We start from the raw sequence: 112470 nt of genomic DNA, 5'->3' as shown, positions 1-112470 counted from the left end.
CGCGCGTTTATTGCCTATCGCCGTCCACATTTTTACGCGAAGCAGCGGGTCAAATCACATTGGGCCGCTGCCGGTTAAAAGCGGTTTGGATAACTCACGCTAACCTCGTCACCCGTTGGGGCGGTAGTGCGGAGCCGCGCGAGATGATCTTCAATCCAACGGCGCCGAGAGCACGCACTCGCTGCTTCACCTATACTTTTAAAATCGCTTCGTGAAATCGGGTCGGTAGAAGTTTTCCATTTGCCCTTGGTATCGAGCAGTCATGTTGCCGTAGTTGCCCGGTTATTGCGATTTCGGTCGATTCAACCGCGGCGCTTTCCGTGACACGCATCGTTTCAGTCCAGGAAAGGGCACTGACGAAGGCGATCGCTCGATTCAGGGTCAAGCAGGCGGCGATCGGCTGCGTCGATATTCCAGCCCAATCTTGGAGGAACGAATCGTGAACAAGGCAATCAGCTCACTGATCGCGGCCGTCGCCGCGCTTGCAGTGTCGGGCGGCGCATATGCCCAAGCCAACAACACGTTGGCGACCCCGACCACGAAGTCGCCGGCCGCTGCAACGAGCGGCTACGGCATGCCCGGGGCCACCCGCTCCGACAGCGGCATGGGCGCCGAGTCGAACTCGGGTATGCAGAGCAATATGGGCGAAAGCGCGACGCCCGGCGCCCCGGCTTACGGGACCAACAACACGCTGGCGACGCCCACCACGAAGTCACCGGTTCAGTAACGTCGATTGGAGGATGACCGCTGGGCGTAAGCGCGCTCACGAGCAAACCTAACAAGCGCTTCAATCGTTTCAGGGCGCAAGAGCAATGGCGATCGGCGCCCAAGTTTCGTGACCGGCCGTCGCCCAGTTAATGCAACCGCCGCGCACACGGGACGTGCCGTGCAGCGTCGTCGTGCGCTCACAGGATTCGCCACCCTACGCCCTTTCTGCCTTGCCCCAGCGGACAGCCTCGCCAAGCGCGCAACGCACCATGTCCGGCCCCGGACGTTTTCCCTACGACATCCGAACGACGGAACGAACGTCTCGAGCGCAGGCAACGCAATATCTTGCGAGAACTAAAACACCGATGAGTGCTCCGCGCGGAAAATAGAAAAAGGGGATAGCAGCGGCTTCGGACTTAAACCCCCGGGCTCACGCAAATACCATGTTGCCGAAGGCGCGCATATAGCAGGTTTCAGTTTGTAAGTGTCGGGCGCTTGAACCCGAATGGATCCGGCTAACGATAACGCAGACACCATGATCGATCCTTCGACTCGATCTTCAGGGGCTTCGCCAATGCAGTTCATTTTGGCTATGTGCCGCGCGTCACAATCCTGCGTGTTTCACCGCCCATGCTAAGCGGCCTCGCCTTTTGTTGGCGCTCATTGCCGGGACGTTGTCGGATAGATGCGTTCCAGGCGCATGAAGATACGAGAAAAAGGAGAGGCCATGTTCATCGACACGCGGGGAATCGACGAAGGACAAGAGATCGAAACGACGATTTGCATCGTCGGCGCGGGCGTAGCCGGCATCACGCTCGCGCTCGAATTGGACCGGTGCGGCATCGACGTATGCCTGCTTGAAAGCGGGGGCTATCGGCCCGACGACGACACGCGCGATCTTTATCGCGGCGAGAACGTAGGCTTGCCGTACACGTTCGCCGACGGCAGCCGCAGCCGCTACCTCGGCGGCAGCAGCAATTGCTGGGGCGGCTGGTGCAGGCCCCTGGACCCATGGGATTTCGAGGCGCGCGATTGGGTGCCCGGCAGCGGCTGGCCGTTCGGGCTCGACGAGCTCGCGCCGTATTACGTGCGCACGCATCCTTTGCTCAAGCTCGGGCCGAACAATTTCGATCCGCAGTTTTGGGAACGATCGATCGACCGTGCCGACGTGAAACGAATTCCGTTCAGCACGGGGCGTGTGCGCGACACGATTGCCCAGTTCAGCCCGCCCGCGCGGTTCGGCAGGCTCTATCGCCGCGATCTCGAACGTTCGCAGCATATTCGCGTGTTCTTGCATGCGAACGTCGTGCACATCGATACCCATGCCGACGCGTCTCACGTCACCAGGGTGCAAGTCTCGACCTTGACCGGCCGCCGCATGTGCGTGACAGCCAAGCGTTTCATCCTCGCCACCGGCGGCATCGAAAACGCGCGCTTGCTGCTCGCGTCCAATCGCGTGCAGGCGGACGGTCTGGGCAATGCCTACGATAACGTGGGCCGGTACTTCATGGATCATCCGCGCATCATGTCGGCGAGCGTGCGCTTCTCGAAAGCTTGGTCGCGCAACAAGCTCTACGACATCAAATATCACTACCAAAACGCGGCCGTCTCGGCGCACGGCACGCCGATCTCGTCGCAGTTCGCCTTGACGCCGGAAGTATTGCGCCGCGAGCGTCTGCTCAATTCGCGGGTCTGGTTTTATTCGCTGTTTTACGGTGAGGGCAGCGAGGGCGCCGAAGCGCTGATTCGCTGCAAGCAGGCCTTGTTGCGCAAGGACCAGCCGGATTGGCGTTTGAGCAGCGACATCGCGACGATGCTCAGGCATCCGATCGATGCCGCGGGTTTCGGCGTGACGCGGTTGTTGCAGCCTCGGGCACTGATTCGCGACGTCAAGCTGCAAGCGATCGTCGAGGCGCAGCCGGTTCGAGACAGCCGCGTGACGTTGAGCGAGCAGCGCGACCGGCTCGGCATGCCGCGCGTCAAGGTCGCATGGCGCTTGACCGAACTCGTGCAGCGCACGTTCGATCGCACCTTTGCTTTGCTGGGCGAGGAACTGCGTGCGAGCGGCGTCGCGCAAGTCGAACTCGACGCACCGCTCGAAGGGCGGCCTTGGCCCACGGCGCTCGAAGGCACGTGGCACCACATGGGCACGACGCGCATGCACGATTCGCCGCGCGAAGGCGTGGTCGACCGCAACTGCAAGGTATTTGGCATCGACAATCTTTTCGTTGCCGGCAGTTCGGTGTTTCCGAGTGTGGGCGCGAACTTCCCGACGATCACGATCGCCGCGCTTGCGCTGCGTCTTGCCGATCACCTCGCTCTGTCGCTGCGCGCCCCCGAGGCGTCGAGCGTTTCGAATGCGCCCTGCGAGGCCGGCGCCGACGCTGCGGCGCCGTTCGCCGCAGCGCTGCCGCTCGCCACGGCGCTCCCGCGCGGCATCAAACCGTGAGCGGAGGGAAGATTGGCCGGGAAAAGCGGTAGGGCCGACTAGAGCTCGGACTTCGAAGCGATTCGCGGGGCGTAGGGGCGTTCCGATCGCTTCGCGCAGGGGCTATCGTGTTCGAGCACCTGCAGCAGGGTGCGCACGTGAGCATCGACCGTAAAGCGCTCGATGAACGTCGTGCGCGCCATGGCACGCATCTGCGCGCGCGACGGCGCATCGAGCGCGAGCCATCGGCGCAGATTGGCCGTCGCGCCCTCGACGGTGTCCGGCGCGACCAAGCCGGCGCGGTCCGCTTCGATCTCGCGCCAAATATTGATCTTGTCGGAAATGAGAACGGGTGTTCCGCTTGCGAGCGCCTCGACGACGGCGATGCCGAAGTTTTCTTGATGCGATGGCAATGCGAATGCATCGCTGGCCGCGAATGCGCCCCACTTGAGATCGCCTTGCAAGAGCCCCGTCCACGTCACCCGTTCGTCGATACGCAGCTCGCGTGCGAGCGTGCGTAGCTGCGACATCATATCGGCATCGCCGGTGCCGGCGAATACTAGGTGCAAACGCGGCTCGGCGGCCGCGACCTGCGCGAACGCGTGCAGCAAAATATCGCATCCTTTCTTCGGATGCAGGCGCCCAAGAAAGAGCACGAGCCGCTGCCCCGCGAGCGCGGGATACGCCGACAAGAAAGCCGCGCGCAGCTGCGCCGGATCGCCGGTCGGGCACGACGCGCCAAGCGAAACGACGCGCTCGCGGGCGCGATACAACCAAAACGACTGCCGTGCCAGAGCGCGCTCTTCTTCGGCCGTAAAGAGCACCGCGCGTGCATCGCGCAACACGCGGTATTCGCCCCACGGCCAATAGAGCCATTTCTTGGCGTGCTTGAGCGGATACTCGCGCTTGAACCATGGATCGAGCATGCCGTGCGCAAAAACGTAATAAGGCACGTCGAGCCCGCGCAGGGCCCGATGCGTCGCCAACCCGGGATATTGCCAAAGGCCGTGAACGATGACGGCGTCGAAGCGCGGCGCGTGCTCGCGCAGCCAAGCCGCGGCGCGTGGGGCATAGGCGTATTTGCCGCGCCCCGGGCCCAGCGCCGCGACGGGCAGCGGCGCATGGGCGAGGAACGGCGTATCGGGCGCATCCAGAGTGGCCGCTTCGACATGATGACCGAGCGTCGCCAGCGCGAGCGCGCATTGGCGCACGTTCTCTACCGGCCCGCCGGCCGCGGGGTCGAGCGTCGGCAGGACGTTCAATAGCTTCATGACGGTGCGTCCGCTGCGCTCAGGGGAGCATGCAGCGAGCGCCGCAAGGGCGGCGCGAGCGCCGTGCTGCGCCCGCTGCGCGCCAATTGGGCATGCATGGCCACCATCAGCCCGAGCGCGACGCCGAACACGAGAGCGGAGAAGCGCGGGCCGAGCGGATTTCCGCCTATGGACGTGGCCGGCAGTGCCGCGGTGAGCAAGATGGCGCGGCCGAGCACCGGCAGTTGCGGCGTATCGGGCGCTTTGGCGCGCCAGCGGCGGTAGGTGAGCACGCAGCGCACGAGCGCGTAAAGCAGCGTAAGCGGCAGGGCGAGCCCGAACAGCAGGCCGCCCGCGAAGAACTGATAGACCCAGAAGTTGTGCCCCGCGGTCCAGTCGCGCTGAGCATAGAAATCCTTCTTGCTGATTTGCCCCGCAAGATCCGGCAGATACACGGGGGAATAGCGATAGTCATGGCCATAGCCCTTGCCGATCAGCAGCGAGAGCGGCGACGAGAGAACCTGATCGACTTGATCGCGCATCTCCGCCAGGCGCGTGATCGTGGTCGGGTCCTTGCCGGTCCGCGTCTCGTCCTTCGCGAATTCGATGCGCTGCACCCAGTGCTCGGCCACGTCGGGGAAGTACCATGCGGCGCCCGCGGCTACCGCGCCGAGCACGATCGCGGCCACGGCCGCGCGCATCGCCGCGTGTGCGAAATGGCTCAGACCGGGGGCGCTCATCCACACGGCGAGCGCAAGCAGCAGTGCAGTCCCGACGAGCAACGAGCGCGTGACGCTCAGCAGCTCGATCACGATGGTCGCCATGAACAGACCGAGTGTGAGCGTGGTGAAGCGCTTGGCGACGACGAATTCGTGCAGCAGCACGCCTTGCAGACCGAGGAAGGTCACGGAGACGATCCGGTAGCGCACATCGGCGAGCGGCCCCGCAATCGTCAGACCGTAGAGAAAAGTGAAGCCGAGGCTGACTGCATTTGCCCAGAAAAGCGCTTTCTCGAATTGCTCGATGCGCGCTTCCTGCCACGGACGGCAAGCGACGATGAAGCCCAGTTGAAACAATGCGAAGGGCAGCAGCACGCGCAGGTACTGGCCGATGCTGTTCTCTTGCAGCCACTGCGTGAAGAGGCTGGCGGGCACGGCCAGTATCAGCGATACCGTCAACCATGCGCGCAGCGGCGAGCGATCGCGAAAGCGCGGCCCGATCAGCGCGAGGATCGCGCCTGCCAGGAGCACCGGGATCGCCAGCAGGACCTGCGCGAGATGGCTGTCGGCCGTAGCCGCTGCCTTGTAGTCCATGGCGAGCGGGAATACGAACAGCCAGATCCACAGCTGTGCGTAGGGATTGCGCGCCGCTTGCGCAGCGCCCGATGCGAAGCGGTATCGCGCCTGTGACATGTCGAAGGGGTTCCTGTGCGTTCGCGGGCGCGGCCCGATGCCGGTCCCAGGCCCGATTTACGTGCCGACTATAACGCTCGCACCGGCGTTGCCACGCGCCGTTGGCGGCGCATGACTAGCGTTCGGCGGGGATGGACGGATGGGTTTTCGGCAAGCGCTGCGGCGGCGCGGCGATTCGCTTGGGTCGAGACGCTTGTCCGCTTTCGCCGCGATATTGGCCGATACGTGCGCATCGCGCGGCCGAAGATCGAAGGGCCGAATCACAAGCGGCAGCACAGCCGGATAAGGTACCGACAATGATCAGGAATCCATTCGGGGGCGCGAAGACGATCATGAGCGATCGAGCGATCGAGCTCGACTTCTTGCGCGGGATCGCCATTCTGGCCGTAATGGGGTATCACTTTCGTTCGGTCGATCCCGGGTTGGTGGTCGTCTCGATTGCGCAGTACCCGTTCACGCATTTCGGGCGAGAAGGCGTCAATCTGTTTTTCACGCTGAGCGGTTTTCTCGTCGGCGGCTTGCTGCTGAAGCAGTACGCCGAGCGCGGGGCGATCGATGCGCGCCGCTTCATCGTGCGCCGGATGTTCAAGATCTGGCCCGCGTACTACGTGCTGATCTTGTTCCATGCGATCGTGCGCCGCCACCCGCTCGACAGTTTTCTCGTGCAGAACCTCACGCACTTGCAGAACTACTTCGGCACCTCGATTTCGCAGACTTGGAGCCTAGCCGTCGAGGAGCACTTCTACTTGTTTCTGCCTGCCTTGCTGCTCTTGTTCGCGCGGTGGCGCCTGGGCGCGCGTGCGATCTTCACCGTGCTGGGCCTCGTGTGCTTGGGCGTGCTCGCGATGCGCTCCGTTGCCGTTGCGCACGGCCGCCTCGATGCGGCCTTTGCCTATACGCAATACCGCATCGACAGCTTGCTTGCGGGCGTGATGCTGGCCGTCGTCTATTGGATGGCGCCAGGCGTGTACCGCCGTTTCGCGCGCAAGACGTGGCTGCTCGTCGCGCTGGTGGCCGGCTTGATCGCATGGCTGGTGTTTGCGACGCCGCACTATGCAATCGACGAAAGCATCGGTTATACCGTCCAATCGATCGGCTTCGTTGCTCTGATCGTGCTCATGCTCGAGCACGCCGCTGCGATTCGACGCGCCCGGTGGTTCCGCGCCATTGCATGGGTTGGCGTTTACTCGTACGGCATCTATCTCTGGCACTCCATTGCCCTCGCACCGGGCGATGCTTTCATCGCCAAGGCGACGGCGGCGGGTATGCCGCGCCTGCTGGTTTGGGGCGCGGCGCTCGCGCTGCAGTCGGGCATCGCCATTGGCGTCGGATACGTGACGACGCGCGCCGTCGAGTTTCCGTTTTTGCGCCTGCGCAATGCGTTGTATCCCGCATCGCGTGAGAAGCGCATGCCGGCGCGCGGCGTCGCACGCGCGCCGCAGCAAGCGCCCGCCGTTGCAAGCGCCGTCATCGCAGTGGGCAGCGTCGACGAGGTGCCGCCGAACGTCGGCGGGCAAGTATCGGGGGGGTAGTCGGGGTTGGCCGGGTAGGCGGGGTATTCAGGGCATTCAGGGTGTTCGCGTTTTGCGCGGCTTTGCGTCGCGTCTCCTCGTTCCTCGTTGCTCCGCATACGGCTTTGCAACATAAAGCGATAGTCACGCTGTGACGAAGCCCGCACCGGATGCGGTTGCGATCTTCGAGGCATCGCGCAGCGTGCGTTTGAATGCATCGAGCGTATTGCATGCGAGCAATGCTTTGCGATCGCTGGCAGGCGACGGATTGGCGGGACGGCGAGCTTCGCCGAGCGCTTCGCCGATCGCGCGTTCGATGGCCGGCGGCGAGAGGTCTTCGAGCACGGGGCCGAGCGCACCGCCGCTGCAGAACCATCCGATCAATCCCTCCGACGTCGCGATGACGCGCTTACCGAATCGATAGGCCTGCACGAGCACGCCGCTCATGCCGTAGTGCCCTGTGTACCCGAGCCACACCGCATCGCATGCGGAAAACAGGTCGAACTCGAGTTCGTGCGGGATGAATCGATCGATGATGATCGGCGCGGGCCGCAGGCCGCGCGCGTGCGCTTCGAGAAACGCGCGCGTGTCGGCATCCTGCTCGCCGGCCACGACGAGCGTCGGCGCGCTTTCCATTCGCTCGAGCGCATGGACGAGTTGGCGAATCCCCTTGCGCTCGCTGATCGATCCATAAACGAGCAGATGCGCTCCCGCGCCGAAGTTCAAGCGAGCGCGTGCCGCGGCCGGGTCGTCGGGGGTCGCGTCGGGGAAGGGGTCGGCAAGATAGGCGATGGCGGCGCGTGTCGCCGGCATCGCGCGCGCGCACCATTCGGGCAGCGTCGGATCGATCGACAGCAGTGTGCGCAGCCCGCGCGCGCGCACCGCGCGCCGGAACAAGCCTGCTTTCACTGCGTCGAGCAGCGGGCGCTCGGGCGCTTTGACGCCGACGTGCCGGTGATGAAACGTCGATCGCATCGTGATGCCGATCCAGGGCGTGTCGCCGAACGGAGAACCCAGGAACGGCACCGCGTAGAGAAAGTAGTCGACGTAGGGCACGACCACCAGCGCGATCGGTTCGCGCTCGCGCACGAAGTCGTAGGCGTGTGCGAAGTAGCGGTGATAGCGCACGTACGCTATGCGCTCGGCACGGGCGGCTATGCCGCGGCGCGTCGGCGCATCGTCGACGTAGGCGATCTCGAGGTTGGGGCGGTGCGCATCGTCGATGCTGCGCGCGAGGGGATGATGCGCGTTGCACGGCGCGGTTGCGATCGTGCAACGCAGGCCCGCCTCGGTGTACGCCTGGGCGGCCCATTGGGCGTAGCGCCAGCGATGCCCGGTGAAGTTGGGCTCGATGATGAGCACGTTCGAAGAAGGGGGCGCTTGCAGCATCGTCGATGGAACCGTTAAGGGGGCGCTCTGGCTCGATCGAGCGACAGTAGCATCGCAGGCTAGGCGCCGGTCGCCAATCTGTCGGCTGTTTGCGCACTTTTGCGCATGTTTGCCGCGCACGGCGGGCGATGGCGGTTCGGCGCTAGGAGATGGCGTCTTGCGACGGCGTCCAAGCGTTACTTTGTTCCTCGCGTCGCGCTTGCGATGCCGGCGGGCGGCATGGCGCAGCGCGCCGTCGCTTTTTCATCCAACGATGCACGCGCACCGATGCGGTTTCCGTCCAACGTGAACACTTTGCGGGAAAAGAGAGCCGGCTCGATGCGCTTTGCGGCGGCGTCGCTGCGCGCGGGGCTCGCGCCGAGCGCAGCAACTTGGGTGCTGGCGCAGCAAGTGGCCGTGCGCGGCCTCGTCGCGATCAAGTTTCTAGCGATCGGCCGCATCCTCGGGCCCGCGGCGATCGGCAGCGTCAGCGTCGCGCTGCTCGCCGTCGCGATCGCCGAATCGCTGTCCGACACGGGGCTCGCGCAGGCGGTCGTGCAAGGCAGGGACGCGCCCACGCGCGACGAACTCGGCGCGGTGTTCACGACGCTGGTCACCCGCGGGGTGGGCGTGGCCCTCATCCTCGCCGCCCTGGCGCCGTTCATGGCGAGCCAGTTTCACCTCGTCGGATCGTTGCTGCTGCTGCAGATGGCCGCGGCGCTTCCGTTCGTGCGCGGGATCGCTTCGCCGAGCTACTACGTGGCCCAGCGCGAACGCCGCTTCTCGCGCATCGCGGCGATCGAAATCGGCGCCGCGTTGGCCGATTGCTGCGTGGGGCTCGCGTTTGCGTTGTCGGGCGCCGGGGCTTACTCGGTGCTCATCGGCATGCTGGTGGGCGAAGCGCTGAAGACGACGGTGACCTGGGCTGCATTGACGCCACGGCCGCCGCTCGCGCGGCGCTGGTCCGGCATCGGTCACTACCTCGGCTTCTCCCGATGGATTTGGGCCGGCAGCGTCGTCAATCTCGTCCTCAATCAGTTCGACAAGGTCGTCGTGGGCAAGATGCTCGGGCCCGCGCAACTCGGGGCCTATCAAATGTCGTCTCGGCTCGCGCAAATGCTGCTCGCCGATGCGGCCATCGCGCTGTCGCAGTATCTGTTTCCGACGTTCGCCGCACATCATCGCGAGGATGCCAAGCGGGCCGCGACGCTTTTTAAGCGCTATCTCGCGATCGGAGCCTGCGCGGTCGTACTCATCGTCCTCGTGCTGCGTGCGATCGCTTCATGGTTGTTTGCGCTCGTGCTGGGGCCGCAGTGGATGCCGGCCGTGCCGCTGTTTCGTGTCTTCGTCGTGAACATGGCGCTCGGCGCGCTGATTGCGGTGCTCGTCGCCTACCTGCGTGCGCGGGGCGATGCGCGCACGGCGGCGCAGGCATCGGCGATGCAGGTCGTCGTGCTCTTTGCCGTGGTGCCCGTCGCGCTGCGTCAATGGGGCGTCCTGGGCATCGCGTGGGGTATGACGGCCGGTCTCGCCACAGCCGGGCTTTGGATGTTCTACCGCACCGTGAAGCCGCGCTGATTCGAATTGATTCGAAACGGCGATGCGCTCGCGCCGTGCGTTCGGGCTGCGCTCACGCTTGCGAGCGTGCCGATCTAACTGACGGCACTATGCGTTCGGCCGGCGCGTGTTGCACCGGACTGCCGCGCAAGATGCAACGCGCTCGACGCGGGTTCGCGCTCAGTCTCGGCCGAAGAGAACTAGAAGATGGCGTACGCGGGCAGGCGGGCGTGCGGTACGGTTCCGATGACGCGTGCCGGTCCCGCCCCGGCGGCGCGCTGCCCGGAAAGCGGAATCGATCAGGCCTTCGCAACGACACCATGCGCATCCTCCAGTTGGTCCTCGCGCCGCGGCTCTCGGGCGCGGAAGTGCTCGTCAAGGGCATTGCGATCGGGCATCGGGCGAGCGGCCATACCGTTTGCGTCGCCTCGCTGCTCCCGCTCGAGGGCGATTTCGCCGAAGCGGCCGACGAACTTGCCGCGCACGACGTAGCCTGCGTGTTTCCGTCGCGCCGCTACGAACATCTGGCCCGGCTGCTGTTTCTCTACCGCGTGGTCCGGCGCTTCGCACCCGACATCATCTTCGCCCATACGACGATTCCCGCGCTCTATGCGCGCGCGCTGCCGCTCACGGTGCCGATCGTCTGCGTCATGCACTCCGGGATGAACGATTTCACCGAGAACCGGTGGCTGCTGCGGGCCGAGCGCGCGTTGTCGCGGCGCGCCAGCGCCGTCATCGGCGTGGCCCAGCGCAACCTCGATCAATACGTGGCGACGATCGGGCCGCATCCGCTGTTGTTCGTCGTGCCCAACGGCGTCGATCTAGCGCGCTTCCGTCACACGGAGGACGAAGCGCCGCGCGGGAAGCTGATCGTCCAGATCGGACGCTACATGCCAGAGAAGAATCAGCTCGATACGGTGCGCGCTTTTAGCGAGGTGCTTGCGCGCGAGCCCGACGCCCGGCTGCAGTTGTGCGGCGTGATCGAAGACCGCGACTACCATGCGCGGATCGTTGCGCTCGTTCAAGCACTGGGCATTGCGGCGCATGTGCGCGTGCAAGGGCCGCGCTCGGACGTGCCGGACGTGCTTGCGCGCGCCGACGTCTTTGCGATGCCGTCTCGCTTCGAAGCGCATAGCATCGGCTTTCTCGAAGCGCTCGCATCGGGCATTCCGATCGTCGCCAACGAGATTGCGGCGTTCGGCTTCGCGCGCGGCTACCCGGGCGTGAGCTTGGTCGATACGACGGATATCGAACGATACGCCCGCGCGTTGACCGAGGCGCTGACGCAGCCGCGGTCGACACGCCCGCTCGATGGACTGACGCTGGAAGATACGGCGCGCCGCTACCTGGAGATTGCGGCGAGGGTCGTGGCATAGGGGCCGCACACGCCAATTCCAGGGCTGCGCTTGCCGCCGGCGGCGCCGAGCGCAAGGAATGCGACGCAGGGAATACTCGATGCAGTGGTGAGGAGCACGCCGCGGCGAGGGCGCGACCGTTCCTTCGCCCCTGTCACGTCACGCAGCTTGCGCGGTTACGCCCACACCAGCCGCACGCCGACGAGCACGAGCACGGCGGCGAGTAAGTTGCGCAGCAGCGCTTCGGGCGAGCGCGATGAAAGATGGCTGCCGAGCGCGATGCCGGGCACGGAGCCGATCAGCAGCGAAATCAGCAACGCGCCATCGACGGAGCCCAGTATCCAATGGCCCATGCCCGCGACGAGCGTGAGCGGCACCGCATGGGCGATGTCCGAGCCGACGATGCGGGAAGTCGAGAGGGCGGGATACAGCAGCAGCAGCACGGTGACGCCGATGGCGCCCGCGCCGACCGAGGTGAGCGAGACGAGCGCCCCCAGCACTGCGCCCGTCAACGCCGTGAACAGCGCCGTGCGCACCGGGTTGGCGCTGCGCGGCGCACGGGCGGCGAATGCGGCCAGTTGCGGGCGAAAGACGAGCGCCACCGAGGTAATCAGGAGCGCAGTGCCTAGCACATGTTGAATCAGCGACGTAGCCGCTTGCGAATGCATGCCGTGGCGCTGCAGCAGCCATAGCGTGACGGCGGCCGCCGGCACGCTGCCGCACGCGAGCCGGCCCGTGATGCGCCAATCGATCGAGCCCTTGAGCCCATGCACGAGCGTGCCGGTGGCCTTCGTCACGGCCGCATACAGCAAGTCCGTGCCGACGGCCGTGGCCGGATGCACACCGAAGATCAACACGAGCAGCGGCGTCATCAACGATCCGCCCCCTACACCCGTCAAGCCGACGAGAAAGCCGACGCCGAGGCCGGACGCGGAGTACATGAGGTTGATGTGAGGCAGCGGCATCTGCGATCCAGAGGGGCTTGGCCCTTGCAAGGTAAGGCTGCGATTGTAAGCTGAGGCCGCACGATTCCTTAGAACAAAAGGCCATATCGTTAGAACAAGAGGCGATAACTAGCCGTGATCTTCGGGAAAATGGCGGGAGCGGCACACGCGCGGCGCTGGCCGCGCTAGCTGTTGGCGTTGGTGGCGAGGTCAGGCGTGCAGCGATGCGAGGGGGACGCTGCGCGAATCGGTCGATCGCGGTACGTGCGGCCCGATAGGAGCGGGAGAAGCGGGAGAAGCGGGAGAAGCGGAAGAAGCGGAAGAAGCGGAAGAAGCGGAAGAAGCGCGACCAACGTCACACCGGCTGGGAGGCGCCCGCTGCGACAAAACGACGTGCACTGCGCTTTCGCGCGGCGCACGTCGCTTGGCGGACGATCAGAGGGTTCGGGCCTGCGATTGTCCCGCAGTGCGCGGCTGGGTCGCGGCACTGACGATCACGAGCACGACGATATTCAACGCGAGCGCGACGAGCCCGATGTTGAGATCCTTGAGCTTGTCGGGCAAGAACGGGAACCATTGACCGATGCTCGCGTGCGCGAGCGTCGTATAGGCGACGACAGCCACGCCTGCCACGATGCCGGCGAACGCGCCTTGCTTGGTCACCCAGTTGCGCGCGGCCAGGCTCGTCACCACCGCGGGGAACAACTGCGTGACGAAGCTGTACCCCATCAACAGCAGCGCGACGATCGTTTCGCCGCCGCGCAGCGTGAAGAAGACGGCGATGAGCGCGATTGCGGGCACCAGCAAGCGCGCGAGCCGCGTGACCGTTGCGTCGGAAGCTTGGCGATTGACTGCGCCTCGGTAGACGTCGTTTGCGAGCAGCGTCGCCGCCGCGTTCAGGATCATCGATCCCGGCACGAGCGCGGTCAGCACGCCCGCCGCGCCGATCACGCCGACGAACCACGGATCGAAGGCTTGCAGCGACAGGTGAAACAGCGACAAATCGATGTCGCTTCCCTTCAGTCCCGGCACCTTCAGCGACGCCGCGAAGCCGACGAAGAACACGAACAGCAGGATCAATTGATACAGCGGCAGCACGGCCGCGTTGCGCCTGAAGATGCGCTCGTCGCGCGCCGTGAAGATCGAGCCGAACGTATGCGGCCACATGAAAAAGCCGAGCGAGGTCAAGAGCACGGTCGACTGGAACCACGCCACGCTCGAGCCTTTGGCGGGGAAGGTCAGGAACCCCGGCTTGGCCGTATCGATCGCATGGAACATCGGCGCGAAGCCGCCGTAGAAGTGGATCGGCAAATACACGCCGAGGAAGATGACGATCGCGAGGATCATCAGGTCTTTGACCACGGAGTTCCAGGCCGAGCCGCGCACCCCCGAGATCGTCACATAGGCGGTGACGACGATCGCGCCGATCCATACCGCGGCAGTGGGCGAGATTACTCCGTAGGAGGCGGTCGCCACGATGATGCCGAGGCCCTTGAACTGCAGCACGAGATACGGCACGAGCGCGACCACGTCGACGATCGCCACCAGCACGCCGAGCGACGGACTCGCGTATTTGCTGGACAGAAAATGTGGTTGCGACACGAGGCGGTGCGACTTCGCATAACGCCAGATTGGCGGCAGCAGCCAGTACGAAATGATATAGGCGAGCGTGGCGTACGAGAGGATGTAGTAGGCCGCGGCGCCTTTACCGTAGGCGAAGCCGCTCCCGCCGAGGAAGGTGAACGTCGTATAGATTTCGCCCGCCATCAGCAGGAAGACGAAAGCCGTGCCGAAGCTGCGTCCGCCGACCGACCACTGCTCCAGATTCATGTCGTGGCCGCGGCGGGCCCGCACGCCAAGCCCTAACGCGACGAGCGTGATGGCGGCGATGATGAGAAGCGCGCTGCTCATGAGCCGGCCTCCTCGGTGGTTGCGGCGCCGGCGCGATTGACCGGGTCGAGCCGATAAACGAGCGCCATGATGACCGCGCTCATGACGACCCAAAACACGATCCACGCAAGCACGAGCGGCATGCCCAGAACGAGCGGCTCGACGCGATTGACGAACGGGACGCCGAGCAAGATGCCGATGAACGGCAACGCGGCGAGTAACCGAAGAACCATGAAAATCACTCCTCGAGGCCAAGGGTGGTGCGGATGGACGACGGTAGTGCGAAGTACGGCGTAGCGCTTGGACTCTATGCCTGTTCCGCTCACGGCGTAAAGGTTTTCAAAAATATCCGCGCTGGGGCTTGCGCCAACTGCGATAGGCTCCGATTTGCGTCGCTTCGCGACGGGTTTGGCGGCGGCGTGCGTTTAACGAGAGGACGGCTCCCACGAGCCCATAGAGCGAAGAGCGACGATCGGACCATTTTCATGATGCAGTGCATTCAAAGCCGGAGCGGCGCGCGTTGAGCGAACGCGATCTCGATGCCGAACTTCTCGCCCGCGTGGCGCGCGGCGACGCGTCGGCCGTGCGCCGGCTGGTCGCGCACAAGCTGCCGCGTCTGCTGGCGCTGGCGACGCGCATGCTCGGCGATCGGATGGAAGCCGAGGACGTCGCCCAGGAGGCGTTCGTGCGGATCTGGAAACAAGCCCCGCATTGGCGCGAAGGCGAGGCGCGGTTCGATACCTGGCTGCATCGCGTCGCCATGAACTTGTGCTATGACCGGCTGCGCGCGCGGCGCGAACTGCCCGACGAGACGGTGCAGGATGCTCGATGCGAGCAAGAAGCGCCGATGCCGGGCGGCCCCGAGGCCGCGCTCGAAGCACGCCAGCATGGCGAGCATGTGCGGCAAGCGCTCGCGGCGCTGCCGCCGCGCCAGCGCGAGGCGCTCGTGCTCACCTACTACCAAGAGCTGTCGAATGCGGAAACGGCCGGCCTCATGGGCCTCACCGTCGAGGCGCTCGAAAGCCTGCTCGTGCGCGCGCGCCGTGGCGTGCGGGCACATTTGACGCATTTGAACCGAGCCGCGGAGGGCGAGCTGTCGCCCTCTACGCGCAAACGGTGACGACTTGAAGGATCGATCATGACGACGATGACCCCCGAACGATTTGCGCGGATCGTAGAGGCCTATGGCGCCGACCCGCGCCGCTGGCCCGACGGCGAGCGCGCGGCGGCGCGAGCGTATGCCCAAGCGAACCCGCGCGAAGCGCAGCAATGGCTGGCGGCCGCGGCTGCGCTCGACGCGGGGCTGGCCGCCGATGTGGTCGAGACGCCCAATCGTGCGCTGCAGCGCCGCATCGTTGCGTCGGCGCAGGCGCCGAGCCGAGCGCGCACGGCACAGGCGCGGCCCGCGCGCTGGTGGCTGTCGGGCGCCGCGTTGGCCGGCGCGGGCGTGGCCGGTCTCGCCGCCGGGGCGATGGCGATGTCGCTGCTGATGGCGGCGAACGAGCATTCGGTGGGCTACCACGAGCCTTCGTACTTATCGACGGGATTCGATGGCTCCGGCGGCGAGGGGAGCGGGCAATGACGACACGTGCGATCAAGGCGCTTTGCATCGGCTCGGTGGCGCTCAATCTTTTTCTGTTGGGTGCGATCGCGGGTGGGGCCTATCGCTGGTTCGCGGCTCGGCACCCGGCCGAGGCCACCGCCGGCGCGCGGGTCGCGGCGCCCACGGCGCTGCGCTTCGCCGCGCAGGGTCTTTCGCCGGAACGACAACGTCAGTTCCAGGAGGCCCTGCAGCACGCTCGGCGGGAGGCTCGGCCCCTCGTACAGGAGGCGCGCGCAGGGCGGCGCGACGTGCTGCGTCTCGTTGCCGCCGCGCAGTTCGATCGCGCGGCGCTCGACGCCGCGCTCGCCAATACGCGCGCTGCCGATCGCGCGGTGCGCGAGCGTGTCGAGGCGGCCGTGGCGGAGTTCGTCGCGACGCTCACGCCCGCCGAGCGCACGGTCTTCGCGCAAGGCCTGACGCTGCGCGGGCAGTGGCGGCAGCCGCCGGCTAGCCAAGCGAATGCGTCGAACCCGAACCCCGCCTCGGATGCGAACGCGCGCTAAGCGGCGCGTTCGCGCGCCCGAGTCAGAACGAGACGCCCTGCATCCGATGCGCGAAGCGCGCGCGTTCGGCGCCGTCCATCAACGCCAGAAACTGATCGGATCGCATATGCACCAATTCTTCGTGATCGCCCGCCTCGAAGTAGATCTCGGGTTGCTGGGCGAGACTTTCGTCGAGGAAGGTCATCATGCCGTATTCGGTGCAGACGGGCGGTAGCGCCCCGGGCGCGCAATCCTTGAACAGTTCGCGCATGTCGGTTTCGCTCGCGAGCGTCAGATGCCGGCCCGTCATCTCCCAGATCTCCGAGAGGCGCACCGCGTGCGTCGACGGCAGGACGGCCGCCACGTAGCCTTGCTCGTCTTCGAGCAGGACCGTCTTGGCCAAGCATTCGCCGGGCACATGGGCCGCGGCGGCGGTTTCGATGCTCGAGTGGCTGTACGGATGGTGAAGGACGTCGTATTGGCAGCCCTTGTCGTGCAGGCATGCTTCGAGGGTGGCACTCATCGTCATGGCGGACCTCCGTAGGAGGGAAAGGGCGGAGACGACCGCGATCGCCAAGCGCGAGGGCGGCGCACTCTTAGGATAGGCCGTTTGCTGGGTAGCGCCAGTGTCTTCGAAGCGGCTTCGCCTCGAAGCGCTAGTCTCGCCGCTGGCAGTCTGCCCTCGCAGCGACGAAAAATATGAACTACTCGCGACGGGTTGCGAGTGCCCGCCGCGTTTAAGGCTTACCGACGCAACGCCGAACAAGGAGCGAGGCCAGCATGACCGATTCACCGCAACTGACCGCAGCGGCCATCGCGCTGAACCGCTTCGGACTGGGCGCGCGCGACGACGAGCCGCCGCCCGCCGATCCGAAAGCCTGGCTGCTCGCGCAATTCGATCGCTACGAGCCGAAACCGGCCGCCTGGGCGCCGATGCCCGACGCGCAGTCGCTGGCGGGCTCGCTCGCGGCCGCACGCCAGAAGGCCGCGAGCGGCGCGGACGAAGCGGCCAAGCTCGCGGCGCGGCAGATGGTCAGGACCGAGGTGCGCGATGCTTACCGCGAAGCCGTGGACGCCCGCGTGCAGAGCGCGCTGACGAGCCGCGCGCCGTTCGTCGAGCGCCTCGTGCATTTCTGGAGCAACCACTTCGCGATTTCGACCGAGAAGCCGCAGGTGGCCGCGCTGGCGGGCGCGTTCGAGGCCGAGGCGATTCGTCCCTACGTGCTGGGGCGCTTCGACGACATGCTGCTCGCCGTGGAACGGCACCCCGCCATGCAGGTGTTTCTCGACCAGGTGCGCTCGGTCGGCCCCGACAGCGTCGCGGCAATGCGCGCGGACCTGCGCGATCCCCAGCACAAGCGCGGCCTGAACGAGAACTTGGCCCGCGAGATCATGGAACTGCACACGCTCGGGGTGCGCACGGGTTATACGCAGGAAGACGTAACCGAATTTGCACGCGCGCTGACGGGTTGGAGCATCGTCGGGCCGAAGGGCGATGGCGGCGCGCCCGGCAGTTTCGTGTTCCGCCCTCGTCTGCACGAGCCCGGCGAGCGCACGGTGATGGGCCGGCGCTACGGGCAGGCGGACGAGGCTCAAGCCCTGGCCGTCCTGCACGATCTCGGCGCCGCGCCCGCTACTGCGCATCACATTGCCACCAAGCTTGCCCGCCATTTCGCCGGCGACGATCCGAGCCCCGCCCTCGTTGCTCGGCTGGCCCGAGCGTTTCAGACGAGCGGCGGCGATTTGCCCACCGTCTACCGTGCGCTCGTCGCTTCGCCGGAGCCGTGGGCGAGCGCGCCGGTCAAGTTCAAAACCCCTTGGGATTGGACGATTTCAGCGCTGCGGGGGCTGGGCGCGCGCGAATTGGACGGCGTCAAAGCCGCGCCGCTGCTCGTGCAATTGGGGCAGCCGGTTTGGCGACCGGGCTCCCCGGCCGGCTACGACGACCTAGCCGCGAGCTGGGCCGCGCCCGACGCGCTGCTGCGCCGGGTCGAGCTTGCGCAGCGCATCGCGGCGCGCGTGGGCGATCGCGTCGATGCGCGCACCCTCGGGCCCGTCTTGACGGCCGGCTCCCTCAGTGCCGCGACGGCGCTTGCCGTCGCGCGCGCGGAAAGCGCGCAAACGGCGCTCGCGCTCCTGCTCGTGTCCCCCGACTTTCAACGGAGGTGAGCCATGCTCTCTCGCCGCAATTTCTTGAGGTTCACGGCCGCAGGCGCAGGCGCGATGCTCGTCGCTCCGCGGATGGCGTTCGCGAGCGTGCAATCGGAGCGCCGTTTCGTCTTCATCATCCAGCGCGGGGCAGCCGATGGGCTGCACATCGTCGTGCCCTATGCCGAGCCGGCGTACGCGACGCTGCGTGGCCCGATCGCCGTCGATGCGTCGGCTGCGACACGGCTCGACGGCACCTTTGCGTTGCATCCCGCGTTGCAGCAAACGGCGCAACTCTACGCGCAAGGGCAGGCGCTGTTCGTGCACGCAGTGGCCACGCCGTACCGCGACCGCTCGCACTTCGACGGGCAGAACGTGCTCGAAACCGGCGGCGGCGCCCCGTACAGCGTGCGCGACGGCTGGCTGAACCGCTTGGTCGCGCTCGTCGGGCCGAGCCGGGCCGAAGCGATCGCCTTCGCGCCTACCGTGCCGGCGGCGCTGCGCGGCAAGATCGACGTCGCTTCCTACGCGCCCTCGGGCTTGCCGAGCGCGCCCGATGATTTGCTGCTGCGCGTGGGCGCGCTCTACGAGGACGATGCGCAACTCGGGCCGCTTTGGCGCTCGGCCATGGCCGCTCGCGAGATGGCCGGCGGCGCCCGCGCGCGCGGCGATGCCGCCGGTCTCGGAAAAGTCGCCGCAAGTTTTCTTGCGCGAGCGGACGGTCCCCGCATCGCCATGATCGAAACCGGCGGTTGGGATACCCACAGCGGGCAGAGCGCGCGCCTTGCGGCGCAGCTCAAGTCGCTCGACGCGATGCTCGGTGCATTGCGCGAGGGCCTCGGCCCCGTGTGGGACAAGACGACGGTCGTGGTGGCGACCGAGTTCGGGCGCACGGCGGCCGTCAACGGCACCGAGGGAACCGATCACGGCACCGGCACCGCGGCGATGATGTTGGGCGGAGCGATCCGGGGCGGACGCGTGCTGGCCGATTGGCCCGGTTTGCGCGCGACCGATCTCTACGAGGGGCGCGATCTGCGCCCGACCACATCGCTCGACGCGATGATCGCCGGCGCGGCGAGCGAGACCTTCGGCCTCGATCCCCATCGCACGATGGCGTCGCTCTTTCCCCAGACGACGAAGGCCAAGCCCTTGACGGGGCTCGTTACCGTCTGACCGAGCGCGAGCGCAGGTGGGCAGGGTGGCGGGCAATGGCGCAACCCTGTCACGCCGCGCTCGCGATCGCCCGCAATGCGGCACCCACACACCGCCTCGCGCCGGGCTCACCGGTGACGAGTGACGGGGCAATTCAACCCAGGGAGGCAGTTAGATGTCGATTCGTTTTTCACCTTTTTCACCTATTCGCTCACGCGCCGCGCAGGCGTTGTTGCTGTCGGCTGCCGCGCTCGCGCTGTCCGCCTGCGTGGTCGAGCCGGCACGGCCGCCGCGGCCCGCGCCGCTGGTCGAAGTCGTGCCCGCACGGCCCGCGCCCGAGTATCACTGGGTGAAGGGGCACTACGTGTGGGTCGGCAATCATTGGGATTGGGTTCGTGGCCACTGGGCCCTCGACTGATCCGATCCGCGAATCGGTCGCGACCGGCCGCGCAGCCGCGGGATTCACGCGCCGTAGTTGCGCAGCCGCTCGAGATCGACGACGGTGACGCCGCCGTACTCGAGCCTGACGACGCCATCCTGGTGCAGCGCTTTGAGCGCTTGATTGGCGACTTGGCGCGTGATGCCCGAGAGCAAGCCTAGCTCTTCCTGCGTGATCTCGAGGTGGTCCCCGCCGCCCGGATAGAGCACGGGGTTGAACAGCGAGGCGATGCATCGCGCGAGGCGCGGCGTCGCATCGAGCATGCGGTCGTATTCGAGCAGCGCCATGAAATGGCTGAGCCGCTCGTTGAGCTGGCGCACGAGGAACCGATTGAACGCGACGCTGTGCTCGACGAGCCACATGAAGGTCGCGCGGTCCATGAACGCCATGCGCGTGTTGCGCAGCGCGACGATGTCATAGCGGCGCGGTTCGTTCTTGAGCACGGAGCCCTCGCCGAACCAGCCGCCTGCCGGCACCCCCGTGAACGTGACGCTGCGGCCGTCTTTCGAGACTGCGCCGACTTTCACGAGCCCCGAGACGACGCCGGTCCAGCTTTCGAGCACGGTGTGTTTCGGGCAGATGCAGGCGCCGCGCGGAAAGTTCTTTTCGACGATGCCGGCGCCTGCACGCTCGGCTTCCTCTTCGGGCAGTTCGAGCGACCAGGCTGCGATGTGGGCGAGCCGCGCCCGCCCCACGCCGGGCCGGCCGGCTTCGGCATCGGGGCGCGGCGGCGCCGTCATGGGTTCGCGGCGGGCTCGGCCGCTGCCGCACCGGGCATGCGGCGCTGAACGCCGACCGGCAATGCGCTCACGCGGCGCACTTCCGGCGAATCGAGCCAGGCGCGCGAACCGATGCAGTCGACGAACATCTCGGTGGCGTCTTCGCCCCAGAACAGCTCGCCGTCGAGCACGAACGTGGGCACACCGAACAGGCCCAGCGCCATGGCTCGATCGGTGTTGGCTTTGAGCGCGTCCTTGGCGCTTTGCGCTTCCACTGCTTCCACGCCTTGCGGGTAATCCATGGCCGCACAGAGCGCCGCGAAGCCTTCGGGCGAGGCGACGTCGTGGCCGTCGCGCCAGATATGCCGAAAGATGCGCCGGATCACGTCGAGCGAGTTCCCCATCGCGATCGCGAGCCGTAGCGCCTTGAGCGAATTGAACGGGTGCGCGGGCGGCATGCGGTAGGCGATGCCGAGCTTTTGCGCGCGGTAGAGCGCATGACGGTAGGTGAAGACGCGCTTGGCCGGAATCTCGGCCGGGCCGCGTTGCCCCACCTGCGTCAGGATGGCGCCGAACGCGATCGGCCGCGCTTGGACCGTCAGCGTGGCGGGTAGCTTGTCGAACTGCTCCAACTGCAGGTAGGCGAACGGAGAGACGAAATCGAAGAACCATTCGGCCGTATGGCCGGTCGTGGAGCTGGACATCGTATGAGTTCTCCCGGTTAGGGTTGGCAAGTGGACATCGACGGCGTCTCGTCGGGCGCCGCCGTCTATCGCGCGTGCGGTATGCGCCCCGGCAACGGAGCGGCTTTCCGGCTCAGGGCGCGAGCTGCCGCCATGCGGGCGAAAGCGCGAACGGCGCATCGGTCATGGCACGCACGTCGGCGAGTGTCGCATGCGAAATGATTTCGCGCAGCGACAAGCCCGTCTCGGTGACGTCGAACACCGCATGCTCCGTGACGATCACCTTGACGCAGCCGCGGCCCGTCAACGGCAGCGTGCAGCGCGGCAGGATCTTCGAGCGCCCATGCTTGTCGGTATGCGCGAGCGCCGCGATCACTTTCGGCGTGCCGTAGCACAGATCCATCGCGCCGCCGATGCCCGGCCACCATTTGCCGTCGCGCTCGCACGCCCAGTTGGCCAGGTTGCCCAAGGCATCCACTTGCAGCGCGCCGAGGATCGTCACGTCGAGATAGCCGTTGCGCATTGCGCCGAGCGAGGTCGCCAAGTCCATCAGCGCCGCACCGGGCGGCAGAGTGATCGGCTCGGTGCCCGCATTCGTGAAGTCGCTATCGATGTCCGCGAGCGCGGGCCGCCCGCCGAATCCGAACGCGCCGTTTTCCGTATGGAAAACGATGCCCGCTCCGGCATCGAGGTAGTTCGCCGTCAGCGTCGGGATGCCCAGGCCGAGATTGACGACTTCGCCGGCTGCCAGCTCCTGCGCGCAACGCGCCGCGATGCGCTGTTTCGGATCGGTCAGGTAGGTACGGGTCAGCATCGTGGTCTCCTCGCATGCAGCGGTCGGTTTTGCGCTGGGCCTTCACGCGCTGGCGGCGGTTTCTTGCGGCAGACGGCCCAGCTTGGCCCACTGGTTGCGGTAAAGCGCGTGCTGGGCGGGCAGGGTGAGCCCTTGTACGACAGCATCGACGAACACGCCCGGGCAGCCGACGCGTTCCGGCTCAATGGCGCCCACCTCGACGATCTCGTTGACTTCGACCACGGTATAGCGGCCGGCCATGGCGATATCGCGCTGATTTTGCAGCGACGTGCCACGAAATTCGACGTTGCCGAACGTATCGGCGCGCCAGCCCTTGATGATCGAGACATCGGCCGTGAGCGGCCGCTCGACGAAGAACTCGCGACCGTCGAGCGTGAGCTTGTCCTTCGGGGCGTCGCGCGTGGGGAACATGCCCGGCTGATCGAGGATGCCGATGCCGACGGGGATCAGCACGCCCCCCAAGCCCATCGCGCCCGCCCGCACTTTCTCGGCCCAGGTTCCCATCGGGAAGAATTCGGTCACGCGCACGGCGCCGGTCAGGTAGGCCCAGGTCGACTCGTCCGTCGTGCCGACGTGCGTGCCGATGAACTCGGCAAGCTGCCCCGACGTGAAAAGTCGCGCCTTCAAAAATCCGCCGCGCAGCCCAGGGGTATTGGCGATCAGCGTCAGGTTGCCGATCCCGCTGGCGAGCAAGGCTTCGATGCAGCAAGCCGCCTCGCCCGCGCCGACGAATTCGCCCAGCATCAGCCGCATGCCCGGCAGCAAGGGGGCCAGCGCCGCCTCGATCGATTTGACTTTATTTACGTAGCGCATCGCCCTCTCTCCGTGGTTCGTGCAACACGAGCCGCCGCCGCGCGCGAAGGGGACTGCGCCGCGCGAGCCGATTGCGACGCAGTGTAGGGCGCGTCGCGCCGGCAAGTTGTCTTGTGGATGACAGTTCATCGCTTCGAGCGGGAACGCTCCATGCTCGTACGGTTCTCGCCTTTGTCCCCGTTTACGGAATCCCCGAGCGTCAGGAGGTTGCCCCGATGTTTCGCTGTTCTGGTTTTCTCGTCGCGCTGCCCGTGGCCTCCGCCGCGCGGCATCGGGCGCGGCTGCGATCGGCGCGCGAGGCGGCATGACGATCGGTTGCCCCGAATGCGGTGCGCTCGCGCACACGTCCGCGCTGGCCGGGCGGATGCTCGCGCGCTGCCGCGTTTGCCGCTATCCGCTCGAACGCGCGAGCGGCCGCTCGGTGGCGGCCGCGCTCGCGTGTTCGTTGACGACGTTCGTTCTTCTGCTGCCCGGCAATTTCTCGCCGCTGATGACCGTTCATCTGCTCGGAGGCGAGCGCTCGTCGGTGCTGGCATCGGGGATCGTGCTGATGTGGCGCGAACGTTTCGAACTGTTGGCGGTGCTGCTCGGATTGGCGGGCATCGTGCTGCCGCTCGTGCGCTTTTCCGCGCTCTCGATGGTGCTCGCGGCGGTGCTGCTGCGCTGGCGCCCGCGTTGGCTCGGACGCTGCTACCGCTGGACGATTTGGCTCGACGCCTGGGCGATGCCCGATGTCTTCTTGCTCGGTTGCTTCGTCGGCTATTCGCGCGTCACGCAAGACTTGACCGGTTCGATCGACGCCGGCGGCTATTGCTTCGTCGCGGCCGCGTTCATGTCGATGGTGACGCGCGCCACGCTCGATCGCCGCACCGTTTGGCGCGCGATTGCGCCCGAGCGCGAGGTCGCGCCCGGCGAGCGCGTGCTCTCGTGCACGGCGTGCGACCTCATCGCCCCGGTGCAGCACGAGGGGCGTGCCTGCCCGCGTTGCGGGTTGAAGCTGCGCAAGCGCAAGCCTGATGCGATCGCCCGCGCCGCCGCGCTCAGTGTGGCTGCGTTCGTGTTGGCGTTCCCCGCCAATCTGTATCCGATGACGACTTCGATGCAGCTCGGGCATCCCGTCACGCATCGCATCATCGATGGTGTCACCGAGTTGTTCAAAGCCGGGTTGTGGCCGCTCGGCATTCTGATCGTGGGCACGAGCATCGCGATTCCGTTCGCGAAACTGTTCGGCATGGCGTGGTTCATCGTCTCGACCCTGCGTCGCTCGACACGCCACCTGCGCACGAAGACCCTCGTCTACCGGCTCATCGACGAACTGGGGCGCTGGTCGAACGTGGACGTGTTCACGATCGCGGCGTTCGCGCCGTTGATCCAGTTCGGCGGCTTGGCGAGTTCGCGTCCCGATGACGGCGCGACCGCGTTCGCGCTCGTCGTCTTCTTGACGATGGCGGCCTCGCGCGCATTCGATCCGCGTCTGATGTGGGACGCCGCCCAGCGGAGGCGCGCGTGAACGATCTGAACGAGCCCCGCACCGAGGCCGCCGACTTGCGCCGCACGCGTTGGCCGGGCTGGATTTGGGCCGTGCCGATCGCCGCGTGCGGCGTGGCGGCCTGGCTCGGCATTCGCGCACTCGTGCATGGCGGCGAGACGGTCACGATCGTGTTCGACAACGCCTATGGGATGAAGGCCGACGATACCTCGGTGACGCTGCGCGGCGTGAGCATCGGCCAAGTGCGGGACGTCTCGCTCGACGACGACGGCCGCCATGTCGATGTGCAAGCCGAGATCGATCGCAGTGCCAAGCGCTATCTGCGCAAAGGCACACGTTTTTGGGTGAAGGGCGCTCAGATCGATTTGAGCGATCCCTCCACGGCCAAGGCGATGCTCGGCGGCCCGGAGATCGTCATGGAGCCGGGACCCGGTGCTCAGACGCGGCGCTTCGTCGGAGGCGAGGGCGCTTATGCGCCTCGCGGCCCGGTCGTGAAATACGTGATTCGCTTTCCGGGCGCGGTCGGGCAACTGGACGCGGGCGCACCGGTGCGGCTGCGCGGCTTTCGCATCGGCGAAGTCGCGCATGTCGGCCTCCGATACGATGCGGCCACGGGTACGCTCGATTCGCCGGTCGAGGTGGCGATCGATTCGAGCACGCTCGGCCTGGCCGATGGCGTCAAGCCGGCCGACGGCAATTGGCGGCCGGTCGTCGACGATATGCTCCGGCGCCTGATCGCGGCGGGGTTGCGTGCACGCCTATCGCAAGATCCGCCGATCATCGGCGCGCGCGAGGTCAAGCTCGACTTCGTCGCCGGCGCGCCCAGCGCCGAGTTGGCGGCGAGGGCGGGCGAAACCGACATCCCGAGCGCGCCTTCGGGCGATGTCGACGCGATCATGGCCAAAGCGGACGACGTCATGACGAAGGCCGACCACGTGATGACGAAAATCGATGCACTGCCGATCGAGCAGACCGGCGAGGACATTCGCCGCATCGCGGCGCGCATTCGCACCTTGTCCGCGTCGCCGCAGATCGCCGATAGCTTGGACCACCTGGACCACTCGATCGCACAGGTCGACCGCACGCTGCGCGAGGTGTCGCCGCAACTCGGGCCGCTCGTCGCGCAACTACGCCAAACGGCGCACGAGGCCGATAGCGCCGTGGCGGCCGCCAATCGCACGATCGGCGGCGATCCGATGCGCCAGAACGATTTGCCCGAAGCGCTGCGCCAGTTGACCGAAATGGCGCGCTCGGTGCGCTCGCTCGCCGATTATCTCGACCGCCATCCGGAAGCGCTCGTGCGCGGCAAGCAAGGGAGTGGGCAATGACACGGAAGACGACGTCGCTATTGGCCGCGGCGCTGCTGCTTACCGCATGCGGGCACAGCCCGCCGACGCGCTACTTCTCCCTCGACGCGGTTCCCTCTAGCGCACCGCTCGCGACGAAGGGGGCGGCGCTCCGCGCGATGCCGACCGTGCAATTGGGCGCGGTGCGCGTTCCGGCCGCGCTCGATCGGCCGGAAGTCGTCGCCCAGGATGCGTCGCATCGGCTTTCGGTGCGCGAGAACGATCATTGGGGGGCGCCGCTGGAGCAGCTTGTGCGGCACGCGCTGGCGCAAGACCTGCTCGCGCGGTTGCCGCCCGGCGCGTTCGTGCTGCCCGAGGCGCCTGCGCCCGACGGAACCCGAGGCATCGTCGTGACGGTGCTCGATCTGCGCGCCAACAAAGACGGTCGCTTGACGCTCGAAGGCAGTTGGACGCTGACGGCCGGGCAGCCGGCCAAAGCCTTGTTGATGCAGGACGTGGCGTTGAGCGAGCCGATGTCCTCGGACGATTCGGCGGCGATCGCCGATGCCTTGAGCCGCATCATCGGGCAACTGGCGGATCGAATCGCGCTCTCCCTGGCGCAGCAACCCTGAGGCGCGCACTGGAACTGGGGCGCGTTCGATAAACGGGATCCGGCCCCGCTAGCGTTGCCGTAGGTCCGAGGCTTGCTATCGGCGATAAGCGGGGCAGCGTTATCGTCTTGAGATCGGATGCGACCTGCTCCGCTCGATCAATCAACCGTTCCCAACGAAGGGGTGACCGAGCCCCAAGGTATTGCGCTATGGCAGTTGCCGCACCGGGTTTCAATTCGCATCAGGATGAGCCAGGGCATTTCGTTCGGTTCTATCAAGCCGATTCACTGCTCGTCGCCGAAGTCGCGCGGTTCGCTTCGCGGGCGATGCACGCCGGAGGCAGGGCGATCGTCATCGCCACGCAGGCGCATTTGCTTGCGATCGGCGCGCGCTTGGACGAGCTCCAGCGTGACGACGGCGGCCGAGCGCATGACGACGGCCGCTTCGTGGCGCTCGATGCCGAGGCCACGCTGGCGCGCTTCATGGTCGACGGCGCGCCGGACGAAGCGTTGTTTTCCGCATCGGTGGGCGCCCTCGTCGCGTCCGCGGACGTACCCGGCGGCGGCCCGTTGCATGCATTCGGCGAAATGGTCAGCCTGCTGTGCGAGCAAGGGTTGCACGAGGCCGCGGTGCGGTTGGAAGCGCTGTGGAACGAGCTTGCGCGCCGGCACCGTTTCACCTTGTTTTGCGCCTACCCTCAGGCCCTCTTCTCCAACGCGGAACACAGCCCCGTGTTCGAGCACATTTGCGCCGCGCACACTCATGTGCTGCCGAGCGAGTTGCTGACGAGCAAGGACGATGCGCAGGCGCATCGGCTCATCGCGCTCTGGCAGCAAAAGGCGATGGCGCTCGAACGCGAGGTGGAGCGTCGCAATCGCGCGGAGGCCACGGTGCGCACGGCGCAGCGCCAGCGCGATGCCCTTTTCATGAACGCGCCGGTTGCCGCCGCATTGCTGTGCGGGCCCCAGCACGTTTTCGAATTGGCCAATAAGCGGTTTCGGGAGCTCGCGGGCGGTGCGCCGCTCGCGGGCCGCCGCTATGCGGAGGTCTTCGCCGAAGCGGATCACGGCGCGCAGATCGGCGCGTTGTTGACACGCGCGTTCGAACAGGGCGAGCCCACCGTGGGCGCGGACGTACGCATCGACATGACGCGGCCCGACGGCGCATTCGAGCCGCGTTACTTCACGTTTCACTTCGAACCGCTGCGCCTCGTCGAACAGACGGTGGACGGCGTGATCGCGGTGGCCGTCGAGGTGACCGAACAGGTGCGCGCCCGCGGCCGCTTCGAGAAATCGCATGCGGAGCGCGAACGTCTCGTCGCCGAGCTGCGACAGGCGAGCCGCGCCAAGGACGAGTTCCTTGCAATGCTCGGGCACGAGCTGCGCAATCCGCTCGCGCCGATCGTCACGGCGCTGCGACTGATGCGCATGCGCACCGAAGGCGACACGCTGCGCGAGCAGAGCATCATCGCGCGGCAGGTCGACCATTTGGTTCGACTCGTCGACGATCTGCTCGACATCTCGCGCATCACGCGCGGCAAGATCGAGCTGAAGAAGGAAACGGTACGGGTCGCCGACGTGTTGGCCAATGCCGTCGAGATGGCGAATTTTCTATTGGAGCACCGTGAGCACACGCTGACGATCGACGTCGACCCGGACCTCGTTTGGCGCGTCGATGCCACGCGCCTCGCGCAAGTCGTCTCGAACCTGCTGACGAATGCCGCACGCTACACGGCGGTGGGCGGGCACATCGAATTGACGGCGCAGCGCGAGCCGGGGGGCATGATCGCGATCAGCGTGCGCGACAATGGCATCGGCCTCGCGCCCGACGTACTGTCGCGCGTGTTCGAGCTGTTCTTTCAGGGCCAGCGCAATCTCGATCGTGCGGAAGGCGGCCTTGGGATCGGCTTGGCGCTGGTGAAGAGCCTCGTCGAAATGCATGGCGGAAGCGTCAGTGCGACGAGCGCGGGCGTGGGACGCGGCAGCACGTTCGCACTGCGCATTCCCGGCGAGCGCATAGCGCGGCACGCCGCCGAGCCATTGCCGCGCACGGCCTCGATGGCCCACGGCGCCGCGGCGGCATCCAAGCATCCGCCCGCGGGCGGTGCGCGTGCCGAGACGACCCTGCGCGCAGGCGCACTCGAACTCGTGGATGCGAGGCGCGTGCTGCTCGTCGACGACAACGTCGATGGCCTGGAAGCGCTTGCCGAACTGCTGAAGGAGTGCGGCCATCACGTCGAAGCCGCGTCCGATCCGTCGGCCGCGCTGCAGCTCGCGCGGCGCTTCGTGCCTGAGCTCGCCGTCATCGACATCGGGCTGCCGGTCATGGACGGCTACCAGCTCGTGGGCCGCCTGCGCGCCGAGCAAACGACCCACGGCTGCGTCTTCGTCGCCCTGACGGGGTACGGCCAGGAGGCCGACCGCCATCGCAGCCGCGAGGCGGGTTTCGACCATCACTACGTCAAGCCGCTCGATCCGTCGCAATTGCTGCGGCTCATCGAAGCATTGCCGCCGCGCGTGATCGACCTCGATCCGCAGATCTAACTGCGCGCGGCTTGCGCTTATTGCGCGCGCCCGGCGGATGTCCCGTCCAAGCGTTCTGTCAGCGCGGCATGCAACTGCGCGAGCACGGCCGGTTCCGCATCGCTGACCGCCCACCAGGTCATGCCGTCCGCGCGCCAGCTCGCCAACGCGTAGCCGTCGCGCGTCGACGGGCTCGGGGCCGCCGCCGCGCCGCTGCCTTGCTCCGGCATGACGTAGACGTCGATGACATGCTTTCGGTACCGATAGACGAGCACGGCTACACGGCGATGATCGATGTAGTCGAGCCGGCCGCCGGTCAACGCGAAGCCGCTCGCGGCGAGGTCTTCGACGGGCGGCGCGTAGTCGAGCCGGCCGTTGAACCATGGCTTGACCGTATGTTGATCGGACGAGACCACGTCGATGTCGCGCCCGGACAATTGCGCGCGGACGTGACTGGCGACGAGGTCATCGACGAGCGACGAGCCCGCGGTATTGGGGCGCGGCACGAGCAAGGCGAGGCTCGCCGTCACGGCCAACGCGGCCAAGGCGGCCCCGACGATCGCGACGGGCCTGCCAAGCGGCGCCGCCGGGGCGCCCGCTCCTGCGGGCGCGCCGTGCGTCCCACCCCATCCCAGCCAAAACGCGCGGAACTTGCCGAACTTGCCGAACGCCTTCTCGCGGGGCTGCTTCGGCACGGTGTCTGCCGCTGGCGTCTCGACCCTACGCGGTTGCGGCGAGGGTGACGCGGGGGGCGAGTCCGCGGCCGCCGCTTCATGCACTTGATGCGCCTCATGTCCTTCATGCGCGCTTGCCGCATCGACGGCCGGCAGCGCCGCGACGAGGCGAGCGCGCAACGCGTCCGGCGCAGGGAAGTACTGTGCCGCGCGCGTGGCTTGGCTGACGGCTTGCAGCGCTTGGGCCTCGCGCCGGCACGATGCGCAGGTCGCCAAATGCTGTTCGAGGCGCCGCGATTCGGCGGCCGAGAGCTCGCGGTCCGTCGCGGCGTCGAGCAGCGGGCGGGCTTCATTGCAGTCCATCAGGGCTCTCCTTGCCGAAACGCCGGTGCGCTTGCGCGGCCTTCGTCGACGAGCGGCGCGAGCAACGCCGCGAGTTTGCGCCGGCCGCGCGCGAGGCGCGACATGACCGTGCCCATCGGCAGATCGGTGACGGCGGCGATATCGCGATAGGCCATATCCTCCAACTCGCGCAGGATCAAGACTTCGCGAAATTCGACGGGCAGGCTCGCGAGCGCTTCGTGCACGAGTCGCGCATGCTCCCCACGCAGCAGCAACGCTTGCGGATCGGCGAAGGCCTCGCAGGTGGGCTCGAAGACGCTGGTTTGATCGAGATCGTCGTCCAGCGGTGCGACTTCCCGCGAATTCGCGCGCCGCTGCCATTCGGTGTACCAAGTGCGGCGCACGATCGCGAGCAGCCAGGGCCGCGCGTTTTCGCCACGGAAGGAATCGAAGAAGCGAAATGCGCGCATGAACGCTTCCTGAACGATGTCCTCGGCGTCGCCCGCGTTGCCGCTCAGCCAACGGGCGAGGTTGTAGGCGGCGTCCAGATGCGGCAGCGCCACTTGCTGAAAGCGGCGGCTGCGCTCGGACTCGGAACGTGGGCTGGGCGCGTCGCTCGCATGCTTGTCGGTTTCGGCCACCGGGGGCGCCTCCTGGGTTGACCGCTGCGATACCGAAGATGCGCCCAGTTTATTCCCACTAGTCTCGTGCGGCTCGTGCGGCTCGTGCGGCTCGTGCGGCTCGTGCGCGGCGACCGTGCGCACCGCCGCGAGCCGCACCCTCGAGCGGCGAGCCTCCATCCCGGCTTGATCGAGCACGATGGCCTCGTGGTTAGCGGACGACGATCTTGCCGACCATCATCGGATGGATGCCGCAAAAATAGGCGTACGTTCCGGGCTTGTCCAGTATGGTCGCGAACGAATCGTCCGTGTCGAGCGCCTGCGAGGGCTTGAACGCCCCGGCGGCGCTGACGATCGTATGCGGTTCGTCGTCGCGGTTGGTCCAGACGATGCGCGCGCCGGCGGGCACCGTGAGTTCGTTCGGTGCGAACGCGAAATTGTGAATGTCGATCCGGTAGGAGGGTGCGCCTTTCGGGGAAGCGGCCGTGTCGCCCGTGTCGTTCGTCGCGGCGAAACCGCGCCGCGTCGCGCCGATAAATAGCAGCGGCGTGACCGCGAGCGCGGCGAGCAGGGTGCGGCGCGTGGGAGCGAAGGTTTTCATGAAAGGGCCTCGTCCGTCAGGGCGAGCGTGCTGCTCGCTTGCACGTGGCGCACTTCGCGCACACCGAGATAGCTCGCGAGCTGGCCGGGCGCGACTTCCTTGAGCGGACCGGGGCCGGGTCCGACGCCTGGCGCGGGTTGCGGGTAGGCCGTCGAGCGCGCCGTATGGAACGTGATCTGTCCTTCGACTTTTTGTTGAATTTGGTGGATGTGGCCGTTGAGCACGGTGACGGAGCCGAAGCGGCGCAGCATCGTCATCGCTTCGCCTGCGTCGTCGGTGCCCCAGCCCCACGCTGGGTAGAGGGACCACAGCGGCATGTGCGCGAACACGACGATCGGCGTTTCGGACGAGCGCGCCGCCAAGTCTTGCTTGAGCCAAGCGAGTTGATCGGGACCGAGCCAGCCGAGCCCGCCGCCTTTGAGGTTCAACACGTTCACGAGCGCGACGAAGTGAACGCCGCGGTGATCGAAGCTATACCAGCCGCCTTCGGTTTGGCCTTCGCCGAAGCGATGAAAGAATTCGCGGCCGTTGTCGCCGATCACATCGTGTTCGCCGGGCACGAAGAACGCGCGCTGGGTGCGCGAGCCGCGCATCAGTTGTTGGACCGTGTCGAACTCGTCGGGGCGAGACAGGTGGGTGAGGTCTCCCGTGTGGACGATGAAGTCGGGCTGCACCGGTTGCGCGTCGATGCGCGCGAGCGCCGCTTTGAACGTGCCCGTCACGTCGGGGTTGGGCGCTTTGGTAAAGCCGATATGCGAATCGCTGATCTGCACGAAGCTGAAGGTTGCGTCCTTTAGCGCGTCGCCGGCCGTTCGCGCGTCGTCTTGCCCCGGCGCGCCTAGCGTGCGTGCTTGCAACACACCGGCATGCATGGTCCAAAGTGTGCCGGCGCCGGCCCATGCCATGCATTTGAGAAAACGGCGGCGGTCTGTCGCGCCGTGCTCGCTGCGCTCGTCATCGTGGTCCATCTCGCTCTCCTTGGGAATGATCGGTTGCGCCGTGCTTCGCAGGCGCAGGCCGCCGCCGTACGTCTTGGCGCGGTCCTCGAGATGCATTACCGGAGAGCTTTCGTGGATATTCCCTTGGGGCGTCGATCGCCGCCCGCACTACTGCGCCGCACGACCTCGTTGCACAGCGACGCACGGCTTCGTCGCACTGCTACGCCGCACAGCTACTTCGCCCAACTGCTTCGCACTACGTCGCACTACTTTGCGGTGCTTTGCGCTACTTCGCGTGCGTGGCGCTGGCCGGGGGGCGGCGTGCGATGGGATCGCGCGGGGGCCTTTGCGGCCGTTTGATCGGCATGTTGTCGGGGTTGTGAGCGCTTACACCGCTTGCGGGCGACTGTGGCGGCTGCACCATCGAGGCGCCCACCGGGGTTTGCGGTTGCTGCGCCCGCGCGCCGGTCGCGCCGCCTGCGCATGCGCAAGCTAGCGCCGCAGCCATGATGGCGCGCGGCAATGTTCGATCGAATGCATTCATCGACTGACTCCTCGGCGGTCATCCCGCACATTGCGCTTGCTTCGATTCGCAGCAATGCCGAGGCCTGGGCCGCCCCCGGCAGAAGTAGACGATTCGCGTAGCGCCGCCTACGGCTTGCGTCCGATATTCGCACATCGAAATTTTGCCGAACGGGAAGTGCACGGATATGAACGATGCAACAACGATATTTGCAGGGGTGCGATGGTCGCGCCTGATGATAGGCGTGTGTCTCACGGGCGGCCTCGCGCTGAGCATCCACGTGGTGATGGTGCAATGGCTGAAGGTGTCGAATCCGGACTTTCATTCGCCGTTGCCCGAACTGCTCAATGCGATGGTGATGGTGTATGCGGCGATGTGGCTCGATCGCTGCCTGCGCGCGCAATACGCGGGACGATCAGCGGCTCTGCGCATCTTCGTCTTGTTCGTCCTGCTCGCCTGCCTGAACGCGACTGTGAGAAACGCGTTCATGACGGGCTACTGTTCGACGACGACCCCGCTCCGGTGGATCTTCGGCGCGCTATCGAGCGTGCGCCCGATCGTCTATTTCGCCGTTGCGGCGGCCTTGACGGCCGGAGTGGGCCAATTTCGGCGCGAAGGGGTGCGGCTCGCGGCCGGTGCGGGGCTGGCCTTGCTGTTGGTTGCCGCCGTATCGCCGGGTTTGTCGCTCATGGAGCACGCGGCCTACGGGCGGTTGTCCCATCTGCTGCCCAGCGTGGGGTGGTGCAAGCTGCCCTACGGCATGGACGTCATGATTCCGGCTTATCTGACCTCGGTCGAGCCGGCGCTGGCCAGCTTCGCTTGCATCGCGCTCGTTTGGCGGTATCTGCCCGAGCGTGCGCTGCTTCGCACCGTGTCGTTCGTCATCTTGATTCTTGCGCTCAAGAAGCAGTTGCTGGCGTCATTGCTGTATCCGCTCTTTGCGCCGGGCTCGACGCTCACCGCGCTCGCAAGCATGGGGCAGCTTTCCTTGGCGGCTGCCGCGCTGGGTCTGTCGACCGTGGGGTTCTGGCGCTGGGCGCAACGAGCGCCGCTGCAACGCAGCGCCTCCGAAACCTGAAGGTCACACGCCGACGAATGCGGTGGCGCGATCCTTCACGGCTGGGGCGAGCCCTGCATTGCTTCGCGCAGTTGCGCACCGATTTCGAACGACCGCAGCCGCGCCTCGTGATCGTAGATCTGAGCCGTGAGGATGAGCTCGTCGGCTTGCGTTTGCGCGATGATCGATTCGAGCGCGGCGCGCACGGTGTCGGGGCCGCCCACCGCCGAACAGGCGAGCGAATGTTGCACGTCCGCCAACTCGAAGTCGGCGGCATCGAGACGATCCACGGGCGGCCGCAATTGTCCGGGCGTGCCGCGCCGCCGCAGGATGAATTGCTGTTGCAGCGAGGTGAACAGCTTCTGGCCTTCGGCGTCCGTATCGGCAGCGAACAGATTGACGCCCACCATCGCATACGGCTTGGCCAGGGCGGCGGATGGCCGAAACTGCGAGCGATAGACGGTGAGCGCCCTGAGCAGGAGATCGGGCGCGAAATGCGACGCAAACGCGAACGGCAGGCCCAGGCTCGCGGCCAGTTGCGCGGAAAACAACGACGACCCGAGCAGCCAGATCGGCACGTCAAGCCCTGCACCGGGCACGGCGCGCACGCGCTGGCCCGCTACCGGCTCGGCGAAGTAGCGCTGCAGTTCGGCAACGTCTTCCGGGAACCGATCCCCGCTGTCGCTCGAGTGGTCGCGCCGCAGTGCGCGCATGGTGGTTTGATCGGTGCCGGGCGCGCGGCCGAGGCCCAGATCGATGCGATCGGGATAGAGCGAGGCGAGCGTGCCGAACTGCTCGGCAATGACGAGCGGAGCGTGGTTCGGCAACATGACGCCGCCCGAGCCGACGCGAATCGTCTTGGTGCCGCCCGCGATATGGCCGATCACGACTGCGGTCGCGGCGCTCGCGATGCCGGGCATGTTGTGGTGCTCCGCCAGCCAGAAGCGCTTGTACCCCCAGCGTTCGACATGCTGCGCGAGATCGAGCGAGTGGGCGAAGGCGTCGGCCGGCGTGTGACCGAGCGGCACGGGGCACAAATCGAGTACCGAAAAAGGAATCATCGTTTCGAGTTGCAGCGAAGAGGCGATCGAGAAACGTGGAGGACCGGCGCACCGAACCTCGACGGGCGGTCGATAGAGCGAAGAGGGCATTGTGCCAAACGGCCGAGATCGCCGCTGGCGGCGCGGCAAAGGCCCTGCGCGCGACGGGTGTACTGCTCGTTCCTTCGTGTTCTTTCGCTGATGCCGCCGCGCTTTCGGGTGGGGTAGTTGCATAGCTAACGATGTGCCGATACAATGTGGCTCATGTTCGATCAATGCCTTTACTTCAATACGTCGGCCCTCGCGCGGCGTCTCGAGCGCGAGTGGGCCGAGGCGTTCGAGCCGTTCGGCGTGACGCCGCCGCAGGGGTTCATGTTGCGGGCCATCCTCGATCGTCCGGGCATGTTGCAGCGCGAGTTGTCGGAGGTGTTGTCGATCGCGCGCCCCACGGCTACGCGAGCATTGGACGGCTTGGAGGAACGCGGTTACATCGAGCGGCGGCGCGTGGAAGGCGACGGCCGCGAAGTGGCGATTTTCCCGACGGCGCAGGCGCAAGCGATCAAGCGGGCGCTGAACGAAGCGAGCGGCGAAGTCACGTCGCGGCTGAAGGATCGAATGGGCGGCTCGACGTTTGCTGAGACAGTCCAAAAGATCCGAGTGGTGCGCTCGGCCTTGGAATGACGAAGGATTTTTTTTGAAACAAATAGTTGCATAGCTAATGATATGATGAAAGGAGCGGAGAATGTCTGATACCCATTTGGAGGGAAGGGCAAGGAACGGTAACGGCGCTTCGGTGGCGCGAGCGGGCTGGACGATGCAGCCGGCGGCTAGGCGTGCGCGGCGCGAGGGCGGGCCAGCCGCGCCCGGCGGCGGACGGATGACGGCATTGCGGATCGGCGCTTTTTTCGCCGCAAGTTGGCTGGCCGCGGCAGTGCTTTATTTCGGCCGCCACAGCGTGGCGCTGATCGTCTTGAGCGGTGTGGTGGCGCTGGGCGGGCTCGACGTGATGCGGCCCGAGTGAATGACGTGGGCGATCGCTAACAGGCGGGCGTGCCGTGTCGGCCTTGCTAGTAGTAATCGTCTTCGCGCTGATGGCGAACGGCGAGGATCGTAACGTAGCGATTCTCCGCGCCAGCTTGCGCGGCGTCGCCGGCGCCTTCGATTTCGAACAGCGCTACGTACCCTGATTCGCCGGAGGAGATGACCAACTCCCGTAAGAAGGGGTCGGCATTGTCCACTTTACGGCACGTAAATGGAAAAGTGCGCAGCATATCCGCGGCCTTGCGGATCGACTCGAGCGCTCGCTGCGCCACTTCGACGTCACGTTCGAGCCAGAAAGCGTAGAGTCTTTTGAGATCGTCCCGAGCCCCGCGAGTGTAGCGAACGCGAAAGCTCATCGTTTCATTTGCGCGGCATGTAGCATGCCCTCGAGTTCGGCATGCACCGTGTCCGCGTCGAAATACTCATTGTCGCGACGCGCCTGATCGCGCGCGTCGAGCCCACGCGCCACGAACTCGCGCTGCGTCCGGCGGCGTGCGATGCTTTCGCGCAGCGCGGCTTCCATGAACGCCGACAGCGATTCATCCTTGCGTAACACGCCTTCCGCGGCCTGTCGCAATTCAGGATCGACGCGCAGCGGCGGCATCGTAGCGGTTTTCATGTACGCAATTGCTCCTTGCATTGCAAACGCGATGCAAGGATAGCATCACACGACGTCAACGGGAAAGTGCGAAGTCGCGCGGCACGCCTGCGGGCGAGCGACCTCTTGCGGCCGTGAAGCTCGGCCTTTCGTCATACCATTTGCCCTTGGCGTCGCGCGCCCGTGCCTCCCGCCACTTTCTCTTCCTCCTCCTTCTTGAAATTGCCAAGGTCGGTCCATATAATTAGCACTCGCTGCACATGAGTGCTAACAAGTTTCATCCGGGCCGCGCCACGCGGCCTTCACTTAACTTCAGCGTTCTTCAGTCTCAAACCAGAGAGGAGTATGTATGAACCTTCGTCCTTTGCACGATCGCGTCATCGTCAAGCGTTTGGATCAGGAAACCAAGACCGCCTCGGGCATCGTGATCCCTGACGCCGCGGCCGAGAAGCCGGATCAAGGCGAAGTGCTCGCGATCGGGCCGGGCAAGCGCAACGACAAGGGCGATCAAATGGCGCTCGACGTCAAAGTCGGCGATCGCGTCCTGTTCGGCAAGTACGCCGGCCAAACCGTCAAAGTCGACGGCAACGAACTGTTGGTGATGCGCGAAGAAGACATCATGGCCGTGGTTCAGAAGTAATTTCTGTTCAGGCCGATATTCCACAAAGATTTCAAGGAGTTAAAAGATGGCAGCTAAAGACGTCGTATTCGGCGACAGCGCTCGCGCCAAGATGGTCGAAGGCGTGAATATCCTTGCAAACGCAGTGAAGGTCACGTTGGGTCCGAAGGGCCGCAACGTCGTCCTCGAGCGCAGCTTCGGCGGCCCGACGGTCACGAAGGATGGCGTTTCGGTCGCGAAAGAGATCGAACTCGAAGACAAGCTCCAGAACATGGGCGCGCAGATGGTCAAGGAAGTTGCGTCCAAGACGAGCGACAACGCCGGCGACGGTACGACGACGGCCACGGTGCTGGCTCAGTCGATCGTGCGCGAAGGCATGAAGTACGTCGCATCGGGCATGAACCCGATGGACCTGAAGCGCGGCATCGACAAGGCCGTGCACGCCGCCGTGGAAGAGCTGCGCAAGATCAGCAAGCCCTGCACGACGAGCAAGGAAATCGCGCAAGTGGGCTCGATCTCGGCGAACAGCGATTCGTCCATCGGCGATCGCATCGCTGAAGCCATGGACAAGGTCGGCAAGGAAGGCGTGATCACGGTCGAAGACGGCAAGTCGCTGGCCGACGAGCTCGAAGTCGTCGAAGGCATGCAATTCGACCGCGGCTACCTATCCCCGTACTTCATCAACAACCCCGACAAGCAAGTCGCCGTGCTCGAAAACCCGTTCGTGCTGCTGCACGACAAGAAGGTTTCGAACATCCGCGATCTGCTGCCGGTGCTCGAGCAAGTGGCCAAGGCTGGCCGTCCGCTGCTCATCATCGCTGAAGACGTCGAAGGCGAAGCGCTCGCAACGCTCGTCGTCAACAACATCCGCGGCATCCTGAAGACCGTTGCGGTCAAGGCGCCTGGCTTCGGCGATCGTCGCAAGGCGATGCTCGAAGACATCGCGATCCTCACGGGCGGCCAAGTGATCGCCGAGGAAACGGGCCTCACGCTCGAGAAGGCGACGCTGCAAGAGCTGGGTTCGGCCAAGCGAATCGAAGTGGGCAAGGAAAACACGACGATCATCGACGGCGCAGGCGAAGGCAAGAACATCGAAGCGCGCGTGAAGCAAATTCGCACGCAAATCGAAGAAGCGACGTCCGACTACGACCGCGAAAAGCTGCAAGAGCGTGTCGCGAAGCTGGCCGGCGGCGTGGCCGTCATCAAGGTTGGCGCCGCGACGGAAGTCGAAATGAAGGAAAAGAAGGCACGTGTCGAAGACGCGCTGCACGCCACGCGCGCGGCCGTTGAAGAAGGCATCGTTCCTGGCGGCGGTGTGGCGCTGATCCGTGCTCGCACGGCCATCGCCGACCTGAAGGGCTCGAACGCCGATCAAGACGCCGGCATCAAGATCGTGCTGCGCGCGATGGAAGAGCCGCTGCGTCAGATCGTGATCAACGGCGGCATGGAAGCGGGTGTCGTCGTCGCCGCGGTTGCGGACGGCAAGGGCAACTACGGCTTCAACGCGGCAACGGAAGAGTACGGCGATCTCGTGGAAGCCGGCGTTGTCGACCCGACGAAGGTCACGCGTACGGCGCTGCAAAACGCCGCTTCGGTGGCAGGCCTGCTGCTGACGACGGACGCAGCGGTTGCCGAACTGCCGAAGAAGGATGCTCCGATGCCTGGCGGTATGCCCGGCGGCATGGGCGGCATGGGCATGGACATGTAATTTCGGCGGGCCGATTCAGGCCATTTGCCGAAACGACATGGGGGCGCGCCGCAAGGCGCGTCCCGTTGACGAAAAACCCACATCGTTCATCAGCGTTGCGGGTTTTTTTACGTCCGTGCGAAACGCGCGATTGCGTCGATGCGCGCTATGCGCGCGTCGATTTATGACGAGGCGTTTGCTCGCCGATCGTCGGCGTGCCTTCGTCGTCGCGCGCCCAGAAGAAGCGATCGGGCATATAGGCGCCCATGCCGGGGCGGAACGCCTGACGTGTCGCTTGATAGAGATATTCCTGGGCTTCGCGCACTGCCTCCGCAGGCTCTTGCCCGTTCGCGAGCAGCGCCGCGACGGCCGCGCCGAGCGTGTCGGTGATACCCATGACACGATATTGCGGCTGGTCCCACATGTCCTGCCGCACCTGTCCCTCTTCGCTGAACAGCGTATAGACCAGGCGATGCGCGCCCGTTTGCGTCGACAGCACGTACTCCGCGCCTTGCGAGAGCAGGTGGGCGATCGCCGCATCCAAGCTGGGCGCTTCGGCTTCGCCATCGGGCTGGGCGAGCGTGATCAACGTCGCTTGATCGGCGATCAGGACCGTCGTTTGCGGAGCGAGTAGATCGGCGATCGATTCGCGCAGCTCGTCGGCGGCGAGCACGTGTTCGTCGTCGACGGTGAAGTCGGGCGCGAGGATCAGCGGAATGCCGTCGTAGTCGGACACGACTTCGGCGATGGCGCTGACCACTTCGGCGCGCGTTGCGGCGCCCACCTTGAAGGCGGCGACGGGCATATCTTCGAGCAGCATGCGCGCTTGCGTGGCGACGACGTCGGGGTCCAGGCCCGTGACTTCATCGCAGGTGGCCGAATCGCGCACTGTATAGCCGGTGAGAACCGATACCCCGTGGCAACCCATGCTCGCGAGCGTGAGCAGGTCGGCTTGCAGGCCGAAGCCACCCGTGGGGTCGGACAAGCCGAAAGTCAAAACGATGGGGGGAGCGGCACTGTGCATGGAATGGAGCGATCTGATGGAATTCGCGGGCGGCGGGCCGGCCGGCGCGCCTGCGCGGACGCCTCACATTATGCGGCTTTATTCGCTCCGATGGCACTGACAAGGATGTCGCGCGGGCTCAGCGCGTGAGCGCAGGCCGAGCGCCGCGCCGCCACCCGAGCGCGCCCACGCGTATTCCTAGCCAGGCGCGCCCCAAAAACGGTACCATCATGGCTCTTTGATCCACGGATCTTTCGACGCGATACAAGAATGGAATATAGAAGCTGGATGTGCCTGATTTGCGGCTGGATCTACGACGAAGAGGCTGGTTTGCCTGAAGAAGGCATCGCCCCGGGTACGCGCTGGGAAGACGTTCCGATCAATTGGACCTGTCCCGAATGCGGCGCGCGCAAGGAAGACTTCGAAATGGTTCAGATCTGATCTGATCGGCGCCGGGCGGTTGGGGCCGAATGCGGCCTGGCCGCTTTCCCTGTCCACAACGCTATGACCTCCGCAGATTTGCCGACTCTGGAAGCATTGCCCAACCCGCGCGGCGCCGCGGTGCCCGACGCCGAAGCCGCGCTGGCCGAGGCGCGCCGCGCGAGCGAAGCGCAAATCGCCGTCGTCGGGCCGCTATTGCGCGCGGCGCGAGTGCTGCGCCAAGCCGGTTGGCTTGCGGCGCAACGTTACACCGACGCGCTCGTGCTCGCTTCTCCGTTTGCCAGCGGCGATTTTCTGCCGCGGTTCAATGCGGCGCTTGCCGATTTCCATGCGGCGCTCGGGCGTCGCAATCTGCGCGAATTGTCCTGCTCGCCCACGTTGTTCGCGCACTATCGCGAGTTGCATGCGCACGTCGCCAACCATACCCAAGGCTATACCGCCGTTTTCGAGGACCTTGCCCTCGCAGCGCGCCCGATTGCGCCGGCCACCATGGGGGTCAGTGCGCCGGCGGTGCTCGGGCCATTGCGCGCCCGCTACGAGCAGGCGCTGCTGCCCGTGCTCAAAGGGTCCGACGGTGCGCCCGCCGCGCTCGACGAATTGGACGCGTGCCTCGCTACGCTCGCCGGGGACGATACCTACGACGTCTGGCGCTTGGCCGGCGCTTGCGCACGCACGTTGCGCGTCAGCGGGCGCGCGCGTGCGGGCGAGCCTGACGCCAAGCGGTTCTATGCGCGCTGCAATTTGCTGTTGGCGGAACAAGAGCACGGTTTGCAATTGGCCTCGCGCTCGTTCGTGCGCGCCACGCTCGCGCTGCTATGGCGCGATTACGCGCTGTATGGAGCCGCGGCGGAGGATGCCGATGCCGTCGCGCTGTTGAACGATTACGGTTTGACGGTCGATTGGCACGTCGCGGCGACACAGTCGTCGGAGACGGCGTGGGAGCAGGGGGCCACGCAAGCGGAAGCGGTGGCTGCCGGTGCGATCGCGCGCGACTTGGGGGTTCTATCGGTTCCGGTCTTTGCGTATGAAGATTTCCTGCAGACGGCCGATGCCTCGATGGCGGCGCTGGCGGTCGGCATGGACGCCGCGTTCGCCGGCGCCGCTCTGGATATCGCCGCTGCCGAACACGTCGCGCTGGCGGCTTATCGGCTTGGCGCCTCGGCGCAAGCGCTGGGCCTGGGCCATGTCGCGTTGCTTGCCGAGGCGTTGGGCCTCGCGTGGCGTCGGCAGGCGTATGCGGCGCGCGTAGGATCGCCGCAGTCGGCGCCCGCGCGGCGTCCGGTGGAGCAGGCGGCCGAAGCGCTGCGAGCCATGCTGCTGCGTGTCGCGGCCGGGGTTGCGCCGCCCGATTCCGCGGTGCCGCTGGCGCTGCTGACGCAGGCGATCGAACGTGCGGCGCCGGCAAGCGGCGGTGGGCAAATCCCTACGGTTCCTTAAACGCTGCCCAAGCTCTGGTGCGTTGCCCCGCGCCCGGTTGCGCGAAACACTAGCCGTCGAACCAAATCCCCGCCTATCTTTCTTTCTATGCGACCGAGCCGTTCGCGCCGGGCCGAGCGGGCTCCTTGTCCGAGCGGCCAAAGCGCGGAGTCGGCGCATGCATGCGTGATAGAGTGCGATAAACGTACTTACTGCCTGCCGGGGCGGGCGCGAACGATGCGCCGGTCTTGGCTCGCGGCCCGTCGCGCTGCGCGCCGCAACGCATTCGTGGCGGCCAACCTGCACCGTCTTTGCTAAAATCCGAACCATGCCTAAGAGTAACGATCGCATCAATCTGACCAACCAGTTCCTGATCGCCATGCCCAATATGGCCGATCCCACTTTTTCAGGGACTGTGGTCTACCTTTGCGATCACAGCGAACGGGGTGCGCTCGGCCTGGTCATCAACCGGCCGACCGACATCGATCTGGAATCGCTTTTCAGCCGCATCGATTTGAAACTCGAAATCGAGCCTTTGCTTCATGTCCCCGTCTACTTCGGCGGCCCCGTGCAAACGGAGCGCGGCTTCGTGCTGCACGAGCCCGTGGAGGGCAGCGCCTATACCTCGTCCATGGCGGTGACGGGCGGGCTCGAAATGACCACTTCGAAAGACGTGCTCGAAGCCGTGGCCAGCGGCAAGGGCCCGCAGCGCTTCTTGCTCACGCTCGGCCACGCGGGGTGGGGAGCGGGTCAGCTCGAAGAGGAAATTTCGCGCAACGGTTGGCTGACGGTGGAGGCCGATCCGAACATCGTCTTCGACGTGCCCGCCGAAGGGCGCTTCGAAGCGGCGCTCGCGCTGCTGGGCGTCACGCCGTCGATGTTGTCGGGCGACGCGGGTCACGCATGATGAAACCGGTCGGGCGTGAGGCGACGCTGCTTGCGTTCGACTACGGCGAAAAGCGCATCGGGGTGGCGATCGGCAATGTGCTGACGCGGCAAGCGCGCGCACTCGTGGTCGTGCCGAACCATAGCCGAGAATTTCGCTTCGAGGCGGTGGGCAAGCTCATCGGCGAATGGAAGCCCGACGCGCTGGTTGTCGGTTTGCCGTGCCATCCCGATGGCACGCCTCACGAAATGACGCAACTAGCGAAGCGGTTCGGCAATCAGTTGAACGGGCGTTTCAATCTGCCGGTCGATTGGGTGGACGAACGCTACAGCTCGGTCGCCGCCGATCTCGACATGCGCGAGAAAGGCGTGGCGGCGCAGATGCGCGATGCCGAGGCGGCTTGCATCATTCTCCAACAGTACTTGGACGGACTTTCCGATGAGTTGCATTGACGCCGAAGCGTCCTACCAGACGCTGCTCGCGCAGATCCTCGACGCCTACGGCGCGTCGTTCGCCGCGGCCGACGGCCCCGTGCTCGCCGGTATCTACAGCGGCGGCGCCTGGTTGGCCGAACGCTTGGCGGGCGACGTGGGCGCGAAGTTTTTCGGGGTCGTCAACGTCTCGCTGCACCGCGACGATTACGCCAAAAAGGGTTTGCATAGCCAAGCGAGCCCCACCACGCTGCCGTTCGACGTGAACAACCGGCGCATCGTGCTCGTCGACGATGTCTTGCATACCGGCCGCACCGTGCGCGCAGCCATCAACGAGCTCTACGACTACGGGCGTCCCGCGGCCATCGAGCTCGCGGTGCTGGCCGAGCGCAGCGGGCGCGAGATGCCAATCGAAGCGCGGTTCGTCGGCGCTCACGCGCAGCTCGATGCCGATACGACGCTCGTGCTCGAGCAAGGGGCCGATAGGCGCTTCACGTTCCGCATCGAGCCGCGCGTCGCTTGAACCGTGTACTGCGCTTATCGCCATCACTACTGCTGTCGCCATGGCTTCCCGGCGCAACGCCAGTGCGTCATGCGTCGCGAGCGGCATGCGTGCCGCGCGGCGCATCGTCATTCTTATGTTTGAACTAGACCGACCATGAACACCGTCACCCCGAGCCCCGCCGCCGGCGGCGAGCCCGCCCAGCCCGAGCGCTTTCGCTATGGCTTTCTGAGGGGCAACCCGCAGCTCACGAAGAACGGCGAGCTCAAGCACTTGCTCACGGTCGAAGGGCTGCCGCGCGCCATCGTCACACATATTCTCGATACGGCGGAGCAGTTCGTCAGCGTGACCGATCGCGAGGTGAAGAAGGTGCCGCTGCTGCGCGGCAAATCGGTCTTCAACCTCTTCTTCGAAAACTCCACGCGCACACGCACGACGTTCGAAATCGCGGCCAAGCGTTTATCGGCCGACGTCATCAATCTGAACATCAACGCGTCGTCGACGAGCAAAGGCGAATCGCTGCTCGACACGATCAACAATCTTTCGGCCATGCATGCCGACATGTTCGTCGTGCGTCACGCCTCGAGCGGCGCGCCGTATCTGATCGCCGAGCACTGCGCGCCGCACGTGCACGTGATCAACGCCGGGGACGGGCGCCATGCGCATCCCACGCAGGGGCTGCTCGACATGTACACGATTCGCCATTACAAACGCGATTTCACGAATCTGCGGGTGGCGATCGTCGGCGACATTCTTCACTCGCGCGTGGCGCGCTCCGATATCCACGCACTCACTACGCTCGGCGTGCCCGAAGTGCGCGCCATCGGTCCGCGCACGCTGTTGCCGGGCGGTTTGGAGGAGCTTGGGGTGCGCGTCTATCACGACCTGGACGAAGGGTTGAAGGATGTCGACGTCGTCATCATGCTGCGGCTGCAGAACGAACGGATGAGCGGCGCGTTACTGCCCTCGGCGCAGGAGTATTTCAAGAGCTGGGGCTTGACGCCCGAGCGGCTCGCGCGCGCCAAGCCCGACGCAATCGTCATGCATCCGGGCCCGATGAACCGCGGCGTCGAGATCGATTCGCAGGTGGCGGACGGCCCGCAATCGGTCATTCTCAATCAGGTGACGTTCGGCATCGCGGTGCGCATGGCCGTGATGAGCATCGTCGCCGGCAACAACGAGTGAGCGGGCGGCGCACTCACGTGCGAACCGCACAGCAGAGCGACGGAAAGAAAACGAAAGGCAGCGCATGAAGATTCATATCCAAGGCGGCACGGTCATCGATCCGGCCGCGGGTGCGGAAAAGCGGGCGGACGTGTTCGTCGCCGACGGCAAGATCGCCGCCATCGGCACGGCCCCGGCGGGCTTCGAGGCCGAGAAAACGATCGATGCGGCGGGGCTCTACGTCGCGCCGGGCTTTGTCGATTTGTCCGCGCGGCTGCGCGAGCCCGGCTATGAGCACAAGGCGACGCTCGATTCCGAGATGGCCGCGGCGGTCGCCGGTGGCGTCACTACGTTGGCGTGCCCGCCCGATACCGATCCCATCCTCGACGAACCGGGGCTCGTCGAAATGCTCAAGTTCCGCGCGAGCAAGCTCAATCGCGCGCACGTGCACCCGCTCGGCGCGCTGACGGTGGGCTTGAAGGGCGCCGTGATCACCGAGATGGTCGAATTGACGCAGGCGGGCTGCATCGGCTTCACACAGGCCGACGTGCCCGTCGTCGATACGCAGGTGCTGCTGCGCGCGCTGCAGTATGCGAGCACGTACGGCTACACGGTATGGCTGCGGCCGCAAGACGCGTATCTCGCGAAGGGCGGCGTGGCGGCGAGCGGCGCGGTGGCTTCGCGCATGGGTTTGTCCGGCGTGCCGGTGGCGGCCGAGACGATCGCCTTGCATACGATCTTCGAGTTGATGCGTTCGACGGGCGCACGCGTGCATCTGTCGCACTTGTCGTCGGCCGCCGGCGTGGCGCTCGTGCGCGAGGCCAAGGCCGAGGGGCTGCCCGTCTCGTGCGACGTCAGCGCGAATCACATCCATCTGACCGACATCGACATCGGCTATTTCGATTCGCAGTTCCGGCTCGATCCGCCGCTGCGCACGCAGCGCGACCGGGAGGCGATCCGCGCGGGGTTGGCCGATGGGACGATCGACGCCATCTGTTCGGCGCATACGCCCGTCGACGACGACGAAAAGCTCTTGCCCTTCGCCGAGGCCACCCCTGGCGCAACGGGCCTCGAGTTGCTGCTGTCGCTGACGATCAAGTGGGCCGACGAGGCGCGCCTGCCGCTCGCGCAGGCGCTCGGCCGCATCACCGTGGAGCCGGCGAAGGTGCTGAAGCTGCCGGTGGGCCGGATCGAGACGGGGGCGGCGGCGGACATCTGCGTGTTCGATCGTCATGCTTATTGGCGTGTGGAGCCGCGTGTGCTCAAGAGCCAGGGGCACAACACGCCGTTCCTCGGCTACGAGCTGCCGGCGCGCGTGCGTGCGACGATCGTCGCGGGGCGCGTGGCGTACGAGCAGGCGTAACCCCTAACACGTAACGCGTAACCCGAACGAACCTCGGATCGATTGCGATGAAGACGACCCTCGCCAAACTGCGCCTCGTGCTGCATTTGCTGCATGGCATGTGGATCATCGCGACGCGCTACTCGCGGTGGCCCGACACGCGCAAGCGCGAAGTCAATCGCGCGTGGTCGCTCAAAATGCTGCGGCTCGCGGGCATGCGTCTGGTCGTGCATGGCGACGAGAACCGGCTCGATCACGGGGCGCTCGTTGTCGGCAATCACGTTTCATGGCTCGACATCTACGTGATCAACGCATGGCGGCCCACGCCGTTCGTCTCGAAGGCCGAAGTGCGACAGTGGCCCGTCGTGGGCTGGTTGGCGCATCGGCTCGATACGATTTTCATTCATCGAGAGAAACGCAGGGATGCGCAGCGCGCCATGCATGAAATGGCCGCGCGCTTGGAGCGCGGCGGGGTGGTGTGCGTGTTTCCGGAAGGCACGACATCCGATGGGCTCGATCTGCTGCCGTTTCACGCGAATTTGTTTCAGGCGGCCGTGTCGGCGCAATGTCCGGTGCAGCCTATTTGCTTGATGTATGAGGACGCGCACGGCAGGCAGGCGACGGCGCCGGCGTATATCGGTGACATATCGCTCGGGCAGTCAGTCAATGCGGTGCTGCGCGGCGGGCCGTTCACGGCGCATTTGTATGTAGGGGCGGCGATTCCGGCGATGGCCGATCGGCGTGCTTTGTCGGCGAAGGCGCGTGAGGCGGTGGCGGCGGGCTTGGCGCAGTTGCGGGGGAGCGTGGCGCCCGCGCTGGACGAAGCGCTATCCGTGGTGGCCGTGGAAAGCGGCGGCGAAATGGGTGAGCCTGGCGACGCCCCTGCGATCGAGGGTGCGTTCACGCCGCGGCATTGAGTGCCGCACGGCGCCCCTATGCCGAACGCTCGGTGCCGCGATGCGCGTCCGGTTCGGTAATTCCGGCTAGGCCCCTGTTGTGGCTACGGCGCATGGCTGACCGGTCCTTCGGCTCATTCACCTAGTCCGTTTCCTTTACATTCCCCGCATTCCACTTGGGTGACGGTTCGCTCGCTCGGATCGGCTGCGAGTTTGACGGCGGACAGACGATTGCCCCACACGCAGCCTGAATCCAGCGCAACGAGGTTCTCGCGCAGCATCAGGCCGAGCGCGGCCCAGTGGCCGAAGACGACCGTGACATCGCAGGTGCGGCGGTCGGGCGCGTCGAACCATGGCATGTAGCCGGGCGGCGCGGAACCGGGGCCGCCATTCGCCGCGAACTCCATCGTGCCGTCGGGCATACAGAAGCGGATGCGGGTCATGGCATTGAACGTCACGCGCAGGCGGTCTTTGCGCTTGAGGTCGGGGGACCATCGGCGAGGCTCGTTGCCGTAGAGGTCTTGGAGCGTTTGCTTCCAGGCGGGCGCGCGTAATGCGCGCTGCAATTCGTCGGCAAGCTCGAGCGTCAGTGTCAGGTCCCATTGCGGTAGGACGCCTGCATGCACCATCAGCATGCCGTTTTCGAAATGGGCGAATGGGCGGTGACGGAGCCAATCGAGGAGGTCCTGCGCGTCGGGGGCAGCGAGGATGTCGGCGATGGTGTCGCTGCCCTTCATCTTGCGGATGCCGGCGGCGACGGCTAAGAGATGCAAATCGTGATTGCCGAGGACCACTTGTGCGCGGGTGCCGAAGCCGGCGACTTCACGCAGCGTGGTGAGAGAATCGGGGCCGCGGTTGATGAGGTCGCCCGCGAACCACAGAGGCGTATGCGGCTCGAGCGGGAGGGTCGCGAGCAGGCGGCGGAAGGGGGCGTGGCAGCCTTGGAGGTCGCCGAAGGCGAAGGGGGGCGCGTGCAATGAGGAATTCATCTTGCCATTATGACGTGAAATGCCTCACCTGTTGCACACAGGAGATCAAGAGCGCAAACATTCACCTAGAAGCGTGGGTTTGGTGGAATTTTATTCTCTGTGGTGGGGCGGACGCCGTTGGCTGCGGGGATCCAAAGCCTGCGCCTGCACTGACTCAGCGGAGCTGCTCACGGTGCATGCTCGCGCCCGGTGGATTCAATACGGCTTTGAGGCCCGGCTGTTTTGACGGACAATGCGGGGTTGCCGCCGCGGCGCTGGGGCGGACTGACGAAACGCGATGGAACGGCTCGCCAAGCGCAAGCCTATCCCGCAGCGTGTGTCGCGGCAACGCGAGACAGCATTATGTTAATGCAGTGGGTTTCGAAAAAATTCACTTGGAATTGAGTTGATGAAAGCGGTAATTCTTGCTGGCGGGTTGGGTACTCGCATCTCTGAAGAGACGATATTCAAACCGAAGCCCATGATCGAGATCGGCGGCAAGCCGATCTTGTGGCACATCATGAAAATCTACTCTGCGCACGGCATCAATGAGTTTGTCGTTTGCTGCGGGTACATGGGCTACGTCATAAAGGAATACTTCGCCAATTACTTCCTGCACATGTCGAACGTGACGTTCGACATGCGGAACAATCGGATGGATGTTCATCAAAATCACGCGGAGCCCTGGAAAGTCACGCTCGTGGACACGGGCGAGAATTCTATGACCGGAGGGCGCCTCAAGCGCGTGAAGGATTACCTCGGCGACGACGACTTTTGCTTCACGTACGGAGACGGCGTGAGCGACGTGGACATCACGGCCACGATCGAATTTCATCGCAAGCATAAGAAGTTGGCCACGCTCACGGGCGTCCAACCTCCGGGTCGCTTTGGTGCACTCAACATCGACGGCGACCGGGTGATCAGCTTCGAGGAGAAGCCTCAGGGCGACGGTGCGTGGATCAACGGCGGGTTTTTCGTGCTCTCGCCCAAGGCGATTGATTACATCGACGGGGATAGCACCGTGTGGGAACGCGACGCGGTCGACAAGCTTGCTCGCGCCGACCAGCTTTCGGCATGGCTGCACCGCGGCTTCTGGCACCCAATGGACACGTTGCGCGATAAGAACCACCTCGAGAATTTGTGGAGTTCCGGTAGGGCGCCATGGAAGGTATGGACGTGAACGGCTCTTTTTGGCGCGGCAAGAAAGTCTTCCTTACGGGGCATACCGGGTTTAAAGGCAGTTGGTTGAGCTTGTGGCTCCAACAGCTTGGGGCGGAGGTCACGGGTTATGCGCTCCCGCCCCCAACGAACCCGAGCCTGTTTGACGTCGCGCGCGTCGCCTCGCAGATGCGATCCGTCGAAGGAGATGTCCGCGATCTGAGCGCGCTCGCTCGAGCGATGCATGACGCCGGTCCGTCGATCGTCATCCACATGGCGGCGCAATCGCTGGTGCGCCGCTCCTACGTCGATCCGATCGAGACTTATTCGACGAATGTGATGGGTACGGTAAACCTGCTCGAGGCAGTGCGCCGTACGCCGTCCGTGCGCGCGGTCGTCAATGTTACGAGCGACAAGTGTTATGAAAACCGCGAGTGGGTCTGGGGCTATCGCGAGAACGAGCCCATGGGGGGGTATGACCCGTACAGCAGTAGCAAGGGCTGCGCCGAACTCGTGACCGCGGCTTGGCGCAACTCGTACTTCAATCCGGCGCGCTATGACGAACATGGCGTCGCCCTTGCCAGCGCTCGCGCGGGCAATGTGATCGGTGGCGGCGACTGGGCTCAGGATCGACTGATCCCGGACATCATGCGTGGGCTCGGCGAGGGTTGCCCCATCGTCGTGCGCAATCCGCATGCAACCCGCCCCTGGCAGCACGTCCTGGAGCCCCTTAGCGGTTATCTGAGGCTGGCGGAGAGACTGTACGAAGACGGCGTTGAATACGCGGGCGGCTGGAATTTTGGTCCGCCGGAGGAAGATGCCAAGTCGGTCGCGTGGATAGCGGAGCGTTTTGTCCAGCAATGGGGCGGCGGCGCCAGTTGGGAACTCGACCCTGCCGAACATCCCCATGAGGCGCGTCACCTCAAGCTGGACTGCTCCAAAGCCAGATCGCAACTGGGCTGGCAACCGCGATGGGACCTCGCTCGATCGATCGATGCAATCATCGCTTGGGAGCGAGCCTGCCTCGCCCGAGAGGATATGCATGCCGTGACCCTCGGGCAAATCGATCAGTTCATGTTTTGAGAAAGGATATGAGTACGACCCGCAAGGAACAATTACGCGAGCAGATAGCCGAACTCGTCGCTCAATATGCCCAGTTGGCTTTCGCGCCGGCTCCGTTCGATGCGGGCACGAGCGCAATTCCGCCGTCGGGAAAGGTCCTCGGCGCGCGAGAACTGCAGCATATGGTGGAGGCTTCGCTCGACGGGTGGCTTACAACGGGGCGCTTCAACGACGCGTTCGAGAAGCGCTTGCGCGAGTTTTTGGGTGTGAAGCATGCACTCACCACGAATTCAGGCTCGTCTGCGAATTTGCTCGCCTTCTCGGCGCTGACTTCCAGCAGGCTCGGCGATCGAGCGATTCAGCCCGGTGATGAGGTGGTTTCCGTTGCCGCCGGTTTTCCGACCACGGTCAATCCGATTCTGCAATTTGGTGCCGTGCCAGTGTTTGTTGACGTGCATCTGCCGACCTATAACATCGACCCGGCAAAAATCGAGGCCGCCATCACGCCTCGAACGAAGGCGATCATGCTGGCCCATACGCTGGGCAACCCATACGATCTTGAAACGATTACGGCATTGGCGAAAAAGCACGGCTTATGGTTGATCGAGGACTGCTGCGACGCGCTCGGTTCGACCTATGCCGGCAAGCTCGTGGGCACCTTCGGCGACATTGGGACGTTGAGCTTTTATCCGGCGCACCACATTACGATGGGTGAGGGTGGTGCCGTGTTTACGAACAACGACGAGTTGCGTTCGATCATCGAATCGTTTCGCGACTGGGGGCGTGACTGCTACTGCGCGCCCGGCAAAGACAATACGTGCGGCAAGCGGTTCTGCTGGAAGCTGGGCGATCTGCCCGCTGGGTACGACCACAAGTACACGTATTCGCATCTCGGCTACAACCTGAAGATCAGCGACATGCAGGCCGCTTGTGCGCTCGCCCAGATGGACCGGGTAGACGATTTCATCGCGGCGCGAAAACGCAACTTCGCACGGCTAAAGACCGGGTTGGCTGAATGCGAACAATTCCTGCTGCTTCCCGAAGCCACTGAGAACAGCGATCCGTCGTGGTTCGGCTTCCCCATCACGATCAAGCCCGATGCTGGCGTCAACCGAGTAGATCTCGTGCAGTACTTGGACCAGCACAAGATCGGGACGCGCTTGCTGTTCGCGGGGAACCTGACGCGCCAGCCGTACATGCTAGGCAGGAATTTTCGCGTGTCGGGCGAATTGGTCAACACGGACATCATCATGAACGACACGTTCTGGATCGGCGTTTATCCGGGACTTAGCGATGAGATGCTCGACTACGTCATCGAACGTATCCGTTTGTTCGTTGGCGTTTGGTGATTCGGCTGCAGTCGAGAAGCGCAATACGAGACACGATGAGGTTAAGATAATGGCAAGCTTGGACGTATATAAGAAATCGGTTAGAGAGAATTTCTTGTTTCTCAAGGCAGCGACCAACGTACAGGAACTGTACCTGCGCGCGATTCCGCTCAAGGGTGAGCAGGGCTTCCTGGTCCCGGTCGCGCAGGTCCATCTCCAAGACGATCCCTTGCTGCAACGCTTGACGGACTGGCGCAATCGTTTTGTCCATGTCTATCCCAGTCAATTCGTCGCCACGCTCGAAAGCACGCGCGCGTGGCTGAACGACAGACTGCTGGCGGTTGAGGACCGCATGCTGTTCCTCGTCGTCGATAGGCAAGGCGCTGTCATTGGGCACATGGGATTCAACTCTTGCTTCAACGACGAAGCACGGATGGAACTCGACAATATCGTAAGAGGGGTGGACGGCGTCGAGAAAGGCATCATGGCCAATGCGCTCCTAAGTCTTACCGAGTGGGCGCGCAAGACGATCAACGTCGAGGGATTCTTTCTGCGAGTTTTCGCCGATAACGCGAAGGCGATCGATTTCTATCGAAAGCTCGGCTTTGCGGTCGATCAAACCATCCCCCTCAAGAAAGTGCGGGAAGAAGGATTCGTTTCATACGTGGCGTGCGGCAACGCCGAGCAACCCGATGCCAGCTTTTTGCGGATGAGCTTGCATACGGCGGATTCGCAGATCGGTACGACCTTGATTTCGACGGCCGGCCCGTCCATCTCTGCTAAGGAAGCTGCCTATGCTTTCGATGCGGCCGCGACAGGCTGGAATAGCAACTGGAGCCGCTACCTGACGAAGTTCGAGCAGAGCTTCGCGTCCTACGTCGGCGCCAAGTATGCTCTCGCCACGACGAGTTGCACCGGCGCGCTCCAAATCGCGCTGATGGCGCTCGACATCGGCCCCGGCGACGAAGTCATCGTGCCGGACATGACGTGGGTGGCAACGGCCAACGCTGTCCGCTACGTCGGCGCAACGCCGGTGTTTGCCGATATCGAATTCGACACGTGGAATCTAGATGCTGCGACGATCGAGCCGCTCATCACGCCAAAAACCAAGGCGATCGTTGCAGTCCATTTGTACGGGCATCCGGCGCGCATGACGCGCATCATGGAGATCGCGCGCAAATACAACCTCAAGCTCGTGGAGGACGCCGCTCCGGCAGTCGGTGCTGAGTGGGAAGGTCAGCGTTGCGGGTCGTTCGGCGATTTTGCGGCGTTCAGCTTCCAAGGCGCCAAGCTGCTGGTCACGGGCGAAGGCGGTATGCTCGTCACCAACAACGACGCACTATATGAAAAGGCTCTGAAGATTTGGGACCAGGGCCGTGATCCTTCCAAGGTGTTCTGGATCGACGGTAACGGCGTCAAGTTCAAGATGTCCAACGTGCAGGCCGCTTTGGGCCTGGCGCAATTGGAACGCGTCGACGAGCAGATCGAAATGAAGCGGCGCATCGCGCGCTGGTACCGCGAAGGGCTCGAGGGCGTGAGAGGCATCTCGCTCAACCGAGAGGTGCCGGGTGCGCGGAGCATCTTCTGGATGTCTAGCGTCTTTCTCCATGAGGAAGTCAATATCGATCGAGAGCAGGTTCGAAAGCTCATGAAAGACGCCAACGTCGATACCCGTCCGGTGTTTCCTGCGATCAGCCAATACCCGATTTGGCCGGTCAAGCAAACGCCGCAACCGGTGGCGCTTCGCGTTGGCCAGCGCGCGATCAACTTGCCTAGCGGCGTTTGTCTAAAGCGCGAGGAAGTCGATTACGTGTGCAACGTACTCAAAAAGATCTTGCAGTAATTGCCGCTAACGCATAGCACAGGGCGGACTGTTTCTCGTCCGCCCATTTTGCCTCTACGCTATCTGATGGCTTTTCCCGGTCAGCCATCCTTCGCTGCATGCGCCGCTCGTGCTCCCAACTTCGCCCGACGAGCACGATCAGGATCGGCGCATACCTGATCATTCCGCTTCACAGTCGCTGTCACTTGCGCGCCAGATTATGAAAGCTTCGGACGCCGTAACCAAGTTTCTAGCTGCCCACGACATCCATCATTGCTTCGAGTTGGTCGGGGGGATGATCACGCATCTGCTCGACAGCATGGCACACGACGGCCGCTTTACGATAATGTCCATGCACCATGAGCAGGCGGCTGCCTTTGCGGCCGAAGGGATCGCTCGGCATGCGATGGGGACGAAGATCGCGGTCGCGATGGGCACGAGCGGTCCAGGTGCGACGAACCTCATCACAGGCATTGGCAGTTGCTGGTTCGACTCGATCCCGTGCCTGTTCATTACCGGACAGGTGAATACGACCGAGCTGAAGGGCGACAGGGCGATACGCCAACAAGGCTTCCAAGAACTGGATATCGTCCCGATGGTGAAGTCGATCACCAAGTACGCCGCTCAGGTCACCGACCCGTCGTCGCTGTTGCCTGAATTGCATAAGGCGCTATCGAGTGCGCGCGGTGGGCGACCAGGCCCAGTGCTGATCGACATTCCGAACGATGTTCAGCGCAAAGACATTCCAGACGACGTAGTCCAAGCTTGGCTGGCGAAGCCGCTGGAGCCGGTCGACACGCCGGCGCCGGCAAGCTCTTTGCTCGGCGAACTGTCGGCGCTTTGCGCAGCCTCCGAGCGTCCGCTCGTATGCCTGGGCGGCGGCGCGCGATGGGCGCCTTCGATGCCCGCCTGGATTGAATCCCTAGAGGCATTCGGTGTGCCCTACGTGTCGACGTTGATGGGACACGAGCGCGTGGTGTCCGGGCGCCACTATTTCAACATGATCGGCAGTTACGGTAATCGCGAAGCGAATTGGGCGCTGCAGAACTGCGATTTGCTCATCGTCGTAGGCGCGCGTCTCGACGTGCGTCAGACCGGCGCGGACACGGCTGATTTTGGACGCCGGGCCAAAATCGTGCAAATTGACCTGGACCCTGCGCAACTGAATAACCGTATCACGTCGGATTTGGCCATCGTGAGTGAGGCAGAGACATTCTTTCGGTGCTTTCGGATTGGACACGGGACGTTTGCGACCAAAAGCGCCGGGTGGGTCGACGCGCTCGCCAGTATGCGAGCACGCGTCGCGCGAAACGAGTACCCGGATTGGGACATCAGCCCGAGCCATCTGTTCGCGTTGCTGAACGTCCACATGTCTGGCAAGCCGGTGGATTACGTCTGTGACGTCGGCAACCATCAAATGTGGGCCGCGCAAGGCTTGCGGCTTGGCAAGAACCAAGCTGTGCATTACAGCGGCGGCATGGGGGCCATGGGTTTCGCCTTGCCGGCAGCACTAGGCATCGCCAGTGTTTCGAAGCACAAGACGATCGTGATTTCCGGCGACGGCAGTATTCAGGTCAATGTCCAGGAACTCGATACGCTGCATCGGCGCGGCTCCGATTTGGCCATCATCGTGCTGAACAATCAGTCGCTCGGGATGGTGAAAAACTTCCAGGACATGTACTTCGACGGACGGAACCAGTCGACACGGCAAGGCTACAGTTGCCCGTCGTTCACCGACTTGGCTCGCGCATATGGAATCGAGGCCATCCATGTGTCGGGCAGTTCGCAACTCGAGCAAGCGGTCATCGAGGTGGCACAGTCGAGCGGGCCGATTTTGGTCGAAATCTCCATGCCTTATGCGACTGAATGCCGACCGCGGCTCGCTTTTGGAAAGAAGCTGGACGAGCAATATCCAAACGTGGACTGACCCAAGCGCACGTCATAGGCAGCTTCGGTTTCGGCGCGGCCACCTAGTGTCATTTTTGAACGTTGACGTCGAAGGCGCCGCGGCGCATTCGATCGGTACGAAAATTGGAAGGGAAAGGGGCAAGGCATGGAAGGGAAGAAGCTGATCTCGGTGGTGACCCCATGTTTCAACGAAGAGATGAACGTCGAGGAATTGCACGCTCGCATTCGTGAAACGATGCTTTCGCTCGGTGAGCGCTACGATTACGAGCACATCATCATCGACAATGCGTCGACGGACAGGACGGTTGAGATCGCCAAGGCGCTCGCTAGCCAGGATCCCAATCTAAAAATCATCGTCAACGTCCGCAATTTTGGACCGGTTCGCTCGCCTTACTACGGCATCGTCGAGGCCTACGGTGATGCCGTAGTGCTGGTCGCAGCCGACTTGCAGGACCCTCCGGAACTCATCAAGGAATACATCCAAAAATGGGAAGAGGGGTTCGACGTCGTCATGTCGACGAAGGCACGCAGCGAAGAGTCGCGCATCATGCAGAGGGTTCGGAAGACCTACTATAAGCTACTGAACTCCATCAGCGAGGTACCGCTCGAGGAAAATGCGACGGGGGCGGGTCTTTACGATAAGAAAGTGGTTGACGCGCTTAGGCGGCTGGCCGATCCCTATCCGTATTTTCGCGGCTTAGTTTGCGATCTGGGGTTCTCCCGCTGCACGATTAGCTTTCTTCAACCCATGCGTAAGCGAGGCGTATCGAAAGCCAACGTCTACGGCCTGTTCGATCAGGCACTGCTGGCAATGACGAAGCATTCGAAATTGCCCCTGCGACTCATGACCTTCGCCGGGTTGGCGCTTGGTGTGCTATCGCTGCTCGCTTCGTTGACGTTCCTCGTGCTGAAGCTGCTCTTCTGGAACTCGTTCAACATGGGCATGGCGCCTCTGCTAGTCGGGCTGTTCTTCTTCGCGGGAATGCAGTTCTTTTTTCTCGGGATTTTGGGCGAGTACGTTGGAATGATACTGACTCATGTGCGCAATTTGCCGCTTGTAGTCGAGCGCGAGCGAGTCAATTTCGAGGATCGCCGCTAAATGCGACGACTGCGCGCCTGGGCCGCCGCTCACGGAAACGCTACCCTCTTTGCGCGTTTTCTTGCTGTGGGCGTTCTGAACACAGCGTTCGGGTATTCCTGCTTTGCGTTGTTGTTGTATTTCGGCCTTCCCTATGCCGTTGCGCTGCTGATTGCGACTGTGCTTGGTGTTCTCTTCAACTTCAAGAGCACGGGCATGTTCGTCTTTAAGTCGCGGGACAACAGCCTGATATTTCGCTTTGTCCTCGTCTACGGTGTCGTCTATGGGATCAACGTCATCTTGTTGAAGCTGCTGCTGGTGCTCGGACTCAACTCGTATCAAGCGGGCGCGCTATGTTTGCTGCCCATGGCGCTCCTGTCGTTCGTTCTGATGCGCACCGTCGCATTTAAAGCGAGATGAAACTGGACGACCTTGCGCATGACGGTCTACGGGCACGTAACGTATTGCGTCGGCATCGGCCGCCGCCCGGGCGCCGCGAGGCCCGCCGTATGCTCCGAGCGGGGGCGGCTACGGCAGTTTTCGGCGCTGCGCGGGCAGCGCCGTCGTTCGCTCCAATGATGGCTCTGGTCAGCGAGGGACGTAGAGTTCGTAGCCGTCCGGCACGCCGTAACCGGTCAGCAGGCGGTAGTGCGTTTTGACATAGGCGTACGTCAGCGAGTTGGTTTGGGAAAACCGCTGACCTTCCCGGCCGTCCAACGGTAAATCGTTGATTAAGACGAACCCTGGCTGCGCCGCCGCAATTCTCTCATTTTCGCGTCGCTGGAATGCTTCGGTGCGCGGCCACAGCGCGTATATCGCCCATGCCGGTGATTTTTGGTCGAAGAGCGCATAGGCGCCGGGCCAATACGGTGTCACGTAAAACGCTTTCCCGTTGGGCGCGAAGTCATGAACGAGTTTGTTCAACAGGGCTACGTCCTTCGCCGTTCCGGGCACGACTCGCAGTTTGTCGGTCCCGACAGGCGTGACCGTGCACGAGGTCTGTTGGCATGCCCAGCCGGGATGAGTCGGCCCGACGACCAATATGCTGAGCGCGACCAGTGCTGCCGCCATAGCATAGCGAAGCGGTGCACTCGAACGTGCTAGAGCGATGAAGCAGCCCACGAGCACCGGTGTTATAGACACGGCCATATGGTCCACGTCGGCTCGCGAATACGCATAATGAGCATATGGAACCGAGACGAGCAGGGCCGCAACGAACTCTGGCCGCGTCGATGCGCTGGCCCGCAAATTGAACGCGGCGCACACGAGGCCCGCTAGCGGGAACGCAATGATCCAGAGAAATAGGATGCCGAGTAATGCGCCGAGCGGCATCTGGTCGGATGGAACACGCCACGGAAACGGCACTGGGAGGGGGAAATTCGTGGCTCCCGCATGAAATATCAGTCGGATGCTATCCCAGAATGCTGAGGCGAAGCCCGGGATCAGCAACATGGCCAGCAAAGGACTGAAACCGGCGGCGATGCCCAGAACACCTGCGCCGAATTCTTTCAACGTGCAGGGGCGGCGCAATTTGATCGCGAGGTAGGCCGCTGCGCCGATCGACGCCACAAGCCCGTATATACCGTGGTTGCGCCCGAACACGGCGGCAAATCCCACGCAAAGCCCCGCGACGAAGTAGCCTCGCGGCGAAGGTCGTCGCAACAGGTACGCGAACCCGCAAATGAGCAGAATGGCCAAGGTATTGTCAAAAACCTTGAACCAAGGGTTCATCCACGCGCAGATCGATACCGTGGCCATAAGCCACAAGACGCGGTCGGCCTTTGTCGTGCTGCGAGCAACGAGCCAGATGCCCGCAAAGACGCCGATCCAGCTAAAGACGGCTGCCGTCGCACGCAAGGCAACGATGCTTGCGCCCTGCGTGGAGGCCAGCAATGCGGCGGACCAGTAATAGCGGCCGGGGTCGTACGCTTGAAAATCTCGAATTGGCACTTCGCCGTGCAGAATGCGCTGCACACCGTACCAGAAGAAGCCGCCGTCCGGAATGTTCAGGCCGGTCCGGCCTTCCCACAAAAAAAGGGACAGTGTGGCGATCAGGGACAGGGCGATAAGTTGCACTAGCGTGCGCGTAGCGAGGCGCTCGCGCGTCGCCGCGCTCGTGCCCAAAGGCGGTAGGAGCGCCTCGGGCGAGCGTCGTACTGGGGAACGGCCGGCACCTTTGGCGAGGTCGTTGTTGGACATTGTGAGCACCTGAGGTTCGCCGCAGGCGAGTGCGGACCGCCTATGGGCACCCGTCACGTTCAATAAGAGTCTTGCGATCGTCGGACTCACGTGCCCGACGGGGTCTCGGCTTTCTCCGCGCGCCTTGCACCGGAGCCGAGGACGCGGGGCGCTATTATAGGCGGGCCGCTCGCCTACTCGCAAGACGGGGGCACCGCCCACCCCGGCTTGCGTTTTTCGCTCGCCCGGTGGCGAAATGCCGCTAGAGAGAACGGCCTGGCGGGGCGAGGTGCGGCCACCGGTAATGCGAAGGGCGGTGCCTGTCAAGCTGTTTCTAGTTGTGAAGAGCGTGGTTTTTGTTGTCCGCCGCCTTATAATTACGGTCTTTGCAAATTGCGAGACGCCCCAGCGAAGGGCGAGGGCCTGTCGACGCTGAGCGGCGAGTTCTGGGCCATTGCCTCGGCTCGTTAGGTGATGCTCCGTGTTCGCGGCCGGATGATCCCTAAGGGTTTGCTCGACCGTTCATAAAATTCCACGAGGAAATGCCAATGATCCTGGTAACGGGCGGCGCCGGTTTCATCGGCGCCAATTTTGTACTTGACTGGCTGGGCGGTGGCGGCGAGCCCGTGGTGAACGTCGACAAGCTGACGTATGCGGGCAATCTGCGCACACTGCGCTCGTTGGAAGGTAACCCAAAGCACGTCTTCGTGCGCGCCGACATTTGCGATCGCGCCACCATGGATGCGCTACTTGCCGAGCATAAGCCGCGGGCGATCGTGCATTTTGCGGCGGAGAGCCACGTGGATCGTTCGATTTGCAGCCCTGGGGATTTCGTCCAGACGAACGTGGTCGGCACTTTTACGTTGCTCGATGCAGCGCGCGCGCATTGGAGCGGCTTGGACGACGGCGCAAAGGCCGGTTTCCGGTTTCTTCACGTCTCGACCGACGAAGTGTTCGGCTCGTTGTCGGCCACGGACCCGCAGTTCTCGGAAACTACGCCGTACGCGCCCAATAGTCCCTATTCGGCGACGAAGGCCGCTTCCGATCACCTCGTGCGTGCATATCATCACACCTACGGCCTGCCCACGCTCACGACCAATTGCTCGAACAATTACGGCCCGTATCACTTTCCCGAAAAGCTGATTCCACTGATGATCGCCAATGCACTCGGCGCAAAGCCGCTGCCCGTCTACGGCGATGGCCTGAACGTGCGCGACTGGCTCTACGTGGGCGACCATTGCTCCGCGATTCGCACAGTGCTCGCGCATGGCTCACCGGGTGAGACATACAACGTCGGCGGTTGGAACGAGAAGACGAATCTCGAAGTGGTTCATACGTTGTGCGACCAGCTCGATGCGCTGCGTCCCAAAGCATCTGGTTCCTATCGCGATCAAATCACGTTTGTGAAAGATCGTCCCGGCCACGATCGGCGCTATGCGATCGACGCGCGCAAGCTGGAGCGCGAACTCGGCTGGAAGCCGGCCGAAACCTTTGAATCGGGCCTGCGCAAGACGATTCAGTGGTATTTGGAAAACCAGGACTGGGTGCAAGACGTTATGTCCGGCGAATATCGCAATTGGGTGGCGCAGCACTATGCAGCTTAACTCGCCGGGCGTGCCAACGCTGCTAGTGACGGGAAGTAACGGTCAGGTCGGCTTCGAGTTGCGCCGGAGTCTGGCGCCGCTTGGCCGCGTAATCGCGCTCGACCGCGCCGGCTGCGATCTGTCGCGTCCCGAGGCGCTGCGCGGGGTGCTGCGCGAATGGCGTCCAAACGTCATCGTGAATGCGGCGGCCTACACTGCCGTAGACAAGGCCGAAGGCGACGTCGACACCGCCCTGGCCGTCAACGCCGTGGCGCCGGGGGTGCTCGCCGAAGAGGCGCGAGCAGCTGGCAGTCTGCTGGTTCACTATTCGACCGACTATGTATTCGACGGCTGCAAACAAGGCCCATACGTCGAAACCGACGCGGTCAACCCTCAATCGGTTTACGGCAAGAGCAAGCTGGCCGGCGAGCGGGCCATTGAAGCGGCCGGGGCGATGGCCCTCGTGCTGCGCACGTGCTGGGTTGCCGGGGCACACGGCGGCAATTTCGCGAAAACGATGCTCAAGCTGGGGCGAGAGAGGGACGGGCTGCGCGTGATTGCCGATCAGTTCGGCGCGCCGACCACAGCGGCCCTGATCGCTGACGTGACTGCTCAAATCATTTCGCGCCACTGGCTCCATGGGCAGCGCGAATCGTTTCCCGCAGGCGTCTATCATTTGGCCGCCGGCGGCGAGACGAATTGGCATGGCTATGCCACCGAAGTGCTCAAAAATGCCGCCGCACGCGGCATCGAACTCAAGATCGACCCCGCGAGCATCGAAGCGATCCCCACGAGCGCTTATCCGTTGCCCGCGCCGCGCCCTGCGAACTCTCGGCTCGACACACGCAAGCTGCGCGAGACGTTTGGCATCTACCTTCCGGACTGGCGCGAGGGCATGCATCTGCTGCTCGACCAGATCCTTTCTTGACGGTTCGCAATATGCGCAAAGGCATCATTCTGGCCGGCGGGTCCGGCACTCGGCTTTATCCGATCACGCGCGCCGTGTCGAAACAGCTATTGCCGGTGTACGACAAGCCGATGATCTACTATCCGCTGTCCACGCTGATGCTGGCGGGGATCCGCGACATACTCGTCATTTCCACGCCTGAAGACACACCGCGCTTTGCGGATATGCTCGGGGACGGCAGCAATTGGGGCATCAATCTCCAGTACGCCGTACAACCTTCTCCGGATGGGTTGGCGCAAGCCTTCGTCATCGGTCGCGATTTCATAGCAAACCATTCCTCGGCGCTTATTCTCGGGGATAACATTTTCTATGGTCACGACTTGGTGCAGCAGTTGGAGAACGCGTCCGCACGGGAAAATGGCGCTACGGTATTCGCGTATCACGTTCAAGATCCCGAGCGATACGGCGTGGTCGAGTTCGACGATGAATTGCGCGTGCTTTCGCTTGAAGAAAAGCCGGCACAGCCGCGCTCGAACTATGCAGTCACAGGACTCTATTTTTACGATCGGCAGGTTTGCGATATCGCGGCCGATATCAAACCGTCGGCGCGAGGCGAGCTCGAGATCACCGACGTCAACGCGCGCTACCTCCAAATGGGGCAGCTCGACGTCGAAATCATGGGGCGTGGTCATGCATGGCTCGACACGGGTACACATGATTCGCTGCTCGAAGCGGCAAGCTTCATCGCAACGCTGCAAAAGCGGCAGGGGCTGATGGTGGCGTGCCCAGAGGAAATCGCATACCGGAGCAAGTGGATCAGTGCCGAGCAGGTAGCCAAGCTGGCTGCCCCGCTGTCGAAGAACGGTTATGGCAAGTACTTGCAGCAGATCCTTTCGGGTGCAATTAAATGAGCTTGAACGTCATACGCACTGAGATTCCCGAAGTCATGCTCATCGAGCCCAAGGTGTTCGGGGATGCGCGGGGCTTCTTTTTCGAAAGTTTCAATCAGAAGGCATTCGTCGACGGCACTGGGGTCGATGTGACTTTCGTGCAGGACAACCACAGTCGCAGCGCCAAGGGCGTGCTGCGCGGGTTGCACTACCAGATCCAGCAGCCGCAAGGCAAACTGGTGCGAGTCGTGCGCGGCACCGTGTTCGACGTAGCGGTCGACATTCGCAAGCACTCAGCCACGTTCGGCAAGTGGGTGGGCGTCGAGCTCAGCGAAGACAACCACCGCCAGCTCTGGGTACCACCAGGCTTTGCTCATGGGTTCGTCGTATTGAGCGAATCGGCCGATTTCCTGTACAAGACGACCGACTATTACGCGCCGCAATACGAACGCTGCATCGTATGGAACGATCCGGACATCGGGATAGCATGGCCCGACCTTGGAACGCCCGTCATGTTGTCCGCCAAGGATCAGCAGGGGGCGCGGCTTTCCGAGGCAGAAGTGTTCGTCTGACTTCGTCGAAACGCCGGGACGATCGTTGGATCGCTCGGCATTGAGTTACCGCTTATCAACATAGTCTCTTTCGTCGCGCATGAACCTTAACCAAGCAAAAATCGCCGTCATTGGCTTGGGCTACGTCGGCTTGCCGCTCGCTGTCGAATTCGGAAAGCTTCGCCCCGTCGTGGGCTTCGACATCAATCCGGCCCGCATCGCTGAGTTGCAGTCCGGCGCTGACGGGACGCTCGAAGTCAGCCCCGAGGAGCTCGCGACAGCGCGGCAACTCGCGTTCACCTGCAACGTCGACGATCTCCGGGATTGCCAGGTCTTTATCGTCACGGTGCCCACGCCCGTGGACAAGGCCAACCGCCCCGACATGACGCCGCTGGTCAAAGCCAGCGAAACGGTCGGGCGCGTGATGCCGGCGGGCGCCGTCGTGGTCTACGAATCGACCGTCTATCCGGGTGCGACAGAGGAGATCTGCGTGCCGGTGCTGGAGCGGTTCAGCGGCAAGTCGTTCAACGTCGACTTTTTTTGCGGCTACAGCCCCGAGCGGATCAATCCGGGCGACAAGGAGCATCGTCTGCCCACGATTCGCAAAGTGACGAGCGGCAGCACGCCGGAAGTGGCGGATGCCGTGGATGGGCTGTATAGCCAGATCATCACGGCGGGGACGCACAAGGCTAGCAGCATCAAGGTGGCCGAAGCGGCGAAGGTCATCGAGAACACTCAGCGGGACGTCAACATTGCGCTGATGAACGAGCTTAGCCTCATCTTCCACAAGCTGGGTATCGACACGCTGGAAGTGCTTCAAGCCGCCGGCACGAAGTGGAACTTTCTGCCCTTCCGGCCGGGACTCGTCGGCGGGCATTGCATCGGTGTGGATCCATACTATCTGACGCACAAGGCTCAAGAGGTGGGTTATCACCCCGAGGTCATTCTCGCCGGCCGCCGCATCAACGACAACATGGCGCAGCACGTGGCCGACGAAACGATCAAGCTCATGCTGCGCAACGGCTTGCCTGTGCTCGGAAGCAAGATTCTCGTGCTCGGTTTGACGTTCAAGGAGAATTGTCCCGACGTGCGCAACACAAAGGTCGTGGATATCGTTCGCACGCTCGAGTCGTACAACGCGCAGGTCGATGTTTTCGATCCCTGGATCAACGTGGCCGATGCCGAACACGAATACGGTCTCAAGTGCATGACGCAATGGCCGGAGCCGGGCCAATACGCCGCGGTGGTGCTGGCCGTCGGCCATCATCAGTTCGTGTCGATGGGGGAGCAAGGCATCAAAGCGCTGGGCCAGCCTGGGTCCGTGCTTTTCGATGTGAAAGGTATCTTGCCGATCGGCGCGGCCGATGGACGTTTATAAAACGGATGTAGTGGGGCGACAGACCATGTCAGAGAAATCTTCTCAAACGAGTGCGTACGAACAGTTGCGAAATCGTCTTGCTAGCGAGGCGCGTACGTGGCTCGTGACGGGCGTCGCCGGCTTCATCGGCAGCAACCTGCTCGAAACGCTGCTCCGGCTCGATCAGCGCGTAGTCGGCTTGGACAACTTCGCGACCGGTCACCAGCGCAATCTCGATGAAGTGCGCGGCCTCGTGACGCCCGCACAGTGGGCGAATTTCAAGTTCGTCCGCGGCGACATCCGCAATCTCGAGGATTGCAAGCGTGCCTTCGTGTTCCAAGCAACGACGGCAGGAGAAGACTCGGGCACTGAGCCCGAGGGCAAGGCGTATCCGGTCGAGCATGTCCTTCACCAGGCTGCGCTGGGCTCCGTGCCGCGCAGCCTCGTCGATCCTATCGCGACGAATGAAACCAACATCACGGGTTTCCTCAACATGCTGGTCGCGGCGCGCGATGCTCGAGTCAAAAGCTTCACCTACGCCGCCAGCAGCAGCACTTACGGCGACCATCCGGGGCTGCCGAAGATCGAAGATCGCATCGGGTCGCCGCTGAGCCCGTACGCTGTTACCAAGTACGTCAACGAGCTGTACGCCGACGTGTTTGCCCGTTGCTACGGCTTCAGGACTGTTGGCTTGCGCTATTTCAATGTCTTTGGGCCTAGGCAAGATCCGCAAGGCGCCTATGCGGCGGTGATTCCGAAGTGGACGGCCGCGCTCCTGGACGGTGAAACCGTCTACATCAACGGCGACGGTGAGACGAGCCGTGACTTCTGCTACATCGCCAATGCGGTGCAGGCGAACCTGCTTGCCGCGACGGTCGAAGACGATGATGCGACGAACCAGGTTTATAACGTCGCGGTCGGCGATCGGACCACCCTTAACGGCTTATTCGCGTCGCTGCGAAGCAATCTCGCGGCACACGGCGTCGACCCCGGCGTGCAGCCTGTCTATCGCGATTTTCGTGCAGGGGATGTTCGTCACAGCCAGGCAGACATCGGCAAGGCCGTACGGTTGCTGCGCTATGCGCCGACGCACCGCATCGAGCAGGGACTACAAGAAGCAATGAGTTGGTACGTCGACTTTCAAAAGCTGCGTCGATGAATCGACGCGCTGGGGCATCCGCTTCCGGCGCAACTGCGGTGGGGTCGGGGACGACGCAATCGAAGTCGAGTCCGCTCAGCGCCGCAACGTCCGGCGATGCGCCCATCCTATAAAAAATGCGTACATCACACGTTTCTTGGAACCTGTTTGGCTTGGGCCTGCCGCTGCTAATCGCGGCAGTAACCGTTCCGCATTTGCTCTCCGCGCTCGGTGGTCAGCGCTTCGGCCTGCTCGCGCTGGCCTGGGGTTTGATCGGCTATGGCGGGGCGCTCGATCTCGGTATCGGTCGCGCGACGACGCAGCGCATCGCCGCTCTGCGCGATGGCCATAAAGAGCGCGAGATTCCGGACGTATTGGCAACCGCGACTCGCTTGACGCTGGCGACGGGCGGCGCTGGCATGCTGCTGATTGCGCTGGCGGCATTCGCTGGCGTAGGTAGGTTCGTGCATGCCGGCGAGGTGCCGCAGACAGAGATTCGCTCGGCCATTCTCTTGCTCGCCCTGGCGCTGCCGATGCAAGCGGTGAGCGCCACTTATCGCGGCGTGAACGAAGCCTTTCTCAGCTTCGAACGCATTACGATCGTGCGCGTGCTGCTCGGCGCGGCCAATTTCGGCTTGCCGTACTTGATCGCGTTGCGAACCAATCGTGTCGATCTGCTAATCGCGAGCTTGGTCGTGTCGCGCGGCATGGCACTGGTGTTTTACCGCTTGTTCGCGCTGCAATGTCTGGCCTCGCTCGGAAGCCGCGGAACGTACACGGCACCGGTTGCGCGGCAGTTATTTCATTTCGGCGGCTGGTTTACTGTAAGTAGTGTCGTAAGCCCTTTGCTGGTGCAGGCGGATCGATTCTTCATCGCTGCGATCCTTGGCGCAGCGGCGGTCACCACGTATGTGATTCCATACGAAGTCACCGTGCAGACGCTCATCTTGTCGAGCGCCGTGACGACTGTCGCATTTCCCGCCATTAGCCGCTTGTTGCCCACCGACCCGGAGCAGGCGAAGCGGTTGTTCAACCGGTGGCTCAAGCGCGTGTTAGTGGTAATGGTGATCGGCCTGGCTGTATTGGCGATCATCTTGCCCATTCTGTTGACGGTCTGGTTGCACAAGCCTGCAGATCCGGCCTCCGTCGCTGTGGGGCGGATACTGTGCATTGGTGTGATCGCCAACTCCATGGGGGCCATGTATTTTGCGCTGCTCCATGCACGTGGCAAGACTCGCGTTACGGCGATCGTTCATCTGATTGAGGTGCCGCTTTATGCCGGAGCACTCGTCGTGCTCGTCAGATACTTCGGGGTCGAGGGCGCTGCCGTGGCATGGGCGCTACGGATGTTGTTCGATACGTCGTGTTTGAAAGTGCTGTCGAAGGAGGCGGTGTGAGTGAGGTGCTTCGTCAGCGCGCTCGAACGGCGGTCAATATCGCGTTTCTCGCCACGCTGGCCGTCTTCCTGGGCATGATTGCCGGGCATCAGTATCTCGGCGAGAGCCGAGATTATCGCTATTACCTGTGGTTTTTTCGTCTCGCGCGCTCAAGCGGAAGCGTTGCCGACATCGATTCCAGATTCGAGGTGGGTTTTCGGTTTCTGATCTATTGTCTGAGTTTGTTGGGTCTCGGTAACGTTCTGATCTACACCGTGATCTGCTCGTTTTGCGTTTTGCTGAAAGGGTTTGCGTTTCGAGCCGCTGAGGTGACATGGTGCGCCGCATCGGTCTTTTTGTATTTCTACTTGACGCGGTATTTTATCCTGTTCGAGATGACGGTCTTGCGCGCGTCGATTGCGTTCTCGATCGCCTTTTTCGTATATTTCAGAAAACGTGACACGAAATTTCATTGGCACGAATTTTTGCTGCTGACGGCGGCGGTCGGATTCCACTACTCGGCGATCGTCTTTTTGATTGTCTATTTCATGGGACGACTGAGTGCGCGCGGCGTCGTGGCGTTCGGCGTGATTGTGTTCTTGCTGGGATTCTTCGGCAAGATCGCGCTTTTCACGTGGTTCCGATCGGTGTTGCCAGTGCTTCAATCGTATCCGGCGTGGAAGATTCCGAGCACGATCGTGCCGATCCCTTTCATGTTCGACATTGCGATGGTGATCATCGCACTGTACTTTTGGAAGCGCAGCGATGTGCCGATGAAATATTCGATCATCGGTATCGTACTGAGCGTAGCTATCCACTTTTCGATGGTCGGCTATCCAATCATCGCGGGTCGCTTTAGGGAATTGCTCTCGATGTTCATCCTGGTCTATGTCGTGAGGGCGACATTGTCCGAGGATCTAACGCTGAAGCTGCTTGCCGTTTCATTCGCGCTGTTCAGTGGGGCAATGCTGTTCTATGGAATGCTTTTCTACGAGCCGTTACTGACGCCATGAGTATGATTGATATCGTGATCGTAAATTGGTCCTCCGGCGATCAGTTGCGCGATGCCATGCTGAGCCTGAAGCGTTTCGGCACGAACTATATCGCTTCCGTTGCGATCGTCGACAACGCCTCGATCGACGACTCGCTCGAGCGGGTCGTTGTCGAAGACGATTGGGGCTTTCCCGTTCATGTGATCAGAAACGAGAGCAATCGCGGATTCGGGGCGGCGTGCAATCAAGGCGTGTCCCTCGGCAATGCCGAGTACGTTTTGTTTCTCAACCCCGATGCGCGCGTGTTCGAGAATTCGCTGGCGTTGCCGCTTGCCTTCATGGAGCGGGCCGATAAGGCCGATGTTTTCGTCACTGGGATCCAGCTTATCGACGAGCAGGGACATACGGCGCGCGCGTGCGCACGCTTTCCCACGCTCGGTATGTTTGCGGCGGCAGCGCTTGGAATCGACCGGCTTCCTCCGCTGCGTAGCTATACGCTTCATATGACGGATTGGGATCACGCCGAGACGCGAGAGGTCGATCACGTGATCGGCGCATTCTATTTGATTCGTAGAAGTGTCTTCGAATCACTCGGAGGATTCGACGAGCGTTTTTTTGTCTATCTTGAAGACTTGGACTTGTCATTGCGCGTAAAGCAGGCCGGTGGGCGCGTGGTATATTTTGCCGATGCCCAGGCGTTCCACGCGGGCGGCGGCACCTCGCGGCAAATCAAAGCCACTCGTTTGTTCTATTCTTTGCGCAGCCGCCTGTTATATGGCTTTAAGCATTTTTCGCGCGCGCAAGCTTGGGCATTGGTTGGCGTGACGATGTGCATCGAGCCGATCCCGCGGTTGCTGTTTGCCGCGGCACGAGGCGGCGTCGAAGATATCCGCAACACGCTGCGCGGCTACGGCATGCTTGCGCGTTCGTTGCCCGCGATTCTGAAATCGTCGAAGCGATGAGAGTTCTTGCGCTTACTCGTTACGGCAGGCTGGGGGCATCGTCGCGCGTGCGCATGCTGCAGCACATTTCATGGCTTGAAAACGCTGGAATTCAGGTCGACGTGCAGCCGCTGCTCGGGGACGACATGCTCCGCAGCCGGTACGAGGCGGGATCGTACAGCCGCGGGGCGCTGCTCGCCGCCTATCGCGCCCGCATGCAATGTTTGAGGCGTCGCGGCCGATATGATTTGCTGTGGATAGAAAAGGAGGCCTTACCTTGGTTCCCGGCTTCGATCGAGCGCACCTTGCTGCGCGGGGTCCCTTATGTGCTCGATTACGACGACGCGCTCTTTCATAATTACGACCTGCATCGTTCCAAATGGGTCCGCCGTTTGTTGGGTCGGCGCATCGATCGTCTGATGGCGGGGGCGAGCCTGATCGTCGCCGGCAACGAATACCTTGCACAGCGTGCGCGCGATGCGGGGGTCCGTTGGGTCGAAATTGTGCCGACGGTGGTTGATCTGGACCGCTATCCGATCGATTCGGTCCGCCACGATGGCCCCGTGCAACGTATCGTTTGGATCGGTTCCCCTTCGACCGCCGTCTATGTGAGGGACCTCGCGGAGCCGCTACGCAGGCTCGCCGCACGTTACGCGATCAAGCTGCGCGTGATCGGCGCCGAGGTGTCGATACCCGGAGTCGATGTGGAGTGCGTGTCGTGGACTGAAGACACGGAAGCGGAATCGATTGCCCAATGCGACATCGGCATCATGCCGCTGACCGACTCGCCTTGGGAGCGAGGCAAGTGTGGTTATAAGTTGATTCAGTACATGGCGTGTGGTTTGCCGGTGGTCGCCTCTCCCGTGGGCGTCAATGTGCAAATCGTGCGTGAGGGCGAGAATGGCTTTCTCGCCGATGGGCCGCAAGACTGGGAGATCAAATTGAGCCGATTGCTGGAGAGTTCGCCGTTGCGCTCCTCGATGGGTATGGCGGGACGCGCGCGGGTCGAGCAAGCGTATTGCGTACAGCGGGTCGCCCCTCGGCTTGCCCAAATGTTGATACGAGCAGGAGCGCGCTGATCATGTGCGGAATCACTGGATTTATCGGCGGCAAGCTCGCCAAAGTGGATGAGCGGGCCGCCGTCCTCAACGCGATGGCCGATCGGATTCGTCATCGCGGCCCCGACGACGGCGACGTCTGGTGTGATGCCGATACGCTCGTGGGGTTCGGACACCGCCGTTTGGCCATCGTCGACTTGTCGCCAGCGGGGCATCAGCCGATGAAAGCGGCTAGCGGCCGCTACGTCATCGCGTACAACGGCGAAATCTACAATCATCTCTCGCTTCGCGAGGAGTTGGAGCAGGCCGGTGCTGCGCCGCAATGGCGCGGCCATTCCGATACCGAAACCCTGTTGGCAGGGATCGACGCATGGGGCATCGATGCCACGCTGAGCCGTGCCGTGGGCATGTTCGCAATTGCGTTGTGGGATCGGCAAACGCGTGCCTTGACGTTGGCGCGCGACCGTCTCGGTGAGAAGCCGCTCTACTACGGTTGGCAGGGAACGGGCGGCGCAAGATCTTTTCTGTTCGGCTCCGAGTTGAAAGCGTTGCATGCGCACCCAGCGTTCGAGAAGCGGATCGACCGGGACGCCTTGTGCGCGTACATGCGCCACAACAACGTGCCGGGCGAGCATTCGATTTATCAAGGAATCCGCAAGCTACTGCCCGGCTATCTGCTCGAGGTTGCGCTGCATCGCCCCGAACCCGTGTTGCGCTCGTATTGGTCCGGTGCGCAAGCGGCGCTGGAAGGCGCGCGCGAGCCATTCGCGGGCAGTGCGGACGAGGCGGTGGATGCGCTCGAACGGTTGTTGCGAGATGCCGTTCGGCAGCAGACGATGGGCGACGTGCCACTGGGGGCATTCTTGTCCGGCGGCGTCGATTCGTCCACAGTCGTAGCGCTGATGCAGGCGCAATCTTCGCAACCGGTCAGGACGTTCTCAATCGGATTTCACGACGATGTGTATAACGAAGCCGAGCATGCCAAGGCCGTAGCGACGCATCTAGGCACCGACCACACGGAGCTCTACGTTACGGCGGAGCAGGCGATGGCCGTGATTCCGCGGTTACCGACGCTCTACGATGAGCCGTTCGCCGATTCGTCGCAAATTCCTACGTATCTCGTCAGCGAGTTGGCCCGACGGCGCGTGACCGTGTCGCTCTCCGGCGACGCGGGAGACGAACTGTTCTGCGGGTACAACCGCTATCAAATCACGGCAAGCCTTTGGCGGCGGCTCTCGGCCGTGCCCACAAGTGTGCGCGCTGCCGCCGCGTGGTTGCTCACACGCGTTTCGCCGCGCAGCTTGAATCGCCTGGCCGCGTCGCATCCGGGCGCCACGCGCTGGGCCAATATTGGCGAAAAGATTCATAAGGGCGCCGGTGTGATGGCGGCCGAGTCGTCGGCGGAACTATATCTTGGCATGGTGTCCCAATGGCAAACCCCAGGGGACATAGTGGTGGGCGGCGTCGAGCCGGCAACGATGCTGACAGGTGCAGCGCCTGCACTCGACGGGCTCGGTGAAGTCGAGCGCATGATGGCGCTCGATATGCTGACCTATCTCCCTGACGACATTCTGACGAAGGTGGATCGCGCTGCGATGGGCACGAGCTTGGAGACGCGCGTCCCGTTTCTCGATCACCGCGTCGTCGAATTCGCCTGGAAGTTGCCGCTCGATTACAAGTTGCGGCAAGAGGGCGCCGGTTACACCACCAAGTGGATTTTGCGACAGGTGCTTTACCGGCACGTGCCGCGCACCTTGATCGAACGCCCCAAAATGGGCTTCGGCGTGCCGATCGACAGTTGGTTGCGCGGGCCGCTGCGCGATTGGGCGGAAGACTTGCTCAGCGAACAGCGCTTGAGGCGTGAGGGTATGCTGAATCCCGCGCCGATTCGCCAGAAGTGGCGGGAGCACTTGAGCGGGCAGCGCAATTGGCAGCACCCGCTCTGGTGCGTCCTGATGTTTCAGGCCTGGTTGGCCAACGAGACGGCGTTCGAATCGACGCTGGCGGAGCGCGCTGCGTGAAATTCCTGATGATTGCGAGTTTCGCCGAGTCGTTGGTCGGCTTTCGCGGGCCGCTCATTGCGGCTCTCCAGGCCAAGGGTCTGCAGGTCCATGTCGCCGCGCCCGATTTGCCCGCATCGCATCCGGTGCGTGCGAGATTGGAGGCGCAGGGCCTCGTCGTCCATGACGTGCGGATGCGCCGCACGGGTACCGACCCTTTAGCAGACCTGCGCACGCTGGTGGACCTGCATCGCTTGATGCGCCACGTTCGCCCCGATGTTGTCATGGGGTATACGATCAAACCCGTCATTTACGGAACGTTGGCAGCGTGGCTGGCTCGCGTGCCGCGTCGTTTCGCGCTGATCACAGGGCTGGGCTACGCGTTTCAGCAAGAGAGCGGGCGAGGCCGTTTGCAAGCGCTCGTCCAGCGCCTCTACGCACTGGCGCTCAGCCGCGCGGACAAAGTCTTCTTCCAAAACCCCGACGACGAGGCGATGTTTCGCCAGCGCGCGATCTTGGCCGCCGGTGTGCCTTCGTGTGTCGTGAATGGTTCGGGCGTCGATTTGAGCAGTTTTCCGGCGACGCCTTTGCCTGCGGGAAGCCCCCGTTTTCTGCTGATCGCGCGCTTGCTTGGGGATAAGGGGGTGCGTGAATATGTGGACGCGGCGCGGCGGATTCGCGCGAAAGGATTGACCGCGTCGTTTGCGTTGGTCGGATGGATCGATTCCAACCCGGATTCCATCAAGCAGGAGGAACTCGATGCTTGGGTGAGGGAGGGCGTAGTCGACTATCTTGGAAAGCTGTCGGATGTCCGGCCCGCGATCGCGGACAGCACGGTCTATGTGCTTCCGTCGTATCGCGAGGGTACGCCCCGCACTGTCCTCGAGGCGATGGCGATGCAGCGCGCTGTTATCACCACGGACGCCCCCGGTTGCCGAGAGACGGTGGTGGACGGCGTGAATGGTTTTATCGTACCGGTGCGTTCGGTGGACGCGTTGGAGCAGGCTATGCTTCGGTTCGTCAATGATCCGCGGTTGGCCGAGCAGATGGGTGTGCGTTCGCGCGAGATTGCCGTGAATAAGTACGATGTGCACAAGGTCAATGCAGCCATGCTCGAGGGGATGGGCCTGACATGAAGCGGCTATTCGATATGTTGGTCTCGATCGCTGCGCTTCTCGTTCTGGCTCTCCCGCTCGCGCTGCTGATCGTGTTGGTGCGCTGCAAGCTCGGCAAGCCCGTGTTCTTTTGCCAGACGAGGCCGGGTTTGCGTGGCCTGCCATTCGTCATGGTCAAATTTCGCACTATGACGGACGCACGCGGAGCGGACGGCGAGTTGCTTCCGGATGCGGTGCGCCTGACGGTGTTCGGGCGGTTCTTGCGAGCAACGAGTCTCGACGAGTTGCCCGAGCTGTGGAACGTACTGAAGGGCGATATGAGCCTGGTTGGGCCACGTCCGTTGTTGATGGAGTACCTTCCGCTTTACACGCCGGAGCAGGCGCGTCGCCACGAGGTCCGGCCCGGCATCACCGGTTGGGCGCAGGTGAACGGCCGCAACGCTCTGAGTTGGGACGAGAAGTTCGCACTGGATGTCTGGTATGTCGACCACCACAGCCTATGGTTGGACTTGAAAATCCTCTGGCTGACGGTGCGAAAGGTGTTGGTGCGCGACGGGATTTCGGCCGCGGGGGAAGCGACCATGCATAAATTTACGGGCAAAAAATGAATCGGCTGGCGCTGCTTGGTGCAAGTGGTCATGGCAAGGTCGTGGCCGACGCCGCACTCGCGATGGGGTGGCAGAGCGTTGTGTTTTTCGATGATGCGTGGCCACGCGTGTCTACGAACGGTCGCTGGCCGGTGACCGGTGCGTTTGCCGATTTGCTTGCCGCAGCAGACGAGTTCGACGCCGCCCTGGTTTCAATCGGAAATTGCGCTGTGCGTTGGGAGAAGCATGAAGCGTTGCGCGTCGCGGGAGTGGCGCTTGCCACAGTCGTGCATCCACGCGCCTGCGTGAGCCAATTCGCCCGAATAGGGGCCGGGTCCGTCGTCATGGCCGGGGCAGTGGTGAACGCTGATGCGGTGGTCGGCGACGCTTGTATCGTCAATACAGGCGCTACCGTAGATCACGACTGCACGCTTGCGGACGGCGTTCATATTTGTCCGGGCGCACACCTGAGCGGCAACGTTACGGTTGGACCACGTGCGTGGGTCGGAGTGGGCGCTACGGTGCGCCAAGGCATTGCCATCGGGCAAGGCGCGTTAGTTGGCGCCGGCGCCGTCGTCGTGAGGCCCGTGCCGGAAAACGCGACCGTGCTGGGGGTGCCCGCGCGCTGAGGCGCAAGGGGCACTGATGCGCTTCGCACTTCGTGCGGTGCGCGATAATAACTTTCCGAGGTTCTGAACGATCTATGCTCAATACCCCATTCTCGGCTTGGCCCAGTTTCACGGACGAAGAGGCCGATGCGGTCCGGCGTGTATTGCTCTCGAATAAGGTCAACTATTGGACCGGCAGTGAATGCCGCGAGTTCGAGAGAGAGTTTGCCGAATGGTCTGGCACGCGATACGCCATCGCGCTGGCCAACGGTACGCTGGCGCTCGATTTGGCATTGAAAGGGTTAGGGGTCGGCCCGGGCGACGAAGTTATCGTTACGCCTCGGACTTTCATCGCGAGCGTGTCCTGCGTCGTCAACGCGGGCGCAACGCCGGTATTTGCCGATGTGGATACCGACAGCGGCAACCTGTCAGCCGAAACGATAGCGCGCGTCCTCACACCGCGTACCAAGGCCGTGATTTGCGTTCATTTGGCGGGCTGGCCGTGCGACATGGACCCGATCATGGAGTTGGCCGAGCGGCATGACCTGAAGATCATCGAGGACTGCGCTCAGGCGCACGGCGCACGCTACAAGGGGCGCCCTGTAGGCTCGATCGGACACGTCGGTGCATGGAGTTTTTGCCAGGACAAGATCATGACCACGGGTGGCGAAGGCGGTATGGTCACGACCGACAATGAAGCGGTTTGGCGCGCGATGTGGGCCTTCAAGGATCATGGAAAGAGTTACGAAGCGGTGTATGAACGCCAACATGCACCCGGTTTTCGCTGGTTGCATGAGAGCTTCGGCACGAATTGGCGGATGTTGGAAATGCAAGCTGTGATCGGCCGAATTCAATTGCGTCGCATGGCCGATTGGAGCGAGAGGCGCGCCGCGCATGCTGCGGCGATCTGGTCAGCATGCAAGCCGTATCCATCGGTGCGCGTGCCGGAGTTGCCGGCGGGCAGCGTGCATGCGCACTACAAGTGCTATGTCTACGTACGGCCGGACCGGCTTGCAAGCGGCTGGAGTCGCGACAAGATCGTCGAGACCATCAATGCGGCCGGCGTGCCGTGCTATCAGGGCTCCTGCTCGGAGGTCTATCTCGAGAAGGCATTCGACGATACGGAATGGCGCCCGGCGCATCGGCTGCCTGTCGCCCGCGAGCTCGGCGAGACGAGCCTGATGTTCCTCGTGCATCCCACGTTGACGGCAGCCGAAGTTGCCAAGACCTGCACCGTGGCGAGCGATGCATTGGGGCGGGCAAGCAGGTGACTAGGCTGACCGTTCGCTTGTTGGCTTTGCCGCGTTCGGCAAAGCGCCTAGTCGTCGTCGCGGTCGACTTGATCCTGGCATTGTTTTCGGTTTGGTTCGCGTTCTATCTGCGTATCGACCGGGTCGGTCTGCCGCACGCGCAGCAGTTGTACGTTTACCTGCTGGCACCGCTCTTGGCATTCCCGTTGTTCGTACGGCTCGGCTTGTATCGCGCCATCTTTCGATACACGGGCATGGCCGCATTGGCGAGCACGGCCAAGGCGGTCGGCCTTTACGGCGTACTGTTTTTTCTCGCGCTGATGCTGCTCAAGCTCGACGGCGTGCCTCGCAGCGTAGGGTTAATTCAGCCGATCCTGTTCCTGTTGCTCGTAGGCGCGAGCCGCGCTATGGCGCGCTTCTGGTTGGCCGGTTCGTCCGTCGTGAAGATGGGGCATGCCGAAGGCCGGCTGTTGATCTACGGCGCCGGCGCCGCCGGCGTGCAGACAGCCTCTGCACTCGGGATTGGGCGCCAGTTCGTTGTGCTCGGGTTCATCGACGACGATCCGGCCAAGATCGGCCGCAGCATCAATGGGGTCGACATCATGGGTCCCGACGACGTGCGCGACGCCGTAGAGCGCATGGGCGTGACCGACATCTTGCTGGCCATGCCCTCGTTGGGGCGCGCGCGTCGCAACGCGATCATCGACAGTCTTCGTGAGGTGCCTGTCCACGTGCGCACGCTGCCGGGAATGGTCGATCTCGCTTCGGGCCGCGTCACCGTGGGCGATATCCAAGAGTTGGATGTCGAGGATCTGCTGGGCCGAGCGCCGGTCCCGCCCGACGAGGCTTTGCTTGCTCGCAATCTCTCGGGCAAGACGGTGCTCGTGACGGGCGCTGGAGGAAGCATCGGCAGCGAGCTTTGCCGTCAGATCATTCTCGAGCGACCGGTGCGGCTCGTGCTCGTCGAGCACAACGAGTTCGGACTCTACACGATACATCGTGAACTCGAGGGTCTTTGCACCGAGCATCATTTGCCCGTTGAAGTCGTTCCGTTGCTCGCTAGCGTGTCGAACCTCGGGCGCCTGCGCGAGATATGCCGGCATCATCGGCCCGACACCGTGTATCACGCGGCGGCCTACAAGCATGTGCCGCTGGTCGAATGCAATCCATCGGAGGGCGTGCTCAACAATGTCTTCGGCACGTTGAATATGGCGCGCGCCGCGATGGAGGGCGGGGCCGAATACTTCGTCCTCGTCTCGACCGATAAGGCGGTGCGCCCAACCAACGTGATGGGCGCGAGCAAGCGCTTGGCGGAAATGGTGCTGCAAGCGCTGGCTGCGCGTGAGGCGGCTTCGTTTGGGATATTGGATTCACTGCCGCCTAATGAGGATGGGGCGTGCGTTGGCGAGAGCGTCGCCAATCGCACGGTATTTGCCATGGTCCGGTTCGGCAACGTTCTGGGCAGCAGCGGTAGCGTCGTGCCGCTCTTTCGGCGGCAGTTGATGAAGGGTGGCCCGTTGACGGTCACGCATGAACAAGTGACACGCTACTTTATGACCATTCCTGAGGCGGCTCAATTGGTGCTGCAGGCTGGAGCGATGGCACGCGGCGGCGAAGTGTTCGTGCTCGACATGGGGAGGCCGGTCAAGATCGTGGATCTAGCCAAGCGCATGATCCAATTGGCGGGGCTGTCGGTTCGCGACGAGCGCAATCCGGGCGGCGACGTCGAAATCAAGATTACGGGCTTGCGCCCCGGCGAAAAGCTCTACGAGGAACTGCTGATCGGGGACAACCCAGAAGCCACCGCGCATGAGCGCATCATGAAGGCACGAGAGGATTTTATGGATTGGTCCGACTTGGCGCCTGTGCTGGTGGACATACGGCAGGCTGCGGAAGCGAACGACCGGGCAAACATCGTGAAGGTACTGTGCGAGCATGTCCATGGCTACGAGCCGCAGCGTGCGGAGGCGTTGGATACGACGCTTGTTCCTCGAGACGACAGCGGGCGCCCGATCGAGACCGCTGCCGGCTGAAACGACGGACGGGCGGCTCGCAAAGCGCTGCAACTCCTGTCGCAGCTTTCGGTTGCGAGAGGTCCCGCGGCTCGCTCGGTCGCTCCGCCTACCCGCGCTTCACGCTGGGTCCCAACGCAAGCGCTGCGCCCACCAGCAAACCTAGAATCGCGCCCGCAGCGATCAGCAATTTTGCACTGGGTGATCGCGGCTTCAACGGGGCGTAGGGAGCTTCAACTACGCGTGTGGGATAGGTGTTCATCGGACTCAACGCCTGCTGCAGTTGGTTGACTTGCTGTTTCAACTGCAGGATCTGCCAATTGATTTGGGTGGCCATGTTGGTGACCAGGATGTTGCGGGCACTGTCGATAGCGGCAGTGCCTTGTCCAGCCGCTGAACGGATTGTCTGATAGCCGCGAGCGTAATCGGCCTCCGCGGCGGCAAGCCTTGCCGACGAGCTGTCCAGCTCGCGCTTCATGCCGGTCACGTCGGCGTCGTACAACTGCCGATGTGAGGCGGAAAGCTCGTCGAATGCGAAGCGCAGTGCCGCTTCAGCTTGTTCGCGCGAGTAGGCCGTCACCTGTAAGTGAATCAGGTTTGGGCTGGTCTCCGCCGTGGCATTCAATGAGTCGAAGATTTCCTTCGCTCCTGATGCCACGTCCGGTGACGGCAATCCTAAGTCCTTGATTACCTTCAGCCGAAACGACGGCAGATTGGAGCGATCGATAACGGTGAGCGGGTTCTCGATCTGGCGGCTGTCAAGCCCGGGGCTGCTGGGCGCCGTGATTTGTCCGATCTGAACCGTCATCGTAGCCCCCCAGCGGGTGGGCGTGAAATGCGAGACTGCCGCGCCTGCGAGTGCCCCGAGGACGCCGACGAGGACGACGAGCTTGAGGGACTTGAAGAGTTGCAGACCCAAACTTCGAGCCGAAAGGGTTGAGAGAGCGGGAGGTGTTTGGTGCATACGGAGGTACGTTGGCAGAATCTCTAACACCGCTAGCGCCACGGCTGCGGTGCCCTGCCGCATTGTAGCTCGAATCGCAGGCGCCTCGGAGGGAGGGGGCGACCGATTGGCGCGGCCCGCGCCAGCCAGCAGTCGAAGAATCGCCGGGCTTTCGTAATGCGGTATAGTGTTGCCTCTCTGCGCTCGATTGGTGCATCGCACAGTGCGTGCTCGCGCTATCCACTGAGCCGCGCCGTCGTCGCAAGCATTTTGAACAACCTGATGAGGGTGTGACGCAGATGTTCCGACACAAAGCCTCATGGCAATCGGTTGCCGTTTTCCTATTCGATCTTTGCGCCGTCGCGGGGGCCTGGCTCTCCGCGTATATGATCCGGTTCAACGGTGCCATTCCGGACGTGTACTGGCACGAAGCATTGACCTCGCTCGTCTGGCTTCTTCCGATCTATGGGCTGATGTTCCGCGTCTTCGGTCTTTACCGAGGAATGTGGGTATTCGCCAGCTTGCCTGACTTGATACGCATTTCTAAGGCGGTGGCGTCGGCCGCGTTGGTGGCGACAGTAACCTCGGTGATGGTTCAGCCCATGCCGCCGATGCCGCGTTCTGTCGTCATCGTAGCCCCGCTCCTATTGTTTCTCGCGATGGGGGGAGCGCGCGCCTTCTACCGCACTGCTAAGGAATTTCACCTCTATGGCGGTCTCATCGCGCAAGGCAAACCGGTCATCATCCTCGGCGCGGGCAGCGCCGGCGCGAGCCTCGCACGAGAATTGACGCGCTCGCCGGAATGGCGGCTCGTCGGTCTTCTCGATGACGACGCTGCCAAGCGGGGGCGCGAAATCTACGGCTATAAAGTGCTCGGCCCGATCAGCGCATTGGAACATTGGGCTCGTTCGCTCGATGCCGGGCATGCAATCATTGCGATTCCGTCCGCGTCGGTAGAGGTGCAGCGTCGTTTGTCGATGACTTGCGTGCGCGCGGGCGTGCATGCGCTGGTTTTGCCTGCGCTCACCGAGGTTGCACAGGGGCAGGCGTTTCTGTCTCGCGTACGCGAAATCGACGTCGAGGATTTGCTCGGCCGCGAGCCGGTGAAAATCGACACGGAGCATGTCGAGGCGCTACTGCGCGACCGCGTCGTCATGGTCACGGGCGCAGGCGGGTCGATCGGTTCGGAACTTTGTCGGCAGATTCAACGGTTCTCTCCCGCGCAGCTCGTCGCTCTCGACTTGTCCGAATATGCGATGTATCGGTTGACCGAGGAGCTGCGCGATTCGTTTCCCGACCTGCCCGTCGTACCGATCGTCGGCGACGCGAAGGATTCGCTGTTGCTCGATCAGCTGATGTCGCGTTACTCGCCGCATATCGTTTTCCACGCGGCCGCATACAAGCACGTGCCGTTGATGGAAGAATTGAACGCATGGCAGGCGGTGCGCAACAATGTTCTCGGCACGTTGCGGGTCGCTCGGGCGGCCATTCGGCACGACGTCAAGCACTTCGTCCTCGTCTCGACCGATAAGGCAGTCAATCCGACGAATGTGATGGGCGCGAGCAAGCGGCTCGCCGAAATGACCTGTCAAGCGCTGCAGCAAACGAGCAGGCGCACGCAGTTCGAAACGGTTCGTTTCGGCAATGTTCTCGGGAGTGCGGGCAGTGTAATCCCGAAGTTCGAAGAGCAGATCCGAAAGGGCGGCCCCGTCACCGTCACGCATCCAGAGATCACACGGTATTTCATGACGATCCCGGAGGCGTCACAATTGGTGCTTCAAGCATCGAGCATGGGCCGAGGCGGCGAGATTTTCATTTTGGACATGGGCGACTCGGTGAAGATCACCGACCTCGCACGAGATCTCATTCGTCTACACGGGTACACGGAAGAGCAGATTCGCATCGTCTTTACCGGGTTGCGGCCCGGCGAGAAGCTGTATGAGGAACTACTCGCCGACGACGAAAAGACCATCCGAACGCCGCATCCGAAGCTGCGCATCGCTTGCGCACGCGAGGCGCCCGAGCATTTCCTCGATGAACTCTTGCCCTGGTTGATGCAGCATCGCACCCTAAGCGACGATGAAGTGCGGCGCGATTTGCGTCGATGGGTGCCGGAATATCAAACGTCCATCATGCCGAAGCTGCAGAGCACGTCGGCCGAAGCGCAAGCGCCGCGCATGTCGTCCGGCGCCGGCTGAGCGATCTACACTGACGCAGTCACTTCCCCCGTGAGCGCCGCACCACCAACCACCGCGGCGCCTTGAACCTAACAATGCTCACATAGAGCCAAACATACGTCGCGGCGAACACCACCACAAACGCAAACAAATGCACCGTATGCTGCCAAAACAGCGTGGCCGGTATCACCCCGATTAGACATAGCAGCCACAAATACGGCGAAGTGTACGAATTGCGCCGCGTAATCTCATGCGCCGTCTTCGCCCCCACAGCCCACCGCATGAGCCGCTTGTACACGAGCATATGCAGGTGTACGCCGTCCGGCATCCCCGGCGACATCCCCCGCACGAACTTCTTCCGGTAAATGGAAAAGCACGTCTCGAAGATCGGATAAACGAACAGCAGCACCGGATACCAGGCCGATACTTCGCGATGTCGCATCACGAGCGAGATCGCGAGCTCGGCGAGCATGAACCCGATAAAGTAAGCCCCACCATCCCCGAGAAAGATCAACCCGGCCGGAAAATTCCAAATAAAGAACCCGAGCACCGCGCCCATCATGATCAGCGACCCCGACAAGACAACCGGGTCCCCCAGCCGGAACGCCACATACGCCAATGAGGCGAACATCATCAACGCAACCATCGATGCGAGGCCGTTGAAGCCGTCGATGATGTTGACGGCGTTGGCGAGCGCCGCCACGGCCAACACCGTCACGACGAACGACACCGCGGCATACGAAAGCAGGAAATCGAGCGGCGGCACGCTGATGCGGACAACCGCAATATGCAAAGCGAAATAGGTTATCGCGGCGGCCGCCATCGTCGCCAGCAGGCGGGCGGAAGGCGAGACGCGCTTGGTCAAGTCTTCGATCAACCCCGAAGCGAACGCGGGTAGGCCGCATGCCACTAGCGCGAGAATGCCGTACGCCACGGTCGGGTACGGCCAAATCAGTTGCACCGTCGCGCCGACGAGCCCGATCAGAATGCCCACGCCGCCGATACGCGGCACCGGGCGCACATGAAACTTCTGAACGCCGGCTAGATCGCTGTCGACCGAAAACTTCTCGTGCAAGTGCGCATAGCGCACGATCAACAACGTGACAAACAGCGAGATGAGGAAGCCGAGGGCGAAGCTGAGCATGGTCGTGGCAGATGGGCGAACGGGCGAATTATACCGGTGCGTTTCACTGCCCAACCGCCCATTGGCTCGGCGCGATACCGCGCATCATTAGCCGGGTCGCGCCCCGGAAAATTCGGCTGCCCTCGAACGTTGCCGCCGTAACCGGCGGCCGCTGGCCCCAACGCTACGCAAACCCCTGCGGATTCTTCTCTTGCCAGCGCCAATGATCCACGCACATCCGCTCGATCCCATACTGCGCACGCCAGCCCAGCAGCTGCTCGGCTTTGTCCGTTGCGGCGTAGCAAGCGGCAACATCCCCCGAGCGCCGTTCGACAATCTCGTACGGCACCTTGCGCCCCGACGCCGCTTCGAACGCCCGCACGACTTCGAGCACCGAATACCCACGTCCCGTCCCTAGATTCACCAAGACGCTCGCATCGCGCGTATCGAGCGCATCCAGTGCGGCCACGTGGCCACGCGCCAGATCGACGACATGAATGTAATCGCGCACGCCGGTGCCGTCAGGCGTGTCGTAATCGCCGCCAAATACGCGTAGCTTTTCGAGCTTGCCCACGGCCACCTGCGCCACATAAGGCATCAAATTGTTCGGCACCCCTGCCGGATCCTCGCCGATGAGCCCGCTTTCATGCGCGCCCACCGGGTTGAAGTAGCGCAGCGTCGCAATGCGCCAGCTCGGATCGGCGCGCTCGAGGTCCCGCAATATCTGCTCGCCGATGATCTTCGATTGACCGTAAGGGTTCGTTGCCGACATCGGAAACGATTCGTCCACGGGCGAGCGTTCAGGTACACCGTAGACCGTCGCCGACGAACTGAACACGAATTTCTTGATTGCTCTTTCGCGCATCGTATCGAGCAAGACGAGCAAGCTGTCCAAGTTGTTGCGGTAATACTCGATCGGCTTGGCGATCGATTCGCCCACCGCCTTGAGCGCCGCAAAATGAATGGCGGCGTCGATAGGATGGGCGTCGAACACCTGGGCGAGCGCGGCTTTGTCGCACACGTCGATCTCGTAGAAGGGCACGGGCCGCCCGACGATCCGTTCGACGCGGCGCACGGCCTCGCGTTTGCTGTTGACCAAGTTGTCGGCAATCACGACTTCGTAGCCGTTGGCGATCAACTCCACTACCGTATGCGAGCCGATGAAGCCCGCCCCCCCCGTGACGAGGATCGTTCCGCGTCGTTGCACCGTCGTTGTCATCGCGTTTCTCCCGTAGCAGCGCGCGCCACGCGCCGCTCGAATTGGCTGGCGCCTGTCAGCGCATGCAGCGTTTGTCGATAGCGTTCGACGACGATCGCTTCGTCGAACTCAGCCGTTACTTTTTTGCGTCCGCGCAAACCCATCGCGCGCCGGTCGTCTTCGCTCATGTCGAGCACGCGTGCGAGCTGGGTTGCGAGGCTCGGTGCGCTCTTCGCTTCGCATAGAAACCCGGTGACGCCGTCCGCAACCACTTCGCGGCAGCCCGGCACATCGGTCGCCACGATCGGCCGCCCCATCGCCGATGCTTCGAGCAAGGTGCGCGGCACGCCTTCCCGGTAGGAGGGCAGAACGACGCAGTCGGCGTTGGCGATCACGGGCCGGACATCGTGCGTTTCGCCAAGATACTCGATAACGCCTTGCTCGCGCCAAGTTTGGATGTCGCCTTGCGTAATTGCGCTCGGGTTGTCCACGCCAACCGGCCCCAGCAACTGAAAGCGTGCTTGCGGATATCGAGCGCGCAACATGCGCGCGGCTTCGACGTATTCGCCCACCCCTTTGTCCCACAGCAAGCGCCCGATCAGCACGAACGTGACCGTTTGCCTGCCGCTTGGCAGTGGCGTGACGGCGAACTGGTCGAGATCGACGCCTTCCCCGTGCAGCAGCCTCGCTCGCTCGGGGTGCGCGAGCAGGCGTTCGTTCAAGAAGGCTTCTTGATCGTCGCGATTGAGAAACCACACTTCCCGCGGAAAGCGGAAGGCGATGCGATACAGCAGCTTGGCCACTTGCGCTGCGCGGCTCTTTTGGATGAACACGTAGCCTAGGCCCGTCGTAACGGCAATCGACGGCACGCGCGCGAGCCACGCAGCCACCGAGCCGTAGATGTTCGCCTTGATCGTGTAGTGAAACACGACGTTCGGGCGAATCGCGCGGTAGTGCCGATAGAGCGCGGCGAGCGTTTTCAAGTCATCCAGCGGGTTCGTGCTCTTCGCGGCGACAGGCAGGTCGATGCAGACACAGCCCATTTCCTCGAGCAACGGGACCGTGCGATCTCGCGGCGCGAGCACCACCACGCGCACGCCTTTGGCAACGAGCATGCGAATCACGCCCTGCCGGTAGGTATGGATGGCGAACGCCGTGTTGCAGACGAGGCAGACGGTAAGCGGCGCGGCTTGCGAGGAAGCGGAAGCGGAGGCGGGATTCGACGTTGGCTGCATATGGATTTAAGCCGCCCGCGTGGCGAACAGCGCGCGCTTCATCGTTTGAAGGGCCGAATACGGCGTGACGAGATGCAAGAGATTCTTCGCGAGCCCGAGCCAATCGTAGACGTTCGCGGCGTTGAAGTAACGCCATTGCAGCTTCAGCGTCGAGACGATTTGCCGGCGTCGTTTCGTCGCGCTGATGCCGCCTTCGTTGAGTTCGTAATAAAGCCCGAGTTCGGGCAGGTTCGCGCAGTCGTAACGCTCCATCAAGCGCAGGAACAAGTCGAGATCCTCCGCGGCGCGGTAAGCGACGCGATAATTGCCCACCGCGCGCACGGCATCGACACGCAGCATCATGGCCGGGTGGACGAGCGAGGTGCGAAAGAATCTCAGACGCCGCACGGCCTCGGGCTCGGTGGGCGTGCGCAGCATGAACAGCGGGGCGCCCTGGCGCGAGACGACTTGGGTCCACATGCCGAGGCCGGCCACGTTCGGATGCGCTTCGAGATAAGCGCGCTGTTTGCCGAGACGGCCGGGGGCAGCCAAATCGCCCGCGTCGATGCGCGCCGCGTAGCGATAGCCGCGCGCGGCCAGCGCTTCGATGCCCGCTTGCAGCGCGCGCTCGATGCCGCCGTTTTGCGGCATGCGCAGGATGTCGATGTCCAGGTTCGGCAGCGTCGGGGCAACGATGGGCGCCGTGCTGCCGTCGTCGACGATCAGCACCCGCACCGGCGCGCTTTCGGCGAACGAAGCGAGCGTCCGGTCTACGTCGGCTTGGGCGTTATAGGCGGGCATCAAAACGGCGACGTCGCCTAGCGTGTCTTGCGGCGCGAAGCCGGTGGGGGGCGTCGTCATGGGCGCAGCTTGAAGCGAATGTAATAGACGTTGACGGCGACGGCCGCGCAGTAACCGGCCGCGAGTCCCGCAAGCGCGCCATAGGCGCCGATGCGAGGGATCGCGAGCAGATTCACGGCGAACGCGACGGCGAGTGCGAGCAACCACTTCGTTAGGACAACGAACTTAGCTTGATATTTGAGCAGCACGAGGTTGCCGATCGCCTCGACGCCGGCGGGCACCGATAACCACACGCACCAGCGAAAAATCGGGATCGCGCCGGCGAAATTCGCTCCGAACACGCGCGTAATCACGATCGAGCCAAGCGCATCGAGCACGAGCGCACCCGAGATCATGAGCCCAGCGGCAAGAACCATCAGGCGCACGACGTTGCGCAGCAGGCGCCCAGGGTCTTGCACGCGGTAGACGAACGCCGGGGCGATCGTCTGCGCGAGCATCAGCGCGAGCGCGATCCAATTCTCGTTGATTTGCTGAGCGGCCGAGTAGCGGCCCAGATCGGCGAACGAGATGGCGCGCTCGAGCATGAGCCGGTCGAGCTTCAGGAACAGATACATGCAGACGAGGCCAACCCAAAACACGGCGCCCGCACTCGCGAAATGGCGTAAAAGCGCGCGCTCGACGCGCCAGCCGAGCTTGCCGCCGTGACGGCGCGCGTAGTAAGCAAGCAGCACGGCGCCTATGGCCGCTGCTTCTACCGCCCAAAGCCACGCGAAGCGCGGGGCGCTTGCACTCATGCGCACGAGCAGATAGACGAGCGCAAGCTTTCCCAACGCTGCGATCATGCTCGTGAGGAGCTGCGGCTTGCTATACGTCAGGCTCTGCAGCCACGAATTGACGACGCCGATGAATGGCTCGCGAAACAGCATCGTTACGGCCAGCCCGGCGAGCATCGCGCCGACCACAGGGTCGGTCAGCCCCGCGGCGACGCCGCCCCAGGTAGCCGCCAGCGCGAGCGCCGAGACGGCAAATCGTAGGACGAAGGCGCTGCCGAGCACGGCGCCCAATTCGGCTTCGCCGCGCTGAACGATCGTGGGCACGAGGATTTCCGCGCCGCATACCCACGTGATCGGGGCAAGCACGAGCAGCAGCGTGTTCGCGTATTGCCATTTGCCGAACACATCGGGGCCGAAGTAGCGCGCAAGCAGGCCTGCGATGGCGATCGCCACCGCGATTTGCGTGAGCCGCTCGAGCCCGAGCCAAACGATGTTCGCGGCGGCTTTCGCGATATCCGGATGGGCGATGCGCCTCAGCATGTAACCAAAAGTAAAGGCAGGGAATTTGCTGACCGTACTCGCGTCGGCGCGGAAATAGCGCGCTTTTCGGCCGTCATCTCGTAGGGCCGGGTCGCGAAGGGGCATATGCGCATTAAAATAGGCGCGAGCCGCGCCGGTGGAAAAACCGCAATTATAAGTGGGTTGCCGGCGCCAGCACTTTTCCAATCGCAGCCAAAAAGAGAGCTATCCATGATCTCGCAATCCATCTTCAAGGCGTACGACATCCGAGGCGTCATCGGCAAAACTCTCGATGAGGACGTCGCGCGGCTGGTAGGCAGAGCGTTCGGCAGCGAAGTGCGCGCGCAAGGCGGCGATGCCGTCGTGGTCGCGCGCGATGGTCGTTTATCCGGCCCTTCGTTGATCGAAGCGCTGGCGCAAGGTCTGCGCGCAGCCGGGGTCGATGTCGTCGATATCGGCATGGTGCCCACGCCGGTCGGTTACTTCGCGGCCAGCGTGCCGCTCGCGCTCGCCGGCGGCGAGCGCCGCGTCGATTCATGCATCGTCGTGACGGGCAGCCACAACCCGCCCGACTACAACGGCTTCAAGATGGTGTTGCGCGGCGCCGCGATCTACGGCGAGCAGATCCAAGCGCTGTATCGCCGCATTCAGCAGGACGACTTCGAAAGCGGCAGCGGCAGCTACGAGCAATACGACATCGCCGATAAGTACATCGAGCGCATCGTCAGCGACGTCAAGCTCGCGCGGCCGATGAAGGTCGTCGTCGATGCGGGCAACGGCGTGGCCGGGGTGCTCGGTCCGCGCCTGCTCGAGGCGCTCGGCTGCGAGTTGGTCGAGCTCTTCACCGACATCGACGGAAATTTCCCGAATCACCATCCCGACCCGGCGCACCCGGAGAACCTTCAGGACGTCATCCGCGCGTTGAAGGAAACCGATGCGCAGATCGGCTTTGCGTTCGACGGCGACGGCGACCGGCTCGGCGTCGTGACCAAGGACGGTCAAATCATTTATCCCGATCGGCAACTGATGTTGTTCGCGCAGGACGTGCTGTCGCGCAACCCCGGCGCGCAGATCATTTACGACGTCAAATGCACGCGCAATCTGGCGAAGTGGGTGCGCGCAAAGGGCGGCGAGCCGGTGATGTGGAAGACGGGCCATTCGCTCGTGAAAGCCAAGCTGCGCGAAACCGGTGCGCCGCTCGCGGGCGAAATGAGCGGACACGTCTTCTTCAAGGATCGCTGGTACGGCTTCGACGATGGGCTCTACACGGGGGCGCGCCTGCTCGAGTTGCTCTCGCGCGTGCAGGACCCGAGCAAGGTGCTCAACGATCTGCCCAATTCGCTGTCGACGCCCGAATTGCAGCTGAAGCTCGAGGAAGGCGAGAACTTCGAACTGATCGGCCGCCTGCAAAAGGAAGCGAAGTTCACCGGCGCCGACGAGGTCATCACGATCGACGGCTTGCGCGTCGAGTATCCCGATGGCTTCGGGCTGGCGCGTTCTTCGAACACCACGCCCGTGGTCGTGCTGCGTTTCGAGGCCGATAGCGCCGAGGGGCTCGCGCGGATTCAGAACGATTTTCGGCGGGTGATCGTCGCGGCAAAGCCCGACGCGAAACTGCCGTTCTGAGCTTCTGAGCGATGGGCCGGGCTTGCCCGGCTTGTCTCGACGGCGAGTAGCCCGTTGCTCAGGCGTTAGCTGGGACTGAGACGCCCGACCTCACCCGTCGCTTGCCTCATTGCGAGGCGGCTTGTGCGGGTGCGGGTTGCGCGTTGGCCGGTTGTGCGGCCGCGGGCGCTTCGGCGGCGGGCGCTGCGGGCGCCGTTAGGGGCTGTGCGGGTTGAAACGGCATGGCTGCCGGCGACGGCAAGCCGGTGGGCGAGTGCGGCGCATACAGCGACGCTGCCCCGAACGGCGCGGCCTGCGTGGCCCCGCCGGGCATCGGCTGCGCAGCGGCGGGCGCATTCACGGCCTGCGCGGAGTTGGCCGTAGCCGCAGCCGGGGACGTAGACGCAGGCACGGGTGCGGCGGGCGCCAACTGCGGCGTGGCAGCAACCACCGGCGGCGGCGAGCCGGGCAGAACCGTGCTCGTCACTGGGGCGACCGGCACGGGCGCCGTCTTGATCAGCGAGCCCACATAGTGGCCGACCGAATCGAAGAAGCGGTCGTAGAACGCATTCGATTGAATCGTTTCGCTCGATACTTTCACCATCGCGTCGCTGTTGGAGCGAATCGGCAGCGAAACCGAGCCGAGCAGGCTCAAGCCGACGCTGGCCGATGTATCGCTCTTTTTCAGGGCGTACCCGCTTTGGATCGCGTTGGCGTACATGATGCTGGTGCCGTCGGCGTCCTCGCCCGGCGTGCAGACCACGTGAAACTCGACCGTGATGTGCGAATCGCCGTTCGGCTGGAAGTCTTTGGTCGCGTCGATGCGATCGGTGCCGCTCAACGTCGTCAAATAGCCTTGGTTGAGCAGGGCCCGGCGCGCGGCTTCGCAGGCATCGGTGCTGCCGACATTGTAAGTACGCGAAAACGGGCTTGCGCCGGAATCGAAGAGTTCTTGCTGGAATTTCGGTTGCGGTGCGCTCGAGCACGCGGCGAAAACGGAGAGCGCCGCGAACGAAAGCGCCACGCGCGCTAGACGGTACGAACTGAACATGATGCGTCGAAAAGGCTGCACTCGGCGAGCGGTTGGTCCGGACGAGAAGCATTGTAGTGCCTTCGCCCGACGGAGCACGAAACACTCGCGGTTGGTAAGGCGACATCATATCGCGCCCGCATCGGCCGCATGCGCGCAAAAATAATGCGCGGGCGCGGTAGAATGCCTGCCCTTCAGGCAGCGCTGCGCTGGAGCGTCGCTGTGCGCCGCCGCGTCTGCCATGCCGTACCTTTCTTTTTACTTTCAGCGTGCAAAAGATCCTGCTGGTTCGCGTGTCGTCGCTCGGAGACGTCGTCCACAACATGCCGGCCGTCGCCGATATCTTGCGGGTCTATCCCGACGCACAAATCGATTGGCTCGTCGAAGAAAGCTTTGCCGGCCTCGTCACGCTCGTCACGGGCGTGCGCCGCGCGATTCCGTTCTCTTTGCGGCGCTGGCGCAAGCGCTTGCTCTCGCTGTCGACTTGGCGCGAGATTCGCGCTTTTCGGCGCGCGCTTGCGGCCGAGCAGTACGACCTCGTCATCGACTGTCAGGGGCTGATCAAAACGGCATGGGTGGCCAGTTGGGCCCGCGGGCCGCTCGTCGGGCTCGGCAATCGCACCGACGGCGCGGGCTACGAATGGCCGGTGCGCTTCTTCTACGACCGGCGCGTGCCGATCGTGCCGCGCACCCACGTGGTGGAGCGCACGCGGCAACTCGTCGCGCAGGCTATCGGTGCGACGGTGCCGCAATCGCCCGACGAACTCGACTTCGGGCTCGACACGTCGCGCGCGGCCCGCGCGTTGGCCGAGACGGGGCTGAACTTGCCGGTGCCTTATGTCGTGCTGGTCCATGCCACCTCGCGCGCGGACAAACAATGGCCCGAGGCGTCGTGGATCGAGCTGGGCCGCGCGCTGGTGGTGCGCGGCGCCTCGCTCGTGCTGCCTTGGGGCAGCGAGGCCGAGCGCGCGACGAGCGAGCGTTTGGCCAAGGAATTCGGCGCCGCAGCCATCGTGCCGCCGCGTTTGTCGCTGCCCGCCGTAGTGGGCTTGCTCGATGCGGCGGCGGCGACGGTCGGCGTCGATACGGGGCTCGTTCACATTGCGGCGGCACTCAAGCGGCCCACCGTCGAGTTGTACAATTTCGCGACCGCATGGCGCACGGGCGGCTATTGGTCCCCCCGTGTGGTCAACCTCGGCACCGCCGGCGATCCGCCGACGCTGCAGCAAGTCAAAACCGCACTGGCCGGGTTCGGCCTGCTGTAATCGATGGCGCAAAACCGGACCATGAAAGAATCGCAAATCGTCGAAGTCAATTGCTCGGACTGGGAAGGCTCGGACCTCTCGGTCACGCGCGACACACTGCGCATCGCGCTGGAAACAGGCAAGGTCCTCTATTTCCCCAATCTGCGCTTCGCGATCGAAGGCGGGGAGACGGCGCTGCTCGATCCGGCCCTCGCCGATCCGAAACGCAAGAACATCAGCCTGGACCCGAACGGCGGCGAGCTGCGCGGCGTAGTGGGCGACGCGGTGACGCAGTCAGCCGTGCGCGCACTCGTCGCGCGGTACCAAGCGCAGGCGCGCATGCTGGTCGATCGCTTGGTGCCCGAATACCGCGAGGCGCTGCGTCCCGCGCCGACTAGCCTGCGCCTGCAGCGCGTGGAAACGCGCCATACCTCGTGGCGCAAGGACGATAGCCGGCTGCACGTCGATGCGTTCCCCTCGCGGCCCAATCGCGGCGAGCGCATTTTGCGCGTGTTCGCCAACGTCAATCCGAATGGCGAGCCGCGCGTCTGGCGCGTGGGCGAGCCGTTCGAGCAGATGGCGAAGCGTTTTTTGCCGAAGATCAAGCCTCAAGCGCCGGGATCGGCTTGGCTGCTCAATGCGCTGCATATCACCAAATCCAAGCGCAGCGCCTACGATCACCTGATGCTCCATCTGCACGACGGCATGAAGGGAGACCTCGAATATCAGAAGGTCTGCCCGCAAGAGACGATGCCGTTCCCGCCCGGCAGTGCATGGATGTGCTTCTCCGATCAGACGTCGCATGCGGCTATGTCGGGGCAGTACATGCTCGAGCAGACGTTCTTTCTGCCCGTGCGCGCGATGGTGCAGCCCGAATGCGCGCCGCTCGGCATACTCGAGCGGCTGGAAGGCCGGGCACTGGTTTGATGCCGATGTCCAGCCGATGCAAGCACCCGAATGCCATGTCTGAGCAATCCGCTGCTTGTGCGTTGGTCGCGTACGCACGACGCGCCGCCGCGAACGAAGGACGGGCATGTTGAGGGCGGTCTATCGCGCGCTCTGGTGGCTCGTCGCGCCGCTCGCCGTATTGCGGCTTCTCATCCGCTCGCGTCACGAGCGCGGCTATCGCGAGCATATCGGCGAGCGCTTCGGTTATGCGCACGCCCGTGTGCTCGAAGACGATGCGCCGCTCATCTGGGTGCACGCGGTGTCAGTGGGAGAGACGCGCGCCGCCGAGCCGCTCATTACGGCGTTGATGAGGGCGCGACCCGATGCGCGCGTGCTTCTCACGCATATGACGCCGAGCGGAAGAGCGACGGGCGTGCAATTGTTCGGCGATCGCGTGCTGCGCTGCTATTTGCCCTACGACTTGCCGCACGCGGTGCGGCGTTTTCTGCGCACCTGGCGTCCGTCGCTAGGCATCGTGATGGAGACGGAAGTCTGGCCAACGCTGATCGACGAATGCCGCGCCGCGGATGTGCCGCTCGTTTTGACGAACGCGCGCATGTCGGCGCGCTCGTTCAAGCGCGCGGCGCGTTTCGGCGCCGCCGCGCGCGAGGTGTTCGGCGGTTTCTCGCGGGTGCTCGCGCAAAGTCCCTCCGATGCCGAGCGGCTCACGGCGCTCGGCGCGCGCAACGTCGCCGTGCTGGGCAACATGAAGTTCGACATGGCGACGCCGCCCGAACTCGTTGCGCGAGGCCGCGCCTGGCGTGAAGCGATCGGCGCGCGGCCCGTTTGGGTGGCCGCCAGTACCCGAGAGGGAGAAGAAGCGCTCGTGCTCGACGCGTTCGCGGCGCTCGCCACGCCTGAGGCATTGTTGATTCTGGTGCCGCGGCATCCGCAACGTTTCGACGAAGTCGCTGCGCTCGTGGAACGCCGTGGGCTGCACTGCGTCAGGCGCTCGGAATGGGGCGGGGCGGCGCTGGCGGCGGCTGCCGCGGCGCACGTTGCCGACGCACCGCTGCCGCGCGATGTGGCGGTGCTGCTCGGCGATTCGATGGGCGAGCTCGGCGCGTACTACGCGGCGTCGGATGTCGCTTTCATCGGCGGCAGCCTGTTGCCGCTCGGCGGGCAAAACCTCATCGAAGCGTGCGCGGTCGGCGTGCCGGTGCTGATCGGCCCGCACGTGTTCAACTTCACTCAGGCCACGCTCGATGCGGTCGCCGCGGGGGCGGCCGTTCAAGTGGCCGATCCGAGCGATTTGGCGCGCGTGCTGGGCGAACTGTTCGCCGACAAAGCACGGCGAGTGGCGATGGGGGCGGCCGCCTCGGCCTTCGCCGCGCGGCATCGCGGGGCGACGCAACGCACGCTCGACGTACTGCTGACGTTGCTGCCGCAAGAGGGCGTGGCTCAGGCGTGAGGCGGGCAGGTCTGCGGGCGTGAGTGCGCTGTCCGGTGAGCGAGTTAGCCCGTCTTCGGCTAAGGCGATTCGTTAAGGCGACCCGCAAAGGCGACCCGCTACGGCAGCCGCCAAGGCAATCCGTTCACACGCCCAACAACCCCTTCCGCTCGATCAACGCAATCACCTCGTCGAGCCCGCTTTGCGTTTTCAGATTGCACATGACGAACGGCCGCTCGCCGCGCATCGCTTTCGCATCGGCGGCCATGATGTCGAGATTGGCCCCCACGTGCGGCGCTAGATCGATCTTATTGATGACCAGCAGATCCGACTTGGTGATGCCAGGGCCGCCTTTGCGAGGAATTTTCTCCCCGCCGGCGACATCGATGACATAGATCGTCAAATCGGACAGTTCGGGGCTGAAGGTTGCCGCAAGATTGTCGCCGCCCGATTCGATGAAGACGATGTCCGCATCGGGGAATCGCGCCAGCATCCGGTCGACGGCTTCGAGGTTGATCGAGGCGTCTTCCCGAATCGCCGTATGCGGGCAGCCGCCCGTCTCGACGCCCATGATCCGCTCGGGCGCGAGCGCGCCGGCCACCGTCAGCAGCCGCTGATCTTCCTTCGTGTAGATGTCGTTCGTGATCGCGACGAGGTCGTAGCGCTCGCGCATGGCTTTGCAGAGCATTTCGAGCAGCGTCGTCTTGCCCGAGCCTACCGGGCCGCCCACGCCGACGCGCAGCGGCGGCAGTTTCTTGGTTCTCATTGCGAGTCGTCTCTTTCGATGTCGATGGAGGGGAATTACGAACGGAAGAGCCGCGAATATTGCGTCTCATGCCGCGCCGAAAAAACGCCGAGCATCGGTGAAAACGTATTGATGCGATCAGGCGGTGTGCACAAGGCATGTGCGACGGCGCGATCGATCACCGCGCGCGCCGCCACCAAAATGCGTTGCCCGGCCAACTGACCGAGCGGCACGGCCTTGATGGCGGCAGCAACTTGGTTCTCGGCCCAAGCGAACGCATAAGCGGCCAGTGCCGCTTCGGCTGCGATTTCGTGCGCCACCGTGGCAAACGCGAAAGCGGTGGGCTGCGATAGCGGCGCGAGCGCGGCGAGCGTGGCGCGAGACGCCTCGCCGCCCCACGCGAGCGACAGCGCCAGCTGCTTGAGCGACCATCCCATCTGCTCGGTTTCGCGTCGAAGTTCGGCCGACTCGCGGCTCGCGATGAATTGCCGGTCCGCAGCGGCGATAGCGGCGGCGTCGTGCCGATGCCAGCGTTCCATCTGATGAGCGATGAACGGCAACTCGGCGCGCGCAAGCACATGCATCAATCCGTCTTCGATCCATGCGCAGGCCGAGTCGGCACCGCTGATCCATTGCGCTTCGACGGCCGCTTCCAAGCCTTGCGAATAACTGAACGCGCCGATCGGCAGCGCCGGGGATGCGAGATGGAGTAGGGCAGTGAGTTCGGTAACCCGCATGGCGCGTCAGCGAGGCTTGTGCGAATGCGGTTCGTTGTGCCCGCAACAATCCGCATCGCCATGCGGGTGATCATGATCATGAGCGTGCGTGTGATCATGCTCATGGCCGTGCTCGTGCTCGTGCTCGTGCTCGTGCTCTTGCTCTTGCTCGTGCTCGTGAGAATGACCGTGTCCATGAGCGTGGTCATGCGCGTGACCATGACGCTGCGCGAACACCTGCTGCGCGAGCGCGTAATCCTCCGCGAACGTCGCATCGTGACCATGCCGGTGTCCGCCGCCGTATGCGCCGGCCTCGGGGTGAAACGGCAACGTCGCGCGCTCCACCTGAACCCCTAAACGCATCAGCATCGCTTCGAGCACGCTGTCCGCTTCGAGCTTCAAATAGCCCGCGCCGATTTCGACCGGGGTATGGCGATTGCCCAGATGATAGGCGGCGCGTGTGAGGGTCGTGGCATCGGCCGCGCGCACGACGAGCACCGCTTCGGCTTGGGCAACCACGCGCACGAGGGCGCCGTCGTCGGCGACCAGCACGTCGCCGTCGGCCAGCACCGTGCCGCGCGGCATGACGAGCGCCACTTCCTCGCCCGTATCGAGCGAGGCGGCGAGCCGGCTCTTGCACCGTGCCTCATAGGCGAGCGTCAAGGTGGGCGCGCGCGCGACCAGCGAGGCCGCGAGCTTGGCCGGCGGGGAAACCCGTTTGTCGATCGTTCGCATCGTAAATGGTCAGTACAGGGAAGTTTCGCGTCGTCGCGCGTCAAAACAAAAAATAGCGCTGCGCCATCGGCAACACGGTGGCGGGCTCGCAGGTCAGCGTTTCGCCGTCGGCCACGACCTCGTACGTCTCGGGGTCGACGCTGATCGCCGGCTGCCATGCGTTGTGCACCATATCGGCCTTCGATACGGCGCGGCATCCGCGCACGGGCACGACGCGTTTTTGCAGGCCATAGCGCTCGGCAATGCCGTTATCGGCCGCCATTTGCGAAACGAACGTCAGCGAGGTTCGCGCGAGCGCGGCGCCGCGCGTGGCGAACATCTCGCGGTAATGTACGGGCTGCGGCGTCGGGATCGAGGCGTTGGGGTCGCCCATCTGCGCGAGCGCGATCATCCCGCCCTTCAAAATCATCGTGGGCTTGATGCCGAAGAACGCAGGCTCCCAGAACACGAGGTCGGCCCACTTGCCCGCTTCGATCGAACCGACTTCATGGGCGATGCCGTGCGTGATGGCCGGGTTGATCGTGTACTTCGCGACGTAGCGCTTGGCGCGGAAATTGTCGTTGCGCGACCCGTCTTGCGGCAGCGGCCCGCGTTGGGTCTTCATTTTGTGGGCCGTCTGCCACGTGCGGATGATGACTTCGCCCACGCGGCCCATCGCTTGGGAATCGGAGGAGAGCATCGAAAGGGCGCCGAGATCGTGCAGGATGTCCTCGGCCGCGATCGTCTCGCGGCGAATGCGCGATTCGGCGAAAGCAAGATCCTCCGCGATAGAAGGGTCCAAGTGATGGCAGACCATCAGCATGTCGAGATGTTCGTCGAGCGTGTTGATGGTGTAGGGGCGCGTCGGATTCGTCGACGATGGCAATACGTTCGCTTCGCCGCAAACCTTGATGATGTCGGGGGCGTGGCCGCCGCCCGCGCCTTCGGTGTGATACGTGTGAATCGTGCGCCCTTTGAACGCGGCCACGGTGGCTTCGACGAAGCCCGCTTCGTTCAACGTATCGGTGTGGATCGCCACCTGCGTGTCGGTGGCGTCGGCCACGCTCAAGCAGTTGTCGATCGCAGCCGGCGTCGAGCCCCAGTCCTCGTGCAGCTTCAAGCCGATCGCACCGGCCGCGATTTGTTCGACGAGCGGATCGGGCAGGCTCGTGTTGCCTTTGCCGAGAAAGCCCAGGTTCATCGGCCAGCCGTCGGCCGCCTGCAGCATGCGTTCGAGGTGCCACGGGCCGGGCGTGCAGGTGGTCGCATTCGTGCCGGTGGCCGGGCCGGTGCCGCCGCCGAGCATGGTCGTCACGCCCGAGGCCAGCGCTTCCTCGATCTGCTGCGGGCAAATGAAGTGGATGTGCGTGTCGACGCCGCCCGCCGTCACGATCAGCCCTTCGCCGGCGATGATCTCCGTCGCCGCGCCGATCGCAATGGTCACGCCCGGTTGGATGTCGGGGTTGCCGGCCTTGCCGATCGCGGCGATGCGCCCGTTCTTGATCGCGATGTCGGCCTTGACGATGCCCCAATGATCGAGAATCACGGCGTTGGTCACGACGGTATCGGCCACGTCGCTCGCGACGCGTTGCGATTGGCCCATGCCGTCGCGAATCACCTTGCCGCCGCCGAATTTCACTTCTTCGCCGTAGACGGTGAGGTCGCGTTCGATTTCGATCAGAAGCTCGGTGTCGGCGAGCCGAATACGGTCGCCCGTCGTGGGCCCGAACATTTCCGCGTAGGCGCGGCGGCCGATCCGTAATGTCATGACGATTCGTAGTCCGAAGTAATTGCGCCGAAAGGCGATCAGCGGGCCCGCTTAGAGCGGACCCATGACCTTGCCGTTGAAGCCGTACACCGCGCGCGCTCCCGCCAGTGCGACGAGTTCGACCGTGCGCGACTGCCCCGGCTCGAAGCGCACGGCCGTGCCCGCGGCGATGTTCAAGCGAAAGCCGCGCGCCTGCTCTCGATCGAACGAGAGCGCCGCGTTGGCCTCGTAGAAGTGGTAATGCGAGCCGACCTGCACGGGGCGATCGCCCGTATTGGCGACGGTGACGGTGCGCGTGTCGCGGCCCGCATTCAGTTCGATTTCGCCGTCTTCGGTCAGGATTTCACCGGGAATCATAGGCGCCTCAACGACATGCTCAAGGAATCGGATGGTGGACGGTGACGAGCTTCGTACCGTCGGGGAACGTCGCTTCGATCTGGATCTCGGCAATCATTTCGGGCACGCCCTCCATGACGTCGTCGCGCGAGAGCAGCGTCGTGCCGTAGTGCATGACTTCGGCCACGGTCTTGCCGTCGCGCGCCGCTTCCATCAGCGCCGCGGAAATGAACGCGACCGCTTCCGGGTAGTTCAATTTCAAACCGCGTGCGCGGCGGCGTTCGGCAAGCAGCGCCGCCGTGAATATGAGCAGCTTGTCTTTTTCTCTGGGCGTCAGTTTCATGGCGCGCGGCGCTCGATAACGTAATGTCGTTGAAAGATGGGGCAGCCCTGCGCGCGATCGGCCAGGACGCGATCATCGTAGCACCGCGTCGCCGTGCGGCAAATGGCAGGGCTATGTTTAGGCAGGCACAGCGATGCGGTGCGCCGTTGTCCATCGTGTAAATGCATCGAACCGACGGGCGCGGGTGCGCTACGGCATCGACAGCGCTCGCTCAAGTACGCCAAAGCCGCAGCGGCCTCGCGGCGACGCCGTGAACCACCGGACGCAGTGCGAGCCAGCATTGCGTCAAGGTGTGCTGTAGCGCTTCCATCGAATGGGCGAGCGCGCGCACGATCAGCACGCCGTCGGTGATGCAGGACACCCCGGCGCGTTGCGCATCGTCGAACGGAAGCTGCTGTGCGAGCGTTTCGGCAAGCGTTTCGTTGCACGCGGGGCCCACGGCCCATAGCGTGCCGTATACGGGAAAGCCTGCGAGTCCTTGGCGTGCGGTACGCAGCGGATCGTCGGCCGTCAATTCGGCGCGCTCGAACCATAGCGGGTCGCCCGAAGGGCCGAGGATGCGCGCCGTGCTCGACAAGGCCCCGGTAGCCCAACGCTCGCCCGCGGCGATGCGGCCAAGCTGCGTCGCGTCCCAGCCAAGCGCCGTCGCCCCTTCGGTAAGCGTCAAGGTAAAGTCGAGCGCGATCTGCGCGGCGTCGAACACGATGTTGTTTTGCGGCAGCCAATCGAGCTTCGCGTGCGCGCCGAGCGTGATGTCGATGCGCTGGCGCGCGAGGCGGCCGTTGGCCTTGTACCACTTCGTCGCGCCGGGGGTGGTCAATGCCGCATGAGCGCCCGCGCCCAGCGAAACGTCGATCGATAGTGCATCGCCGCCCGCAACGCCGCCGGGCGGATGAACGATGACGGCGTGACAGATCGCTTCGCCCTCGGGGTAGAGCGGTTTTTGCACGCGCAGCGGGCCTGAATGCAGACGATGCGCGAGCGTCGTGCGCGCGGCGCGGTGTTCGAAGCCGAGTGCAAGGTGCGCCTGCCAGCCGTTGCGATCGTGCGCGGGAGGGGCGCTGCCGAGCGCGGCCGTCGACGGCATCGAGGCCTGATGAAGTACCGGAGCAGACATGAGATGCGTTGGGCGTCGGACAGGCGCGCGGATGAATGGGGTCGAGCATAGCACCGGCGCCGGTTAGACGGCGATCATCTCGCGCACGCCGCGCGCGTCCATCTCCGAGCCCGCGCCGCTCGCCACGATTTCGCCGCGGCGCATGACCCAGTATTGATCGGCGAGCGCTTTGGCGAAGTCGTAATACTGCTCGACTAGCAGCACGGTCATCCCCGTTTCGTCGACGAGCTTGCGCAGCGTTCGCCCGATCTCCTGAATGACCGACGGTTGAATACCCTCGGTAGGTTCGTCCAGAATCAAAAGCCGCGGCTCGCTCATGAGCGCGCGACCGATCGCGAGCTGTTGCTGTTGTCCGCCCGATAGGTCGCCGCCGCGCCGCTTGCGCATATGCTCGAGCACGGGAAAGAGGCTGTAGATCCGCTCGGGAACGCGTGAGACGCCGCGCTTGCTCGCCGCACCGACCAGCAGGTTTTCCTCCACGCTCAAGCGCGCGAAGATCTCGCGGCCCTGCGGCACGTAGGCGATGCCGCGCGCCACCCGCGCGGGCGGGGCGAGCGCATCGAGCGACTCGCCGCCCCAGGCGATCGTGCCGCTCTTGACGCGCACGAGGCCCATGAGGCAGCGCATCAAGGTCGTCTTGCCCACGCCGTTGCGGCCGAGCAGGACGGTGAGCGAGCCCTGCGGAACGTGCATCGTGACGTCGCGCAAAATGTGGCTGCCGCCGTAGAACTGATTGAGTCCGGTCACATCGAGCATTGAAGCTGTCCTCGTTGATGCGGTCGTGTGGGGAGCGGCATCGAAGGCCGTCAACGGCCGAGATACGATTCGATGACGGTCTCGTCGCGCTTGACTTCGTCCAGCGTGCCCTGCGCGAGCACGCGGCCTTCGGCCATCACCGTGACGCGCGATCTTGCGCCTGCTAGCGCGGCGACGAATTCCATGTCGTGCTCGACGACGATCATCGAGCAAGTGCCGCGCAAACGATCGAGCAAGGCGGCCAGCGCCATCGTTTCGTCGTCGGTCATCCCGGCTGCCGGTTCGTCCAGGAGCAGCAGGGCTGGCTGTTGCATCAGCAGCATCCCGATCTCGAGGCGTTGCTTTTGCCCGTGCGAGAGCACGCCTGCCGGCTTGCGCGCCTCGCGCTCGAGGCCGATCATTGCGAGCGTTTCTTCGATGCGGTACTGCGCGGCGGCGGTCAACTTCGCCCGCAGCGAAGCGTGCCAACGCTTGTCGGTTTTCATCGCGAGCTCGAGGTTCTCCCATACAGGGTGTTGCTCGAACACGGTGGGTTTCTGAAACTTGCGGCCGATGCCGGCGCGGGCGATCGTCGGCTCGTCCATGCGCGTGAGATCGAGTGTCTGGCCGAGAAACGCGCGGCCGCTATCGGGGCGGGTGCGGCCCGTGATGACGTCCATCATCGTCGTCTTCCCCGCGCCGTTGGGTCCGATCACGCAGCGCAGCTCGCCCGCGTCGAGCGTCAACGATAGTCCGTTCAGCGCGCGAAAGCCGTCGAAGCTGACCGTCACGTCGTCGAGATAGAGGATCGTGCCGTGCGTGATATCGATGGTCCCGCGTTCGAGCACATGGGCCATCGGCGCGTCGCCGGCCGGCGGTGCATCGTTCATCGACAATTCGTGAGACGTGCCGCTCATTGCCGCTCTCCCTTGCCGAGTGCCGCCAGCGCCAAACCGACCAGGCCGCGCGGCAGCGCGAGCGGCACCGCGACGAACAGCGCACCGAGGAAGAACAGCCAATATTCGGGCAGGTACGCCGTGAAGAGGCTGCGCGCCGCATTGACCACGACCGCGCCCGCAATCGGCCCGACGAGTGTGCCGCGTCCTCCTACGGCGACCCAGATCGCCATTTCGATCGAATTGGCCGGTGACATCTCGCTCGGATTGATGATCCCCACCTGCGGCACGTACAACGCACCTGCTATCGCGCACAGCATTGCCGAGATCGTCCACACGAACAGCTTGTACGCGAGCGGGCTATAGCCTAGAAACATGAGGCGGGTTTCGCTATCGCGCATGGCGGTGACGATGCGCCCCAGCTTGGAGGTGACGATCGCTCGCGCACCGAGGAAGGCAAGTACGAGCGTCGCGAACGTCAGCAGAAACAAGGTGACGCGCGTGGCGGGTTGCGCGATCGAAAAGCCCGCGATGCGCTTGAAATCGGTGAAGCCGTTGTTGCCGCCAAAGCCCGTTTCGTTGCGATAGAACAGCAGCATGGCGGCGTACGTGAGCGCTTGGGTGATGATCGAGAGATAGACGCCTTGCACGCCCGAACGAAATGCGAAGAAGCCGAACGTCCACGCCAGCAGCGCCGGTACGAGCAGGACCAACGATAGCGCGTACCAGAGATGTTCCGTGCCGCGCCAAAACCACGGCAGCGCGTGCCAATTCAGAAACACCATGAAGTCGGGCAGTTCGCTGCCGTACACGCCGTCGTGTCCGATCGCGCGCATCAGATACATGCCGATGGCGTAGCCGCCCAGGGCGAAGAACAAGCCGTGGCCCAAACTCAAAATGCCGCAGTATCCCCACACCAGATCGAGCGCGAGCGCGGCAATCGCATAGCACATGAACTTGCCGCCGATCGTCAATGCATAGGCCGATAGATGAAACGCGCTCGATTCGGGCAACACGAGCGCGGCAAGCGGCGCGCCGCAGCCCACCGCGAGCACGAGGGCCACGAGCGCGATCCATGCGCGGCGCGAGAGCAAGGCGCGACGCTCGGGCAGCGCGAGCGTCGGTCCTGTGGCTCTCGGTTGAGCCGGCGCCAACGGCGCCAACGGCGCGTGCGGCGCATGCACCTCCTGCGCCGCCGTGGAAGGGGGGAGCGTTTGCATCGTGGGCCTCATGCGCTGCGTCCCTTCAAGGCGAACAACCCTTGCGGACGCTTTTGAATGAATAGGACGATCAACACGAGTACGGCGATTTTCGCGAGCACCGCGCCCCAGAACGGCTCGATCGCTTTCATCAGAATGCCGAGGCCGAAGCTGCCGAGCACCGTGCCCGCGAGTTGCCCGACGCCGCCGAGCACGACGGCCATGAACGAATCGACGATATAGCTTTGGCCTAGATCGGGGCCGACGTTGCCGATTTGCGAAAGCGCGCAGCCGCCCAGGCCCGCGATGCCCGCGCCGAATGCGAACGCATAGGAATCGATGAAAGCGGTCTTGACGCCGACGCAGGCGGCCATCGAGCGGTTTTGCGTGACGGCGCGCACGAACAACCCCAGCCGCGTGCGCGTGAGCACGCCCCACGCGATGGCCACGACCGCCAAGGAAAACGCCAGGATGACGATGCGGTTGTACGGCAAGATCAAGTTCTGCATGACCGTGATGCCGCCGGTCATCCATGCGGGGTTCGCGACTTGGACGTTTTGCGCGCCGAAGAGCGTGCGGGTGGCTTGCATCAGCACGAGGCTCGCGCCGAACGTCGTCAGCAGCGTCTCGAGCGGCCGGCCGTAGAGGCGTTTGAGCACGAGCCGCTCGAGCACGACGCCCACACCGGCCGCGGCGAGGAACGAGGCGGGCACGGCGGCGAGCGGATACCAATCGAAGGCGCCCGGCGCGTAGTGTCGAAACGCGTTCTGCACGAGGTAGGTGGCATAGGCGCCGATCATCAGAAATTCGCCGTGCGCCATGTTGATCACGCCGATCACGCCATAGGTGATGGCGAGCCCGAGCGCCGCGAGCAATAGCACGCTGCCGAGCGAAATTCCGGCGAACAGCGTGCCCGCGATCCGGCTGTTGCGTTCGATGGCGTCGAGCGCGTCGATGCCGCGCTGTGCGGCGGCGCGCACGCGCGCATCGGGCTCGACGAAACTGCCGTCCGCGCGCGTGGCCACGAGCGGTCGCAGCAGCGGGTAGAAATCGAGGTCGTGGCGTGCTGCCACGAGCTCCACCGCTTCGAGGCGCTTGGCCGGATCGGGATCGGTGAGCGCGGTCGTCGCCCATAGCGCATCGAGCCGCCGCTTGAGCGCGGGGTCCGTTTCTTTGGCGCGGGCGGCTTCGACGAATGGCTTCATCGACGCATTGGGGTTGGCGAGCAGCGCATCGATGGCGGCGCGCCGAATCGCCGGGTCGGGGGAGGCGAGGCGCAGGCCCGCCAGCGCACGCGCGACTTTGCCGCGCAGCAGATTGTTGAGCATGACGGGCTGCGCGTCGCCGATCTCGGCCGGCTTGCCGGAGACGGCGTCGCGCGCATGAGTGTCGTCGCCGGCGGCTTGTATCAGCACTTGGCCGGTGCTCGTCGCCAACACCCGATCATCGGCAAGCCCATCGAGTAGCGTGAGCGCGGCGGGATCGTGCGCGGCCGTCAGAGAATCGATAGCGGTCGCTTTGGCGTTGAAATCGTCGCCCGCCAGCGGGGCGACGTCGGCGGACGTGAGCGCGAACGCCGTGGGCGCGAGCAGCGAGCAAATCAGCGAGCAAGACAGCGCTGCGACGACGAAGCCGCGGCGAGGGGATCGGTTCATGAGTCAAGGCCAAGAGCAACGACGCGATAGCACCGATGCGCGGCAGCGAGCCCGAGGTGAACTGGTACGGGCAAGCCGCGCGCAATGGCGCGTGAGAATGCCGCGCTCAATGCGCGGCTCGAACGGGCGTTGCCTTGGTCTACGCGACTTGCCGGCGACGCAGGAACTCGCGAATCGAACTGACGACGTCGGGCTTGCCTTGATTGCCTGCGATGAACGGGCTCCAAGGCTGAGCACGGATCGCAGTCTTCGTTTGCCAGACGACGTTGAATTGCCCATCCGCCCGGATCTCGCCGATCATGACCGGCTTGTGCAAGTGATGATTGCCGTCCATCGACAGCGTGAAGCCCGACGGCGCGGCGACCGTTTGCCCGATCATGGCGGCGCGCACTTTGTCCACGTCGGTGCTCTTGGCCTTTTCGACCGCTTGCTTCCACATATGGATGCCGACGAACGTCGCTTCCATCGGATCGTTCGTCACGCGCTTCGTGCCGCCGGGCAGGTTTTGCGCAGCGACCCATTCGGCCCATTGCTTCTTGAACTTCGCATTCGACGGGCCTTTGACCGACATGAAGTAATTCCACGCCGCGAGATGGCCGACGAGCGGTTTCGTGTCGATGCCGCGCAGCTCTTCTTCGCCCACCGAGAACGCGACGACGGGCACATCGGTGGCTTTGAGCCCTTGGTTGCCGAGTTCCTTGTAGAAGGGCACGTTCGAATCGCCGTTGATGGTCGAGACCACGGTGGTCTTGCCGCCCTGGGCGAACGCCTTGATGTTGGCGACGATCGTTTGATAATCGCTGTGGCCGAACGGCGTGTAGACCTCTTGGATGTCGGCGTCCTTGACGCCCTTCGCATGCAGGAAGGCGCGCAAGATTTTATTGGTGGTGCGCGGATAGACGTAGTCGGTGCCGAGCAAGAAGAAGCGCTTGGCGCCGCCGCCCTCGGGGCTCATCAGATATTCGACGGCGGGAATGGCCTGTTGATTCGGCGCGGCGCCCGTGTAGAACACGTTGCGCGACATTTCTTCGCCTTCGTATTGCACCGGGTAATAGAGCAAGCCGTTCAATTCTTCGAAGACGGGCAAGACCGATTTGCGCGACACCGAAGTCCAGCAGCCGAATACGCAAGCCACTTTGTCTTGCGTCAGCAGTTGCCGCGCTTTCTCCGCGAACAGCGGCCAATTCGATGCCGGATCGACCACCACGGGTTGAATCTGACGGCCCATGACGCCGCCGTTCTTGTTGATGTCGGCGATCGTCATGAGCGCCGTGTCTTTGAGCGACGTTTCCGAGATCGCCATCGTCCCCGACAGCGAATGCAAGATGCCCACCTTGATCGGACCGCTCGACGATTGCGCGCGAACCAACGGGCTTTGTCCCGCGAGCGCGAGCGCGCCGGAGAGCGAACCGAGCTTCAACAAGCTACGACGTTTCATGTGCTTCCCCTTGCCGGTGCTGAACTTGCGTTTATTGGAGTGAGCCGCGCAGCGCGTGCTGATGGCATCGATGCGATGCACAGGACATGCGCGCGGGCCGCCGAGCGTTGCAAGGGGTATGCCAAGGGATGCGTCGCTAGGCCGCGTCAGGCTGCGCGCGGTTCACGCGCGTGGTGCGCGGACCGGCTGCACCGTGGCGAGGGGCGAGCTTGGTGCGTGGTGCGCCGCCAATGAGCGGGGCGAGCCATTTTGGTGAACCGCGGGCAGCGGTGGGCGCCGAACCGGGTTTGGTCGACTCTTCGATGATGCCTATGCCGCGGCTGGGTGCAACGCGGTAGTGGAGCGCGCTAGTTCAGCACGTTGGTTCAGTCATCAGTACAGCGGCACCTTCGGGTCGACTTGACGTGACCACGCATCGATGCCGCCTTGCAGATTGAACACGTGCTTGAAGCCGCGCCCTTCGAGGAACATGGCGACGTTCGCGCTGCGCGCGCCGTGATGGCAGATGCAAACGATCAGCGCTTCGTCGTCGAGTTCTTCGCTGCGCGCGGGGATGTCCCGCATCGGAATGTCGACGCAGCCGGCGATATGCGCCGTCGCGATTTCCCATGGCTCACGTACGTCGAGCAGCACCGGGGCGGGGCGCGACGTATCGGCCAGCCATTGTGCGAGGTCGGGCGCGGTCAGGTTTTGCATGGCGAAGAGTCGTTGGAAAAGATCGAGCGAGGCGGGGCGGCGCGACCCTGCGGCCGCGCCGATTGGGGCAGCTTAGAACTTGAAGCGCGGCGGTTGCACGGCGTTCACGAGAGGTTCGACATAGGTTTCGAACACGTCGGCTACGCGGAACTGTTTTTCGTCGATGCGCGTGATGATCTGGGCTTTCATGACGGGCGCGGTACCGACGAAGGCGGCCAGGCGGCCGCCGACCTTCAACTGTTCGAGCATTTCCTGCGGCAGCACCGGCAGGCCGCCCGACACGCAGATGACATCGTAGGGCGCGGCGGCGGGCCAGCCGCGCGCGCCGTCGCCTAGCGCGACTTCGGCATTCGTCACGCCGTTTCCGGCCAGGTTGCGCTTGGCGAGTTCGGCCAGCTCCGGCTTGATGTCCACGGTCAGCACGTGACGGGCGCGGTGAGCCAGCAGGGCGGCCATGAAGCCCGACCCCGCGCCGATTTCGAGCACGGTCTCATGCCTCTTGACGGCCAGTTCCTGCAGCACGCGGGCCTCGACGCGCGGGAAGAGCATGTGCTCGCCCGCGGGCAAGGGCACTTCCAGATCGGCGAAGGCGATGTCGCGATAGGCGGCGGGAACGAAGTTTTCGCGCTTGACGACCGACAGCAGATTCAGCACGTCCTGGTCCAGCACGTCCCAGGGGCGAATTTGTTGTTCGATCATGTTGAAACGGGCTTGCTCGATGTTCATGGCGACTTGACGGACTTGGACGTAGCGGTTCGTGCGGGATGAAATAGGCGAGAGAAACTTTTAAATTGTACCAAACCGCGTAGGTCGGGCGTTCGCGCGCGCATTTGGTCGCTCGCGCAAGCCCATCGGACGCTCGTGCAGTGTGTCGCGGTGCTGCGGCGTGTGGCGTCGAGTACTGGACGCTGTGGGCTAGCGCTTGCTGCGTTTGATCTGCGCCTCGAACGCGACGTCGAGCTTGCTCACGCGCTTGGGTTTGGCCGGCGAGACGGCGTCGACGAAGGCGACGAACGCATCGAGCGGAAGCGGCTCCGAGAGCGGCGACTCGGCCCCGCTCGCCCGGTCGACCAAGCGGAAGAGGCCGCCGGAAAGGCCGATTGCGGCGTAGTGGGGATTGCCGGTGCGCTGCTTGAGCCTTTCTACTGCGGAAATGGCGCGCGTACTGCGCATGCTGGATACCTCAAAGTTGTCGTCGAGCGTACAGAACGTAGGTGAACGCGTACTTTACCAAGTCGCACGTCGCGAAGTGAGGCTGGGCCAGGCTTCGATGGTATGCAACGGCCGAAGCGGGTACGCTAGCGCTTTGTTCGGCCTACGTTGCGCTTCCGTTTGCGTTCCGATGAGGGCCGAATGATACCGATCCCCGAGCCACGGCACCCATGAATTGTCGCCCCGGTTGCGGCGCATGCTGCATCGCCCCCTCGATCTCGAGCCCCATTCCCGGCATGCCGCAAGGCAAGCCTGCGGGGGTTCGGTGCGTCCAGCTTGGCGACGACGAGCGGTGCCTGATCTTCGGGCGAGCCGATAGACCCGCTGTATGCGGCTCACTGGGAGCGAGCGAAGAGATGTGCGGCGCGACCCGCGAGCATGCGCTGCTCTGGCTCGAACGAATGGAATTGGACACGGTTCCCGAGCGCGAGTGAGCGCGTATCGTAGGGTGTACAGGGCCGAGCCGCGCAATGTTTCCGCTGGCGCGATGCACGCTTCGATGCACGCCATCGACGGCTAGCGACTGCGGCGGGCCATAATGTCGTTTTCTTGCCGGACGGACCGGGTTTTTTCATGGCGCACAACCACCACGACGACGATCACGCGCACCCTCATCGGGGACACGCGCATTCGCACGAACATGACCACGGTCACGACCATGCCGGGCATAGCCACGGCCACGGGCACGCGGGTCACAATCACTTGCATGGTGTGATGGATCAGCGGCGCATCGGCTGGGCGTTCCTCATCACAGCCGCTTTCATGCTGGTCGAGGTGGTGGGCGGCTTGATGTCGGGATCCCTCGCACTGCTCGCCGATGCGGGACATATGGTGAGCGACGCCACCGCGCTGGGATTCAGTTGGGCGGCCATGCACTACGGCCGCCGCCCGGCAACGGCGCAGCTCTCGTACGGATACAAGCGGCTCGAGATCTTGGCCGCATTCGTCAACGGCTGTGCGCTGTTCGTCATTGCGGGGTGGATCATCGTCGAGGCGATCCAGCGGTTCTTCGCACCGGTGCAGGTCGCCGGCGGCATGATGCTGGTCGTCGCCGTCATGGGGCTCGTCTCCAATATCGCCGCGTTTCTAGTGCTGCACGGCGGCAATCGACAAAACCTGAACCTGCGCGGCGCGTGGCTGCATGTCCTTGGCGACATGCTGAGTTCGGTAGCTGCCATCGCTGCCGCGGGCGTGATTTTGCTAACCGGTTGGACGCCGATCGACCCATTGTTGTCGGTGTTCGTCGCGGTCGTGGTGCTTCGCAGTGCCTGGGGAATCGTCAAGGCCTCCGCGCATATTTTGCTCGAAGGCACGCCCGAGGGCCTGAGCTTGGCCGAGATCAAGGCCGACTTGGAAGCGAACCTGGCCGAAGTGCAAGACGCCCACCACATTCACGCGTGGTCCATCACGGGCGAGCAGCACTTGCTGACGTTGCATGTCCATCCGACGGAAGGCGCGATCGCTCGCGACGTCGTGACGGCAGTTCAGCGCAGGCTCGCCGAGCGCTTCGACATCGCTCACGTCACCGTGCAAATCGAAGAGGATTTCTGCGTCGACACGCACGGTCACGACCAAACCCGGGCGGGCGCCAGGAACTGCCACTAACGACCACTAACGGCCGGCGCGGGCGAAACCGTTCCGCGGGCCGATCCGCTCGGGCCGCTCGCTACGCGGCGCGCACCGGCGGCCGGCTGCGGCGCGACAGCAGAAGCCCGATGGTGCAGAGGCAAAACGCTGCGCTCGCATAGAAGGTGGCGGCTGCGCCCATGCGATCCCAAAGCGCGCCGGCGAGCATGCTCGACACGAGCGTGACGAGGCCGGTCAGCAAATTGAACATGCCGAACGCCGTGCCGCGCAATTGCGCGGGCGCGGTATCGGCGACCATGGTGGCCAACAGCCCCTGCGTCATGCCCATGTGCAGGCCCCACAGTGCGACGCCCGCGAAGATGACGCTCCAATGACTGCCGTGTGCCAAGACGACATCGGCGGCGACGAGCACGGCCAGGCCTGCGATCAAGAGCCGCGTATGACTGACTTTGTCGGCAAGTTTCCCGAAGGGGAATGCGGATAGCGCGTAGGCGACGTTCATCGCCACCATGACGAGCGGCACCAGCGCGAGATGCATGCCGCTTCCCATGGCGCGCAGCACGAGGAACGCCTCGCTAAAGCGCGCCAGGGAGAAGACGGCGCCCACGAGGGTCACCCACCAGTAGTCCCTGCCGAGCTTGGCGAGGCTTTCCCGGCGGATGGGATTGATGCGTTTGGCGCCGCGCGCGTGCGCGGGTTCTTCGACAGCCAGCGTCAGCAACGCGACGCAGAGTGCGGCGGGAATCACCGCGAGCCAGAACGCCCGCCGAAAGTTGTCCGCCCACAGGAGCATCGCGAGGGCGGCCAAGAGCGGGCCGAGAAACGCGCCTACCGTATCGAGCGCCTGGCGCAACCCGAAGGCTGCGCCGCGCAGGCTCGGGGGCGTTACGTCGGCCACCAGTGCGTCGCGCGGCGCACCGCGAATGCCTTTGCCGACGCGGTCCATGAGACGCGCGGCGACCACGACGCCGATACCGGGCGCCAACGCGAACAGCGGCTTGCTCAGCGCACCGAGGCCGTATCCGGCGACGGCTAGCCATTTGCGGTTGGCGAGGTAGTCGCTGAGCGCGCCTGAAAACACTTTGACGATGGGCGAAGTCGCTTCGGCGACGCCTTCGATCACGCCGATCGTCGCCGCGCTGGCGCCTAGGCCTGCCATCAGGAACATCGGCAACAAACTGTGGATCAACTCCGACGAGACGTCCATCAGGAGGCTGACGCAGCCGAGCACCCAAACGGTGCGTGGAATTTGTCGAAGAATGCTCAGTTCGGATTTGTTTTGCATCGGGGGCGATGGGGCTAGTGGCTCGTTCTCGCGCTCGACATGTCGCGACGGCATAAAATGGCAAGCTGATTTCGATACTAGCAGTCCAGTTGGAGGTTCATGCATGCCGTACGCAGTTTCGCCCCGTCGGCGCCGGTTGTTGGGTTTGGCTTGCGCGGCCGTCGCTGGCGCTAGCCTGGGCGTGTCGCTCGCGGCATGCGCGACCCCGACATTTCCATTCATTCCAGACCACTACACGTTCTCGCGCGAGCAGGTGCAGACGGCCGTTGGGCGCAAGTTTCCCTACCGGCGCACGGTGTCGCAATTGTTCGACGTGGCGTTGACGAACCCTGTCGTCGGCTTCGAGCCGGATCGGAACCGTGTGACGGTGCATGTCGACGCCCACGTGGAAAGCCCGTTTCTGCAGCAACCGGTCGATGGCGCTTTCTTGTTGTCGAGCCGGCTCGAGTACGACGACGCGAGTCATGCCGTCGTCTTGCGTTCGCCCGATGTCGAGCGTGTCGATGTGGGCGGCGAGGCGCGAGCATACCGCCAGCAGATCGAGGCGGCCGGCGCCCTGGCCGCCGCGCAGTGGCTCGACGGCTACGCGCTCTACACGTTCAAGCCCGAGCAATTGCAGTTTGCCGGCGTGAACTTCGAACCCGGTACAATCACAATCCTTACAAACGGCATACGCGTGCAAATCGTCGAAAAATGACGTGTGCGCGGCCGCGAGGGGCTGCGCACGTCACCGCCGCCCTCTCGCGTTTCCAAAGAGGGCACCGATGGACTTGGTATTGATCGGCAAGGCGTTGATCCTCGGCATCGTCGAAGGGCTGACCGAATTTCTTCCCGTTTCGAGCACGGGGCACTTGATCGTGGCCGGCAGCTTGCTCAACTTCGGCGGCGATGGCGCGAAGACTTTCCACGTCGTCATTCAATTCGGCGCCATCCTCGCGGTCTGCTGGGAGTACCGGCGGCGCATCGGCCGCGTGGCCGCGGGCGTGTGGACCGATGCGACGCAGCGGCGCTTTGCGCTGAACGTCGTCATTGCCACGATTCCGGCGGTCGCGCTTGGGCTGACGTTCGAAGCGGTCATCAAGGACGCGTTGTTCGCGCCGGTCCCGGTCGCCTTCGCGCTCGTGACGGGGGGCATCGTGATCCTCTGGGCGCAAGCGCGCGAGCGCCGTCGCAACGGCGCGCCCGCGCGCGTGCAAGCGCTCGAGGAATTGGCGCCGCTCGATGCGCTCAAGGTGGGGGTCGCACAATGTTGCGCGTTGATTCCGGGCGTCTCGCGCTCCGGCTCGACGATCATCGGGGCCATGCTGCTCGGCGTCGACCGGCGCGTGGCGACGGAGTTTTCGTTTTTCCTGGCGATTCCCGTGATCGGCGGCGCAACGCTTTACGAACTGGCCAAGCATCGCGGCGCCGCGTTCGTCGATATGGCCGAGGTGTTGACGATCGGTACGGTGGCGGCGTTCGTCAGCGCCTTCATCTGCGTGCGTTGGTTGTTGCGGTACTTGGCCACGCACGACTTCACCGCGTTCGCTTGGTACCGCATCGCGTTCGGGATGATCGTGCTGGTGATCGGCTATGGCGACGCGCTCAATTGGGGCGCATAGCATTGCACGACCGGGCCCGCTTACGCTGCGGGTTCCGCATAGTCTTGCAGATGCGGAACGCGAAGCGCAGGGCGTAGTTACTGCGCGCGCCGCTTGAAGACGAGATCCCAAACGCCGTGGCCGAGCCGCAGCCCGCGTCGCTCGAACTTCGTCACGGGCCGGTACTCGGGCCTGGGCGCGTAGCCTTCGGCCGTGTTCTCGAGCGAGGGCTCTGCCGAAAGCACTTCGAGCATTTGCTCGGCGTAGTTCTGCCAGTCGGTCGCGCAATGCAGATAGGCGCCCGGTTTCAGGCGCGATGCCAAGAGCGCGACAAACGCGGGTTGAATGAGGCGGCGCTTGTGGTGTCGAGCCTTGTGCCAAGGGTCCGGGAAGAAAACGTGCACGCCGTCGAGCGTGCCGGGCTCGATCATATGTTCGAGCACTTCCACCGCGTCGTGCTGAATGATCCGAATGTTCGTCAGTTGCTGCTCGCCGATCAGCTTGAGCAGCGCGCCCACGCCGGGCTCGTGCACTTCGACGCCGATGAAATCGTCGTTGGGGCGCGCGGCCGCGATTTCCGCCGTGGACGCACCCATGCCGAACCCGATCTCGAGCACGCGCGGCGCGTGGCGGCCGAACTGGGCGTCCCAGTCGGCGGGGCTGGGCGCGTAGGGTACGAGAAAGCGCGGGCCTAGTTCGTCGAGTGCGCGGCGCTGGCCTGTCGATACGCGGCCGGCGCGCGTCACAAAGCTGCGAATGCGGCGCCGAAAGGCGGGGGTGCCTTCGGCGCTGGATTGGCTCGATTCCTCGGTGCCGGGGGCTTCGGGCGGCAAGCCCGTTTCGTTCGGATCGTGACTCATGGTGCTCTAACAGTCGAAAACATCGGCAGCCGCCACGTGAAAAAAGCCGCCAGTGCGGGCGGCTTGCGTGTCGGGCGCGGGCCGGCGCATGGCCGGCGTGGCGTGGGCGAGATTGTAGACGAGTGCGCGGCGGCCGTGAGATTTCAGCGAGGGAGGGCCTGTTCGGCGTTGCTGGATGACGTGGAATGGAGGGCGCCCGAGCGTTGTTCAGGCGGATACGATCACGTGGATGCGAGTGGGAAATTCGAGGTCGAACTCGCGTGTACGTCCGACGCGGACGTTGAGCAGGAGCTGCTCGACTTCCTGCAGCAATTGCTGATTGCGCGCCGGGGTGTTCTGCGATGTTTCACGCGTGTCGGCGGCGAGGACTCGCCGCGTATCGACTAGGAGCGCGATGGCGCTCGTGCGTGACATGAAATACCGTTCCATCTTTGTCGAAGGCGCAAGAAGAGGACAGCGGGGGCAATGGGGAGAGCCGGACTTCTATCGACAGCGGCACGCGCCGGAAATTCCATGATCCATGATACGAAGGCGCTCGATGTTTCGCGGCGCGCGCGACTGCCCCATCGGAGACCAAACGGCGCCGCGAACGCTCGTATGCGGGGCGGCATGTGGCATAGATGGGCGCTGCCTCGGGTTTTTCAAGCGGGGCGAGCTGTGACGGTGTGACTCAGGGGCAGGTGTTCGCCGAGATGGACTGCGTCATTTGCTTGGTGCGGTCGGTCTGGCACATCGCTTCTGCGGCCGAGAGCATCGAGCCGCTTCCCCACTGCCGCTGCGCCGACTGTTTGCAGGTTTGATCGCGGTGTTTTTGCCAGGCGGCGAGCTTTTGGGCGAGCGCGGCAGCACATTTGGGTGATGCGGTGCGCTTTTCGTCGATGAGCTGCTGAAGCCTGCGTTCGGCGATGAGCTGGTCGCGCCAGGCGCAGAACCGCATGCTGGTGGGATTGGCGTCGCAACTGGCGAGGAGGGAGGCGACCTCTTGGGGAGCCAGGCCGCTGCGTTTCGCCAATATTTCGGTGAGTGTTGGGCCGGATGCCGCGCGCACGGCCGCCGACGCCGATACCAAGGCGAGCAGCAACACCATGCGTTTCGCTAGTCTTTCCGCCGACATGGGGGACTCACGTCATCAGAGGCAGCTTATCGACTCCGGATGAAGCGCTTGGGGGGAATGCTGGAGCGGGCGATGGGAATCGAACCCACGTCTCTAGCTTGGGAAGCTAGGGTAATAGCCATTATACGACGCCCGCAGAACGGGCAATTTTACAGGGGTTCCGGTGCGGATGGCAAGCGCAAGAGTTTGGCCGGTGGTAGCGAAACTGGTATGGCTCGCTGGTGGGGGCGGTGGCTTCGCTAGGCTTAATGGCGAACCACCGATTAAGGGGGCGTAGAAGCCGCCGCTCCCGTGGTCCGAGCCGTCTTTGTTACGCGTGTGAGGGAGTCGCAGCTTGTTTGCGCGGGCGGCCACCCTTGCGTCCGTTTTCGCGTGAGGCTGCGGCCTTGGCAGGCGACTTGATTGCGCCCATCCCGCGCGCAAGTTCGCGCATCCATCCCTTGGTGCCAAAAATGCCTTGCAGCAGGCCCGGGCCCCACAGACCGAGATCAAGGCGCGGCCAGTACAGCGAGTCGGCCCTGAACAATTCATTTTGCTCGGCAAATGAGTTCACGCTGCCGACGGCGTAGCGGTTTCGAAGCCAAGCAAAGCGACGAGAATCAGGGCGTAAAAAAGCCGCAGCTTGCGCAGGATCATC

107 protein-coding genes, 1 tRNA gene and 2 pseudogenes are annotated in these 112470 nt (G+C 63.9%); 60 read left to right on the top strand and 50 right to left on the bottom strand.

Going from position 1 to position 112470, the window contains the following annotated elements:
- Positions 1-439: 439 nt before the first annotated feature.
- Together QQS38_RS09355 and QQS38_RS09350 are read left to right on the top strand one after the other, a co-directional pair.
- The gene (locus QQS38_RS09355) at positions 440-727 is read left to right on the top strand and encodes a hypothetical protein (protein WP_479645096.1); all 288 of its coding nucleotides are present in this window, start codon (positions 440-442) and stop codon (positions 725-727) included.
- A gap of 708 nt (positions 728-1435) precedes the next feature.
- The gene (locus tag QQS38_RS09350) at positions 1436-3157 is read left to right on the top strand and encodes an FAD-dependent oxidoreductase (RefSeq protein ID WP_479645095.1); all 1722 of its coding nucleotides are present in this window, start codon (positions 1436-1438) and stop codon (positions 3155-3157) included.
- Positions 3158-3195: 38 nt separating this feature from the next.
- Here QQS38_RS09350 and QQS38_RS09345 read toward each other — a convergent pair whose 3' ends face one another.
- Positions 3196-4407, bottom strand: a complete 1212-nt coding sequence (locus QQS38_RS09345) for a glycosyltransferase (protein WP_479645094.1) — start codon at positions 4405-4407, stop codon at positions 3196-3198.
- Entirely contained in the window at positions 4404-5798 is a 1395-nt protein-coding gene (locus QQS38_RS09340; RefSeq protein ID WP_479645093.1) for a hypothetical protein, read from the bottom strand. The genes QQS38_RS09345 and QQS38_RS09340 overlap by 4 nt, the downstream gene beginning before the upstream one ends.
- A gap of 296 nt (positions 5799-6094) precedes the next feature.
- Between QQS38_RS09340 and QQS38_RS09335 the strand changes: the two genes are divergently transcribed.
- Positions 6095-7330, top strand: coding sequence for an acyltransferase family protein (locus QQS38_RS09335; RefSeq protein ID WP_479645092.1), 1236 nt, complete (start codon positions 6095-6097; stop codon positions 7328-7330).
- A gap of 123 nt (positions 7331-7453) precedes the next feature.
- Here the strand turns inward: QQS38_RS09335 and QQS38_RS09330 are convergent, their stop codons facing one another.
- Complete coding sequence (locus QQS38_RS09330; RefSeq protein WP_479645091.1) at positions 7454-8698, bottom strand: glycosyltransferase; 1245 nt, start codon at positions 8696-8698, stop codon at positions 7454-7456.
- Between the two features lie 318 nt (positions 8699-9016).
- On the opposite strand from QQS38_RS09330, the gene QQS38_RS09325 reads away from it, so the two are divergent.
- Both QQS38_RS09325 and QQS38_RS09320 read left to right on the top strand, forming a co-directional pair.
- The gene (locus QQS38_RS09325; RefSeq protein ID WP_479645368.1) at positions 9017-10255 is read left to right on the top strand and encodes an oligosaccharide flippase family protein; all 1239 of its coding nucleotides are present in this window, start codon (positions 9017-9019) and stop codon (positions 10253-10255) included.
- 299 nt (positions 10256-10554) lie between these two features.
- Positions 10555-11610, top strand: a complete 1056-nt coding sequence (locus QQS38_RS09320) for a glycosyltransferase family 4 protein (protein ID WP_479645090.1) — start codon at positions 10555-10557, stop codon at positions 11608-11610.
- 155 nt (positions 11611-11765) lie between these two features.
- On the opposite strand, the gene QQS38_RS09315 is transcribed toward QQS38_RS09320, so the two are convergent.
- From QQS38_RS09315 to QQS38_RS09305, 3 genes are all read right to left on the bottom strand, one after another.
- Entirely contained in the window at positions 11766-12554 is a 789-nt protein-coding gene (locus QQS38_RS09315) for a sulfite exporter TauE/SafE family protein (protein WP_479645089.1), read from the bottom strand.
- Positions 12555-12968: 414 nt separating this feature from the next.
- Complete coding sequence (locus QQS38_RS09310) at positions 12969-14444, bottom strand: sodium:solute symporter family protein (protein WP_479645088.1); 1476 nt, start codon at positions 14442-14444, stop codon at positions 12969-12971.
- Entirely contained in the window at positions 14441-14656 is a 216-nt protein-coding gene (locus QQS38_RS09305; RefSeq protein WP_479645087.1) for a DUF3311 domain-containing protein, read from the bottom strand. The genes QQS38_RS09310 and QQS38_RS09305 overlap by 4 nt, the downstream gene beginning before the upstream one ends.
- A 287-nt stretch (positions 14657-14943) precedes the next feature.
- Between QQS38_RS09305 and QQS38_RS09300 the strand changes: the two genes are divergently transcribed.
- The 3 genes from QQS38_RS09300 to QQS38_RS09290 are packed head-to-tail and all read left to right on the top strand — an operon-like array spanning position 14944 to position 16529.
- Entirely contained in the window at positions 14944-15543 is a 600-nt protein-coding gene (locus tag QQS38_RS09300) for an RNA polymerase sigma factor (protein ID WP_479645086.1), read from the top strand.
- Positions 15544-15570: 27 nt separating this feature from the next.
- Complete coding sequence (locus QQS38_RS09295) at positions 15571-16005, top strand: hypothetical protein (RefSeq protein WP_479645367.1); 435 nt, start codon at positions 15571-15573, stop codon at positions 16003-16005.
- On the top strand, positions 16002-16529 hold the full coding sequence (locus tag QQS38_RS09290) for a periplasmic heavy metal sensor (protein ID WP_479645085.1): 528 nt from the start codon (positions 16002-16004) through the stop codon (positions 16527-16529). Before QQS38_RS09295 ends, QQS38_RS09290 begins: the two co-directional genes overlap by 4 nt.
- A gap of 22 nt (positions 16530-16551) precedes the next feature.
- On the opposite strand, the gene QQS38_RS09285 is transcribed toward QQS38_RS09290, so the two are convergent.
- Complete coding sequence (locus QQS38_RS09285; RefSeq protein WP_479645084.1) at positions 16552-17037, bottom strand: aminoacyl-tRNA deacylase; 486 nt, start codon at positions 17035-17037, stop codon at positions 16552-16554.
- A 251-nt stretch (positions 17038-17288) separates the two neighbouring features.
- Between QQS38_RS09285 and QQS38_RS09280 the strand changes: the two genes are divergently transcribed.
- From QQS38_RS09280 to QQS38_RS09270, 3 genes are all read left to right on the top strand, one after another.
- Entirely contained in the window at positions 17289-18677 is a 1389-nt protein-coding gene (locus QQS38_RS09280) for a DUF1800 domain-containing protein (RefSeq protein ID WP_479645083.1), read from the top strand.
- Between the two features lie 3 nt (positions 18678-18680).
- Positions 18681-19829 carry a DUF1501 domain-containing protein gene (locus QQS38_RS09275; RefSeq protein ID WP_479645082.1) on the top strand — a complete coding sequence of 383 codons (1149 nt, stop codon included), beginning with the start codon at positions 18681-18683 and terminating at the stop codon, positions 19827-19829.
- Between the two features lie 154 nt (positions 19830-19983).
- Entirely contained in the window at positions 19984-20226 is a 243-nt protein-coding gene (locus QQS38_RS09270; protein ID WP_479645081.1) for a YXWGXW repeat-containing protein, read from the top strand.
- A gap of 44 nt (positions 20227-20270) precedes the next feature.
- On the opposite strand, the gene QQS38_RS09265 is transcribed toward QQS38_RS09270, so the two are convergent.
- The 4 genes from QQS38_RS09265 to QQS38_RS09250 all read right to left on the bottom strand — a co-directional run bounded on the left by QQS38_RS09265 (position 20271) and on the right by QQS38_RS09250 (position 23276).
- The gene (locus QQS38_RS09265; protein ID WP_479645080.1) at positions 20271-20987 is read right to left on the bottom strand and encodes a Crp/Fnr family transcriptional regulator; all 717 of its coding nucleotides are present in this window, start codon (positions 20985-20987) and stop codon (positions 20271-20273) included.
- Positions 20984-21670: a 2-hydroxychromene-2-carboxylate isomerase gene (locus tag QQS38_RS09260; RefSeq protein WP_479645079.1), complete on the bottom strand. Its 687-nt coding sequence runs from the start codon at positions 21668-21670 to the stop codon at positions 20984-20986. Before QQS38_RS09260 ends, QQS38_RS09265 begins: the two co-directional genes overlap by 4 nt.
- Before the next feature lie 112 nt (positions 21671-21782).
- Positions 21783-22463 (bottom strand): 3-oxoacid CoA-transferase subunit B, encoded by a 681-nt coding sequence (locus QQS38_RS09255; RefSeq protein ID WP_479645078.1) that lies wholly within the window; start codon positions 22461-22463, stop codon positions 21783-21785.
- 42 nt (positions 22464-22505) lie between these two features.
- Positions 22506-23276, bottom strand: a complete 771-nt coding sequence (locus QQS38_RS09250) for a CoA transferase subunit A (protein ID WP_479645077.1) — start codon at positions 23274-23276, stop codon at positions 22506-22508.
- 304 nt (positions 23277-23580) lie between these two features.
- On the opposite strand from QQS38_RS09250, the gene QQS38_RS09245 reads away from it, so the two are divergent.
- The 4 genes from QQS38_RS09245 to QQS38_RS09230 all read left to right on the top strand — a co-directional run bounded on the left by QQS38_RS09245 (position 23581) and on the right by QQS38_RS09230 (position 29205).
- Positions 23581-24786, top strand: coding sequence for a paraquat-inducible protein A (locus QQS38_RS09245; RefSeq protein ID WP_479645076.1), 1206 nt, complete (start codon positions 23581-23583; stop codon positions 24784-24786).
- Entirely contained in the window at positions 24783-26093 is a 1311-nt protein-coding gene (locus QQS38_RS09240) for an MlaD family protein (protein WP_479645075.1), read from the top strand. Before QQS38_RS09245 ends, QQS38_RS09240 begins: the two co-directional genes overlap by 4 nt.
- Positions 26090-26683 (top strand): PqiC family protein, encoded by a 594-nt coding sequence (locus QQS38_RS09235; RefSeq protein ID WP_479645074.1) that lies wholly within the window; start codon positions 26090-26092, stop codon positions 26681-26683. Before QQS38_RS09240 ends, QQS38_RS09235 begins: the two co-directional genes overlap by 4 nt.
- Positions 26684-26871: 188 nt before the next feature.
- Positions 26872-29205 carry a hybrid sensor histidine kinase/response regulator gene (locus tag QQS38_RS09230; RefSeq protein WP_479645073.1) on the top strand — a complete coding sequence of 778 codons (2334 nt, stop codon included), beginning with the start codon at positions 26872-26874 and terminating at the stop codon, positions 29203-29205.
- 17 nt (positions 29206-29222) lie between these two features.
- On the opposite strand, the gene QQS38_RS09225 is transcribed toward QQS38_RS09230, so the two are convergent.
- From QQS38_RS09225 to QQS38_RS09205, 5 genes and pseudogenes are all read right to left on the bottom strand, one after another.
- On the bottom strand, positions 29223-30221 hold the full coding sequence (locus QQS38_RS09225) for an anti-sigma factor family protein (RefSeq protein ID WP_479645072.1): 999 nt from the start codon (positions 30219-30221) through the stop codon (positions 29223-29225).
- Positions 30222-30253: 32 nt separating this feature from the next.
- A pseudogene (locus tag QQS38_RS09220) lies at positions 30254-30841 on the bottom strand (RNA polymerase sigma factor); the annotation flags it as partial.
- 190 nt (positions 30842-31031) lie between these two features.
- The gene (locus QQS38_RS09215; protein WP_479645071.1) at positions 31032-31421 is read right to left on the bottom strand and encodes a cupredoxin domain-containing protein; all 390 of its coding nucleotides are present in this window, start codon (positions 31419-31421) and stop codon (positions 31032-31034) included.
- A complete protein-coding gene (locus QQS38_RS09210) occupies positions 31418-32389 on the bottom strand; it encodes a metallophosphoesterase family protein (protein WP_479645366.1) in 972 nt (323 codons plus the stop codon). Before QQS38_RS09210 ends, QQS38_RS09215 begins: the two co-directional genes overlap by 4 nt.
- Before the next feature lie 256 nt (positions 32390-32645).
- Positions 32646-32903: a hypothetical protein gene (locus QQS38_RS09205; RefSeq protein WP_479645070.1), complete on the bottom strand. Its 258-nt coding sequence runs from the start codon at positions 32901-32903 to the stop codon at positions 32646-32648.
- A 166-nt stretch (positions 32904-33069) separates the two neighbouring features.
- Here QQS38_RS09205 and QQS38_RS09200 point away from each other — a divergent pair, with 166 nt between their 5' ends.
- The gene (locus QQS38_RS09200) at positions 33070-33960 is read left to right on the top strand and encodes a hypothetical protein (RefSeq protein ID WP_479645069.1); all 891 of its coding nucleotides are present in this window, start codon (positions 33070-33072) and stop codon (positions 33958-33960) included.
- 35 nt (positions 33961-33995) lie between these two features.
- Here the strand turns inward: QQS38_RS09200 and QQS38_RS09195 are convergent, their stop codons facing one another.
- A complete protein-coding gene (locus tag QQS38_RS09195; protein WP_479645068.1) occupies positions 33996-35000 on the bottom strand; it encodes an LLM class flavin-dependent oxidoreductase in 1005 nt (334 codons plus the stop codon).
- 243 nt (positions 35001-35243) lie between these two features.
- Between QQS38_RS09195 and QQS38_RS09190 the strand changes: the two genes are divergently transcribed.
- Both QQS38_RS09190 and QQS38_RS09185 read left to right on the top strand, forming a co-directional pair.
- The gene (locus QQS38_RS09190; RefSeq protein WP_479645067.1) at positions 35244-35660 is read left to right on the top strand and encodes a MarR family winged helix-turn-helix transcriptional regulator; all 417 of its coding nucleotides are present in this window, start codon (positions 35244-35246) and stop codon (positions 35658-35660) included.
- Positions 35661-35721: 61 nt separating this feature from the next.
- Positions 35722-36000 (top strand): hypothetical protein, encoded by a 279-nt coding sequence (locus QQS38_RS09185; protein WP_479645386.1) that lies wholly within the window; start codon positions 35722-35724, stop codon positions 35998-36000.
- Positions 36001-36046: 46 nt separating this feature from the next.
- Here QQS38_RS09185 and QQS38_RS09180 read toward each other — a convergent pair whose 3' ends face one another.
- Together QQS38_RS09180 and QQS38_RS09175 are read right to left on the bottom strand one after the other, a co-directional pair.
- Positions 36047-36376, bottom strand: a complete 330-nt coding sequence (locus tag QQS38_RS09180; protein WP_479645066.1) for a type II toxin-antitoxin system RelE/ParE family toxin — start codon at positions 36374-36376, stop codon at positions 36047-36049.
- Entirely contained in the window at positions 36373-36639 is a 267-nt protein-coding gene (locus tag QQS38_RS09175; RefSeq protein WP_277430172.1) for a YlcI/YnfO family protein, read from the bottom strand. Before QQS38_RS09175 ends, QQS38_RS09180 begins: the two co-directional genes overlap by 4 nt.
- A 328-nt stretch (positions 36640-36967) precedes the next feature.
- Here QQS38_RS09175 and groES point away from each other — a divergent pair, with 328 nt between their 5' ends.
- Both groES and groL read left to right on the top strand, forming a co-directional pair.
- Positions 36968-37258 (top strand): co-chaperone GroES, encoded by a 291-nt coding sequence (gene groES, locus QQS38_RS09170; RefSeq protein WP_479645065.1) that lies wholly within the window; start codon positions 36968-36970, stop codon positions 37256-37258.
- A gap of 46 nt (positions 37259-37304) precedes the next feature.
- A complete protein-coding gene (groL, locus tag QQS38_RS09165; RefSeq protein ID WP_479645064.1) occupies positions 37305-38945 on the top strand; it encodes a chaperonin GroEL in 1641 nt (546 codons plus the stop codon).
- A 145-nt stretch (positions 38946-39090) separates the two neighbouring features.
- Here the strand turns inward: groL and QQS38_RS09160 are convergent, their stop codons facing one another.
- Entirely contained in the window at positions 39091-39948 is an 858-nt protein-coding gene (locus QQS38_RS09160; protein WP_479645063.1) for a hydroxymethylpyrimidine/phosphomethylpyrimidine kinase, read from the bottom strand.
- A 249-nt stretch (positions 39949-40197) separates the two neighbouring features.
- Here QQS38_RS09160 and QQS38_RS09155 point away from each other — a divergent pair, with 249 nt between their 5' ends.
- From QQS38_RS09155 to QQS38_RS09120, 8 genes are all read left to right on the top strand, one after another.
- Positions 40198-40368 carry a rubredoxin gene (locus QQS38_RS09155; protein WP_025527884.1) on the top strand — a complete coding sequence of 57 codons (171 nt, stop codon included), beginning with the start codon at positions 40198-40200 and terminating at the stop codon, positions 40366-40368.
- A 63-nt stretch (positions 40369-40431) separates the two neighbouring features.
- Complete coding sequence (locus tag QQS38_RS09150) at positions 40432-41805, top strand: hypothetical protein (RefSeq protein ID WP_479645062.1); 1374 nt, start codon at positions 40432-40434, stop codon at positions 41803-41805.
- 307 nt (positions 41806-42112) lie between these two features.
- Positions 42113-42691 carry a YqgE/AlgH family protein gene (locus tag QQS38_RS09145; RefSeq protein ID WP_479645061.1) on the top strand — a complete coding sequence of 193 codons (579 nt, stop codon included), beginning with the start codon at positions 42113-42115 and terminating at the stop codon, positions 42689-42691.
- Entirely contained in the window at positions 42688-43122 is a 435-nt protein-coding gene (gene ruvX, locus QQS38_RS09140; RefSeq protein ID WP_479645060.1) for a Holliday junction resolvase RuvX, read from the top strand. Before QQS38_RS09145 ends, ruvX begins: the two co-directional genes overlap by 4 nt.
- A complete protein-coding gene (pyrR, locus tag QQS38_RS09135) occupies positions 43109-43624 on the top strand; it encodes a bifunctional pyr operon transcriptional regulator/uracil phosphoribosyltransferase PyrR (protein ID WP_479645059.1) in 516 nt (171 codons plus the stop codon). The genes ruvX and pyrR overlap by 14 nt, the downstream gene beginning before the upstream one ends.
- A 135-nt stretch (positions 43625-43759) precedes the next feature.
- Positions 43760-44788, top strand: coding sequence for an aspartate carbamoyltransferase catalytic subunit (locus QQS38_RS09130; protein WP_479645058.1), 1029 nt, complete (start codon positions 43760-43762; stop codon positions 44786-44788).
- 64 nt (positions 44789-44852) lie between these two features.
- Positions 44853-46130 (top strand): dihydroorotase, encoded by a 1278-nt coding sequence (locus QQS38_RS09125; RefSeq protein ID WP_479645057.1) that lies wholly within the window; start codon positions 44853-44855, stop codon positions 46128-46130.
- Between the two features lie 47 nt (positions 46131-46177).
- The gene (locus QQS38_RS09120; RefSeq protein ID WP_479645056.1) at positions 46178-47026 is read left to right on the top strand and encodes a lysophospholipid acyltransferase family protein; all 849 of its coding nucleotides are present in this window, start codon (positions 46178-46180) and stop codon (positions 47024-47026) included.
- A 113-nt stretch (positions 47027-47139) separates the two neighbouring features.
- Here QQS38_RS09120 and QQS38_RS09115 read toward each other — a convergent pair whose 3' ends face one another.
- The gene (locus QQS38_RS09115) at positions 47140-47994 is read right to left on the bottom strand and encodes a symmetrical bis(5'-nucleosyl)-tetraphosphatase (RefSeq protein ID WP_479645055.1); all 855 of its coding nucleotides are present in this window, start codon (positions 47992-47994) and stop codon (positions 47140-47142) included.
- Positions 47995-48382: 388 nt separating this feature from the next.
- Between QQS38_RS09115 and rfbF the strand changes: the two genes are divergently transcribed.
- From rfbF to QQS38_RS09080, 7 genes are all read left to right on the top strand, one after another.
- Positions 48383-49153 carry a glucose-1-phosphate cytidylyltransferase gene (rfbF, locus tag QQS38_RS09110; RefSeq protein WP_479645054.1) on the top strand — a complete coding sequence of 257 codons (771 nt, stop codon included), beginning with the start codon at positions 48383-48385 and terminating at the stop codon, positions 49151-49153.
- Positions 49144-50214 carry a CDP-glucose 4,6-dehydratase gene (gene rfbG, locus QQS38_RS09105; RefSeq protein WP_479645365.1) on the top strand — a complete coding sequence of 357 codons (1071 nt, stop codon included), beginning with the start codon at positions 49144-49146 and terminating at the stop codon, positions 50212-50214. Before rfbF ends, rfbG begins: the two co-directional genes overlap by 10 nt.
- An 8-nt stretch (positions 50215-50222) precedes the next feature.
- Positions 50223-51542 carry a lipopolysaccharide biosynthesis protein RfbH gene (gene rfbH, locus QQS38_RS09100; protein WP_479645053.1) on the top strand — a complete coding sequence of 440 codons (1320 nt, stop codon included), beginning with the start codon at positions 50223-50225 and terminating at the stop codon, positions 51540-51542.
- Positions 51543-51600: 58 nt separating this feature from the next.
- Positions 51601-53364 carry a GNAT family N-acetyltransferase gene (locus QQS38_RS09095; protein WP_479645364.1) on the top strand — a complete coding sequence of 588 codons (1764 nt, stop codon included), beginning with the start codon at positions 51601-51603 and terminating at the stop codon, positions 53362-53364.
- 199 nt (positions 53365-53563) lie between these two features.
- Complete coding sequence (locus tag QQS38_RS09090) at positions 53564-55270, top strand: thiamine pyrophosphate-binding protein (protein WP_479645052.1); 1707 nt, start codon at positions 53564-53566, stop codon at positions 55268-55270.
- 126 nt (positions 55271-55396) lie between these two features.
- Positions 55397-56350: a glycosyltransferase family 2 protein gene (locus QQS38_RS09085; protein WP_479645051.1), complete on the top strand. Its 954-nt coding sequence runs from the start codon at positions 55397-55399 to the stop codon at positions 56348-56350.
- The gene (locus QQS38_RS09080) at positions 56351-56749 is read left to right on the top strand and encodes a GtrA family protein (protein ID WP_479645050.1); all 399 of its coding nucleotides are present in this window, start codon (positions 56351-56353) and stop codon (positions 56747-56749) included.
- A 168-nt stretch (positions 56750-56917) separates the two neighbouring features.
- Here QQS38_RS09080 and QQS38_RS09075 read toward each other — a convergent pair whose 3' ends face one another.
- On the bottom strand, positions 56918-58405 hold the full coding sequence (locus QQS38_RS09075; protein ID WP_479645049.1) for a hypothetical protein: 1488 nt from the start codon (positions 58403-58405) through the stop codon (positions 56918-56920).
- Positions 58406-59055: 650 nt separating this feature from the next.
- Between QQS38_RS09075 and rfbB the strand changes: the two genes are divergently transcribed.
- From rfbB to QQS38_RS08995, 16 genes are all read left to right on the top strand, one after another.
- A complete protein-coding gene (gene rfbB / locus QQS38_RS09070; RefSeq protein ID WP_479645048.1) occupies positions 59056-60111 on the top strand; it encodes a dTDP-glucose 4,6-dehydratase in 1056 nt (351 codons plus the stop codon).
- Positions 60101-61018 (top strand): dTDP-4-dehydrorhamnose reductase, encoded by a 918-nt coding sequence (rfbD, locus tag QQS38_RS09065; protein ID WP_479645047.1) that lies wholly within the window; start codon positions 60101-60103, stop codon positions 61016-61018. The genes rfbB and rfbD overlap by 11 nt, the downstream gene beginning before the upstream one ends.
- An 11-nt stretch (positions 61019-61029) precedes the next feature.
- The gene (rfbA, locus tag QQS38_RS09060) at positions 61030-61908 is read left to right on the top strand and encodes a glucose-1-phosphate thymidylyltransferase RfbA (RefSeq protein ID WP_479645046.1); all 879 of its coding nucleotides are present in this window, start codon (positions 61030-61032) and stop codon (positions 61906-61908) included.
- Entirely contained in the window at positions 61905-62459 is a 555-nt protein-coding gene (rfbC, locus tag QQS38_RS09055) for a dTDP-4-dehydrorhamnose 3,5-epimerase (protein ID WP_479645045.1), read from the top strand. The genes rfbA and rfbC overlap by 4 nt, the downstream gene beginning before the upstream one ends.
- Before the next feature lie 79 nt (positions 62460-62538).
- Positions 62539-63816 (top strand): Vi polysaccharide biosynthesis UDP-N-acetylglucosamine C-6 dehydrogenase TviB, encoded by a 1278-nt coding sequence (gene tviB / locus QQS38_RS09050; protein WP_479645044.1) that lies wholly within the window; start codon positions 62539-62541, stop codon positions 63814-63816.
- A gap of 25 nt (positions 63817-63841) precedes the next feature.
- Entirely contained in the window at positions 63842-64954 is a 1113-nt protein-coding gene (locus QQS38_RS09045; protein ID WP_479645043.1) for an NAD-dependent epimerase/dehydratase family protein, read from the top strand.
- Between the two features lie 116 nt (positions 64955-65070).
- A complete protein-coding gene (locus tag QQS38_RS09040; RefSeq protein WP_479645042.1) occupies positions 65071-66330 on the top strand; it encodes a flippase in 1260 nt (419 codons plus the stop codon).
- Positions 66267-67322, top strand: coding sequence for an EpsG family protein (locus QQS38_RS09035; RefSeq protein ID WP_479645041.1), 1056 nt, complete (start codon positions 66267-66269; stop codon positions 67320-67322). The genes QQS38_RS09040 and QQS38_RS09035 overlap by 64 nt, the downstream gene beginning before the upstream one ends.
- On the top strand, positions 67319-68263 hold the full coding sequence (locus tag QQS38_RS09030) for a glycosyltransferase family 2 protein (RefSeq protein ID WP_479645040.1): 945 nt from the start codon (positions 67319-67321) through the stop codon (positions 68261-68263). Before QQS38_RS09035 ends, QQS38_RS09030 begins: the two co-directional genes overlap by 4 nt.
- Positions 68260-69321: a glycosyltransferase family 4 protein gene (locus tag QQS38_RS09025; RefSeq protein ID WP_479645039.1), complete on the top strand. Its 1062-nt coding sequence runs from the start codon at positions 68260-68262 to the stop codon at positions 69319-69321. Before QQS38_RS09030 ends, QQS38_RS09025 begins: the two co-directional genes overlap by 4 nt.
- 2 nt (positions 69322-69323) lie before the next feature.
- Positions 69324-71321, top strand: coding sequence for an asparagine synthase (glutamine-hydrolyzing) (asnB, locus tag QQS38_RS09020; RefSeq protein WP_479645038.1), 1998 nt, complete (start codon positions 69324-69326; stop codon positions 71319-71321).
- The gene (locus QQS38_RS09015; RefSeq protein WP_479645037.1) at positions 71318-72436 is read left to right on the top strand and encodes a glycosyltransferase family 4 protein; all 1119 of its coding nucleotides are present in this window, start codon (positions 71318-71320) and stop codon (positions 72434-72436) included. Before asnB ends, QQS38_RS09015 begins: the two co-directional genes overlap by 4 nt.
- Positions 72433-73023 (top strand): sugar transferase, encoded by a 591-nt coding sequence (locus QQS38_RS09010; RefSeq protein ID WP_479645036.1) that lies wholly within the window; start codon positions 72433-72435, stop codon positions 73021-73023. Before QQS38_RS09015 ends, QQS38_RS09010 begins: the two co-directional genes overlap by 4 nt.
- Positions 73020-73631, top strand: a complete 612-nt coding sequence (locus QQS38_RS09005; RefSeq protein WP_479645035.1) for an acetyltransferase — start codon at positions 73020-73022, stop codon at positions 73629-73631. Before QQS38_RS09010 ends, QQS38_RS09005 begins: the two co-directional genes overlap by 4 nt.
- A 74-nt stretch (positions 73632-73705) precedes the next feature.
- Positions 73706-74881, top strand: coding sequence for a DegT/DnrJ/EryC1/StrS family aminotransferase (locus QQS38_RS09000; protein WP_479645034.1), 1176 nt, complete (start codon positions 73706-73708; stop codon positions 74879-74881).
- Positions 74878-76893 (top strand): polysaccharide biosynthesis protein, encoded by a 2016-nt coding sequence (locus QQS38_RS08995; protein WP_479645033.1) that lies wholly within the window; start codon positions 74878-74880, stop codon positions 76891-76893. The genes QQS38_RS09000 and QQS38_RS08995 overlap by 4 nt, the downstream gene beginning before the upstream one ends.
- An 88-nt stretch (positions 76894-76981) precedes the next feature.
- On the opposite strand, the gene QQS38_RS08990 is transcribed toward QQS38_RS08995, so the two are convergent.
- Positions 76982-77680 carry a hypothetical protein gene (locus tag QQS38_RS08990; RefSeq protein WP_479645032.1) on the bottom strand — a complete coding sequence of 233 codons (699 nt, stop codon included), beginning with the start codon at positions 77678-77680 and terminating at the stop codon, positions 76982-76984.
- Between the two features lie 425 nt (positions 77681-78105).
- Between QQS38_RS08990 and QQS38_RS08985 the strand changes: the two genes are divergently transcribed.
- Entirely contained in the window at positions 78106-80013 is a 1908-nt protein-coding gene (locus QQS38_RS08985; protein WP_479645031.1) for a polysaccharide biosynthesis protein, read from the top strand.
- A gap of 19 nt (positions 80014-80032) precedes the next feature.
- Here QQS38_RS08985 and QQS38_RS08980 read toward each other — a convergent pair whose 3' ends face one another.
- From QQS38_RS08980 to QQS38_RS08960, 5 genes are all read right to left on the bottom strand, one after another.
- Positions 80033-81136 (bottom strand): MraY family glycosyltransferase, encoded by a 1104-nt coding sequence (locus tag QQS38_RS08980; RefSeq protein ID WP_479645030.1) that lies wholly within the window; start codon positions 81134-81136, stop codon positions 80033-80035.
- 163 nt (positions 81137-81299) lie between these two features.
- Positions 81300-82322, bottom strand: coding sequence for a UDP-glucose 4-epimerase GalE (gene galE / locus QQS38_RS08975; protein WP_479645363.1), 1023 nt, complete (start codon positions 82320-82322; stop codon positions 81300-81302).
- Positions 82323-82330: 8 nt separating this feature from the next.
- The gene (locus tag QQS38_RS08970) at positions 82331-83548 is read right to left on the bottom strand and encodes a glycosyltransferase family 4 protein (RefSeq protein WP_479645029.1); all 1218 of its coding nucleotides are present in this window, start codon (positions 83546-83548) and stop codon (positions 82331-82333) included.
- A 6-nt stretch (positions 83549-83554) separates the two neighbouring features.
- Positions 83555-84388: a glycosyltransferase gene (locus QQS38_RS08965; RefSeq protein WP_479645028.1), complete on the bottom strand. Its 834-nt coding sequence runs from the start codon at positions 84386-84388 to the stop codon at positions 83555-83557.
- The gene (locus tag QQS38_RS08960; RefSeq protein WP_479645027.1) at positions 84385-85641 is read right to left on the bottom strand and encodes an oligosaccharide flippase family protein; all 1257 of its coding nucleotides are present in this window, start codon (positions 85639-85641) and stop codon (positions 84385-84387) included. Before QQS38_RS08960 ends, QQS38_RS08965 begins: the two co-directional genes overlap by 4 nt.
- A gap of 210 nt (positions 85642-85851) precedes the next feature.
- Here QQS38_RS08960 and QQS38_RS08955 point away from each other — a divergent pair, with 210 nt between their 5' ends.
- Positions 85852-87246 carry a phosphomannomutase/phosphoglucomutase gene (locus QQS38_RS08955; protein WP_479645026.1) on the top strand — a complete coding sequence of 465 codons (1395 nt, stop codon included), beginning with the start codon at positions 85852-85854 and terminating at the stop codon, positions 87244-87246.
- A 106-nt stretch (positions 87247-87352) separates the two neighbouring features.
- Here the strand turns inward: QQS38_RS08955 and QQS38_RS08950 are convergent, their stop codons facing one another.
- Positions 87353-88276 carry a DUF2242 domain-containing protein gene (locus QQS38_RS08950; protein ID WP_479645025.1) on the bottom strand — a complete coding sequence of 308 codons (924 nt, stop codon included), beginning with the start codon at positions 88274-88276 and terminating at the stop codon, positions 87353-87355.
- A gap of 302 nt (positions 88277-88578) precedes the next feature.
- Here QQS38_RS08950 and waaC point away from each other — a divergent pair, with 302 nt between their 5' ends.
- From waaC to waaA, 3 genes are all read left to right on the top strand, one after another.
- On the top strand, positions 88579-89520 hold the full coding sequence (gene waaC, locus QQS38_RS08945; protein WP_479645362.1) for a lipopolysaccharide heptosyltransferase I: 942 nt from the start codon (positions 88579-88581) through the stop codon (positions 89518-89520).
- Between the two features lie 21 nt (positions 89521-89541).
- Positions 89542-90426 carry a Kdo hydroxylase family protein gene (locus QQS38_RS08940; protein WP_479645024.1) on the top strand — a complete coding sequence of 295 codons (885 nt, stop codon included), beginning with the start codon at positions 89542-89544 and terminating at the stop codon, positions 90424-90426.
- Between the two features lie 106 nt (positions 90427-90532).
- On the top strand, positions 90533-91858 hold the full coding sequence (gene waaA, locus QQS38_RS08935; protein ID WP_479645023.1) for a lipid IV(A) 3-deoxy-D-manno-octulosonic acid transferase: 1326 nt from the start codon (positions 90533-90535) through the stop codon (positions 91856-91858).
- Between the two features lie 124 nt (positions 91859-91982).
- On the opposite strand, the gene ureG is transcribed toward waaA, so the two are convergent.
- The 15 genes from ureG to QQS38_RS08860 all read right to left on the bottom strand — a co-directional run bounded on the left by ureG (position 91983) and on the right by QQS38_RS08860 (position 105368).
- Positions 91983-92603, bottom strand: a complete 621-nt coding sequence (ureG, locus tag QQS38_RS08930) for an urease accessory protein UreG (RefSeq protein WP_479645022.1) — start codon at positions 92601-92603, stop codon at positions 91983-91985.
- Between the two features lie 35 nt (positions 92604-92638).
- Positions 92639-93319 carry an urease accessory protein UreF gene (locus QQS38_RS08925; protein WP_479645021.1) on the bottom strand — a complete coding sequence of 227 codons (681 nt, stop codon included), beginning with the start codon at positions 93317-93319 and terminating at the stop codon, positions 92639-92641.
- A 6-nt stretch (positions 93320-93325) separates the two neighbouring features.
- On the bottom strand, positions 93326-94033 hold the full coding sequence (gene ureE, locus QQS38_RS08920; protein ID WP_479645020.1) for an urease accessory protein UreE: 708 nt from the start codon (positions 94031-94033) through the stop codon (positions 93326-93328).
- A gap of 40 nt (positions 94034-94073) precedes the next feature.
- On the bottom strand, positions 94074-95780 hold the full coding sequence (gene ureC, locus QQS38_RS08915) for an urease subunit alpha (protein ID WP_479645019.1): 1707 nt from the start codon (positions 95778-95780) through the stop codon (positions 94074-94076).
- A gap of 51 nt (positions 95781-95831) precedes the next feature.
- Entirely contained in the window at positions 95832-96137 is a 306-nt protein-coding gene (locus tag QQS38_RS08910) for an urease subunit beta (protein WP_479645018.1), read from the bottom strand.
- A 19-nt stretch (positions 96138-96156) separates the two neighbouring features.
- A complete protein-coding gene (gene ureA / locus QQS38_RS08905) occupies positions 96157-96459 on the bottom strand; it encodes an urease subunit gamma (RefSeq protein ID WP_277430127.1) in 303 nt (100 codons plus the stop codon).
- A gap of 211 nt (positions 96460-96670) precedes the next feature.
- Positions 96671-97546, bottom strand: a complete 876-nt coding sequence (locus tag QQS38_RS08900) for an urease accessory protein UreD (protein ID WP_479645361.1) — start codon at positions 97544-97546, stop codon at positions 96671-96673.
- Between the two features lie 93 nt (positions 97547-97639).
- Complete coding sequence (gene urtE, locus QQS38_RS08895) at positions 97640-98332, bottom strand: urea ABC transporter ATP-binding subunit UrtE (protein ID WP_479645017.1); 693 nt, start codon at positions 98330-98332, stop codon at positions 97640-97642.
- Positions 98333-98382: 50 nt separating this feature from the next.
- Positions 98383-99201: an urea ABC transporter ATP-binding protein UrtD gene (gene urtD, locus QQS38_RS08890; protein ID WP_479645360.1), complete on the bottom strand. Its 819-nt coding sequence runs from the start codon at positions 99199-99201 to the stop codon at positions 98383-98385.
- Positions 99202-99224: 23 nt separating this feature from the next.
- On the bottom strand, positions 99225-100427 hold the full coding sequence (urtC, locus tag QQS38_RS08885; protein ID WP_479645016.1) for an urea ABC transporter permease subunit UrtC: 1203 nt from the start codon (positions 100425-100427) through the stop codon (positions 99225-99227).
- Between the two features lie 8 nt (positions 100428-100435).
- Positions 100436-102061, bottom strand: a complete 1626-nt coding sequence (urtB, locus tag QQS38_RS08880; RefSeq protein WP_479645015.1) for an urea ABC transporter permease subunit UrtB — start codon at positions 102059-102061, stop codon at positions 100436-100438.
- A gap of 139 nt (positions 102062-102200) precedes the next feature.
- Positions 102201-103499 carry an urea ABC transporter substrate-binding protein gene (urtA, locus tag QQS38_RS08875; RefSeq protein WP_479645014.1) on the bottom strand — a complete coding sequence of 433 codons (1299 nt, stop codon included), beginning with the start codon at positions 103497-103499 and terminating at the stop codon, positions 102201-102203.
- A gap of 372 nt (positions 103500-103871) precedes the next feature.
- On the bottom strand, positions 103872-104195 hold the full coding sequence (locus tag QQS38_RS08870; RefSeq protein ID WP_479645013.1) for a rhodanese-like domain-containing protein: 324 nt from the start codon (positions 104193-104195) through the stop codon (positions 103872-103874).
- 72 nt (positions 104196-104267) lie between these two features.
- Positions 104268-104921, bottom strand: coding sequence for a protein-L-isoaspartate O-methyltransferase family protein (locus QQS38_RS08865; protein WP_479645012.1), 654 nt, complete (start codon positions 104919-104921; stop codon positions 104268-104270).
- A gap of 189 nt (positions 104922-105110) precedes the next feature.
- Positions 105111-105368 carry a hypothetical protein gene (locus tag QQS38_RS08860; protein ID WP_479645011.1) on the bottom strand — a complete coding sequence of 86 codons (258 nt, stop codon included), beginning with the start codon at positions 105366-105368 and terminating at the stop codon, positions 105111-105113.
- Positions 105369-105577: 209 nt separating this feature from the next.
- On the opposite strand from QQS38_RS08860, the gene QQS38_RS08855 reads away from it, so the two are divergent.
- Together QQS38_RS08855 and QQS38_RS08850 are read left to right on the top strand one after the other, a co-directional pair.
- Positions 105578-105841, top strand: a complete 264-nt coding sequence (locus tag QQS38_RS08855) for a YkgJ family cysteine cluster protein (RefSeq protein ID WP_479645010.1) — start codon at positions 105578-105580, stop codon at positions 105839-105841.
- A gap of 139 nt (positions 105842-105980) precedes the next feature.
- The gene (locus tag QQS38_RS08850; RefSeq protein ID WP_479645009.1) at positions 105981-107012 is read left to right on the top strand and encodes a cation diffusion facilitator family transporter; all 1032 of its coding nucleotides are present in this window, start codon (positions 105981-105983) and stop codon (positions 107010-107012) included.
- A 61-nt stretch (positions 107013-107073) separates the two neighbouring features.
- Here the strand turns inward: QQS38_RS08850 and QQS38_RS08845 are convergent, their stop codons facing one another.
- Complete coding sequence (locus QQS38_RS08845) at positions 107074-108279, bottom strand: MFS transporter (protein WP_479645008.1); 1206 nt, start codon at positions 108277-108279, stop codon at positions 107074-107076.
- Between the two features lie 103 nt (positions 108280-108382).
- Between QQS38_RS08845 and QQS38_RS08840 the strand changes: the two genes are divergently transcribed.
- Both QQS38_RS08840 and QQS38_RS08835 read left to right on the top strand, forming a co-directional pair.
- Positions 108383-108976 (top strand): DUF1439 domain-containing protein, encoded by a 594-nt coding sequence (locus tag QQS38_RS08840; protein ID WP_479645007.1) that lies wholly within the window; start codon positions 108383-108385, stop codon positions 108974-108976.
- 67 nt (positions 108977-109043) lie between these two features.
- Positions 109044-109880, top strand: coding sequence for an undecaprenyl-diphosphate phosphatase (locus tag QQS38_RS08835; RefSeq protein WP_479645006.1), 837 nt, complete (start codon positions 109044-109046; stop codon positions 109878-109880).
- A 77-nt stretch (positions 109881-109957) separates the two neighbouring features.
- Here the strand turns inward: QQS38_RS08835 and trmB are convergent, their stop codons facing one another.
- The 5 genes and pseudogenes from trmB to QQS38_RS08810 all read right to left on the bottom strand — a co-directional run.
- Positions 109958-110719 (bottom strand): tRNA (guanosine(46)-N7)-methyltransferase TrmB, encoded by a 762-nt coding sequence (trmB, locus tag QQS38_RS08830; protein WP_479645005.1) that lies wholly within the window; start codon positions 110717-110719, stop codon positions 109958-109960.
- 207 nt (positions 110720-110926) lie between these two features.
- The gene (locus tag QQS38_RS08825; RefSeq protein ID WP_479645004.1) at positions 110927-111133 is read right to left on the bottom strand and encodes a hypothetical protein; all 207 of its coding nucleotides are present in this window, start codon (positions 111131-111133) and stop codon (positions 110927-110929) included.
- 256 nt (positions 111134-111389) lie between these two features.
- Positions 111390-111806, bottom strand: coding sequence for a lysozyme inhibitor LprI family protein (locus tag QQS38_RS08820; protein ID WP_479645003.1), 417 nt, complete (start codon positions 111804-111806; stop codon positions 111390-111392).
- 88 nt (positions 111807-111894) lie between these two features.
- Positions 111895-111969 (bottom strand) — tRNA-Gly (locus tag QQS38_RS08815).
- A gap of 174 nt (positions 111970-112143) precedes the next feature.
- Positions 112144-112470: pseudogene (locus tag QQS38_RS08810) on the bottom strand (hypothetical protein); the annotation flags it as partial.

Source organism: Trinickia sp. Z7, assembly GCF_056498045.1.
The sequence above is the reverse complement of the archived record's forward strand: the minus strand, read 5'-3'. Positions and strand labels throughout refer to the sequence as shown.

Bases quoted from the DNA above. Each gene is read 5' to 3' on its own strand.
- QQS38_RS09350 (WP_479645095.1), top strand. From the start codon at position 1,436: ATGTTCATCGACACGCGGGGAATCGACGAAGGACAAGAGATCGAAACG.
- QQS38_RS09345 (WP_479645094.1), bottom strand. From the start codon at position 4,407: ATGAAGCTATTGAACGTCCTGCCGACGCTCGACCCCGCGGCCGGCGGG.
- QQS38_RS09340 (WP_479645093.1), bottom strand. From the start codon at position 5,798: ATGTCACAGGCGCGATACCGCTTCGCATCGGGCGCTGCGCAAGCGGCG.
- QQS38_RS09335 (WP_479645092.1), top strand. From the start codon at position 6,095: ATGATCAGGAATCCATTCGGGGGCGCGAAGACGATCATGAGCGATCGA.
- QQS38_RS09330 (WP_479645091.1), bottom strand. From the start codon at position 8,698: ATGCTGCAAGCGCCCCCTTCTTCGAACGTGCTCATCATCGAGCCCAAC.
- QQS38_RS09325 (WP_479645368.1), top strand. From the start codon at position 9,017: ATGCGCTTTGCGGCGGCGTCGCTGCGCGCGGGGCTCGCGCCGAGCGCA.
- QQS38_RS09320 (WP_479645090.1), top strand. From the start codon at position 10,555: ATGCGCATCCTCCAGTTGGTCCTCGCGCCGCGGCTCTCGGGCGCGGAA.
- QQS38_RS09315 (WP_479645089.1), bottom strand. From the start codon at position 12,554: ATGCCGCTGCCTCACATCAACCTCATGTACTCCGCGTCCGGCCTCGGC.
- QQS38_RS09310 (WP_479645088.1), bottom strand. From the start codon at position 14,444: ATGAGCAGCGCGCTTCTCATCATCGCCGCCATCACGCTCGTCGCGTTA.
- QQS38_RS09305 (WP_479645087.1), bottom strand. From the start codon at position 14,656: ATGGTTCTTCGGTTACTCGCCGCGTTGCCGTTCATCGGCATCTTGCTC.
- QQS38_RS09295 (WP_479645367.1), top strand. From the start codon at position 15,571: ATGACCCCCGAACGATTTGCGCGGATCGTAGAGGCCTATGGCGCCGAC.
- QQS38_RS09290 (WP_479645085.1), top strand. From the start codon at position 16,002: ATGACGACACGTGCGATCAAGGCGCTTTGCATCGGCTCGGTGGCGCTC.
- QQS38_RS09285 (WP_479645084.1), bottom strand. From the start codon at position 17,037: ATGACGATGAGTGCCACCCTCGAAGCATGCCTGCACGACAAGGGCTGC.
- QQS38_RS09280 (WP_479645083.1), top strand. From the start codon at position 17,289: ATGACCGATTCACCGCAACTGACCGCAGCGGCCATCGCGCTGAACCGC.
- QQS38_RS09275 (WP_479645082.1), top strand. From the start codon at position 18,681: ATGCTCTCTCGCCGCAATTTCTTGAGGTTCACGGCCGCAGGCGCAGGC.
- QQS38_RS09270 (WP_479645081.1), top strand. From the start codon at position 19,984: ATGTCGATTCGTTTTTCACCTTTTTCACCTATTCGCTCACGCGCCGCG.
- QQS38_RS09265 (WP_479645080.1), bottom strand. From the start codon at position 20,987: ATGACGGCGCCGCCGCGCCCCGATGCCGAAGCCGGCCGGCCCGGCGTG.
- QQS38_RS09260 (WP_479645079.1), bottom strand. From the start codon at position 21,670: ATGTCCAGCTCCACGACCGGCCATACGGCCGAATGGTTCTTCGATTTC.
- QQS38_RS09255 (WP_479645078.1), bottom strand. From the start codon at position 22,463: ATGCTGACCCGTACCTACCTGACCGATCCGAAACAGCGCATCGCGGCG.
- QQS38_RS09250 (WP_479645077.1), bottom strand. From the start codon at position 23,276: ATGCGCTACGTAAATAAAGTCAAATCGATCGAGGCGGCGCTGGCCCCC.
- QQS38_RS09245 (WP_479645076.1), top strand. From the start codon at position 23,581: ATGACGATCGGTTGCCCCGAATGCGGTGCGCTCGCGCACACGTCCGCG.
- QQS38_RS09235 (WP_479645074.1), top strand. From the start codon at position 26,090: ATGACACGGAAGACGACGTCGCTATTGGCCGCGGCGCTGCTGCTTACC.
- QQS38_RS09230 (WP_479645073.1), top strand. From the start codon at position 26,872: ATGGCAGTTGCCGCACCGGGTTTCAATTCGCATCAGGATGAGCCAGGG.
- QQS38_RS09225 (WP_479645072.1), bottom strand. From the start codon at position 30,221: ATGGACTGCAATGAAGCCCGCCCGCTGCTCGACGCCGCGACGGACCGC.
- QQS38_RS09215 (WP_479645071.1), bottom strand. From the start codon at position 31,421: ATGAAAACCTTCGCTCCCACGCGCCGCACCCTGCTCGCCGCGCTCGCG.
- QQS38_RS09210 (WP_479645366.1), bottom strand. From the start codon at position 32,389: ATGGACCACGATGACGAGCGCAGCGAGCACGGCGCGACAGACCGCCGC.
- QQS38_RS09205 (WP_479645070.1), bottom strand. From the start codon at position 32,903: ATGAATGCATTCGATCGAACATTGCCGCGCGCCATCATGGCTGCGGCG.
- QQS38_RS09200 (WP_479645069.1), top strand. From the start codon at position 33,070: ATGAACGATGCAACAACGATATTTGCAGGGGTGCGATGGTCGCGCCTG.
- QQS38_RS09195 (WP_479645068.1), bottom strand. From the start codon at position 35,000: ATGATTCCTTTTTCGGTACTCGATTTGTGCCCCGTGCCGCTCGGTCAC.
- QQS38_RS09190 (WP_479645067.1), top strand. From the start codon at position 35,244: ATGTTCGATCAATGCCTTTACTTCAATACGTCGGCCCTCGCGCGGCGT.
- QQS38_RS09185 (WP_479645386.1), top strand. From the start codon at position 35,722: ATGTCTGATACCCATTTGGAGGGAAGGGCAAGGAACGGTAACGGCGCT.
- QQS38_RS09180 (WP_479645066.1), bottom strand. From the start codon at position 36,376: ATGAGCTTTCGCGTTCGCTACACTCGCGGGGCTCGGGACGATCTCAAA.
- QQS38_RS09175 (WP_277430172.1), bottom strand. From the start codon at position 36,639: ATGAAAACCGCTACGATGCCGCCGCTGCGCGTCGATCCTGAATTGCGA.
- groES (WP_479645065.1), top strand. From the start codon at position 36,968: ATGAACCTTCGTCCTTTGCACGATCGCGTCATCGTCAAGCGTTTGGAT.
- groL (WP_479645064.1), top strand. From the start codon at position 37,305: ATGGCAGCTAAAGACGTCGTATTCGGCGACAGCGCTCGCGCCAAGATG.
- QQS38_RS09160 (WP_479645063.1), bottom strand. From the start codon at position 39,948: ATGCACAGTGCCGCTCCCCCCATCGTTTTGACTTTCGGCTTGTCCGAC.
- QQS38_RS09155 (WP_025527884.1), top strand. From the start codon at position 40,198: ATGGAATATAGAAGCTGGATGTGCCTGATTTGCGGCTGGATCTACGAC.
- QQS38_RS09150 (WP_479645062.1), top strand. From the start codon at position 40,432: ATGACCTCCGCAGATTTGCCGACTCTGGAAGCATTGCCCAACCCGCGC.
- QQS38_RS09145 (WP_479645061.1), top strand. From the start codon at position 42,113: ATGCCTAAGAGTAACGATCGCATCAATCTGACCAACCAGTTCCTGATC.
- ruvX (WP_479645060.1), top strand. From the start codon at position 42,688: ATGATGAAACCGGTCGGGCGTGAGGCGACGCTGCTTGCGTTCGACTAC.
- pyrR (WP_479645059.1), top strand. From the start codon at position 43,109: ATGAGTTGCATTGACGCCGAAGCGTCCTACCAGACGCTGCTCGCGCAG.
- QQS38_RS09130 (WP_479645058.1), top strand. From the start codon at position 43,760: ATGAACACCGTCACCCCGAGCCCCGCCGCCGGCGGCGAGCCCGCCCAG.
- QQS38_RS09125 (WP_479645057.1), top strand. From the start codon at position 44,853: ATGAAGATTCATATCCAAGGCGGCACGGTCATCGATCCGGCCGCGGGT.
- QQS38_RS09120 (WP_479645056.1), top strand. From the start codon at position 46,178: ATGAAGACGACCCTCGCCAAACTGCGCCTCGTGCTGCATTTGCTGCAT.
- QQS38_RS09115 (WP_479645055.1), bottom strand. From the start codon at position 47,994: ATGAATTCCTCATTGCACGCGCCCCCCTTCGCCTTCGGCGACCTCCAA.
- rfbF (WP_479645054.1), top strand. From the start codon at position 48,383: ATGAAAGCGGTAATTCTTGCTGGCGGGTTGGGTACTCGCATCTCTGAA.
- rfbG (WP_479645365.1), top strand. From the start codon at position 49,144: ATGGACGTGAACGGCTCTTTTTGGCGCGGCAAGAAAGTCTTCCTTACG.
- rfbH (WP_479645053.1), top strand. From the start codon at position 50,223: ATGAGTACGACCCGCAAGGAACAATTACGCGAGCAGATAGCCGAACTC.
- QQS38_RS09090 (WP_479645052.1), top strand. From the start codon at position 53,564: ATGAAAGCTTCGGACGCCGTAACCAAGTTTCTAGCTGCCCACGACATC.
- QQS38_RS09085 (WP_479645051.1), top strand. From the start codon at position 55,397: ATGGAAGGGAAGAAGCTGATCTCGGTGGTGACCCCATGTTTCAACGAA.
- QQS38_RS09080 (WP_479645050.1), top strand. From the start codon at position 56,351: ATGCGACGACTGCGCGCCTGGGCCGCCGCTCACGGAAACGCTACCCTC.
- rfbB (WP_479645048.1), top strand. From the start codon at position 59,056: ATGATCCTGGTAACGGGCGGCGCCGGTTTCATCGGCGCCAATTTTGTA.
- rfbD (WP_479645047.1), top strand. From the start codon at position 60,101: ATGCAGCTTAACTCGCCGGGCGTGCCAACGCTGCTAGTGACGGGAAGT.
- rfbA (WP_479645046.1), top strand. From the start codon at position 61,030: ATGCGCAAAGGCATCATTCTGGCCGGCGGGTCCGGCACTCGGCTTTAT.
- rfbC (WP_479645045.1), top strand. From the start codon at position 61,905: ATGAGCTTGAACGTCATACGCACTGAGATTCCCGAAGTCATGCTCATC.
- tviB (WP_479645044.1), top strand. From the start codon at position 62,539: ATGAACCTTAACCAAGCAAAAATCGCCGTCATTGGCTTGGGCTACGTC.
- QQS38_RS09045 (WP_479645043.1), top strand. From the start codon at position 63,842: ATGTCAGAGAAATCTTCTCAAACGAGTGCGTACGAACAGTTGCGAAAT.
- QQS38_RS09040 (WP_479645042.1), top strand. From the start codon at position 65,071: ATGCGTACATCACACGTTTCTTGGAACCTGTTTGGCTTGGGCCTGCCG.
- QQS38_RS09035 (WP_479645041.1), top strand. From the start codon at position 66,267: ATGGGCGCTACGGATGTTGTTCGATACGTCGTGTTTGAAAGTGCTGTC.
- QQS38_RS09030 (WP_479645040.1), top strand. From the start codon at position 67,319: ATGAGTATGATTGATATCGTGATCGTAAATTGGTCCTCCGGCGATCAG.
- QQS38_RS09025 (WP_479645039.1), top strand. From the start codon at position 68,260: ATGAGAGTTCTTGCGCTTACTCGTTACGGCAGGCTGGGGGCATCGTCG.
- asnB (WP_479645038.1), top strand. From the start codon at position 69,324: ATGTGCGGAATCACTGGATTTATCGGCGGCAAGCTCGCCAAAGTGGAT.
- QQS38_RS09010 (WP_479645036.1), top strand. From the start codon at position 72,433: ATGAAGCGGCTATTCGATATGTTGGTCTCGATCGCTGCGCTTCTCGTT.
- QQS38_RS09005 (WP_479645035.1), top strand. From the start codon at position 73,020: ATGAATCGGCTGGCGCTGCTTGGTGCAAGTGGTCATGGCAAGGTCGTG.
- QQS38_RS09000 (WP_479645034.1), top strand. From the start codon at position 73,706: ATGCTCAATACCCCATTCTCGGCTTGGCCCAGTTTCACGGACGAAGAG.
- QQS38_RS08990 (WP_479645032.1), bottom strand. From the start codon at position 77,680: ATGACGGTTCAGATCGGACAAATCACGGCGCCCAGCAGCCCCGGGCTT.
- QQS38_RS08980 (WP_479645030.1), bottom strand. From the start codon at position 81,136: ATGCTCAGCTTCGCCCTCGGCTTCCTCATCTCGCTGTTTGTCACGTTG.
- QQS38_RS08970 (WP_479645029.1), bottom strand. From the start codon at position 83,548: ATGCAGCCAACGTCGAATCCCGCCTCCGCTTCCGCTTCCTCGCAAGCC.
- QQS38_RS08965 (WP_479645028.1), bottom strand. From the start codon at position 84,388: ATGACGACGCCCCCCACCGGCTTCGCGCCGCAAGACACGCTAGGCGAC.
- QQS38_RS08960 (WP_479645027.1), bottom strand. From the start codon at position 85,641: ATGCTGAGGCGCATCGCCCATCCGGATATCGCGAAAGCCGCCGCGAAC.
- QQS38_RS08955 (WP_479645026.1), top strand. From the start codon at position 85,852: ATGATCTCGCAATCCATCTTCAAGGCGTACGACATCCGAGGCGTCATC.
- QQS38_RS08950 (WP_479645025.1), bottom strand. From the start codon at position 88,276: ATGTTCAGTTCGTACCGTCTAGCGCGCGTGGCGCTTTCGTTCGCGGCG.
- waaC (WP_479645362.1), top strand. From the start codon at position 88,579: ATGCCGGCCGTCGCCGATATCTTGCGGGTCTATCCCGACGCACAAATC.
- QQS38_RS08940 (WP_479645024.1), top strand. From the start codon at position 89,542: ATGAAAGAATCGCAAATCGTCGAAGTCAATTGCTCGGACTGGGAAGGC.
- waaA (WP_479645023.1), top strand. From the start codon at position 90,533: ATGTTGAGGGCGGTCTATCGCGCGCTCTGGTGGCTCGTCGCGCCGCTC.
- ureG (WP_479645022.1), bottom strand. From the start codon at position 92,603: ATGAGAACCAAGAAACTGCCGCCGCTGCGCGTCGGCGTGGGCGGCCCG.
- QQS38_RS08925 (WP_479645021.1), bottom strand. From the start codon at position 93,319: ATGCGGGTTACCGAACTCACTGCCCTACTCCATCTCGCATCCCCGGCG.
- ureE (WP_479645020.1), bottom strand. From the start codon at position 94,033: ATGCGAACGATCGACAAACGGGTTTCCCCGCCGGCCAAGCTCGCGGCC.
- ureC (WP_479645019.1), bottom strand. From the start codon at position 95,780: ATGACATTACGGATCGGCCGCCGCGCCTACGCGGAAATGTTCGGGCCC.
- QQS38_RS08910 (WP_479645018.1), bottom strand. From the start codon at position 96,137: ATGATTCCCGGTGAAATCCTGACCGAAGACGGCGAAATCGAACTGAAT.
- ureA (WP_277430127.1), bottom strand. From the start codon at position 96,459: ATGAAACTGACGCCCAGAGAAAAAGACAAGCTGCTCATATTCACGGCG.
- QQS38_RS08900 (WP_479645361.1), bottom strand. From the start codon at position 97,546: ATGCCGTCGACGGCCGCGCTCGGCAGCGCCCCTCCCGCGCACGATCGC.
- urtE (WP_479645017.1), bottom strand. From the start codon at position 98,332: ATGCTCGATGTGACCGGACTCAATCAGTTCTACGGCGGCAGCCACATT.
- urtD (WP_479645360.1), bottom strand. From the start codon at position 99,201: ATGAACGATGCACCGCCGGCCGGCGACGCGCCGATGGCCCATGTGCTC.
- urtC (WP_479645016.1), bottom strand. From the start codon at position 100,427: ATGCAAACGCTCCCCCCTTCCACGGCGGCGCAGGAGGTGCATGCGCCG.
- urtB (WP_479645015.1), bottom strand. From the start codon at position 102,061: ATGAACCGATCCCCTCGCCGCGGCTTCGTCGTCGCAGCGCTGTCTTGC.
- urtA (WP_479645014.1), bottom strand. From the start codon at position 103,499: ATGAAACGTCGTAGCTTGTTGAAGCTCGGTTCGCTCTCCGGCGCGCTC.
- QQS38_RS08870 (WP_479645013.1), bottom strand. From the start codon at position 104,195: ATGCAAAACCTGACCGCGCCCGACCTCGCACAATGGCTGGCCGATACG.
- QQS38_RS08865 (WP_479645012.1), bottom strand. From the start codon at position 104,921: ATGAACATCGAGCAAGCCCGTTTCAACATGATCGAACAACAAATTCGC.
- QQS38_RS08860 (WP_479645011.1), bottom strand. From the start codon at position 105,368: ATGCGCAGTACGCGCGCCATTTCCGCAGTAGAAAGGCTCAAGCAGCGC.
- QQS38_RS08855 (WP_479645010.1), top strand. From the start codon at position 105,578: ATGAATTGTCGCCCCGGTTGCGGCGCATGCTGCATCGCCCCCTCGATC.
- QQS38_RS08850 (WP_479645009.1), top strand. From the start codon at position 105,981: ATGGCGCACAACCACCACGACGACGATCACGCGCACCCTCATCGGGGA.
- QQS38_RS08845 (WP_479645008.1), bottom strand. From the start codon at position 108,279: ATGCAAAACAAATCCGAACTGAGCATTCTTCGACAAATTCCACGCACC.
- QQS38_RS08840 (WP_479645007.1), top strand. From the start codon at position 108,383: ATGCCGTACGCAGTTTCGCCCCGTCGGCGCCGGTTGTTGGGTTTGGCT.
- QQS38_RS08835 (WP_479645006.1), top strand. From the start codon at position 109,044: ATGGACTTGGTATTGATCGGCAAGGCGTTGATCCTCGGCATCGTCGAA.
- trmB (WP_479645005.1), bottom strand. From the start codon at position 110,719: ATGAGTCACGATCCGAACGAAACGGGCTTGCCGCCCGAAGCCCCCGGC.
- QQS38_RS08825 (WP_479645004.1), bottom strand. From the start codon at position 111,133: ATGTCACGCACGAGCGCCATCGCGCTCCTAGTCGATACGCGGCGAGTC.
- QQS38_RS08820 (WP_479645003.1), bottom strand. From the start codon at position 111,806: ATGGTGTTGCTGCTCGCCTTGGTATCGGCGTCGGCGGCCGTGCGCGCG.